Raw genomic sequence first — 115,343 nt, 5'->3', positions numbered from 1 at the left:
GACACGACCGCGGGCCGCGCCACTCGGCCACTACTCCCCTTCACGGGAGATACCTGATGCACCCTCTCGAAGATGTTCAGGGCACCATTTACATCCGCCTGTGCCCTCCACCCACAGGGACATATATACAAACCCCGATATCTCCGGTTGGAAGGCATAACCTTCCCGCAGGCGTGACAGGCAATGGAGGTGCTCTTCTCTTCTACATCGTCACGGATTGTGACCCCCACTAGGGCACCTTTATATCTCAGCATGTTGATCAGCTTCCGGTACGGCCAGGCATGCAACCGCTGGTTCAGCCACTTTCCATAGTCAACGCTCTCTCGGATTCCGTTAAGGTCCCCTATAGCTATTTCTTTTACACCCCGCCGCATGCACTCCCCAATAAAATGAGCGGTGGCTATGTGCAGTAAGTGCTCCACCTGTCTTCTTTCCCGGTGTGTTATCTCCTCCCACCTCCGTGAGTTCTGCTTAAGACTGGCCCGTACCTTCTGCCAGTACCGTCTTATGGTTTTGATCTGCCTGCCAGAGTAGAGCATTACTGTGCCATCATCAAAGGCACAGGCCATGAGAACCGTCTCCCCAAGGTCCACCGCTACCCTCCCCGTCCCGTTGTTCTCACGAACCTTAACTTCCACCACCAGACGGGCCTCTATTCGCCTGGAAACCTTGTCGTAGGTAATGGAAAGTTCCCGCACCCGTTCGTACTCCACGCCAGGACGGTGAGATATCCGGAAGGTGACTTCTCTTACCCCGTCTTCCCGGCCGCTACCCAGACTCAATGTAACTTTATCCCCTTTCACTTTGAAGCCGCTCTGCACGTACTTAAGTGGCGAAAGCTGACCCTTACGGCGGAAGCCGGGAGCCCCATGCTGCGTGAGACCCTTTTTCTTGAGGGCAAAGAAAGACTTGTATGCTTCCCGTACTTCGTCCCGGGTGAGTTGCACTGACACCGAGTAGTACCCTTTGGCCCTGGGTAGCTCCTTTAAAATGCGGTTGAGGTTCTTCCGAGAAATATTTACCCTTCCGGTTTCTTTGTACTCTTTCCGCAGATGCCACAAAAGCCCGTTGTAGACCTTGGTGGCACAAAACATGGCATCCTTCAGAACAGCTTCAGTCTGCGGGTCCGCATGGATTTGGGCTTTGAGTGTGATTAGAGGCACTCATTCGCATCCTTCTTCTATTTTTTGAGCTTCGATATACCGACTGATAGTATCACTAGAAACCTGTCCCGCTGTAAATGCTAGGGTGAGGGGGTCCGTGTATCCCCTCAATAAATTGAGGGGGATTACTGCCCCCTCGCACTCCCCCATATCTCTAAAAATTATGACGACGCATGTAAGTACTCAAAGTCTTGCTTTAACTTGTTTACTGTAAATCTGCCCCAGACAAAGGTGATACAGGCAGAAGTAGCATTTCCTACCACTATTCCTGCCCATACTCCCACAAGCCCCATTTCCATGGTGAACACAAAAAGCCAGGAAAAGAGTACCTGCATGATGATGGTTCTCATAACGGTAACGACCAGGCTTTTCTCACCCCGACCAATCCCCTGGAACATTGAAGAAGTAAACATCCCAAAGGGAACTCCCGCCAGAAAAAGGCTAAGCAAACGTAGAGCTTTCACCAAATCATCGTAGATGCTTGCACCCGCTTCTGAATAAGTAAAGACCCTCCCGATGAAAGGTGCCAGCGCCAGAATAACCAGCGTTACGACAACTCCTATAAGCAAACCCAGCTTCACAGCGTAAAGGTACGCTGTCTCTAGTTTTCCTCCGTTCTTTTCCCCAAACGCTGCACCGGTGACTGAGGTAACAGCCATCGCCATGCCAATAAGGGGAACCGTGCCGAAATTGATAACCCTCCAAGCACTGGTAAAAACTGCTACTCCGTAATCGCCACCTGCTTTTACCGCAAATACATTAAGTACGTAGATTGCCACCGACATGCTGATTTGAGCCAGCGATGCAGGAATACCTATTCGCAAAATTTGTCTTAAAATGTTTGAATCCCACCGGTAGCGAAAGGTTACATAAGTATCCTTTTTAAAATACAGCCAGTACGCAATCAGTAAGGTGGAAATGGCTATGGATAAAACCGTCGCATAGGCAGCACCTTTTACTCCCAAGCCCAGCACATAAATGAAAACGGGATCCAGTGCAATGTTCAGAAGCGATCCTGTAGCGATGGCAAACATAGGCCTTTTAGCGTCGCCTTCGCCCCTTAAAACACCGTTGGCTACGTTGTTGAACATCAAGAGAGTAATAGCATAAATCAGCACCGTGGCGTAACCCATGGCAAAATCGAGTGTTTCGCCACTTGCACCTGCAAACTTGAGAATAGAACCTATGCTCGGAAAAAGTAAAAAAGTAGCGATCACACCAATGATAACGGACAAAACCATGGAAAGAGAAGCGGCAGTGTCAGCACCTGCTTTGTTTTTCTCGCCGATTTTTTGCGCCACCACAGAACTTGCACCAACCCCAACACCAGCAGCCAGCGCAATGACGATCATAAAGAGGGGGAAAACCAGACCTATCGCAGCCAGGGCCTGAGGTCCAAGCCCGGCTACCCAGATGCCGTCTGCCAGGTTGTAAATGGTCTGTACCAGCATCGCAAACATCATGGGAATAGAAAGTTTCACAATGGCTTTCCTGGGGTCTCCTCTGAGCAGTTTGGTTCCCCTGGTTTCTCGCTCCATTTGCGCTCACCCCATTTCTCTAAAAGAGCCAAAAGCCGTAAAAACCTCATTTGAAAGTATTTTCTTTGAAACAAACTTTTTTTGCAAACCAATGAGGAAGTAAGAAAAAGATAATTCAAAAAATCTGGATACCCTTTAAAATTTTTAAAAAAATTCCTCTTACACCCCTAAAGTTTTTTTACTTTTTGCCGATATATTGTAATGAAGGCAAAAGTTGAAAGAACAGATTTTCTTTTGAACCTTTAAAATCGAAAGGATTTTTTTCAGGAGAATGAAAGGGCAAACTCTCCGAAAGGAGAGGGCGCAAAGCTTCGGGCCTAAAGCGCAAAGAGCGCTAAGGTGGCTGAGCTGCCAAGTCTCCTTATTTTTGTGGAGCTTGCGAAGCGCCCTCACTTCCTGGAGGGGAAAAGCCCAAACGGGAGGTGAAGGGCAATGAAAAAAAGGTTAACCCTATTAGGTTTTATTGCAGGTTTAGTAGTAGTTTTGCTTGTAGCTGGTTGCTCCACAACTTTTAATATCCCTCTGGATGGCAGTACATCCCTTCCCACAGGAAGGTTTCTGGAAAACACCGCTTCCCGGGTTCTTCTGGATGTTCCTTTTCTTCCCCAGGTTCCACCTGGCGACTGGTCCAACACTCGAAACTGCGGCGTGGCTTCGGCAGTTATGATTAAAGCGTATTACTTTGGCAGCACCCCGACTCCAGAAGATATTATCGAGGCTGATCAGTGGCTTCATAACCGATTTGGTCTTCCTTTGAATGGTGGAAATGGGGATTACACCAATGTGTTCCAGATTCGTGCCTGGTTAGAACACGAAGGAGTTCCAACCAGAATAGGCATGGGTAACCTGGAAGTACTTCGTAAGCTGCTTTTTGAGGGCAAACCCGTCCTGGTTGCCGTATACTCCAACATGAACCCGGCAGGTGGAGCCAAGCACGCTATGGTAGCCGTGGGCATAGACGATTCCACCATATACGTCAACGACCCGGGTAAGGTTAATGGAAAGAACAATACCTATCCTATTTCTCAGTTCCTTGCTGCCTGGTCGGCCCAGAACAACTGGTATGTTACTATAGAGTAAAAGTTTTGATAAATTCAACTACAGTGTTCAGAAATGGAGAAACTTTAAATATAATGCCTATTTTCAAGACACTTTATTGGTTTACCAGAAACAACCTCTCAAGGTCTATTAGCTTTACTTCATCGCTTTCTTCCAGATTTTCAAAGCCACTTTTTGAGAAAAGGTAGTATATTATCGAAAAATCGCTCACCTGAAGATCTTTCAGAAGGTATGGAACTTTACTTCTAAGCTTGTTCAAAACACGAATGTCCACTCTTTTATTTGTCCATTTACATTTACCCACATAAAGTGTTTTTCCCTTAATAGCCACTACATCAATCTCTATTTCTTTATTCCACCATCTACCAACTTTCTCCACTCCCTCTCTTTTGATTAAATATTGGCGAGCTACCTTTTCAAAAGTGAAAGAAACGTGTTGATCCAGGGTAGCAGTTATTCTTCGCAGCGCTTCTTCTTTCAGATTCCTATATATTAATTCTTGGTTTGGATAAATGTATCTGAAATAAAACCTTAAATACTCGTCAGACAGGTAATAATGAGGTTTGCGTTTCGGTTTTCTGTTAATAAAAAATGGGAACTCCTTATTTACGAACTTCAATTCCATCAGTCTCGAAAGATACATGCCGATGCTTTTGTAATCCACGCCAGAAATATCTGCAATTTCACTGGGTACCGTTTTGCCTTGAGCTATTGATTGAAGTATCGAATAATAGTTGGAAGGATCCTTAAATTCTTCAAGAGTCAGAAATTTTCCTTCCTCAACCAGATACTCACCGGCAGTGAGGACTTTTTCTGTTAAAGCCGTATAAAAATCCCTGTAACCAGAAAATTCAAGGAGATAGAGAGGAATCCCATCGGTGACACTGTACGCCTTCACAAAATCCCTTGTAGACTCAAAATTCAAAAATTTTACAGATTCAAAAAAGTCGAGAGGTAGTACCTGATATTGTCCTGTCCTTCTACCATAGATGGGGCTGTTCCTTGTGAGTACAATTTTTTCGATCATTCCGATATACGAACCACAAAGAATCATCTTAACTCCTAATTTCGAAAAAATCTCATCCCACCACCTTTGAAGAACGCTCGTAAAACTTTCATCACGCATGGGAATATACTGGAACTCATCAAAAACAACCACTTTTAAATCTCTTTTAGCTTCAAACACGTTCTTTAAAAATCCAAAGAATTCATCCCAAGAAGAAATTCGCAAGGTAGACGGAAGCGCCAGAATGCTTTTTATCTCATCCAAAAAACGATTCATCAGGTGAATGCTGCTTGAAAGGTCTGCAGTGAAAAATAAAGCTTTTTCAAGGCAATTTTGAAGAAGAAAAGTTTTCCCCACGCGGCGTCTTCCATATATAACAAGCAACTCCGCCTTATTGCTTGAAAGCTTTCGCTTCAGAAACTCACATTCCTTTTCCCGATTAATAAACATTTTTACTACCCCTTTGTATAGTATATCATAGAATACCAAATATAAATTTTTTAACTTTAAATTTTCTAAATCTAAATTTAGAAAATCTACCAAGGGAAACACAATTCTTAAACTACCGCAATCTGCCCAATTTCTTGCATATCCTTTTTCTCTCCAGTATTATTTTTTTCGTTATGAAAGAAGCTAAAAATGCTCAGCTTCCTGGTTTTTCTTCTGAGGAGATAAATAAAGCACGCTCTAAACTCGTTAGAACTCTTCTGATTATTGCAGGAACATTTTTTGTGGGGCTCGGGATTGCTGGTATACTCTTACCCCTTTTGCCCACCACGCCTTTTCTTCTTCTGGCTACAGCATGCTACGCCAGAGGGTCACCAAGATTTTACCACTGGCTCCTCAACAATAAGCGGTTTGGAAACTACATTAAGAATTACCGCGAAGGAAACATTCCATTAAAAGCAAAATTTTTAACCATTGCTGTTTTGTGGGCTACAATAGCGACTTCCTACGTTGTGGTCTCCAAAACCTGGGTCCGGATCACTCTAATCCTTATAGCCATGAGCGTTACTGTACACATTCTTTCCATTGGCAGGTTCTATCCCCGAAAAAAAACGAACAGGGCCTTAAAAAACTAACTCAGATTGTGCTGCTTTGCTGGAAACAACTTTCAAAGCCCGTCAACCGTTACCATACCAATCCGTATGTTTCATAACTCTTTTCACTTCAAAATCGTCGCTACCCAACGGGAAACTTTTTCACTCAACTCACTTCCTCCACATCATAGACAACCAATTCTTCCAAAACCGCTGCATCCGGGCACAGCCTTTTTATGTCCTCTACCACTCTCTGCTTCCCACCGCCACCATGAGTTATGAAAGGCGCAATCTTTTTTCCAGAGAGCGCGTACTGGGAAAGAAAAGTAGCCACAGGTGGTGCCACCGCTCCCCACCAATTTGGTGTTCCAAGAAAAATGACGTCGTATTCCTCGACACCTTCAATTTTCGTTTTCAAGGGAGGTTTGTAGCCTGGTTTGTAGCCTGCCTTTATCTCTTTTCTCGCCTGCTCAGTAGTTTCTCTGTAAGACGAGGGGTAAGGCATCTCAGGAATCAGCTCGACGATTTCTCCCTCAGTTAATTCTCGAATCAACCTGGCTATCTTGCGCGTGTTGCCAGACCAACTGTAATAAACTATCAAGGGTTTCATGCTTTATCCCTCCGTTTTTGATATAGCACTGAGTGAAATAAATTTACCCAATTGTATTCGTTTTTGGCGTTTCTCCTCACTCAACGAGTTCCGCCATTATAACAAAACCCCCGTAAAGGTATTGTGCCCTCACGAGGAGTCCGCTCTCGTCAAAAGACGCTCTGAAACACTCCTGACTGTTGAAATAGATAACAGAATCTACGCCGTACTCACTCTGTTCGTTCTGCCAAACCAAAGCGATTTCTGGAATCTCCAGAATTACATCTTTTTTTCAAGAGTTCCGGATGCACGTAGAAAGGCCCAAACGAGGGAACACCCATTACTTCTTCTGAAGGTAAGGACATACCAGAGTAGAACTGCACAACCCTGTATCTGGCGATTTCACCTTGAACGCTTGAAAGTTCATAGCTGCCACTTCCTGCAGGCGAGGTGACCCCGTAGGAAGTAATGTAAATGTCGTAAGTATGACTTTCTTGAGCAACAAGGGGAAATTCATTGACTCTGGGCCAGTCAATGTATAGATGTTTTAAGTATTGACTGTACACCACACCTGACCCTTCATGCTGTCTGGTAAGGTACTGAAATCTTTGAACGAGCCCCTCAGTTGACATCCAAATGTCCGTAGAAGAAACATCCTCTTCTATGCCTACCCAGATGGAGTTCTCTGAGACAGCACCACCTCTTACTACAATGCCCTGTTGGGCAAGCACGTCAGCCTGATTAAGTAAATCCTGGATCGCATCGGGATGCAGGAACACCAAAAGTGGCATCACCTTAAAGGGTTGAACCATTATCTGATAAGTGGAAAGGTTGGTGAGAACAAGGAATTCGATTCCCCATACCTCACTGTTTTCCAGGTTCGTGACAACATTGATCCTGAAACCACTTCCCGAAGCGGCGCTTGCCCCAATCGACCGAGAACCGCCTTCTTGCTGATAGATCAGCACAAGACCAGGCTTAACCCATTCGGGAACAGGATATTCCCTCGGAAGAAGAAGTGAAAGATCCGCTTGCGCAAAAGCTGTTATGCAGTTATCGTGAACAGCATCATCACTACTAACAGCACTAAAATGCCGTACAGTCTCATGTTACTTCCTCCTCCTTGTTTTCACCATAGCTTTATTATAAAGCCACGAAATCAGCTTCAAGAAAAAGCTGGTTTTGCTTATGTTTTGGGCCACATCGTAAATAAGAAACTCTTTTGTTACAAAAATTCCGGTTGCGCTCTTTCAAAGCTACAACCACCGTGGGAAAGGTAATTTCTACCAAAAGTGTAAACCAAGAAAAAAGAAAGTGCCAAAAATGAAATAAACCTTAAAAGGCTGGCTTTTTGCAAGGTTTCCCTATTGGAATTTTCGCAAGGAAGTCATTCGCTGGAAGCCTCATGAATTCTGGCAGGCCCGGCAGGATTCGAACCTGCAACCCCCGGATTTGGAGTCCGGTGCTCTAGCCATTCGAGCTACGGACCTACCTTCACAAGCAAAATATACCCCAAAAGCGGTTTCCTGTCAACAACATGTTTAAGCTAATATCATGCGGGGGCACCTAATAAGTCCAGTCTCTTCTAAATATCTCCAGGCTCTTCTTCCTAAACCCCAGTGTGGCTTTTTTATTATACTACTTCATTTACCTTTCTAAGTGAAACTGCATGGTTTCCAGTTCAATCGCATCGTCATAGTAGTTCCAGAACTCCTCCCAGAAAGTGTGGTTCAGTCTCTCCACCATTCCATCGAGTTTGGGGGAGTGATGAGGAAGCACCAACAGTTTGAGGTTCTTCTCTTTGCAGGCTTCTTCAAATTCACCATAAAACTCACTTCCCCCCATCCACCGATATGGCTTTTATTGGAAAGGGACGGTGCTCAAGCAACTCTTCCAGGAAGTTCTTAGCCAGATCGATCTTCTTGCAAATCAAAAATTTTCTAAAAACCAGAGAAAAGAGCTAAAGATACTCTATATCGGTGAGTGCTGCCCACCTGGGGTGGAGTGCTTTTTAGCCTGCACAATCCCTTCAAAAACAATACTTTGGACTTCGAAGTATCCGCGTTTCTTCTCCCCATCTTCGCCCCCACTCATCACTAACCCCCAACCAGAACCATCGGTGTAGACCCAGCCAAAGGTTTTTGCCGGAAGCCAAGCATACCAGAAAGGTTTCCCTCTTTCATCGAGGTTATAGGGGGTTTTGGGCCATATACAAAGAGGAGTTACCACCACGTGGTAGGAAGCTCCAGGAACAAGACCCTGAAGGGTAAAGCTTTGTGGATCTGCCTGAAGGTAGAAGAAGTACTTGGGATCAGGAACGTACTGGGCGGGGTAGTCGCGGAAAAAGACTGGGTAATTGTAACGAACGTCCTTGGTCCAGTATGCCGAGGACAAGGGTTCCGACGGTTCAACAATGGAAATCCGATATCCCACTACAATACGCTTTACAGGCAGGTAGTAGAAAATTATACCACCGGCTGCACCTTGGTCGGATTCAAAAATGGATTCTACTTCAGCCTCAAAGGGAGAAAAGGAAAGGGTTGCTTCTCCATCGAAACTCTGCGAGAAAGCAAGGGAAGAACAGAGCACAAAAAACAGGAAAGCTAACAACGCTTTTAAACATATTAACATAACAAGAGAACACCTCCCAAACGGTAAGGCAATCAACCTTCAAAAAATATATCTTTAAGTTCATACCTCTTAATATCATGTGATACATCTGATAAGTCCAATTTCTCCCAAATACTTTTAGGCTTCTCCGTCCCAAATTTTTCTTCTTGCAGGTTACAAGTCACCTTTGCTTGTTTCCAAAGACTGACGGTGTCTTCTAAAAACACTTTTAACGTCCATTTTATACCTCAACCCCTCCAATCATCCGGTTAACAGCGATAACTCCCAGTAAGATAAGACCCCACAGAGCACTGGCAAGATGAGAACTCAAGCCCAGAAGGTTGAATCCGGTAGCGACAACCTGGAGAACAACAATAGAAACCACCACCCCAGGAAGACGCCCAAATCCTCCCGCTGGATCCACACCTCCCAAAACACAGGCCAGGACGGTAAGCAGAAGATACGATTCTCCATAATCAGCCTGGGCGGCATTGAAGCGAGAAATCATGACCAGCCCTGCAACGCCAGAAAGAAAGCTGGACAGAAAGTAAGTTTTAAAAAGCACCAGAGCATTGTCAACTCCAGCAAAGAGAGTCGCTGTAGGGTTTGAACCAAGAAGGTATACATAGGTCCCAAAGCGCGTCCTGGTAAGAAGAAGGTACAGGGAAAAAGCACAGATGAAAAAGATTACAAAAGGCATGGGGATACCCAGGATAGTCCCATTTCCCAGGAAAAGAAAACTATCTGGAAAGCCAGCAATAACATAACCCCTGGTGAGAACCAGGGACACCCCCCGAATAAAAATCATAAGTCCCAAAGTAGCGATAATGGCTGGAACATTAACCCAGGCAATGAGAACTCCCTTGAGAACCGCAAAAAGCAGTACAAAAGAGAGGCCAAACAGCATGGCCAAGGGAACTGAAAAACCACTTCGAGTCATACCTATGGCAGCAACAACTCCACAAAGGTTTGCCGTAGCAATGACGGAAAGGTCAATTCCTCCGGTAAGCATTGGAGTTATCTGAGCAAGAGTTAAAATGCCCAAAAGTGGCAACTGGAAGGCAATGGACTGGAGGCTTTCCAAACCAAGCAGTCTCCCCCTGGTCAAAATCCCTAGAAGAACAATTAAGAAAGTGACCACAGCTACCAGAACTGCAGACTGCATTTCTCGCCTTCCCAATTTATCCGTCATGTCCGCCCTCTCCTTTTTTGTTCAAGGTTCTGCTGATAGGCACTCAAAGTGGCAGCAAGAACAATAATGAGTCCCATGATAACCTGGTGCCAGTACGCTGAAGCCCTAACCAGAATGAGACCATTTTTGATAAAGGCGATAAAAAGGACGCCTAAAACTACCCCAAGGGGAGATCCGGCGCCACCAAAAACACTTGCCCCTCCCAGGATTGCTGCTGCCAGAACATCGAGCTCTCGACCCACAATAGCGTTGGGTTGAATCATCTGATTGAGTTCTGCGTGCACAAAACCAGCAAGGCCAGCAAGAAGACCAATGTAGCAGTATACGAAAAGCTGGATTCGAAAGATGTTGAACCCGGCTCGGCGAGCAGCTTCGCTATTTCCTCCCAGAGCGTAAACTTTCCGACCAATGGGGAGATATTTCAAAATGACCCAGGTTGCAAAAGCAATCAGGAACCACACCACTGTAAAAATAGAGAGTCCGTAGTCCACTCCCTTTTCAGAAACCAGGGTAAGCACCTTCAAACGTGCAAAATCCCGAAAAGGTGCTGGAAAACCATAAATCCACTTCCCCTTGCTGATCACCATCAAAAGGCCGTAGAAAACGTTGAGGTTAGAAATGGTGATGATAACCGGGTGCACCCGGGTTCGGTTCACCAAAAAAGCGTTGAAAGCCCCAAGCGCTATACCTATAGGAATGGGGATTAAAAAAGCCAGAAAGACACTTTCCACCATGTATCTGGTGATGATGACTCCCATGACGTATTGGGCCACAGTGGCAATGGCCGTGAAGGAAACATCAATCCCTCCAGAAATCAAAACCACAAGTTCTCCTAAAGCTACAATACCCAGGAAAGAGTTATTGCGTAGTACATCGAAGAGGTTTTCCGCAGTAAGAAATTTAGGATTCAAAAGAAAAAGAACTACAGAAAGAGCAACCACAACACCTGCCAGATACGTTTCCGTTTTACCAGCAATACGCTGCAGCAAAGTGATCGCCTCTATCCAACGATTTCTTTCCGAAGTTCCTCTTCGGTAACTTCCCCAGGCTTATACTCCCGAATGATACGCCCCTCCCTCATGACCAGAATTCGGTGGCAAATTTGAAGGACCTCATGTTCCTCATCCGAAATTAAGATGATGCCAATGCTCTTATCCCTGGCAAGAGTAAGGATCACTTCGTAAATGCTTTCTTTCGCTGCCACATCAACTCCATGGGTGGGGGTATCAAGAATGAGAATCCGTGGAGCGGTGAGAATCCACCGGGCAAGAACAACTTTTTGCTGGTTACCCCCCGAGAGAGCGCGAACTGGCGCATCTACTGCCGGAGCTTTTATGCCAAAGTCCCGAACGGCTCTATTGGCCACGGAAAGCTTTTTCAACGGATGTAAAAAACCCAGGCGCTCCACAAGCTTATCAAGAATGGTCACCACAATGTTGTCAGCCACAGGTTGATCGAGAATCAGGCCCTGGAGAAGCCTGTTTTCCGGCACATAACCAATGCCCTGCCGGATGGCATCACGGTTGGAACGAAAAGTAACCTCCCTACCCTCGAGGAAAATCTTGCCTGAATCAGGGGGATTGAGCCCAAACAGGGTTAAGGCAAGCTCAGTTCGACCCGAACCCCGGGGACCAATAAGGCCCAGAATCTCTCCTCGGTGAAGGCTAAAGTTAACGTCGTTATACTCACCTCTCCGGGTAAGGTTTTCTATCCTGAGAATCTCTTCTTCACTCCTTAAAGGAGCAATAAGAGACTGAGCAGCGATTTCTTTTCCAGTCATCAAAAAAGAAAGGTGAGCCTTGTTAAGTTCCTCCTTTGGAAAAGTGCCCACTTTCACCCCATCCCGGAGAATCGTTACCCGATCACTTATTTCAAGCACCTCATCCAGGCGGTGGCTTATGAAAACAAAAGCGATGCCCTGAGCCCTCAACTCGCGGATGAAACCAAAAAGACGCTGTACTTCCCGAAAAGTTAGTGAAGCTGTCGGTTCATCAAGAATAATGAGCTTTGCTTCACTCGCTATCGCCCGGCATATGGCCACAAGCTGCTGGTCAGCAAAGGGCAGTCTTCCCAGGATAGCACGGGGGTCAATGTTGATACCAATTCGCTCAAATACTTCTTTTGCCCGCCGCTCTATATCGCTCCAGGAAACAAACTTCTGATTCCTCTCAATATACTCATGGGCAAAAATGTTCTCAGCCACTGAAAGGTTAGGAAAGAGGGAAAGGTCCTGATACACCACATGGATCCCCAGGTGAAAAGCAAGGTAAGGAGTAAGGCGGGGAACTCTTCGCCCCTCAACAACAATTTCTGCTCCCGGCTCAGGTTGAACAACGCCAGTAGTAATCTTCACCAGCGTGCTTTTGCCTGAGCCGTTCTCTCCCACCAGCCCGTGGACCTCACCCCGAAGGACTGAAAAATCCACATCCCGGAGAGCCACGACACCCCCGTACCGCTTGCTTACGCGAGAAAGAGAAAGAACCAAAGAAGCCGCAGACACAAATTTCACCTCAAAGAAAACGCCGGGGTGAAGCACCCCGGCGTTTCTTCTTCAGAAGCCAAGAGATTCTGCAGTTTCAGCATCAGGCATGATTTTGATTTGGTTCACGCTGATAACTTTTCCTTCCACCTTAATGGGTCCAAGACCCGGAATTTCCATCCCCTCTTTAATCTCCACACCATCAAGAATTTGCTTGGCAATGTAAACCATAGCGTATCCAGCATCTTTGGGATCCCAGAGTTGTGCCCAGTCCACAGCCCCGGTGGCAAGGTATGGAGCAACAGTGGAGGGAATTGCGCTTCCCACAACGATAATTTCGTCCTCCATGCCCTTTTCAGCCACAGCTTGAGCTGCTCCAATCGGACCCAGGCTACCCCAACCAATTACTGCTTTGAGTTGATCACCATAGGTAGTAATCAGGTCAAGAACTGCCGCCCGAGAATCTTCAACAGATTCGGCGGTGGGTAGGCGGGAAGTAAGTTCTTTCAGAAAAGGATACTTTTCCTTTGCATATTCAAGCGCCACATCAGCCCAGTAATTGTGAAGAGGCACCGTAAGACTTCCCACCAGCATTACAAAACCAGCCGGGTTTTCAGGGGTGTACTTATCAAGCTCGCCCATTTCCTTAAGTTCTTCCACAATAGCATCGATGGGCTGCTGTCCGTATTTTACGCTGTCGATGGTTTCAACATCCCAATCGATGGCTTCAGTTTCAAACGGTGACTCATGAGTAATAACCACAATACCCCGCTCCCGTGCCTTGTTGAAAACTGGAACCAGAGCTTTGGCGTCGTTGGGAACTACACACACTGCATCCACACCACGGGTTACCAGGTCTTCGACCATTTGAACCTGAGGTGCTGGATCAGCAGTTGCCGGACCAGTAAGATAAGCGTTTACACCGAGTTCCTTTGCCGCCTGCTCTACACCTTCCGCCATGCGATTAAACCAGGGAATACCTGCAATCTTGACTACTACCGCAATTTCATACGGTTCCGCTGCAAAAGCTACCGAAGTCCACACCAGAAGGCCCAAAAGCAGGAAAAACACCACCAAACGCTTCATAGGTGATCACCCCCCTTTATAGATTGTAACAGAAAGGGTTTTGGTGTCAACAAATACCGGTTGCCAGTCCCAGCTCTGAAATGCATAATCAGAACATCAATCAGCGTTTTGCCAACAGTTGTTCATCACCTAGCAGCCGAAGAAAAGTCACCAAGTGTTACTTTTACCACCTGAATCCCCATATCCTCGAGTTTTTTCGCCAGAGTAGAATCGAGATATTCATCAGTAAATATCCTGGTCACTTTTCGTAACTCACAGATTTTAAAAAAAGCTACTTCCTGGAATTTCCGGCTTTCGGCAACCAGAATAACCTCGCAAGCAGAGTTAACCATGACTTTCTTAAGGTTTGCCTCGAGCTCAAAAACATCGGCAAGATATCCCTCGTTAACCAGAATTGCCCGAGCTCCCAGAAAGATTTTATCAGCATAATAATTCCGCGCAGCTTCCTCTGCCTGAGGTCCCACGAAAGAAAAAGACGGTGGGTGAAGGGTACCTCCAGTAGCAATAATGTTAAAGTTAGGATTAGAAGCTAAACTGATGCAGATATCCAGTGAGCTGGTAAGGATGGTCACTTTCTTGTCAGGGTCCATGTTCCGGGCAACCTGCAGGGCAGTAGTACTGGCATCAAAGATAACTGAATCTCCGTCTTCAATGATTTTTGCAGCTTCCTTTCCAATAGCTTCCTTAATTTCGCGGTTGGTAACTTCACGAAGCGAGAGGGGGATTTCGACACTGCTTGTCTTCACTCGGGAAGCTCCACCATAAATCCTGCGTAATAAACCCTGCTGCTCCAGCAATTTCAAATCCTGGCGGATAGTGTCTTCACTCACCCCAAAGGTTTGTGCCAACTCCTTCACAGTAAGGGTTCGGCGAGTATTCAGAGACTCCAGAATTTTAAGGCGTCGTTCTTCGGCAATCAAACCACTTCTTCTCTTCAGCATAAGAACCTACGACACCACCTGACGCGTACGCCTGGAAGCAAAAAGGTTGGGAAACATGACCACGCAGACCAACACAAAACCGATGATTACCATCATGACCTGACCTGGAACGTTGCGAAGCCCCATGCCATAACGCAAAAAGCGCATGAGAATAAGTGCAAGACAAGCTCCCAAAATAGTCCCCTTACCTCCGGCCGGGTTTGCCCCCCCTAAAACAGCAATAGCAATAACTTCGAGTTCATAACCGGTCGCCACATTGGGCCGAGAGCTGCCCAGTTTAGAAGTGAGAAAAACTGCTGTCACCCCAGCCATGAGTCCGTTAAGAGTAAAAAGGATTCTCCGCATTTTTCCTACCGGCACGCCAGAAAAAAGGGCCGCCTTTCGGTTGGTACCTATTGCAAATATCTTGCGTCCGAAAGCAGTTCGATGGAGCAAAATACCGTACACGACTGCGCACAAAAGGAAGGCTACCAACATAAAAGGGATGTGAGTCTTGCCCACATACCCCCAGGCCAGATACGAATACCAGAGCGGAAAACCACTGATTGCTTTATCACCGAGCAGGATATAGGCAATACCTCGATAAAGCGAAAAACCAGCTAAGGTTACTATGATGGCTGAGAGATTCGGTACGCGGGAAATGAGAAGGCCGTTGAAATACCCACACAGGGTTCCCACTCCCAGAGCTACAAAAATAGCAAGCGCCATGGGAACACCTGCTCGATGAGCCATGGCCATGAGGACCGAAGATAGAGCGACAATGGAGGCTACCGAAATGTCTATCTCACCGGCAACCAAAACCAGTACCATGGGAAACACCATAAACCCGGCCTCGAGAAACACCGAAAGTGCGTCCATAATGCTTGCATAACGCAAAAAATGTGGAGAAAGCTGGGCGTTGACCACAAACGTAATGCCAATAAGAACCAAGAGAAGCCATTCCCAGCGAAAGACAAAAAACTTCGTCTCTCGGCGGAGGAATTCTTTATCACGCTCCATAGCGCATCCTCCTCAACTCTTCGCGCTGCCTGAGCTGCGCTCGCTCAGCACTGCGGGTAATAAGGGCATTTACCACCGCAGCAACCAAGATAATTATTCCCTGAAGAGCCATCTTCCAGAAAGGAGAAACCCTGATCATGGGTAGGGCATTATTGATTATTCCAATGGTTATGGCTCCCAAGAAAACCCCGGGAACAGTTCCCACACCACCGGTTATGCTCACCCCTCCCAGAACACAGGCAGCAACCACCGTGAGCACAAAGCCCGAAGCAGTGTCGTTCTGAGCCGAGGCATACCTGGCCACCCACATAACCCCTCCCAGGCCAGAGAGTGCCCCCGAAATAACGTAGACCAGCCAGGTGATAAAGGTGGTATTGATGCCGATGACTTTCGCAGCCTCAAAATTGCTTCCCACCGCATAGATTTCCCGTCCCGTACGGGTATGGTTAACGAAATAATAAAAGACCACATACACAATTAGAGCAATGGTTATCAGGTTGGAAATACCCAAAAGCCTTCCCGTCGCCATGGATTTGAACGATTCAGGCATCTCGTGAGCACTGACCCAACGGCCACCACTCACTATAAAGGTAATACCCCGATAGATGTACATCATGCTCAAAGTGGCAATGATGGGAAGAACTTTCCCTTTAGCCACAATGAGACCAGTTACCGAACCCAAAAGTGCGCCGAAAACCAGCCCGAAAACCAGAATTAAAGGCGGCGAGAGATGAGGATTGTCTCGAACCAGGATACCTGAAACCATACCCGCCAGAGCAAGAACCGATTCAGTGGAAAGATCAATCCCTCCAGTAACCAAAACCAGCATCATGCCCACTGCCATCACGGCGAGGACTGAAGTATCGATAAGCATATCGTGAAGGTTGCCCCAGGTCAGGAAGCGGGGATTGCGCATACCGATGACGGTAGAAATAATCACAATAAAAACAATAATCCCTAATTCCCTGAAACCTCGCATTTGCAATACAAATTCCGAAAAAGACTTATTGCTCCCTTTCACCTGTAGCGCTCACCACCTGATGCCTATTACCCAGTTGAGTAACACCCACTGCCATTTCCATAAGCTTTTCCTGAGTGGCCTCCCGACGTTCAAGGATACCACTTACTCTCCCCTCACACATGACCAGAATACGGTCACTCATCCCCAGAATTTCCGGCATTTCAGAAGAAATCATGATAATCCCTAACCCCTGTTGTGCAAGTTCTGACATAATACGGTGAATAGCAGCCTTAGCTCCTACGTCCACTCCGTGCGTTGGTTCATCCAGAATAAGAATCCTAAGTCGGGCAGCAAGTAGTTTGGCTACCACAACTTTTTGCTGGTTACCGCCTGAGAGTGAACTAACCGGGCTGAAAATAGAAGGAGCTTTGATTTTCAAAAGTTCGAGCATCTTTGAGGAAAGCTGGTGTTCACGCTCTGGCTGAAGCCAACCGTGCCGGGTGAGAGAATCAAGGATGATGATGGCAATATTATCATTAATGCTCATTGGTAAGAACAACCCCTGCTGCAGGCGGTCTTCAGGAAGATACCCAATACCACAGGCAATGGCATCCAGAGGACTTCGGATAGTAACTTCTTTTCCTTCCACAAAAATTTTGCCTTGGTCTGCTGGAGCAATACCAAACAGGGCGTGAGCCACCTCGGTCCGACCCGAACCTACCAGACCGCTCATACCCAGAATTTCTCCTGTGTGCAAGGTGAAAGAAACATTGGAAAAATAGCCCATCCGGGACAAGCCTTCCACCCGCAAAAGCTCTGCTCCTCGCTCCACCTGAATTTTGGGGAAGAGCTGGTCGATTTCTCGACCCACCATAGCTCGGATGAGCTCTCTCTCACTCACCCCGTCCACCATCCAGGTCCCCACTTTTCTCCCATCTCGCAAAACGGTTACCCGGTCAGCAACTTCAAAAATGTCCTCAAGGCGGTGCGAAATAAAAATGATGGAGGTACCACGTGCCTTCAACTGCTTCATAATTCTGTATAATTCTTCAGCCTCTCGCTTGGTAAGCGCCGCGGTGGGTTCGTCCATAATCAAAACCCGGGCATCGATTGACAGAGCCTTGGCAATCTCCACTATCTGCTGCTGAGCAGCACTCAGAGAACCTACCGGCGTTGAAGGGTCGAGGTCCGAACCCAGGGATTCAAGAAGCTCCCAAGCTTTTTTGCGCATTTCCCTCCAGTTAAGGCGCTTAAAAAGCGGACTCACCAGAGGATGGCCCAGAAAAATATTCTCCGTAATGGTAAGATGCGGGAAAGAAGCCGGTTGCTGATACACTGCAGCTATTCGGTAGCGGAGTGCTACAGTGGGATTATGAAAAGTCACTTTCTGACCTTCCCACCGAATTTCCCCAGTATCCGGCTGGTGGACCCCGGTGATAATTTTAATAAGAGTGGATTTGCCGGCACCATTTTCACCTACCAGGGCGTGAATTTCCCCTTTGCGAAGGTCAAAATCAACCTGCTCCAGAGCCTTGATGCCGGGAAAATATTTGGATATTCCACGCAATTCAAGAATATTCTCGCTCAACTCATTCACCCCATAAAAAACCAAGGGGCAGGGCTAACCCTGCCCCTCAAAAAGCAGGCTTTAGAACACGTCCTTCCACTCGTCAATGTTGGACGCATCGAAGCGGAAAGGAGGTCCAAGCAGCACCTCAGTCCCGCCATCCTCGGCTTTGGTGATGGTCCGCTCGCCAAGTCTTCCTGCAGTGAAGGTCTCACCCTCTTTGCCGGTTATAGTACCTTCACAGAGAAGCCCTGCAACGTAAGCAGCAAGATAACCCAGATCCACCGGGTTCCAGAGATAGAAGGCTTCACAGGCTCCATTCTTAACCCATTCAGCCATCTCACTGGGAAGGCCTAAACCGGTGAGCTTGATTTTTCCAATCAAACCCGCATCGGTAATAGCCTTGGCAGTGGCGCTTATACCAACAGTAGTTGGAGAAATTATACCCTTGAGGTTGGGGTAGGATTTGAAAAGACCCATCGCCTCATTATAGCTTTTATCCCGCAAGTCATCTCCATAAACAATGGCTGCAAGACGCATCTTGGAGTATTTGGGATCTTTGAGCTCTTCCTGCATCCAGCGAATCCAGGTATTTTGATTGGTCATAGTAGCCGCTGCCGAAAGAATAGCAATTTCACCTTCATAGCCAATCATCTCGGCAATGGCCTGAACCTGAAGTCTTCCAATTTGTTCGGCATCGGCCTGGTTCACGTGGACGATGCGGCCCTGGGGATTCACTGCTGAGTCAAAGGAAACGACTTTTATGCCGTTGGCCATAGCTTTTTTGAGAACTGGAACCAGGGCATTGAAGTCGTTGGCACTCACGCAGATAGCATCTACATTCTGAGCAATAAAGTTCTCAATGATTTCAATTTGCCCCTCTACAGTGGGAGTAGGTGGACCCTGGAAAATAAAGGTGTTCCCAAGTTCATCACATGCTTCTTGACCACCACGGGCACAAGCCTCAAAAAAAGGATTCCCTACATTCTTTACCAGCATCCCAATGGTAAAGTCCTTTGCAGAAACCCCAAAAGCAAGTACACCACACAAAAGTAACAACACCGCAGCGAAAAGAAGCTTTCTCATTCCCCTCACCCTCCTTTGTAAATATTACGCAAGACTAAAAGCAGTAAGCACGAATTAGAAAATTTTGGAAAAATCTCACCTCCTTTTTATTATTTTAATCATTTCCCGGAAATCGGTCAAGATTTTTCCCAATTTGCCCGTAATTTCTCCAGATTTTCCCGTTTTTTTCCAAATACAACCCCACTGGGCAACTGGAAAACGCCATAAGCTTCACAACCTCTACCAGCGATGGTGCACTGCACTGCGTATGTAGCGCTCGTAAATTCCCCTAACTTTTTCCATCACTCCCTCTTCAAGCGGCGGCAAGCTGGAGCTCAACGCATTTTCCTCAGCCTGGCGAGGGTTTTTAGCACCCGGAATAACCGTGCTCACCTCGGGAAACATCAAAATCCACTTCAGGGCAAACTGGGCCATGGTAAAACCCGCAGGAAGTATTTCCCGAAGCTCTGCAACCGCCCGTAGGCCCTGTTCCAGGTCCACTCCAGCAAAAGTTTCTCCACGGTCAAAAGCCTGCCCAAAGCGGTTAAAGTTGCGGTGGTCATCAGGTGGAAAAACGGTATCGGGGGTGATTTTTCCAGTGAGCAAACCACTGGCTAAGGGGACTCTCGCGATAATGGCCACTCTTTTTTCTCTACAACGAGAAAAGAAAAGCTCTGCAGGACGTTGCCTAAACATGTTGAAAATAATCTGCACACTGCGCACTCCCGGATATTCGATGGCCTTAAGACCTTCTTCCACTTTTTCAACACTAACTCCATAATAGCGAATCTTTCCTTCGGCAACCAGCTTGTCCAGGGCTTCAAAAACTTCGGGACGGTAGTAAACTTCTGTCGGTGGACAGTGCAGTTGTAAAAGATCGATGGTCTCGGTTTCCAGGTTTTTCAAGCTCCGCTCTACAAATGCCCTCAGATTTTCCTCCGTATAGCCGTCTGCAATATGGGGAGAAAGCCTCCTTCCCGCTTTGGTAGCCACAAAAACCGGTTCCCGGCGTTCCCGAAGGACTCGGGCTATCAAGCGCTCACTACGTCCGTCTCCATATACATCGGCAGTATCAATGAAGTTGACCCCGCAATCAATGGCTTTGTGTAATGCAGAAATGGCATCTTTCTCCTCAACTTTTCCCCAACCCCCACCTATGGCCCAGGCACCAAAACCCACTTCACTTACCGCCCAACCACATCTTCCAAAAACCCGATAATTCACAATTTCACCTCCAACCAGCACAATATTTTTACCGCTATTCTCCCCATCAGTATAACACTCTGCAAAACTTTCAGGCTCCCAAACAGAAACGCTTCCAAAACCAATCTAAATGGGAAATGCTCTGTGATAAAATAAGTTTCAAGGAGAAAAGACCAACCATGAAAGCTCTGATTCTTTCTGGAGGACACGGAACCAGACTCTACCCGATAACCAAAGCAGTGAGCAAACAGTTGCTCCCGGTTTATGATAAACCTATGATTTACTATCCGCTTTCTACAGTTATGCTTTCTGGAATCCGCGAAGTACTACTCATCACCAACCCCGAGTATTTGGACCTTTACCTCAGGTTACTTGGCGATGGTTCACAGTTGGGTATCCACATCGAATACGCCATCCAAAACGAACCTCGGGGTTTGGCTGATGCTTTCTTAGTGGGAGAAAAGTTTATAGCTGGTGAAAAATGCATGTTGATTCTGGGTGACAACATCTTCCATGGCCGGGGCTTTGGTGCCACGTTACGCAGAGCGGCTTCTCTGGAGAAAGGAGCCCTCATCTTTGGTTACTACGTTAAAAATCCCAGCGCTTATGGGGTGATTGAAATTGACGCTGGAGGAAAAGCCCTCTCCATTGAAGAAAAGCCCTCACAACCTCGCTCCCATTATGCGGTGCCCGGGCTTTACTTCTACGATGAGAAAGTGGTGGAATTTGCCAAAGAGCTAAAACCCTCTGCCCGAGGGGAACTGGAAATAACCGACCTTAACCGCAAGTATCTGGAACGGGGAGAGCTCCAGGTAGAAATCCTGGGCCGAGGTTTCGCCTGGTTAGACATGGGAACTTGCGAGAGTTTGCTCGAAGCAGCCAATTTTGTGGAAACCATACAGAAAAGACAGGGGTTTTACATCGGCTGCATCGAAGAGGTAGCCTATCGAATGGGTTATATTGATCGTGAACAGTTACTCAAACTGGGCAAGGCAATGGAAAAAACTGACTACGGAAAATACTTAATTGAAATTGCTAACGGAGAGCAAAAATGAGTGAGTTTTTGAAAATTCCCACCGAGCTTCCCGATCTTTTTCTGATTGAACCCCAAATTTTCAAGGACCAGCGGGGGTTTTTCATGGAGTTCTGGAATCAGCAAGCCTTTGCTAAAATAGGCCTTAAGCTTCAATTTGTTCAGGATAACCACTCTCGCTCCCAAAAGGGGGTATTGCGAGGGCTACACTTCCAGGACCCTCATCCTCAGGGTAAATTAATCCGGGTAGTTCGAGGTAGCATTTTCGATGTGGCAGTGGACCTGCGTACCTCGTCACCCACCTTTGGCAGGTGGTGGGGAACGATTCTCAGCGAAGAAAACTTCCGCATGCTTTACATACCTCCCGGTTTTGCCCACGGTTTCTTAGTCCTGAGTGATTGGGTTGACGTTATTTACAAAGCCACTGACTACTACCATCCCAAATGCGAAGGGGGAATTCGCTGGGACGACCCGGAACTGGGCATTGAGTGGCCTTTACAGGAATATGGCATTACCAGACCCTTGCTTTCTCGCAAAGACGAAAGCTGGCCTTCGTTCAGCGAATGGGTACACAAAAAATGGGGGAAACTATGAAAGTTCTCCTAACAGGAGCCTGGGGGCAGCTTGGTCAGGCCTTTCAGGAACTCTTTGAAAAAGAGGGAATACATTACTGTGCCCGGGGACACCAAGAGTTGGATATCACCAACCTGCAGCTTTTGCGAGAAGCCATCCGGGGTAAGGGTTTCACCCACATTATAAATTGCGCTGCCTTCAACGATGTGGATGGAGCAGAAAAGGAGTGGCAGAAAGCCTACCTTGTAAACGGTATAGGTGTGCGCAACTTAGCCATAGTCGCTCAGGAAGAGAACATAGAGCTCATGCACTTTTCAACCGACTACGTCTTCGACGGCCAGAAGGGCACTCCTTATACCATTTTCGACACACCCTGTCCCCTTAACCGTTACGGAGAGAGCAAATTGCTGGGAGAAAGGTTGATACTTCTTGCCAACAAATGGTACCTTATCCGGACCAGCTGGGTATTTGGAAAAGGGAGAAATAACTTCCTCCGCAAAGTACTCTCCTGGTCTGCACAAAAAGACCGCTTGCGTATCGCCTGCGATGAAGTAAGTTCTCCCACCTACGCAAATGACCTGGCCTGGGCCAGCTACCTCCTTTTGCGGGAAGGAGCCTGGGGCATATATCATATAACCAATACCCCAGCCAGTCGTTACCAGTGGGCAGAGTATTTCCTGAGAAAAATAGGCTGGAAAGGAGCAATAGAGCCAGCTCAACAGGAAGAATTTTCCCTCCCTGCCCGCAGACCAAAATTCTCGGTGCTCGACAACTTTGGTTTAAAAGAAACCATCAACTTTCAGATGCCCAGCTGGGAAGAAGCTACTGAGCGTTTCATAAGGGAGGAAATCCTCAAATGATCTTACTGGCAACCGGATGCGCAGGGTTTATCGGCAGTAATTTCGTACACTTCTACCTGCGTTTAAAACCCGAATGCAAAATTATTGGCCTCGATAAACTGACCTACGCTGGCAACCTGGAAAACCTGGCCCCAGTGCAACAAAAAGAAAAAGAGCGCTTCATTTTTGTGCGGGGAGATATTGCCAACACAGAGCTTGTGGAACATTTGTTTTCTCTTTACGACATCGATGTGGTGGTCAACTTTGCTGCGGAGTCTCACGTAGACCGCTCCATAGACAACCCCCAGGTTTTCCTGCAAACCAATGTCATGGGAACCCAGAATCTCCTGGAAGTGGCCAGGAAAAGCTGGCTCCAGAAAGACAAATCAACACAGAATAAAAAATTTATTCAAATCTCCACTGATGAAGTCTATGGCACTCTGGGTCCTGAGGGTCGATTTACTGAAGCAAGCCCCCTTTGTCCCCGAAGCCCTTATGCAGCCAGCAAGGCAGCTGCAGATTTGTTGGCCCGTTCTTACTGGGTTACCTATGGTCTTCCGGTAGTCATAACCCGCTGCTGCAATAACTACGGGCCGTATCAGTTTCCGGAAAAGCTCATTCCTTTTATGATCTGGAACGCCCTCAAACATCAGGAACTTCCCATTTATGGTGACGGAAGGCAAATCCGGGATTGGCTCTATGTACTCGACCACTGCCGTGCTCTGGCTCTGGTGATTGAGAAAGGGAAACCGGGAGAAGTGTACAATATAGGAGCCCAAGAAGAACGAGAAAATCTGGAGGTGGTGCACAAAATTCTGGCAATTCTTCAGAAGAAAACTGGCGATCCGCTTATAAATGAAAAACTAATCCGTCACGTAAAGGACCGCCCGGGTCATGACCGGCGCTATGCATTGGAGGTAAGTAAGATAGAAAAAGAGTTGGGGTGGAAAAAAGAAATCTCCTTTGAAGAAGGACTGGAAAAGACTGTGGAGTGGTACCTCAACCACCGCCAGTGGTTAGAACGGGTGATATCCGGAGAGTATCTGAATTTTTACCAGAAATGGTATCGGGAAAGATAAAAACTATCGCAGGAGAAACAAAAGGTTGAATGAGCAAAAACCTTCTCTACTGGTTCTCTACACCAGACCTAACCGGTTTAGCCTTAACGCTATTTTGGGAGCTATCGGTAACCGCAAAGAGTTCAACATCAGATTTTGCACTTCCTCAGAAGAACTCTACCAGGTGGTTTCGTCATCCAGTAAGGCATTGCTTTTGGTTTCTTCCATGAGCAAGGAATGGAGAGAGCGCAGAGCATTGCTTCAGGAACTTCGTGAGAAAAACCCGCATCTTGGCATCTGTGTTGGCGGCCCCCACCCCAGCGCAAAAAGCGCCGATTTTGAAGGAATAGCGCACTGGATTGTGAAAGGAGAAGGAGAAAAAACCATAATAAAAGTTCTCCAGGAATGGAAAGAGGAACCTCTCCCGCAAACATCACGCGTACTCAAGGGAGAACCCGTTGTGTTGGGTGAATATCTTCCCTCACCAGTCTGGCTGGGCATATTTGGTCCTTTGGAAATAACCCGAGGTTGCCCTTTCGGATGTTACTTCTGCCAAACCAGCTATCTCTTCGGCAAAAACCCCCGCCACCGCCCCCTGGAAGCAATACTGGAATATGTCCGCATGATGTCCAAAAATAACCTGACCGATATTCGCTTCATTTCTCCCAATGCTCTTTCCTATGGTTCTCCCGATGGAAAAACGCTCAACTTTGATGCTTGCTTAAACTTGCTTTCTGAAACACGGCGCATAATTGGAAAAAGGGGGCGCATTTTCTTTGGCTCTTTTCCATCAGAAGTGCGTCCAGAATTTCTGAACCAGGAAGTAGCTCGGGAACTCAAAAAATTGGTTGACAACCACAATCTGGTTATCGGCGCCCAATCGGGAAGCGACCGCTTACTTCAGACAATCGGGCGGGGTCACAGTAGTGAAGATGTTTTGCAGGCAGCAGAGGCTGCAGCCTCTGCTGGTTTTGTCCCCATCGTGGACTTTATTTTTGGCTTTCCTCAGGAAACCGAGGAAGACTTTCAAAGAACCGTTTCTCTCATCGAAAAACTCCTTGCCCAAGGCGCACAAATCCATGCTCATGCCTTTATGCCTCTCCCAGGTACTCCCTTTGCCAACACCATTCCCCGCAGGCTTACCCGGAAAGAACTGAAGCTCCTGGGAAATCTGGCCAGAAGAGGCCAGCTTTTTGGGCAGTGGCAAACACACCAGAAGATAGCTGAGAAAATGCGGGAGGAAACCATTCAAACCGAAAAGTGAAAATAGAGCAAGTCTCCATCCTGAACCTGATAATCTTTTCCCTCCAAGCGAACGCGGCCCAGGGCTTTAGCTTGCTCCAGAGAACCAATTTCGAGAAGCTCCCGGGCGTTGATGACTTCAGCTTTAATAAATCCCTTTTGCATGTCGGTATGCACTTTACCTGCTGCCTCTTTCGCTGTAGAGCCCTGCAACAGTTCCCAGGCACGAAGTTCCTTATCACCAAAAGTGTAAAAAGTAATCAATCCCAAGGTAGCGTAGGTCTCACGAATAAAGGCTGTAAGACCGCTCTCCTTGAGACCAAACTCCTGCATGAAAATTGTACGTTCCTTGAGATCTTCAATCTCCTGAAGTTCTTCCTCCAGCTTGACGAGCAGAGGAAGTAGCGGAACTCCTTCTTGTTTACACCAGGCTTCCATTTTCTGATAAAGAGCACGAGCTTGTTCGCTCTCATCAAGGTTGGCAAGGTAAATGATGGGCTTAAGGGTAATCAATTGAAAAGGTTTCAAAATAACCTTTTCTTCTTCACTAAAAGTAAGCTTGCGAAGAGGTATTCCCTCAGAAAGAGCATCTCGAACGCGCAAAAGCAGGTCTCTTTCTTTTTCCAACTCTTTACTGGAAGTCTTTTTGAAAAGCTCCTGAACTTTTTGAAGACGCCTTTCCACAATTTCCAGGTCCGAGAGCATGAGCTCAATATCCACCACTTCTCGGTCCCGCAAGGGATCGAGATCCCCCATAAAATGAGGAATATCAGGATCCATAAAAAAGCGGATTACTTCCACTACAGCGTCCACGCCGCGTATGGCACTCAAAAACTGGTTACCCAGGCCCTCTCCCTTACTCGCACCCTTCACAAGACCCGCAACATCCACAAATTCCACCGTAGCGGTGACTACTCGGGGAGGTTTCAGAATTTCAGCCAACCTTTCCAAGCGAGAGTCAGGAACACTCACTACCCCCAGATTAGGCTCAATGGTACAAAAAGGGTAAGGAGCCACAGCAGCATGAGCCCGGGTGAGCAGATTAAAGAGGGTGGTCTTTCCAGAGTTGGGAAGCCCGATGATACCAGCCTTGAGGCCCATCTCAAATCTCCACAGCTATCTGGTGTGGTTTAAGTCGGATACCCCGGCGTACCACTTCCCGAATTTTGCGCTCCAGCTTACGCCGGGGTATCATTACAAAACGCCCACACCCCAGACATTTAATGCCAATATCCACCCCTACCCGGGTCACTTTCCACTCCGAACTACCGCAGGGGTGCTTCTTTTTCAACACCAGAACGTCATCCACTTCAATCCTGAGCACCAAGACGACTCACTTCCCGTCAGGGAGTATACACCTCTTCACTAACAATCCTTTCCAAGGATTTGCGCTGAGTAGCCTGAGGAACTTTCACCGGGTAACCTAAAGGAGTAATAGCCACCACTCTGACTTCAGGCGGTATTTCACAGATTTCTTTCACTTTTTCTTCATCGAAATCACCGATCCAGCAAGTCCCAAGCCCTTTGTTCCAGGCTGCAAGAATGAGGTGGGTGAAGGCAATAGCTACATCAATCGGCCAGCTCTCCATGTATTTACCAATGAAACCACCCCGTCCCGTAGCACAGGCAACAATGACCACCGGAGCTTCGCCCACAAATTCCTGCCCTGAGCAAGCCTGAGCCAGATAGCGTTTCTTTTTTTCGTTTCTGACCACGATAAATTTCCAGGGTTGCAGATTTCCCGCGGAAGGCGCCATACGAGCCGCTTCCAGAATCTCTTTTAAGTCTTCTTCCACAACCTCTTCACTGCGAAACTTACGAACGCTTCGACGAGATTTTATTACTTCGCTTAACTCCATAATCAGGCCTCCCTTTCCTGCACTTTTCAAGGATCGTTATCGGGAAAACGGGGTATTTTAATCTCAGTATAAGGTTTCAATTTCAAAGGATCCGTAATCAGGTCCTTGTTGGCTTCCATAATGATTTTCCACTTCCTACCATCGCGATAGTACCGGCGAGCGATAGTCCATAGATTATCCCAGGGCAAGATAACGTAGGAAGTATACTTCTTGCTTTCTTCAAGCAGGGCACTCAAGCGCTCGTTCTCGCGTTGTAATTCCTCTATTTGCTGGTCCTTGGCAACAAGCTCCTTTTGCAAGGCATCGATAGCTTCCTGTGCTTTGCGTTTTTCTTCCTCAAGTCGGGCAATTTCTTCAAGCGAACCCTTCGTCTCTTTAAGTTCCTGAATTTCCCGCTCAATGCGTTCTCGTTCCTGAATTTTTTCCTGAAGCCTCTGGTCGATGGTGGCTCTTTCTTCACCTAATCTGGCTATTTCAGACCGTAAGGCTTCCTTTTGCTGGGTCAATACGTCCAGGTCTTCCTGAACATTTTCCACCGCCTCTTTCTCCTCCAGTGTTTCCAAAATCTGATTCACTTTCTCCTCCAGAGTCTTCTTAGAAGCAGAAAGCTCTGCCAAGGCCTGTTTAATATTTTCCAGCTCCTGAGAATCCACTTTGGCATCTTCAAGTGCCGAAAGCATGCTCTCAGAGAGTTCCGCCATCTTTTTCTCTACAGCGTTTATCTTGATCTGAATTTCCTGACGCAGGGTCTCCTGAGCAAAGGTTTTCAAGGCCGAAAGCTGAGCCAGGACTTCTTCCAGAGTAGAACTCAGTTCCTGAACAACTTCTTGCTCAGGCACTTCATTGAGTTTCTGTAAAACACCGTTTAAAGATGCAGAAAGTCTGTCCACTTCTTCCTGCAAAGCGCTCAAACTTTCTCCAATGCTGGCTGCATCCAGCGAAGACCACTGCTCTTCCAAATTATTTATTTTCCGATCTATTTCCTGCAGTTGAGCTTCAAGCGCTTCCTTGGTAGCAATTAACTGATTCATTTCTGAAACGATTTGTGCCACCTCTTCCCGATTTGCCTTCTCCTCAGCAAAGCTTACCAGCTGTTGTTTCAATTCCTCGATAGCCTTCAATTTTTCCTCCCACTGGGCGAGCAACGACTCCCGCTGCTTTTTCAAAGCGGCAATTTCCTCTTTAATGTTTAATTGTTCCTGGACCAAATCGGCCACTGATTGGGCCAATCCTTCAAGGTAAGCCTTATCAGGTAAACTGGCCAAAACTTTTTCAATTTCCCCCCTTGTGCTTTGAAGCAATTCCTGGAACTTTTGCTGCCAACTTGCCCCCTCCTCGGCAATGGTAACCTTCAGCTTTGCGATATCATCCCCAAGCTGGGGAAGAGATTGTTTCAGTACATCCAAGCCCTGAACGAGCTGTTCATATTTTCCAAAAAGAGCGCTCAGATCTTCGCTCTTTCGACCCAAGTCTTCTTCAAGCTGCATCACCTGTTCAGAAATTCTACCCACTTCTTCCCGGAGCGAAGTAACAAGTTGTTCTCCCTGGGCTTTAATCTCCAGAAAACGTTCTTCCATTTCTTGCGCGTTCTCCTCTTGGTACTGAGTAAACTCCTGCTCCAGGCTGCTAAAAGCGCCGTGTAGCTCATTGAGATTACGCTCAAAGTCTTCCAGCTTCCCTTGCAGAGTTTTTAGTTTTTCCTCAAGCAAGGAGCGCAGCGTTTCCCCTTCTTCTTTGCTCACAAACTGTTCAGGAAGCTGTGCCAAAGTATTTTTGAATTCTCCAAGCTGCGATTGCACAGCTCCAAGTGCCTGAGAAGTGTCCTGCAGGTTACGGTAAAGAAGGTTGACCTTAGCCTGAAATTCTTTGCGGAGCTCTGAAGAGGTCTGGCCAACTTCAGTTCTGACCTCCTCAAGTGTCCTTGAAAGCTCATCAAAGGTGCTTTGCAGGTTATCTCGGAAAGCGAGCAATTCCTGCTTCACAGTCTCCACTTCACCCTGCAAGGCAACGCTTTGCTCAAGCTCTTCCAATCTCTTCTGGAGTTCGCCAATTGCTTTTTTGGAGTAATTCAAAAGTGTCGTCAAGCGCTGGTCAAGGTTCAAAGCGGCCACCTGTGTGGAAAGCTCCTCCAACCCTTTTTGCAAATCGGAAAGCTGGGCAACCTTCTCGCCAAGTTCACCCACCATCTGCACAAGGTCGTTTAAAGAACCCGAGGAATCTTCCAAACGTGCAAAGAGTTCCTGAATCTCAGCAGTAAGGGCATTCACTTTCTCCATCAACCAGCTTACGCTTTCTCCGCTTTGGGTGACCAGGTCTTCAAGGGATTTTACTTTATCAGAAAGCGCAGAAAGCTGAGCAGCTAAATCGCGGAGGTTCTTTTCAACCTCGGTTAGCCGGACCTGCAATACCCCAAGTTTTTCCTCAAGCAAGGAGCGCAGCGTTTCCCCTTCTTCTTTGCTCACAAACTGTTCAGGAAGCTGTGCCAAAGTATTTTTGAATTCTCCAAGCTGCGATTGCACAGCTCCAAGTGCCTGAGAAGTGTCCTGCAGGTTACGGTAAAGAAGATTAACCTTAGCCTGAAATTCTTTGCGAAAATCAGTCGAGGTTTGAGCAAAACTTTTTTCGAGATTTTCCAGCTTCTGGCTTAAAGCAGAAGAAGAAGCGCTAATTTCTTCCACACTTTGAGTAAGACGTGATAGCACATCTTCCAGAGCACGAACTTTTTGATTTTGTTCTCCAAAATAACGCTGAATTTCTTCTTTGCTCATAAAAGCGCCAAGGCTTTGAGAGAGTTCAGAGATTGCACTCTCGTTTTTTGAAACAGCACCACTCAGCTCCTCCATAAAATTCTTTTGAGCAGAAAGCTCCTGAGCAAGCTCTCCTTGAGTTTTCTCCAAAGAATCAATGCGTGCCCCCAGCTCGGTTACATCTTCAGGAACAGTTGCTACTTTTTCGGAAAGATTTTTTAAAGCCTCCTGTTGAGAAGTAACAGTTTCCTGGATGCTGGAAAGCCGAGGTTGTAGCAGGTTAAACTCCACCAGGGCTACAATGGAAAGAATCAATGCCACAACGGCAATTAAAGCCCAGAACCAGTTTCTCAAGTTATCACCCCCATTTTTAAAAAGTGCAAGGCGGTTTATCTATTAGATTATAGCATAGCCGGAAAACGAAAAAGAGGCCCGTCGGGACTACTCGATGGAAATTGCAGTTTCAAAAGGGGAGGGAAAGATAGCGCAAAGGAGGGTAATCGTTGAAAAGTAAGGGATATGCGACGTAACCCAGGAAAAACCAGACCCCCCAGAAAAGAGCCAGAATAACCCAGAACTTTAGCCCCGAGGCTTTCCTGCGTTCATCACTCCAGGACCGAACACCGCTGGAAAGAAGGTCTTTTTTACCCCGCAAACGGTGTGTAACTTCCACCGGAATCATTCTTCTTCGCTCATAATTTTCCTGTACACAACCCGGGCAAAATCCTTCTTGGTATTGCGGTCAACAAACTTCAAGGCTCGTAAAAGTTCGTATTCCTTCTCGCTTAAGTGCCCTTCGTAAAAGGTTTTTTCCAGAGCCGGCACCCGGAAATACTCAAGCCCCAAGGTGGCAACCAGAAATTCCCTGCCTTCAGCAGTACGAATTCGGGCTTCCATCTTTTCGACCACAGAGAGATTACCGGAACGATACATTTCAACCACTTCTTCGCCAGAATAACCGGGCATAGTTTTAAACACCGTGTGCACCACAATGTTGCCCATCTCTTTACCAGAGCGAATTTCCTCCTTCACTTCCCAAAGCAACGGTGAAAAAACGATACTCTCTTCATCCAGCAAGGGCTGAGCCTCTTTAATATCCAGACCAAGACCCTGCAGCTTTTTAAGAGCTCGCTCCAGCACTACCTGGGGTGGTTCTGGTTTCTCAATAGGTTCTTCAAGTGGTATCTGGGGTTGTTTCTCTTCTTGGAGTTTTTCCTGCTCAAGAGGTATGGATACTTCCTCCTCCTGTAGAGGTTGAAAAACCGTCTCCGGAGGCTTCTCTTCTTTGGGTGCCTCACTCTTGCGGCCTGCAGAGCGGGAAAGAGCATTCCAGGCCTTTCGAGCTTCCAGCTCTTTCAGAATTTTCCCTTTCCATCCGGCAACCGAAGTCGGCTCTTCGGAAGCAGTAGAATCCTCTGACAAAGGTTTTTTGGTACTTCTCTTGCGGGGAGGAGAAAAAATATCCTCTTCCTCACTTTCCTCCCACATCCTCCGTTCTCGGGCACTCTCACGAAGTATCAGCACAATGCTTATCAAAATAGCAACGATTAAAACTGCCAGGATCAAACCTATGATATCCTGAACTCGCAAAGCAAGGTCCACAATGTCCACCTATCCCTTTCTATCAAAATAAATATTCTTCCCATAGGCAGAAAGAGGAATACCCATTACCAGGTCGTCGTCGCACATTCTGCTCAAGCGAGCCACTACTCCAATACGATACATGATACGGTTGTCAACGTTAAAAATAGAAGCTGTCTTTACTGCAGAACCCAGAGCAATACCCAGGTCCAGCGCCCGCAGAATACACTGTGGTCCTTTAAAGTCTTTCATTTCTTTTGGTTGCAGTTCACTGCAAGAGCTAAATCCACAGGCGCCACAATTCAAGCCAGCCGGAGTGGCATCCTTTATACCCAGAAGCAACACCGCTTCTGAATCCTTAACATTCTGCCCATCTCTCACAAAACCAGCAATGCCTTTTTCTTTGCCATAGTTAATCATAGCCTCTCCCAGCTTTTGGGTTTCCTCTTTATCCAGCACCCTGACAGTCACAAAATCTTCTCCCTTGGTCTTGGGAGCAGTACGCGCCGCTATCGCCATAAAATGAGCAACCTGCTTGATTGCTTCCTGCATAGCTTCAACCCCCCACTACTGTAAGATAAGATTCGAAAGTCCCAGCTCTCGGGCAAAACGTACTACTTTTCGGTAAGTGTTGTCGTCAATAAAGCTGTTCAATTCTGGAAAGCACCCAGCTGAAACTTTATAAACCGGGCGGTACTGACGCATCAAGGTAACATGTACCTTCTTGGAAATATTTTCGGCTATAAAGCGAAGATTTTCAAGTGCTTCTTCAACCAGGCTGGGAATAAGCAAAATTCTGATTATTAAACCCTTTACCGCTATACCATTTAAAAGCATCACTTCGCCAACCTGTCTAAACATTTCGATAAGCGCCTGACGGTTGACCTCGGGATAATTGGGAACACCCGAATAGCGTAGAGCACTTTCTTCACTTGCATAGCGCATATCAGGAAGATAAATATCAACTACCCCTCGAAAAAGTTTCAGAGTCTCCAGTTTATCGTAACCCCCTGTGTTATAGACAATTGGAATACCCAAACCTTTTTCCCTTGCAATATACAGAGCCTTAAGTATCTGCGGTGCAAAGTGACTCGGAGAGACCAGGTTTACATTGTGACATCTCATACGCTCCAAAGCAAGCATAATTCGGGCAAGATCCTCAATAGAGATAGCCTCTCCCTCTCCCAGTTGACTGATGGAATAATTCTGGCAATACACACACTTCATATTGCAGCCTGAAAAGAAAATGGTACCCGAACCACCCCACCCGGAAAGGATAGACTCTTCTCCAAAGTGAGGATGATAACTGGCTACCTCGGGCAAAAAACCAGTTCCGCACCGACCCCTTTCCCCCTGAAGCCGATTCACGCCACACTCCAGAGGACATACCTTACAGAAGCTGAGGCTACCCAAAAACTGCTCCACAGTTTCCAGGTCAACCATCGGTCAACAATTTATTTTGTCCTCGGGGAGATAGGGTGCTTTTATAAATATCCCTTTAAGAAAGCTACTTTCTGTGGCACGTAAATCGTGACGTTCTTCGGGTTCAAGGCGTATTGCGTCTCCTGCTGAAACCTTAAACTCCTCATCGTTAACCCGCATTATTCCCTCTCCCTCAAGGATGAAGAAAGTTTCTTCCACTTCCCTGTGGTAATGGGCTCCCATGTTCTGGCCGGGCTTCAGGAAGACAATGCCCCAGTCGATACGTGGACCACGAAAAAGATACTTGATACCCCAATCGCCATTTCGATAGGACCTTTCAGTCTCTCTAACCCTTTCCATGCTTCTCCCTCCTTACCAGGCTTCATAAAGGAGTTCTACCGCCTCATTGACACCAATGGGACGGGGGTTTTCCCTGAGACTACGCTGTATAAGTTCCTCCCTGACTACCTCTCGAAGCATCTCTTTCTTCACACCAAAGTCGCGCAACCTGGTACGCAGGCCAATTTTCTCCAGCAAACCTCTGAAAGACCTTTCAAAATTATCTATAACCTCTCCCTGACTTTCACCTCGGATGCCAACTGCCCTGGCAACGGTAACATACTTTTCACCCAGAACTGCTTTATTAAAGCGCATGGTAACCGGGAACAGCAATCCACAGGCTTCACCATGGGGAATACCAAAAGCAGGACCTATAATGTGGGAGAGACCATGAGCAGGACCTGAAGAGGCATTGGCAAAAGCCATAGCACTGATCATACTTCCCTTGGCAACTTGTTCTCTAAACTGTCGCTCATTCCCTTGTGCTACTGCACGGGGCAAGAATTCCCAGATTAGCCTTATCGCTTCGAGAGCCAGCAATTCACTAACTGGATTGGTACGAGGACTTGTGAAGGCTTCTATGGCTTGCACCAGAGCATCAATACCCGACGAAGCGGTAACGCGTGCATTTAAAAAAACAGTAAACTGGGGGTCAATAATGGCCATTCGGGCTACCAGGTAGGGGCTACGGAAACTTTTTTTGACTCCCGTGTGGTAGTTGGTCAAAACCGCATTGTTGGTCATCTCTGAACCCGTCCCAGCCGTAGTAGGCAGGGCTACCCAGGGAACGCCTGGTTTTTCAAGCTGCTTCACTCCGTCAAAATAAGGTACCACGCTTTCATCTTGTCCCAGGAGACCAGCAATTGCTTTACCGCAATCCAGGACACTGCCTCCACCCAGAGACAAAACCAGGTCGCAGCGTTCCTGATAAGCTTTATGTAAACCAGCATCGACAATTTCCAAAGAAGGTTCAGGCTCGACCTGATCAAAAACTACCCACTCAAGGCCAGCTTGTTTTAGGGAAGAGGTTACCATCTCAAGAATACCTGTTTCTCTGGTAGCTCTTTTTCCAGTCACCACAAAAGCCTTTTTCCCAAGAGGCTTGACCAACCCCCCTGTTTCTGCACCCTTCCCCCATCCAAAATAGATTTCCCGGGGAAGTCGGAAGACAAAGGGCCGCACTACCTCCATCCTCACTCACCTACAATCTGCACTATTAAAGTTCTGGAACGGGGGCGATTATCAAAGTCGATAAAAACTATATCCTGCCAAGTCCCCCGTATGACTTTTCCATCCTTAAACGGCAAAGTCAAAGAAGGACCACTTGCTGCTGCCCGGACATGAGCGTAGCCGTTGCCGTCTCCCCAGCGCGCATTGTGCTGGTATTCATCACGGGAGCTGGCTATCTTTTCCCAGAAGCGCTTCAAATCTTCAACCAGCCCGGGTTCAAATTCCATGGTGGTTACAATCCCCGTAGAACCGGGAACGAAAAGGCAAACGATGCCATCCTTCACGCCTGAGCGGGCAATCGCCTGTTCTACTTCTTCGGTAATATCAATGATATCGGTATGCCCTTTAGTAGAAAGCCTAATCTCACGGGTAACTACCACCTACAACACCTCCTTCTTGCTTACAACTTTCTCCACACCCCGACCACTTTGCCTATCGCACTGTAACGGTCATCCCAAAAATCGATTTCCCACCACTTCTTTTTCTCAGAATAGCGTTGGTTATCCCTCACTTTTCGAATGCAAACTTCATCATCAATAAAAAAAAGCCCCAGGTCTCCACAAAAAAGAGTTTCTCCTTTTTTAACGATGAGGTAATCGTCTTTTAGAAGGTTCAGGCTAACCAGACGATTGTCAGGAACCCGAAAGGCGAAAAACTCACCCTTACCAACTAAAGAACGAGGGAAGAAAAGCAAAGTTTCCACTTCTTCAAAAACTGGTTTTTGATTGACATAATAGACATCTTTAACCAGAGGTATCTGGACCAGACCTTCACCATCACTGGAACCAGGTGCAGAAGATTGGACCACGAACTCATCCATAACCAGTTCAATGGCTCGGGGTTTACAGGAGCGACGCCTTAAAACACCTTTTTGTTCGAGCTTTTTAAGGTGATAATGCACAGTGCAGGAGGATTTAAGCCCGACCCCCTTACCAATTTCCCGTACCGTAGGAGGAAAGCCATTACGTTCAAAAAAAGAACTGATAAAGAGCAAAATCTGTTTCTCTTTTTCAGAGAGTTTGTCTTTCATAAGGCGCTAAATAACCGGGCAGGTAAGCGTTCTCTTCACACCACTTATCTGCTGCACTTCCTTAAGAATTCTCTCTCCTATCTCCTGATTGTTTTCAGCCTGAACCAGAACCACAAGGTCAAAAGGGCCCATTACCCGGTCAACCCTTACCACACCAGGCACAAGCTGTATTTCTTTTTTAATAGACTGTGCCTTACCAGTCTGAGCTTGAACAAGTATATACGCCTCAACCGTCAAAAAGCTATAAACCCCCTTCAAAGCACATCCTGAGAAGTAACCGCAATAATCTCGTCAATGTACTTTTTTAAAGCGGGAGGAATGCCGGGAATGTCAACTCCCAGAAAACCCCGGGTAATCAAAGATAGAGCTTCCTCTTTTCTCAGTCCTCGAGCCCGCAGATAATTCACCACTTCTTCCTCAATGGGACCCACAGCCGCTTCATGAGAAAGCCTGCTTTTGGGAGCACCATACACTTCGAGTTCGGGAACGGAAACTATGCTGGCCTCTCTGGAAAAAAGTATCCCCTTACACTCAAGATGAGCCTGGGCTTCGTCGTGATGAGACACAAGCTTCCCTCTTGCAAATACTTGAGCCCGATCCTGAGCACATACTCTGGATATCGAGTCACCACTGCAACCCCGATTTTTTAAGACCAGAGTAGAACCAACGTCGATATAGGAGTCTCCCTTGGCAAAAATTATGCTCCTGAACACAGCACTCGAGTTCTCGCCTTCAAGGAGCGCCCTGGGAAAAGTTTGCAGAGAAAGCAAGGGTTTCAGCAAGACATAAGTGTTACCAAAAAAAGCATTGTTACCCAGTTTAACCACAGTTCGAGGACGAACGTGGAAGTTTTCCCCCCAGTTGTGAATCATGGTAAACGTTAAGCGTGCATTGTCTCCTATAAAAAATTCGCTCACCCCAATATGTAAGCCTGCCTGTTCATTATGCACGGCAGCGCATCCAGTTATCAGGTTTGCCTCAGAGCCTTCTTCCAGAATAACCAAATTATGAACGCTCTGCACAGCCTGGTTTTCAGAAATTAAAAGGCAGGTTTGGAGAGGAACTGCGACTTTCTGATGCGCAAAAACTCTCACAAAATAACCCTCAGTACGACACAACTCTGAAAAAGCGGTATATTTGTCGGCATCAACCGGCACCAGACTGAAGTAGTATTCCCAGAGCTCCGGGTATTTCTCCAGAGCCTTGGAAATGCTCATTATCTCAAGCTTTCCCTCAAAAGCGCGCTGAATACGCTCGTAGACAGCAGAACGGTCGACTTGCAGGTATACACCCGCTGCGCTATCCTTCTCCAAATCAACGCCCGCATACAGGGCAGCTTCTTTAAGCTGTCTGTTAAGTTCTCCAGGATCTTCCACGGTTTCCTTCTCAGCGCAAACCGCAAAACGAGAAAGATCAATATCTGGACCCAGGGAAGCTTTCTTATTTATTGCTTCCTGAGCCCTCCGCTGCAAATTTTCCCTAATACTCTGGTTAGTCTTCAACTTTCACACCTCAAGCAGTTCTGGTACCCATTCTTTTTAATATCTTCAAGCAGGTCCCGGGGGTTGCCCCGGCAAACTATGGTCCCTCCAATGAGAACATGACCAAGGTCAGCGTTAACGTAGTCGAGAATATGTCCAGTATGGGTAATAATGAGGCCAGAACGCCTCTTGTTACGAACCTGGTTTCTCTCAAAAAGCTCGTTCAGCGCCTTGCCCACCAGAGCAATGTTGTCAAGATCTACTCCAGATTCAGGTTCATCAATCATGGCAAAAAGAGGTCGCTGCAAAAGAAGCTGAAAAAGCTCTGCTCTTTTAGCCTCTCCACCAGAAAAACCTGCTCCCAGGTCACGTTCCAGCAAGTAGGTACAGTTAAGCTTTTCTGCCACTTCATTAAGCGGAACCTTTTGGAAGTGCTTTTCCAGGATAATTTCTCCCAGCGTTTTTAGTGTGACTCCCTGAACCACCGGCATCCTTTGAAAGGCGATACCTATCCCCAGCTGAGCTCTTTCTTCAAGAGGAAGATGGGTGATGTCCCTTCCCTGGAAAAGAATACTCCCTCCCACAATGTTGATGCCTGGCATCCCCATAATACTTAAAAGGAGGGTGGTTTTACCCACCCCGTTGGGACCCAGCAAAACGTGTACTTCACCTTCGCCTATCTCCAGGTTAATGTCACGAAGAATGACCCTTGAATCAACTGCAACCTGCAAGTTTTCAATCTTAAGCATTCGGTTACCCCTCAAAAGCACTTGCTTTTATCATTATACCACTATACCATTACCACTGTTGGTTTCTCAAAACCGTTGAAATTGGTAGCCGAAGCAATGGAATAGGCACCAATATCAGGCACTACGATCAGATCATCAAGCCCAAGTTCCGGCAGTAAGACATCTTTGGCTATCACATCCAGTGAATCACAGGTGGGGCCAGCCAGGATTGCTTCCTGCAACCCATTTCCTTCTCTAAGAGGAACAAACTCCGGAGAAGCCTTATCAAAGGGAATGGCAGAAAGACTTCCGTATATTCCCTCGTCAAGATAGTACCAGACCTTGCCTCTCCGTAGAGCTTTACCAATCACTTTGGTCACCAAGAAGCAGGCACTGCCTACAATGCATCTTCCTGGTTCAGCAATCACCCGATATCCTTCCTGGAGAAAACTTTCAATATGGGAGTATATTTTGCTAGCAAGACTCTCCAAGCTCCTTTGTTCTCCTTCCTCCTGATATATTTTCAGCGGGAAACCGCCCCCAATATCCACGATGGAAAGCTCAATTCCGCTTTGGCGAGCTTCGCTAAAGATTTTTCTCACAGCCTGCAGAGATACTAAGTAACTTTCTACCTGATAGCAAGGAGAGCCAGCATGGAAACTGACTCCTACGGGTTGCAAGCCCATTTCTCTGGCTCTCAAAAGCAAAAACAGTGCTTCTTCCGGATCCACGCCAAACTTATAGGAAAGGTTGGCCCCGCTGCCATTGGAAGGCGATGTAATGCGTAAGAGGAGTTTCGCCTCTGGATGCACTTTTTGGATTTTGTAAAGTTCATTCAGGTTATCATAGGTCATAAGCTTCAAACCTATTTCCCGAGCAAATGCCAGACCCTTTTTGCGCTTTATAGTGTTGGCAAATATCATGCGTTCCGGTCCTATACCCAGTTCATGAACAAGCTGCACTTCCTGCTTTGAGGCCACATCAAAACAGCTTCCCAGAGTATCCAGAGTCCTTATGATTTCTGGATGAGGGTTGGCCTTAACAGCGTAAAAAGGTTGAACACCGGGTAAAAACCTGGTGAAAGCCAGGAAATTTTCAATCAGGCGTTCTCTCAAAATGACAAACAAAGGTGTGTCATAAACCTTAACCAGCTCAACTATTTTTTCTTTTTCCAAGGGAAGCTTTTTAGAAACGACCAGACCCTTCAATTTTGCATCGCCTCTTTTTTCCAAAATGCCAGAGCAAAGTATATATTTTATAACTCTTTTTTTCAATGATTATTTGACTTCACCCCAAATTTTTATAAAGGTCACTTTGAACTCAAATATTCCTCAAAAACACCACTGGATTAGTGTAGTTGCAAAAAAGCAGTCTTTAAATTATTATTCTCCAAAACACCACCCAAGAAAGGAGAAAGGCTCATGGCATATCGGGTAACTCTGATTCCAGGCGATGGCACTGGACCCGAAATTACCGAAACCACTAAAGCGGTGATTGAAGCCACTGGCGTGGAAATAGAATGGGACGTTCAAGAAGCAGGTGCGGACGTACTCGAAAAATATGGTACTCCTCTTCCTGAGCAGGTTATCGAATCCATCCGCAAAAATAAAGTGGCCCTTAAAGGACCTATCACCACCCCGGTGGGCACCGGCTTTAGAAGTGTTAACGTGGCTCTGCGCAAGGCCCTGGACCTCTATGCTTGCGTTCGCCCCTGTAAAACCTATCCCGGTGTACGATCCCGATACTCGGGCATCGATCTTGTAGTGGTGCGTGAAAACACCGAAGACCTTTACGCAGGGGTAGAATTTGAAAGGGGAAAACCAGAAACACAGGAAATCATAAAAACCATTAAAAACCTGGGAGCAGGTGAAATTCGAGAAGATTCCGGAATAAGCATAAAAGCTATTTCAGTGTTCGCTTCGGAAAGGATAGTCCGCTTTGCTTTTGAGTACGCCCGCAAATACAAGCGTCGCAAAGTCACAGCGGTGCACAAAGCCAACATCATGAAATATTCTGACGGTTTATTCCTGGAGGTTGCCCGCAACGTAGCCAGAGAGTATCCAGACATCGAGTTTGAAGACCGCATCGTTGATAATATGTGCATGCAACTGGTACAGAAGCCGGAATTATATGACGTTCTGGTACTTCCCAATCTTTATGGAGATATCATTTCAGATCTTGGCGCTGGGCTGGTTGGCGGGCTTGGAGTGGCCCCTGGAGCCAATATTGGTGAACAGTATGCCGTTTTTGAACCAACCCACGGTAGCGCTCCCAAATATAAAGGTCTTTACAAGGTCAACCCCATTGCTATGATACTTTCTGGAGTGATGATGCTTCGCCACCTGGGAGAAGAGGAGAAAGCCGATCGATTGGAGAAAGCGGTAGCTGAGGTCATCAAAGAGGGCAAAAAGGTAACCTACGATATGAAACCAACTCCTGATGATCCAACTGCCTGCAAAACGTATGAAGTCGGCGAAGCAATCATAGAAAAGCTGAAAAGTCTTTGAGGTGAGGCAATTGAAAATATTGCTGGTAAATCCCCCATCCCCGGGAATATATAATCTTATCGGCCTAAAACTTCCTCCTCTGGGCCTTGCTTACCTTGCTGCTGTCTGCAGGGAAAAAGGTCATCAGGTGGAAATTGTTGACCTTCAAGTGGAACCCCGTTCAAAGCTACATCAGGCTTTTTCTCGTTGTGACCTGGTAGGCATCACTTCAGAAACCAACAAAGTACATCAGGCACTCAAAGTGGCAAAAGAGGCCAAGGAGCGGTTCGGGTTACCCGTACTCATGGGAGGATATCATGCCACCTTCTTAGACGAAGAAGTGCTACGTTCAGGATGGGTAGATTGGGTCATCCGGGGAGAAGGGGAAATTCCGATGTCTCAATTCCTGGAAGTTCTGGATAAAAAAAGCGATTTAACCACTGTGCCCGGCCTCTCCTTTTTGCACCAGGGGAAACTCGTTCGTACCCCCCAAACAACTCCCCCTGAAGATCTTGACGCTTTGCCTTTACCAGCCCGAGAGCTTTTACCCCTTTCTAAATACTGGATGACCCAGGTAGAAGGAGAACCAGCAGTAAACGTTTTGACCAGCCGGGGATGTCCTTTTAGCTGTTCGTTTTGTGCTTCTTCCCAGTTCTCAGGCAGGAAGTGGCGTAGTCGGTCTCCAGAAAACATTTTTCAAGAAATAGAAAAAATATATTTTGACCTGGGATACCGAGGTATCGCTTTTGTCGATGACAATTTTACGCTTTCCCCAGAACGTGTGGAAAGGCTGTGTTCCAAAATAGAGCAGAACCGCCTAAAGCTAAAGTGGTGGTGCTTTTCAAGGGCGGATACCATCGTCCAGAACGAATCTTTGGTGAGAAAAATGGCCAGAGCCGGGCTGCGTATGGTGTACTTGGGTGTGGAAAGTGTTGAAAAAAGCATTCTTGATGAATACAAAAAGAAACTATCAGCAGAAGTAGCCAGAAAAGCAATAAATATCCTCCGCAAATACAACGTTAAAAGCTGGGCATCTTTTATCCTGGGAAGCATCAGAGATACCCGGGAGACCATTTTGCGCACTGTCGAGTTCGCCAAAAACCTCGCCCCGGATTTGGTACAATTTTCAGTCCTCACTCCTTTCCCAGGAACCGAAATCTATGAAAAATTTCTTAAGGAAGGACGCATCGTGAAACTCAACTGGAAGCTCTTTGATGGAGCACACCCGGTCCTCAAAGGTGATTTTCTGGACACCGAAGAGGTAAAGAAACTACTCTGGAAAGCTTACTTCGAGTTTTATCGGGAATGGCGTTATCTACCCCAAGCTTTTTCCATGCTCAAAAAAATTATGGTAACCAGCATACCTCCTCTGGCTAAAATGAAAGAAACCCATTACTGGAAGGAGAGGTTGCAACGTGTATATTCTTCGTTTCATGCACCCAAAATGGAAAACCCCCCAATGGGGACGTCTTGAAGGAAAAGAAACCGTTGTCCCCATTGTCTCCCCTTTTCATCCAGAAGAACAGAAAGACCGACCACCACTCACCTTAGACGAGGTAAAACTTCTGGCTCCCGTCAAGCCGAGCAAAATTGTGGCGGTGGGCCTGAACTATGCAGACCACATCGCTGAAATGGGTAACACCCCGCCACCAAATCCCATTATCTTTATAAAACCGCAAACAGCAGTGATTGGTCCCGGAGAGCACATCGTGTTGCCTCCTTCTTCGCAGCGAGTTGACTACGAAGCAGAACTGGGTGTAGTCATAGGGAAAAAATGTCGGTCGGTGACACCCCAGGAAGCTCCTTCCTTTATCCTTGGTTATACTTGCTTTAATGATGTTACAGCCCGAGACCTACAGAAAAAGGATGGGCAGTGGACTCGTGCTAAAAGCTTTGACACTTTCGCTCCACTCGGCCCCTGGATAAACACCAACCTTGACCCTTCCGCACTTCACATCGAGTGTCGCCTCAACGGGGAATTAAAACAGTCCTCTTCGACTTCCAACCTGCTTTTTTCGGTCTTTGAGCTGGTTGCTTTCATATCCGAAATAATGACGCTTCTCCCAGGAGATGTCATTGCTACCGGAACTCCCCAAGGGGTGGGACCCATGAAGGACGGTGACCTGGTAGAAGTTTACGTTGAAGGCATAGGTACTCTATCCAACCCTGTAAAAGCCGGCTAATCATGTATCAGGTCCTGGCAGGTATCTTTATTCTCATTGGCATCGGTTTTCTGCTACGCACGTTGCGGGCCTTTGATACCGAAGCGGCTTTCCTTTTCAACCGCTTTGTGTTATATATTAGCTTTCCCTGCTTAGTTTACCGTTCTCTTTTTCATGCCTCTCCCCAAGCCTCACTGTGGAAAATCCCACCTCTTGGCTGGGCCATGGTAAGCGCCTTTTTCATAATCAGCTTTTATACTGCTCGTAGGTTCTTTAAACTGGGCTCAAGAGGTGCTGTCTCCTTTGCCATGGTTGCTGCTTTCGGAAATACCTCTTTCCTGGGTTACCCTTTTGTTATGGCTCTGCTTGGAGAGGGGGCCTTACCTCCGGCCATCTTTTTTGACCAGATGGCTAATTTTCTATCGGTATTCACCGTAGGGATTTTTTTCTGTGTCAGTGTCACCGAAAACAGATTTTCATGGAAACAGCTTTTTCAAATTCTGAAATTTCCGCCCTTTATAGCTTTTCTGCTCGCCCTGACCACCAGGGAACTTGGTAGTCTACCACGATTACTTGAAGAAACTATCAACCGCTTAGCTGAAGTCACCGTACCCCTAACCATGGTGGCTATAGGCATTTCGCTTTCTCTCCAAAACCTTCGTGGCCACCTGAAACCGCTCTTTGGAGCAGCCCTGATTAAGCTTTTCTTCTTACCTCTGGCCATGCTTGGGGTGTCTCAGTTTTTCTCCTTCTCACCTCTGGAGCGGGGAGCCCTGGTCATGGAGAGCGCCATGCCCACTCTTATGACCTCCTACGTCATAGCCTCCCTGTATCAACTTGACGCTCAGTTTGTGTCAAGCGGTATCGTTCTGACCACCCTGCTCGCTCTGGGTAGCTTGCCCCTCTGGGGTTTGCTCTTTTAGCACCTCAAGGCGCACTCGCAAGGGTCCGGCAGTAAAAATATCTTCCTCAGCTACGGCACGCAGCACTATTTTCCCCCGAATGCTTTCCAGCTCTTGAAAAACCTCGGTCAGGTTGCTGGCCGAGATAATTCCCACTTTTCCTTCCTGGGGAAGGATGCCTTGTTTAAGACCAACTGCGTTCAGTTCTCGCAGCACTTCACCCAGAAGGGCATCAATGTTAGTTTCCTCATCTATTGTCAATGCTTTTTGATAAACAATCTCCCCTTGCGAGAAAATTTTGCGATTTTCATCCACATACATGCGAGCAATCACCGGCTCTCCCTGCAGGCTGTTTATAGCAGCAACCAGTCTGACTACCACATCATTGGAAGCATTGTGAATTCTATCGATGGCCTGGCGGAAATCCTCCTCCGGAACAAAAACAGCCTGTCCGGTTTCCGAGTGACGACCGGCGCCTTTCTGGAGGGCAAGCTGGTCACCCTTGCGGATTACCGCAAGCAACGCTTCCTGGGCCTTATCTTCACTCATCCCACCTGGCAGTATGGCTCGCAGGATTTCCTCATCATCCTGAAAGACAATTCTTCCCTGACGGATAGCCACTATGCCGGAGCGGAGTCGAGCCAGTTCTGCTCGAAGCGATGTCAACTCCTGCTGCAGTTCGTCTCTCTGCTTCTCAAGCTGAGCTACTGTTTCTCCAAGCAATCGGGTCTGTTCTTCCAGAGCGGCCTTGGAATTTTGTAGCTCTCGTTCCTTGGTTTCCAGCTCTTGAACTCTTGACTGGTAATCTTCGAGTCGCTTTTTGGTATTTTCAAGCTCCAGACTGCGGGCAATTACTTCCTGATTCAGTGAATTCAGTTGCTCTCGCAACTCCTGCATACCAAACAGAGCTGTCCGCACATCTTCTGAAGCCGCACTCAAAACCAGAAGGGTAACTGTGGCAATCAATATGCCAGTAATAATGCTTACCAAGAAAGCCGTGTAGCGAGGCCTTAGCTTAAAAAGGGAAAGCTTTTTCCTCCCGATGCGACGCCCCAAAAAATCACCCACGTAAGCGATAACACCGCTGAGTAAAATTATGGAAAGAATTAAAAGAAAACTGGAAAAAGAGGCCCTCACAGAGATTAACTCCTTTCTCTCAAAAAAATGAGTACAAATCCAACCGCTCCTCCCACCAGGTTGCTGAACCAGGCACCTGTAAAGGGGTCAAGAACACCACCTTCAGCAAGGACGCCGGTTACTGAGAAAAGAACGTAATACCCAAATACCACCAGAATGCTCACTCCAATACCCACACCTTTACCTGAGCGCGGCGAAATTACCCCCAGAGAAACCCCCAGCAAAACGAAAACAATACTTGCAAAGGGAATAGCCGTCTTCTGCCACAGGATAAGCTCCAGCCGGGTCGTATCTTTATTGTGCGCACTTTCCCTCTCGATATAACCTTTGAGTTGAGCCAAGCTCATCTCCCGGGGGTTTTTCTGCTGCTGAAGCATCTCCTGCAAGCTCTGCTGAGCACCGATTTCCTCCCTTTCAAAACGGACAATTCTTTTTACCTCACCCCCAGGACCCATTTCATAAAGAATACCTTTGCGAAAAATCCATTTACCCTGCTGGTTGGTAGCTTCCTGAGCGCTGATAATGCGCAGGATACCTTCTTTGCCATACTCCTGCACTGTAACGCCGCTGAGCACTCCTTCACGGGAATTTACTTGACGCACATAAAAAATGCGTTCCACCCCTTCTCCGACTTCTTCTCGAAAAAAGGTGTTTTCTTGGAAAAGTAAACCGGTGAGCGAAGTACCTTCAGTAAGCTGCATCAGTTTTTCCGCAGACATGGGAACAAAAGTTTCCTGAATTAGGATCGTAGCTGAACAGGCCCAAATTGAAAAAATCAGAAAAGGGATAGTAAACCTGAAATAACTCACCCCCGCAGCCCTGAGTGCAACAACCTCGCTATCTGAAGAGAGACGGCTGGTGGTTAAAATGGAACCCAGAAGCACAGCCATAGGTATGATGTACACCAAGAAAGAGGGAATGTTCCAGAGGAAAATCTGAACTACCCGAACCAAGGAAAGACCGCTTTTTAACCACAAGCTGGTAAGACGATAAATAAGGTCCGACGCTGTCAAAATAGAGAGGAAAAGGCCAATTCCAAAAATAAAGTTAACGACCAGCTGCTTGAGTATATAACGATCCAGGGTTTTCATGTTTTAAAGGTTAAACCGTTCTCCCAGATAGTACTTTCGGCTCAGGTCAGATTGGAGTATTTCCTCAGGGGAACCAGCAACCAGAATTTTACCTTCGAACATGATGTATGCACGGTCAGTTATGGCCAGGGTTTCCCGCACTGCGTGGTCAGTAATAAGGACTCCAATCCCCTTCTGGGCCAGATAACGTATGATGTGTTGAATTTCTTCAACCGCAATAGGGTCAATACCAGTAAACGGCTCGTCAAGAAGAATAAAAGAAGGCTCCGTGGCCAAAGCTCTGGCAATTTCCAATCTCCTCCGCTCTCCGCCCGAAAGGAGGTTGGCTGAAGAGAGTGCAAGATGGGCAATGCCAAATTCCTCCAGTAGAGCATCCCTTCTTTTGCGAACTTCATGACGTGACAAGCCCTGCATTTCAAGCACCAGGTCCAGGTTCTCTTTAACCTTCAACTTTCTGAAAACAGAGGGTTCCTGCGGCAGGTATCCAATGCCCATCCTGGCCCGAACATACATTGGTATACCGTTCAGGGCACGTTCATCCAGAAAAACCCTTCCCTCTGTGGGGTGGATAAGTCCTACAATCATGTAAAACGTAGTGGTTTTGCCGGCGCCATTGGGACCTAAAAGACCCACTACTTCACCCCTTTTCACCTCAATGCTGACACCGTTAACCACTTTTTTCCGGTTATATTCTTTAACCAGCTCCTCACCGCGCAGTATCTTCCAATCTCTCCGCAAAGTCTCAGTCCCCATCATGGCTGAATGTTAATGGACACTTCTCCCTTAACCTGGATCCTGCGAGTTTCAGGATAAATAAGTATTTCATCACCAACCATGGAGTGGTTACCCTTAACAATTTTTGCTCCACCCAGAATGCTTATGAAAGGAGAACCTTCCTTAAAAACAGCCTTTTGTGCCTGGCCTTCCCATCCTTCTCCAGAAAGATGCACTTCAAAAGCCATCCAGGTTTTGTCCTGAAAGTAATAAATCAGCTTTGTACACCCCAGTTCAAAGGGTTCCAGCTTGAAACTTACCTCACCCTCAGCAAGGAGCTGGCGAACCTCAAAATCAACCTGAACTTGAGGTGCTGCAAAAACAACTTCTTTTCCACTACCCTCAACTTTTTCAAGCCAAAGCCGGTTTGTATCTCCCTGGTAAAAAAGCTCCGAAGCGTTTATCTCGTAATCTCCCCAAGTAATATTTATCTCGCCACTGCTTTTCAGTTCCCGCTTTTCAGTATCAATTTCCAGCGCAGGACAATGTATAACCACCTCTCCCCACTCTATGGTGGACACACCAGGAGCTACAATTTTTCCGGTATTTTCATCATATTCCACCGAAGAAGTGCGTATGGTAATCTCCGAAAAGCCTTCCTGGGCCAGAACAGGAAAGAAATAACCAGCGAGTAACACCAAACCAAGGCAAAAGGTAACACTCCAAAGCAACTTACCTGACCAGCTCAACATTCACCACCACATCCCCACTAATCTGGAGTTTGTTCCCTTTGAGCTCATAAATCATCTTGTCACCGCGCAAGGTTAGATTTTGATCTTTGAAATTCGCTTCTTCCAGTATACACTTCTTTTCCCGAGCAATCCACTGCAGGAGCTTGCCACGAAGCAACCTTTCACCGCCAACTTCCTGCATAACTACCTCCCGGAACAGAGCATCGCCGCTTTGCAGAGACACCTTGCCTCGGGAGGCTGCAATACTGTAAAACGGTTTTTCGTCGATAAAAAAATAACCGGCTATCTCTTCCAATTCGACCTCCATGTCTTTCTGGCTGATTAATTTTGCTTTCAGACTCCACTCCTTGCCTGTTTCACCCAGGTGAACAATCTCAGTTTCTCGAAACTCTATCAATGGCTGGGTAGCTTGTAGTAAAGAGACAGTGTTTTCTTCTGGTGGCTCTTCGATGGGAATAACCCACCAGAAAAAAACACAAAAAACCAGGAGTGCTGTCGAGGAAAGCCCCCAAAAACAGGTATCAACGATTAACCTAATTCGCATGTAGCATAAAGTAAACCCGCTTGAAACCTTGAAGAGCCATTTCTTTACACAACTTCAAGCTTTGCTGATTATCATCAGCCAGAACGAGATACAGCTTTGATTTATCGAATTTCGAAAATTCTATCTGAGAATCGCCAAAAGCAATATACACAACTCCTTGCTCTCCTGAAAAGGGGTTGGACGGACTCCTGCGAGCATCTAAAACCGTAACTTGCTGGTTCAATTTAAACAAGTTCTGAATTTCGGCCTCTCTCAATCCTCGATACCAGAGTATACTATTCAGCTTATCTCTCAAAACTTTTTCACTGGTTGCCCCAATAACCAAATCAGCAACTTCGCCTTTGGGATTCACAAAAAAGGTGGTGGGAACGCCCATCACCATATATTCCATAAAAATCCGACCCGTTTCATCAAGAAGGATCGGAAAATTGACACCCAGGCTGGAGGTAAAGCTCTTGAGTCGTTCTGGATTTTCTCGCGCTGCAATGCCAAATACCTTTAAGTCGGCTTTCAGGACATATTCTTCATAGAGCTTTTGCAAAATGGGCATCTCTTGCCTGCAAAAATGACAATTGGTGGAGAAGAAAACCAAAACCACTGGAGAACCCTTTAATTGAGAAAGGCTGACTTCCTCACCAGAAAGTGTCTTTAACGTAAAAGGAGCAGCTTCTCTGGCAGCACCAAAAGCGGCTGGGATAGATATTGCAAAAACAGCAAAGTACAAAGCAAGAAGAGTAAATGTGGTCAGATGACTCCTTCTTTTCATGGAACATACCTCCCGCATCAACTGGTTTTTCTCTTAAAACCTTTTCAGAACGCAATTATTTCCGCGGTAAATTCGGCTTGCTTTCAGCGAAGATTTTCTTGAAATTCTGCACCCTATCAGGAGAGGCAAAAACCGAGCTCCTGTTACCTTCAACCAGCGATTGATAGAGCTCTTCGCGATAAATGGGAATATCTGAAGGAGCGGTAATACCTATTTTAACCTTTCCTTTTTCAATGCCAATAATCTTTATCTCGATGTTATCCCCAATACGTATACTTTGGTCAACCTTCCGGCTGATTACTAACATTCGGGCACCTTGAATTTATTGAGACGTTGCGTTTGCACCCTCCAGCCTCAAAATATGGCGCAGGCCATAAGGGCTTCCCTCAAGAACTACCTGTTTACCAATCTTCAACCCACAGTTTATCACAATCGGTGCCAGAAGGTTAACCCCTATTTCTTGAGCAGAAAGAATATTCATTATGGCCAGGACGATGACCTCACGATGTGAAGTGATACCCAAAGCCTGACATTCGGTACTGGAAAGTTCTATCTCGTAGTCAGGAAAGTAGAGAAAGGGATCACAGAGTGCAAAAACTATGTTTTCTTCTTCCACGCTTTGTAACCAAAAAAATCCCTTCTCTTCAAGCAAAATAAAGCGTCGCAAATGTTCAAAACCGGGAAGACCCCAGGGGAAAAAGAGAATTTTATCTTCTCCAACTTCCAGTTCACCAAAATAGGCAGTCTTAATTTGCATTTTCATTCGCTCCTCAACGAAGAAAGTCAAGCAGGGTTGGTTGAGTCACTTGGGCAGCCGCAGCAAGGGCCATCTGATAAACGTTTTGATGTTCCTTAAGCTGCATAACCACCTCTGCAACATCTATATCCTCGTTAGAAGAAAGCAAAGTCTTAAAATTAAGTGAAAAGTCCTCAAAACGGTTAAGGGCATTCTCGAGGCGCTGGACTTTGGCTCCTACCTGGGCACGGATACCCAAAAGATTATTCAATTCCTGGTCTATTTTACTTATGTCCTCTTCAATGCCTTGCGGCTGGTTTCCACGCAGGTGTTCAACCAGGTCCTTGACCACTTTAAGGATACCCTCAGCCTCGGAGGTATTTTGAATGTTCCCTCCTGCATCAAGTATTCCCCAATCTTGAAGTGGTGTACCGTTTACATCGGAAAGAACCAGTGTACTCTCAGTACGGGAGCGTAAAACAAGGGTTGACCCATCAGTTACAGCATACGCAGTAGAACGCAAAGAGGGTTCATTGTTAATAGCATTAACCAGGTCCTGCAGGGTGGTCATGGTAGCATCAATGGTGATAACCGTCCCATTGATACTGAACTGGTCACCGGGGTTAAGAGTTATCGGGTTGGAACTTCGGGCTTCGAACCCCCTGAAGAACACTTCATCCCCTGGAAAGCTAATATCAATAACCGTTTTGGACTCAATTTCCCTAATCAGGGAATTCGAATCTCCCAGATAAGTAATCTGATTTCCTTGTATCACAAAGGGCGGCTCAGTCAGGCGTGCTCCTGCAAAAAGGTAGCGGTCAGCGTAGGAAATGTTTCCAATGGAAACCAGTTCTTCCAGCTGTTTTTCCACTTCCTCAGCTATAATCACCCTGTCTTCAGCAGTCAGGGACCCATTGGCTCCCTGCAAAGCAAGAGTACGTATTTTTTGGATGACATCAGTCGCCGAACCCAGGCTTTCGTCAACCAGGTTTAACCAGTTTCTGGCATCCTCAACGTTAGAGCGGAATTGCTCCAGTTTACTGATTGAAGTTTTTAGAGACAATATGTTGTTAATTTTAATGGGGTCATCAGAGGGTCTACGAATCGCCTTGCCCGAAGAGAGAACATCTTCTATCCTGACCATTCTTTCCAGGATGTTATTAAGATTCTGCATTACCCTATCGCTGAGAACCCTCTGGGTCACTCGCATCGATGCTACCTCCTACTTCACCTTAAGCGGTTAACCACGGTATCCAGCATTTCATCAAGAGTGCGTATCAGCGAAGCGGCAGCGTTGTAAGCATGCTGATATTTGATGAGGTTGGTCATCTCTTCATCGAGAGAAACACCCGAAACACTTTCTTTCCTCATGTTGAGCTGGTCTACAAGCAGGCTTTGGTTTTCAGCAATGCGCTGTGCCTCCTGTCTTTCCGCACCGAGCCGGGATATTACTCCCCGATAATAATCATCAGGGTTAGCTCCATTTACAAAATCACTTTCCCGCAATTGGGCAATACGCAAAGCAACTTCTCCATCTCCAGGTGCACCGGTCGAAGAAGCAGCAACCAACCGATAATCCCCGGAGATAGCAGGGTCAACCGCTATGTCCTCTGCAGTACTTCCTACAAAAAAGACTCCGCCTGGTGCAGGAGGTTCTTGAAGGGTATAACCGGTTTGATGCAAAGTATTCACTTCTTCAATGAGTTCTCGGGCCAGAAAATTAAGGTCGCTTTTGTAGTTCTCCAGTAGAGAATCCCGCAGGTCAAAAATAGCTTTCAACTCTCCACTCTGATTGGCAAAGTCAATCTTTTGGGTAGTACCCTGAAAATAAACCTGATTGAACCCACTCAAAGGGTCAACCTGTGCTTCCAGCAGGTTAAGTTCCTTGGCACTTGCCAGAACCCTCCCTTGAAGAATAATGGTATAGGTACCATTACTTTCCTCTTGAACCTGGAGATCAATGATTTTGGACAGCCCATCTACAGCAAGGTCCAACTTGTCTTTATAATCGTTGATATTGCCACCAGCAGCGCTCAAACGAATAATTTGCTGGTTTACACTGTGGATTTGTTCCAAATAACTGTTGATTTCATTGACTTTGAGCGCTACTTGTTCATCAAACTGTTCCTGGGTAAGCACCAGCTGAGAGTGCGTATGCTGGAAAGCTTCCGCTAAGAGATTGGCTGTTTCAACCAGCAAGGCCCTGCTTGCTTCACTTTCCGGCGTCTTGGAAAGTTCCTGCCAGGCGTTCCAGAAATTGTTCATAATATTCGATAAACCGCTTTCCTGTGGGTCGCCAAAAATTATCTCTACTTGATTCAAGCCTTCATCAATAGTGCTCCAGTAGCTCTCGATACGAGACTCCTGACGCAGTTGAAGGTCTATAAAACGATCTCTTAAGCGTTGAATCTCTTCTACAGCAACGCCGCTACCCACGCTTTTGAGATAAGGAGGCACAAAGATGCCGGAAAGGGGAACAGTCTTTGCCGTCATTTTAGCTGATTGACGGGTGTAACCCACGGTATTGGCATTGGCAATATTATGACCGGTAATATCCATAGCTTGCTGCTGGGCTTGCAAGGCGCTTTTGCCTATTTCCAGTCCGAAGAAGCTACTACCCATAACCACTACATCCTCCCGTCAATCAAAATGCCCTGAAGGGCTTTCCCGGTCTCTTTCTTACCCGAAGGGTCATACGCTTCAAAAGAGTTATAGTTTTCAATCCTGGCAAGCAGAGCAAAAACTGCGTTAAAGTAATTGAGCGTATCCTTTATCAAAATGGCATTTTGCTGATTAACCCGTTGCAGTTCGGCGCTGGTCTCCCAGATCTCACGCTGCAAGGCTTCCATGGAAATTGCAATTTCTTCTGGGAAAAGAGGAAGCACCTGGGAAATACATACTTCTTCTTCATCCAGGCCAGCAAAACTGGCAATGTTACGTAGGACACCAGTCAACTTACGCTCAAAAACCTGGTTCTCGAGAATCAGGTCAGCTTTTTTCTTCACTACATCACCAAGTTCCCCAATTCGGTTTTGAACCAGTATCTCTTGTTCTTCTCGAACTACCTCGAGAAGCTTTCTCTGAAGAACACAGCCCTCTTTTAAAACCTCCAGAAGGACTGTCCCAGCTTCTTCGAAAACGGACACCTCATTCGCCTCCGGAAAAGAAAGAATCAGCAATGTCCCTGATTATCATCTTTTCCACTATCTTGGCAGGTTCCACATGATATTCATTCCTGGAGAGTCTGTCTTTTATTTCCGCAATAAGCTGTTCCCTCAGCTCAGGAACCTCCTGCAGTTTGCGATAAATCTCTCGGATTTCCAGAGCCTTTTGAGAAAAGGAAATTTTGTCTCCTTTGTTTGAGCTTATACCCTGGGAGGTTTTCGACCTGGATTTATTGCTTTTTTCAGCATATATTTTCAAAATACTCTCCAGCTGATTCGCAGAAATCTTCATGATTGTATCCCCCTCTATCTCCTGCTATTAATACTATATCGGCAATTACAACAAAAACTTTAGGGGTATTAGTCAGCTGGTTTCTCTTTTTTTTTCAAAATAGCATCTCTAAAATAAAACCTGTCCTTGCTTTGTCGATTTGAGGAATCGGCAGCAGCCTCTTCCCGAAAAAGATACGATAGTTGCAGTCGACATTTCTCGCAAAAACGGCCAGATGAAATGGGCTTTCCACAGCGTTCACACCGCAAGCCAACATCAACGCCTTGCTCGCCCCGGACAATTTGTAGTCTGCCCTGTTTGAGAAAATGGAGAATATCCTTTTTGTCTACACCAGTAGCTTTGCTGGCCTCCTCAATGGTAGAACGTGGGTTTCTGAGGAAGAATTCTTTCACCTTCAAAAATTCTTCTTCCTGAGCCTCCAAACAGACAGGACATAACTCGATAGCATCGAGGTTCTTCCTAAACAGTTTTCCACACTTCTTGCAACGGGCTATCTCCATGGTTCATCTCCTAACATAATATTAACACTTTCCAGAAGACGAGGGAAGTTCCAGTGCACGATAAAGCATTTCCCCTATCCGAAGATTGGTAGATGCACAGCTTTTTTTGCACACTTCATCCAGCCACATTTCTCGAAACCACACTTCTTCCCTTCCCAAAAAAGGGGATTCCCGGTCGACAAAAAGAGGTTGCACTGCTTTTCTGAAAATAAAGCTCAGCAAAAAGGCCTCAAAATCCTGACAGGCTTCGCGCAATCTTGCCCGTTGCCTTTCAAGAGAAAATTTTGATTGCTCGGTAATGATTTCTGAAGGAGAACAGAAGTTCTCTAACTTTGCCTCTCTCATTCTACAATCAACTCCCCTTGGAGGGCTCCTGCTTTTTTGAGGGCCTGAAGAATGGCCACCAGATCACGAGGAGTCACCCCTAAGGCATTCAGAGAGTTTATTAAATCGTCAATGGTGTTACCCGATTCCACCCGAAATAAGCGTCCCTCTTCCTGGGCAGCTTGAACTTCCTGCTGAGGGACTACCTGAGTTTCTCCCCCCGAAAAAGGAGGCGGTTGGGACACTTCATATTGTGTCTGAATGCTCACTGTTAGGTTACCATGAGCCAGTGCCACAGGAAGAATACGGACGTTGCCTCCAATAACCACAGTCCCGGTACGTTCATTAACCACTACTCTGGCAGGAACATCGGGTTCCACCGGAAGTTCTCCAATCATGGCTAAAAGCTGGGGCACTCTATCACTAAAACTTTCCGGTATGCTCACCTCGACACGGTTAGCGTCGATGACTCGCGCCCTTCGCCCACCAAGCTCCTGATTGATAACTCTTGCTATGCGAGTAGCGGTTACAAAATCAGGATTTTGCAAAAGGAGAGAAAAAGTTCCTTTTAAAGAATTCACGAAAGAAGTGCTTACGCTTCGCTCCACGATTGCCCCGTTGGGTATTTTGCCCACTGTGGGATGGTTTTGTTGAACCTGATTTCCACCTCCACCAGCGGTAAAACCACCTACTGAGAGCGGTCCCTGAGCAACCGCATACACTTTCCCGTCCACGCCTTTTAAAGGTGTCAAAAGAAGGATGCCTCCCTGAAGGCTCTTTGCATCACCTAACGAAGAAACGGTGACATCAATCCTCTCTCCCTCACTTACAAAAGGAGGCAACTCGGCAGTAACAATCACTGCTGCAACGTTTTTGGAGCGCACCTGCTGAGAATCAACGGTTATCCCCAACTTGGACAGCATATTGGAAAGACTCTGGTTGGTGAACAAACTGCTTCTACTATCACCGGTTCCTGAAAGACCAACCACCAGCCCATAACCTACCAGCTGGTTTCCCCTCACTCCCTCAACCTGGGTAATGTCTTTGATACGTACCGTCTCTGCACCGACAAAAACGGCACAACAAAGAACCGCTATGATCACCACCGTCATGAAAACAATAATCCTGCCCACGGTGCTCAGGCCACCTCCAGAACCGGAAAACTAAAAGAGGATATCCAGGATGGAACCAAAAAGGCCACCCAGAATACCAATAAGTCCTGATCTTTGCTTGGGTTTCAAGGTTCCCTCCAGCTTAATGATCACGTCAACCAGTTGAGTTGAGTAAACTGTATTCTGAGCGGATATAAACCTCGGATTTACCACGCCCTCGATATGCATTATCTCCCGTTCTTTGTTCAAATAAATTTCTTTACTGCCAGCAATTCTGAGATTTCCATTTTCCAGCACTTCTACCACCTGGCAGGTAATAACCCCACTCAGGCTCATCTGTCTCTGATTGCTCCTCTCTCCCTGGCGAGTGCTTTGTCTTTTAAAAGAAGCAGGTGGCACGAAATCGAAAATTCCCTGCCCTGCTTCCATGGAAATATCCACTGAGCTTCCTCCACTGCTGGTGGCACTGTTTTTCCCTTCCAAATTTTCGGTTATGATGACGGTCAGAATATCCCCCTCTCGAGAAGCCCGGTAATCAGAATAAGGGTCTGCAAACCAGGCATCATCGCTCCACAGTGATTCCGCAAAACTCTGAGGAAGCGCTATCCAAGACACCACAAAAACAGTAAATAACCACCAGAAAAAACGCACTTTTTTCATTTAACCGCCACCTCTACCATTCTCTCCCCAACAACTCTTCCCTGCACCCGCTTTCTGGAATCCAGATTTTCGACAATTATAACTTCACCCAGAGCACCATCAGAGCGCGCTTTACCCAAAGCGGTAACCGTTATACCTCCATTTCTGGCTACCATAGTTACCAGGTCTCCCCGTTGCACCAGTGCCTCTTCCTCGAAAGAAGAAGGAGTAATGAGCTCTCCCTGGTTAATGTTTCTTTTGGCTACCTTACCAACCACTTTAGTCGGATCGTCCAGGGCTTTGAAATTTCGGTAATCCAAAACTTCCTCAACTACATACACTGATGAAGCATCGATTACCTCTCCCCTCTTCAGGTTTTCCCTGGCTCGAACCACATTGCGAAATGCTTGTATTTCCAAGCGTAAAGGCAACTTGTTCACTACCTCTCCCTCCGGACTAAGAATGTCCAGCTGGGCGGTGATGCTCCCCCAGGGATTAAAGGAGGTAGGCAAAGAAATGCGATGCTCACACCCATCGGGAAGAAAAACCTGCTCTGGAGAAGCCAATCTAACTTCAAGCCTCTTTACAAATTCAAAACGTTCCCTGATCTCATCTGCAATTTCCCCCTCAAGTTGCACTACAGAAACCCATTGTCCCTGCAAGCGCACCCTGCACTCCATAGCACCTGAGAAATAAATATAATCAAGTTGCGGTATACCCCGAGCACACAAGCGGTTATAGATTTCCTGGGCAGTAATTACGCGCTCAGGTTGTGATGGAGAAAGCATACCCAGCTCGGTCAGCTCAGCCACTTTTTCTCCCTCAGGGAGTGGATAGGAAATCCGTGCAATATCTCCCAGGGTAATATTTTCCTGACTCAAGCTGACCTGCGGTTCCAGATAAACCTCTAAGGTCAGCCCCCAAAGAGAAACAGGTAAGAAAAAGACCGCAATTATCGCGATTGCTACACTAAAATATTCTTTCCTCATCGCTTCATGTTGTTAGCAATGCTCATCATTTCATCGGCAACACTTATAGCCTTGGAATTGATCTCATAGGCACGCTGTGCGCTGATCATGCGAACCATTTCTTCCACTACTTGAACATTGGAAGTCTCCAAGAAGCCCTGGGCCAGAGTTCCTAATCCGTCGAAACCCGGAGTACCTACTTGCGGTTCACCTGAGGCCACAGTCGCAACATACAGATTACGCCCGATACTTTGTAACCCTGCCGGGTTGATAAAGCGTGCCAGCTCGATAACTCCTAACTCTTGCGGCTCTGTTTCTCCAGCAATCTTTGCAGTTACTGTACCATCCTGGCCGATAGTGATTGATTCAGCATCCTGGGGTACGGTAATCGGCGGCTCAAGCGGGAACCCATCGCTGGTGACTATTCTTCCCTGGGCATCCAGCTTGAAAGAACCGTCTCTTGTGTACCCTATGGTGCCATCAGCAAGTAAAACCTGGAAAAACCCATCGCCTTCGATAGCTATGTCCAGTGGGTTTCCTGTTTCATAGGCATCACCCGGGAAGAAAAGCTTTTGTACCGCTGCCGGACGAACTCCCAATCCCACCTCTATTCCGGTAGGTATCTGGTTTTCCTGGGTATTGGGAGCACCCTTAACTCTTACCGTTTGATACATGAGATCCTGAAAGTCGACTCTGCTTTTTTTGAAACCAGTGGTATTGATGTTAGCCAGGTTATTGGCAATCACATCAATATCCAGTTGTTTGGCCTGCATTCCAGTTGCCGCCGTCCACAGTGCACGCATATTCAAAACCTCCTTTCCTAACACATCTGGGTTTCAAGTCTTAAAGGCGCGCAATTTCACTGGTCGCCTTTTGGAGAGCTTCATCATGACTCTGAATGGTTTTTTGGACGCTCTCGTACTTCCGCAAAACCTCAATCATGTGTACCATGGCTTCAACGGGGTCCAGATTAGCCCGCTCCAGAGCTCCCTGAACAATCTTAAAATCTTGAGCTGAGTAAGGGGTAATGTCGGTATCTTCGACTATGAAAAGGTTTTGCCCTTTTTTAGCGAGTACAGAATAATCATCAAAATCCACTATCCGGAGCCTGTTAACCAGATTACCATCAACTTGCACTTCTCCTCGCTCGTTGATTTCCAAACGCCCAGAGTTACCCACCACAATCTCTCCCTGCTCGCCCATCACTGGATATCCCTCCCAGGTTACCAGCTTTCCCTCTGGAGAGAGCGTGAAATTACCAGCCCGGGTATACGCTTCTCCCTGGGGAGTCATGACCACGAAAAATCCTTTTCCATCAATGGCCAGGTCCAGAGGATTGCTTGTGGTCTCAATGGTACCCTGAGAAAAATCGGTAATTTGCTTGATACCAGAAGCTGTACCAAAAGCCAGCTTTCCCAGGTAAACTCGTTCCCCATTTGCAAAGCGGAAAAGCTCTTTTTCAAAGCCCGAAGTTTCCTGAACCACCAGGTCCTTTTTAAAACCTGGTGTATCAATATTTGCCAGATTATTGGCCCAAACCTGCTGTTCCAGCTCCCTCAGGTTAAACCCCGAAGTCGAAGAGTATACGCCCCGTATCACCCGAAAACCCCCTTCGAAAAATCAACTTTCCAAAGGCTTTTTGATAAAAAAATTTGCCAGAACCACTCCGATAAAGCCAATAAAATTTTCAATTCGTGGGTTTATCAATTTCCCTTAGGAAGACAACAAAGAAGCACAAAAACTTTGTTGAAGCAAAAATCAGGCGGAACTAAAAAAGGAGCGCGATATAAATCAAAAAAGGCTTCAAAAAAAAAGAGCCTGGCACAGAGCCAGGCTCTTTACCACTAATTCACACCCACCAGGCAGCCCCTACTTTTTCTTTGAGAACTACTTCCTTTAAGAGCGCAACTGCTTTTTCAAAGCCTTCGCGACCCGACATAAGCGAATCTTCATGCTCTATGGAAAGTACTCCATCATAACCCACAAGCCGCAGATTACTGACAAAATCCTTCCAGAAGCCTAAATCATGCCCATAGCCAACGGTACGGAAAATCCAGGAGCGATTAATTTCGTCAGTGTAGGGTTTGGTGTCCAGATTTCCATTTACCAGGCTGTTAACCGGGTCAATCTTGGTATCCTTAGCGTGCACGTGAAAGATTGCATCACCCAACTTCCGTATGGCGAAAATGGGGTCAATCCCCTGCCAGAAAAGATGACTGGGATCAAAATTGGCTCCAATGTTGTCTCCAGCAGCATCACGTAGCCTGAGCAGCGTCTCCGGGTTGTAAACACAGAAACCAGGGTGCATCTCAAGCGCTATCTTCACTCCATGGTCACGTGCAAACTGGGCCATCTTTTTCCAATAGGGAATCAACTTCTCTTCCCACTGCCAGCGCACTATTTCCAGAAACTCCGGTGGCCAAGGACAGGTTACCCAGTTGGGATATTTGGCATTCTCAGAATCCCCTGGACAACCCGAAAAAGTGATTACCGTCTGGACACCAAGCTTTTCAGCAAGCAAAATGGTATTCTCAAACTCTCTGTGATGTTTTTGGGCCACCTCGGAATTGGGGTGAAGTGGGTTTCCATGGCAGCTCAAAGCGCTTATTTCAAGACCTCTGGACTCAACCGCTTCTTTAAACCTCTTAATCTCGTCCGGGCTTTTAAGAACTTCTTCGGGGTTGCAATGAGCGTTGCTGGGATAGCCCCCAGTTCCTATCTCCACCGCTTCAGCACCAACACTTTTCACGTAATCAAGGGCCTTTTCCAGAGGGTCGTTTTGAAAGAGTACCAGAAAAACACCGATTTTCATGAAAAAATTCCTCCTTCCTCCTTATAAAGTTTGTCCGCCACTTCAGCAAACAGAAACTTCGTTCTAATAATAGCAAATTTTCCCAAACTCTGGTATATTATTGAAAATCTAAACGGGGGGTGCAGTGACTTTGCTTCTATCAGAAAGAGCCCAAAAAATAAAACCTTCTGCAACCCTGTCCATTTCTGCAAAGGCCAAAGCAATGAAAAAATCAGGCCTGGACGTGATTTCCTTCAGCGCAGGGGAACCGGACTTCGATACACCCCTACCGATTAAGGAAGCAGCCAAGCGGGCCATCGATCAGGGCTTCACCAAATACACACCAACTTCGGGCATTCCGGAACTAAAGGAAGCAATATGCGAAAAACTGAAACGCGAAAACGATCTCCACTACACAAAAGAAGAAATTATTGTCTCCTGCGGCGCAAAGCACGTCCTTTTCAATGCGCTGATGACACTTTGTGATTCGAATGACGAAGTGTTATTGCCCAAACCTTACTGGGTCACTTATTACGAGCAAATAGTCCTGGCTGGAGGGAAACCAGTACTTCTTGACTGCGATCCGGAAACGCTGCTTGTGCCCCTTGAAGAAGTAGAAAAAAACATATCCGAAAACACCAAACTGCTTATCCTTAATAACCCCTCCAACCCCTCAGGAGTGGTCTGGTCGCAAGAAGCGCTCGAGAAGATTGCGCAACTGTGCAAAAAACATAACATTTTCGTCATTTCAGACGAAATATACGAACGCTTAGTGTATGATGGAGAAAAGGTAAAAAGCATTGCCTCCTTGGAAGGCATGAAAGAGCGTGCTCTGGTGGTGAACGGCGTTTCCAAAGCTTTTTCCATGACTGGATGGCGCATTGGCTACGCAGCAGGTCCTCAGGAAGTCATCCAAGCCATGGGAAGACTCCAGGACCACTCCACATCCTGTCCTACTTCCATCAGCCAGAAAGCAGCACTGGCAGCGCTTCGCTGTGATGCATCAGTGGTTGAAGAAATGGTAACCGCCTTCGACCAGAGGAGAAAAGCCATGATGCAATACCTTTCGGAAATACCCGGAGTCCGTTTTCCGGTGCCTCGGGGTGCGTTCTACATATTTGCCGATTTCTCGGCCTACATTGGTAGAAAATTCGAAACAACAACCATAGACTCCTCACTCACTCTGGCAGATCTTTTGCTTGAAAAAGCGCACCTGGCCTGTGTACCGGGAATCGCCTTTGGAATGGAAGGTTTCCTGCGCCTTTCTTATGCCACTTCGCTTGAGAATATCGAGCGAGGCATGGCACGCATGCAGGAATTTTTCAAAAAATTGAATTAGGAGGTGTTCATAATGCCACGCATTTACATCATCGACGTTACCAATCGCGATGGAGTACAAACTGCTCATCTGGGCCTTGCCAAGATAGAAAAGACCATGGTCAATATATTCCTCAATGAAATGGGTGTGTTCCAGAGCGAATTTGGTTTTCCAACCACCCGCCACGAAACCAACTATTTAAACGCCAATCTGGAGCTTGCCGAAATGGGCGTCATTCATCCCATTCGCCTCAGTGGCTGGATGCGTGCTATAAAAGCCGACGTGGAATTGGCCTACCAGATGGTCCCTAAGCTCAAATACCTCAACCTTTCCATCTCCACCTCTGACCAGATGCTGGAAGGCAAGTTCCAGGGCAAATACACCCGTGATGACATTACCAAAATGATGACCGAAGCAGTGAAAAGTGCTAAAGACCATGGAGCACAGGGAATAGGAGTAAACGCCGAAGATGCTTCACGAACCGACCTTGACTATCTGGTCGAGTTTGCACTGGCAGCCAAAGAGGCCGGCGCCGAGCGTTTCCGCTATTGCGACACTCTTGGCTATGACAGTCCTTTCACTATCTATGAACGTATAAGCTATATCGCTGAACGGGTAAAAATGCCTATCGAGCTTCACTGCCACAACGACCTGGGTATGGCAGTGGCCAATTCAGTAAGCGGTGCTAAAGCAGCAGTTGACGCAGGCTGCGATGCCTACATTAACACCACCTTGAACGGAGTCGGCGAGCGGGCAGGCAACGCTGACTTAGTCTCAGTGCTTCTCGCTATAAAATACGCCAACGGCCTTTCTGGAAAATATGAACTCGACCCCCGCACCAACCTCAAAGCTGCCTGGAAAACCTGCAAATATGCATCCTATGCTTTCAAAGTGCCTATTCCCATCACCCAGCCCGGCATTGGCGCTAACGCTTTTGCCCATGCCTCAGGCATCCATGCTGATGGCGTGCTAAAAGACCGCAAAAACTACGAGCTCTATGATTTCGAAGAGCTTGGTCGTGGCGAACCAGAAATCATTGAAACAGGAAGACGAATCGTGGTAGGAGAATACAGCGGCATCAAAGGTTTCCGCAATGTGTACGAAAACCTGGAAGTGGAATTCAAAGACGAAGAGGAAGCTCGGGAAATCTTGGAGCTGGTGCGTTTTGCTAACGTTGAAAAGCAGAAACCGCTCACCGAAGATGAACTCCTGTTCATTGCCCGCTATCCAAAACAGGCCAAGCAAATCCTCACTCTGGTACCCTAAAAAACAGGCGGGGATTCCCTCCCCGCCTGACCTTCCCAATAAGGAAAGGTCAGTGTACTTCTACGCCCTATTTGTAACACCGTAACCTTCTCCCATCCTTAAAAGGATGAATTTTCCCAGCGCGGGAAAATAAACGACATCAAAAACCAGTCTTGTTTCTGCCCTACTAATATTGTAGTGGGTATCCGAGGAAGTTCTCTTCTAATATTTATTTGAAACTCCAATCAAAATTTAGAAGCAAAACCCTCCTTGAAGCCAATCCACAAAAAAAGCCCCGGGCACAACACCCGGGGCTTTACTCGGTGTTGAGTTCTGGTTAGAAAGTCACATCCAGCTCTGCAGTGATGGTTCCAGCAGTGTCTACGATGCCGCGATCAGTGTCAATTGCAAAGTCATCGGGCCAGTCTTCATCGGCACCCCAAGTCTGGTACTCGTAACCAACGGTCAAAGTGGTGTTGTCAGCCATTGCCCATTCTACTTCTCCGTATACGCTTACTGGCATAGAAGTGGTCCAAGCGCTGTCATAACGGCCTTCGATGGTAAGGGTGGTGTTCTCTTCAAGCCATTTGTAAGTCAAGCGACCAACAGCCACCAACTGGGAAGTTGCCGAGTCGTACTGGACCAGCGCACCCAGGTAGGCATCTTCATTTTCATCTTCCACTTCAAGGTCGTAGTCTTCATATCCGCCAAAGACCACAAAGGATGCAGTGTTCAGGCTGTAGTCAAAGTCGAGCACAAACTGTTCGTTCTCTACCGCATCGGAAGGTACATAGGTGAGCGTGGCACCAATATCGTTGGTGGTAACGGTGCCAGTGGAAATCTGCTGTGCCCAATCGTATTCTGCAGAGAGAGTCCACTTATCTTCATCTTCGTCACCGCTTAAGTTGAAGTTAGCAGCAACGCCAAAGCCCATTTCATCGTCGTTGAAACCACTGGGGGAAGCAGTGGAGCTTGCTGGAGTGAAACCGGCGGTTACATAGTGTGCATCAATGGTAAAGTCCACATCGTCGCTTGCTTTGAACCAGAGTTCACCAGCTGCAGCATAGGTTCCAGAAAGTACGCCATAGGCACCTTCCACGGTAAGTTTTACATCCTCTTCGTCGAAATCGGTCCAGGCATCAGCACTTACGATGAGGTCAGAAGTAGCGTCAAAGATCATGGTGCTTTCTGGAATCAGAGTAACACCAAGACCCACCTGCTCCCACTCAGCACGCAGAGTGTACCAGTCATTAGGTGCACCAACCAATTTCCAGACGATGTCGCTGTCCTCTGGGGTGTACACGACGTTGAGGCCTTCAAAGTCCAGATCATATTCATCATCGTTGGGCTGATACTCACCAAGCACTAGGCCAAGACCAATAGCATCAAGGCCAATGTCTCCAAATTTGAGATACCATTCGTCTTTCTGGTACTCAATGTAGAAGTTGTCTGCAGAAACAACCGGAGTGGAGAAAGTATCGTCAATAACCAATTCAATGCCTGCTGTGGTGTATTCGTTGATATCGGCAGCAATAGTCAGTGTAGTTTCATCGGAAAGAGATACATCGGTCTTACCTGCTCCGGCATCAGCTGGTGCGTAAGCGGTGTAAACAACGTCAAATTCTCCAGTGACCTTTACTGGTTCTGCGTACTTTTCAAGGTTAGATACCCGATCTTCAAGAGCTTTAATGGCCTGGCTGTTTTCACCCAGCGCCTTCTTGAGGTCGTCAACGGTAACTCCCAGAGACTTCAGCTCATCGGCAAATTCCTGAACCAGTTTTTCAAGCATTGCTACATCGTCCTGAGAAGCAAAACCTGCTTCATCAACGTACTGTTCCATGTAGCCGAGGGCACGAGCAATTGCCTGGGCAAATTCATAACGGGTGAGTGCCCGGTTGCCACCAAAGGTCCCATCGGGATAACCGATGATAACGCCTTTGGCTGCCAGACTCTGCACTGCGTCATATGCCCAGTGGTTCAGAGGTACATCCACAAAAGGATTTGCCAGTGCCGGAAGGGCAAAGGCAAGCACTAAAACGAGTGCCAGTGCGAGCTTCTTCATGACTCAAACCTCCTTGGTAGTTTCAGGTTTTTTAAGCCTTCTGCCCTGCCAAGGAGAACCGAAGAGTATCCCTGTTTCCTCTTCTCTCCCTTTTGCAGGTGCATCCAGCCGCTTCCAACACCTCTCCTTCCGGGCCTACCAAGAATCCTTTTCACCTCCTTTCATCGCCCAGAAAGATGAGGCGCTAAAGCCTAACTCGCTAATAATACTATACGACACTTTATACAATTTGACTACACCCTGCAAAAAAATTTTTTTATAAAATTTCGCCCTCTCGAGCCCTTCTCTTACATAATCGTTCAGAAACTGGGACGATCCTCAACCTCAAAACCTGGTGTTGCCATAGTCTCTTCATCCAGATAAAAATCTTTATCAAAAGCAACGCTACCAGTAATCAAGGGAACTGGCAATTCCACTGCTTCACAGCGCAGGAAAGAAGAGCGGAACCAATCAGCATCAGCTGGAAGTGGGGGTTCAAAGTCCAAGAGCCGTAGCATCATGGTACGCTCATAGTAGGTACGATCGAACTGGTTATCCCGGTCCGGATAGGAGCTGAAACGGCGCAAAATATCGGTAATGGCAAAATTCATCTCAAGTAGCATCTTCTCTACCAGATACCACTTCTTCCAGGAAGATTCAATGGTCGTTAACCCAAAATAGAGAGCTCCCCCTTTTTTAAGGCTCTGCGCTCCCCGAGAAAGGGTAACTTTTAGTCCTTTTTCGCTCTCTACAGGGTCAGTTATAAATACGTCGAAAGCATGCTCTTTTAAAGGATAGGCATCACAAGCATTGTAAATGCGAGCTTCCAGTGGAAACTGCTTTTCCCGAGCTCTTTTTTGAATAAAGGAAACCAGGCGCTCATCCACCTCAAGAACGGTAACCTTCTTAGGGAAGCCAGTAGCGCACAGAGCAAGACTGAAGAGGTCGTCATCGCCCAGGATGAGTATTTCCTGACCTTCCAGGTCGCCACGCTCATACATGAAAGCCACCCTGGCAAAAATGTCCTCATGGGTCATAAAACCCTGGTCAAAGTCAAGGTTGGGTAGCGGTCTTCCCTCAACCAGCTTCGCATACTCTTCAAAGGCTTCCCGAAAAGCATAGGGGTTGTATCCTCCACGACAACTGGGACAGGTTGCACTCTTGTAGGGTTTCAAGGAGGTATACTTCGCCCTACCTTTTTCAGAAAGGGTGAACTTCCCATCTACCACGCAAACCAGTTCTTCCTGGAGAAGCCTCTTGAGCCGCTCTGCAAAACCTCGGATATGCTCATCTTGCTCATCAAGCAATCTCCAGAAGCTTTTGGGACCCTCTTTAAGCGAGCGCAGAATCTGTGCTTCGTAACGGTTCACGAGTATCACTCCTTCTCACTAACAGGATAGTTCGCTTTCAATTCACTGGTTTGCCAGTACACTGTGATTTTTTTCATTGTAACCCGCTTTATAAAAATTTGCAATTTTGCAACTCATCAACTCATTCCCAAGGTGTATAATAGACAAAACTAAAATTATCGACGATAAGGAGTGATTGAAATGGACCGCTACATCTGCAAAATTTGCGGATACATCTATGACCCTGAAAAGGGAGATCCTGACTCCAACGTAGCTCCAGGAACCCCCTTCTCTGAGCTCCCCGAAGACTGGGTATGCCCAGTATGTGGTGCAGGCAAAGACCAGTTTGAAAAAGCCTGAAGAATTGACCAGAAAATTATTCACCATACTGGGCATTCTACAAGCACTGATTCTTCTGGTCGCGATGGGTTGTCAGAGCTCTGTAATTCTGGGTCAGCCAGACATTGTGGGGCTCATTGAAGATTTTCAAGAAGGAGCAGATGTGTACCACTGTTCAATACTTGTTAAGGAAGAAGCAAGCAGCAGCTCTCTTTACGACCTGGCCTGGGTGAGAATAAATGGAAGTACAGCAATTATCCGAAACGGCACAGAAGTGGAGGGAACAGCCTGTTTATTCCTTGAAGAGGGAATGCGGGTTCGAGTGTGGTTTGAAGGCCCGGTTATGGAATCTTACCCGGTACAGGGTTACGCAAAGCGCATAGAAATAATGGACTAACGTGTCTTCAAGCTATAGCAAAGACTTTTTCTTGTTTCTTTTTTCCTGATACATTCTCTGATCAGCCTCATAAAGGGCTTCTTCCAGAGATGTCACTCCATAGAGTGGATTGAAAATGTAGACCCCGAAGCTGCAATCCACAGGAAAAGGAAGCGTGTCATTCCAGACTTTCAATTTTTCTCTAATTCGCTTAGTTACTTCCTCGGCTTCTCTCTGGCCAGTCTCAGGCAGTATCAGAAGAAACTCGTCTCCTCCAATGCGCAGGACATAATCCTTCTTACGCACACTTTCTTTGAAAATCTGCCCCAAACCCTTTAAAATTAAATCTCCTGCCTGATGCGAAAAACGATCGTTGATTTCTTTGAGACCATCCAGGTCTGCCAGGATGAAAGTGACCGTCGATTGGTGATCGACAAATTTTCGGAAAAGGTCAGGAAATTTTCGCTCCAGAAAGTAGCGATTCAAAAGACCGGTCAGGGGATCTATCTCCTTTTCTCTTTCTAAGGTAAGATTTTCCCAACGAAAGGAAAGAGCAATCATCACCCACCCGGCAAGCCACAGAAAACCTTCAAGCACAGTATCAAAAAACCCGGGTTCTGAAGTGAACTCGTCAAGAAGATCCATGGTGTTGGCAAAAAGAAAAATAAACCATCCCCAAAAAAGCAACAACCTCCATCTGCGGGGAAAAATCAAGAAAGAGAAAAACACTGCCCCCCAAATGGACGCTTCCATTACAATATCCTCCACATCCCAGTCCGGAGGAGGCTTCACCGGAAAAGCAACCAACCAGGTAACCACCAACCCCACAAGGATTAAAAATGACCACCACCAGAGTTTCTTGGAAAGCAACGCCATCCCTCCTTGAACACTTTTTCACCTAAGCTGCAGCATTCTCTCGATGCTCCGTGAAGCCCTTTCAATAATCTCCCGAGTAAGAGTGATTTCGTGTTTTTCCTCTTCAAGAGCCTGGAGCACATCTTCCAGAGTGGTTAGCTTCATGTTTTCACACACAGCACCTTCGAAAGCAGGGTAAAAACCTTTCTGAGGATTTTCTTTGCGCAATCTGTGGAGAATCCCCACCTCGGTAGCGACAATAAATTCTTTTAAAGAAGAGCGAGCCACATACCGGCACATTCCCTCTGTAGAGAGCACCTGATCGGCAAGCTCCAGAACTTCCGGGCGGCACTCAGGATGCGCCAACACCTCAGCCTGAGGGTGTTCCTTTTTTGCTTTCTCAACGTGCTGAGGGAGTATTTTAACATGCACCGGGCAATACCCATCCCAGAGTATAAACTTACGCCCTGTCTTGCAAGCAACATAAGAGCCCAGATATTTATCAGGAACAAAAATTATCTCTTTTGTTTCTTGCAGACCTTTCTCCACCACCAGGGGAGCATTCGCCGAAGTACAGCACAGGTCACACTCTGCCTTAACCTCGGCGGAAGTGTTCACGTAACAAAGGACCTTCGCTGCAGGGTGTTTTTCTTTGAGCCGGAGCAAGCTTTCCCTGTCAATCATATCTGCCATAGGACATCCTGCTTCCCGGCGGGGAAGCAAGACTTTTTTGTGAGGAGAAATGATTTTTGCTGTTTCTGCCATAAAGCGAACTCCACAAAAAACGATGATATCGGCCGGGGTATCTTTGGCTTGAATGCTCAAACCCAGGGAATCACCTGTAAAATCGGCGATGTCTTGCACTTCAGGAAGCTGATAATTATGAGCAAGTATTACAGCGTTCTTCTTTATCTTGAGTTCTTGAATTTTTTGGATTATCTTTTCCATTGCGAATAACCTCCTCTATAATCCCTCCTCCAAGCACCAAATCTCCTTCATAAAACACCACTGACTGTCCCGGGGCAACCATCTCAACCGGTTCCGTAAATAGCACCTCTATGGTATCACTTTTCAAGGATTTTATCCGACAAGCTTTCTCAGGATGGGTGTAGCGAATTTTTGCCATAGCCTGCTCAGGTATTTCAGGAACAAACCAGTTGAGTGCTCTGGCTACAAGACCTGCAGCCCGCAATGCTTCCCTCCGACCTACTACAACTTGATTGCGCTGGGGAACAATATCCACCACATAAAGCCTTTCCGTTGAGCTTACACCCAGGCCTCTCCGCTGACCAATGGTATAAAAGGGTATACCCCGGTGCTTACCCAGAACTTTGCCCTCGAGATCAACGATAGGACCAGGACGTGCCACAATAGCTTCACGAACCATACTCTGATACTCTCCAAAACATATATCCTGACTCTGTGGTTTGTGAGCAACCGGCAAAAAGTGCTTTGCGGCAATACAACGCACTTCCTCCTTGGTGAAGTCAGCCAGCGGAAAAACCAGATAGGGCAGGGATTCTCGTTGTAAGTAATAGAGAAAATAGGTCTGATCTTTTGTTCGGTCCCGAGGTTTGGCTAAAAACAGATTTCCTTTCTCTTCCACCAACCTCGCATAGTGACCTGTAGCCAGCGCATCAAAGCCCATTTCCAGAGCCCACTCCAGAAGTTTACCAAATTTGATGAAGCGATTACACATGATACAAGGGTTAGGAGTGCGCCCTTTGCGGTATTCTTCGAGAAAGGGTGCAATCACTCTTTCTCTAAAAAGCAAAGAGAAATCCAGAACCATATGTGGAATTCCCAAATGTTTACAAACTCTCGCGGCGTCTTCTATTGCCCCATCATCAAGGGGTCTTAATTGGCTCTCCTTAAGAGAGCGAAGACGCAGAGTAACTCCTGTTACCTGGTAGCCCTGCTTTTTCAGCAAAAGAGCAGCTACCGAAGAATCCACACCACCACTCATGGCTACCAGAACTTTTTTTCCAGGCTCGACACCAGAAAACATTGAATATTCCCCAGCTTACCAGATGGAAAGATAGCGTTCTCCGGTATCCGGAATAATAACCACGATCAACTTGTCCTTGTTTTCTTCTCGAGCAGCAACCTCTCGAGCAGCCCAGACATTAGCTCCACTCGATATTCCGGCCAGAATGCCTTCCTCTCGGGCTAAAAGGTGAGACATGGAAAAAGCGTCCTCATCTTCCACAGTAATAATTTCATCAATGAGCTCCAAACGCAAAACCTCAGGGATAAAACCAGCTCCTATACCCTGAATTTTATGGCTTCCCGGCTTGCCTCCAGAAAGCACGGCCGAGCGCTTTGGCTCCACAGCCACCGCTTTAAGAGAGGGCTTTTTGTTTTTCAAAACCTCGGCTATACCGGTTATGGTGCCTCCAGTACCTACTCCAGCAATAACTATATCCACCTTTCCTTCAGTATCTTCCCATATTTCAAGTGCTGTAGTCTCCCTGTGAATACGCGGATTGGCCGGGTTTTTGAACTGTTGTGGCATGAATGCTCTCGGTGTACTGTGCAGAATTTCCTCGGCCCTTCTTACCGCACCTTTCATACCTTCTTCTGCAGGAGTCAACACTACTTCAGCGCCAAACCGGGAAAGAATCTTTCTTCTCTCTATCGAAACACTTTCAGGCATGGTCAAAATAAGGCGGTAACCCCTTTGTGCACACACAAAGGCCAAAGCAATTCCCGTGTTGCCACTGGTGGGTTCCACGATAACCGTGTCCTTAGAGATAAGCCCCTTGCGTTCCGCATCTTCAATCATGGAAACAGCAATCCGGTCCTTAACACTTCCGCAAGGATTGAAAAATTCCAGCTTGGCAACCAACTTTCCAGGCAAATCTCGCCCAATTTTAGAAAGGTAAACAAGCGGCGTATTGCCAATAAGCCTGGTAATATCCCGAGCGATTTTCACGTTTTTCCCTCCCATCAAAACTTTCTTGTAACTCAAATGCGATAAGGAGCAATAAGCTCATCCGAAAGAGCAGAAACAAGGAGCGAAAATTCACCCTCGTCAGAAAGGACATTTACACGAAGAGCTTTTCCTTTTTGATCGCAGTAACGAGCGACCAAAGCAGCTGCTTGCTGTACATCACCTGATTTTGGTTTTCCCCTACCTAAACCGACTGGACCCTTGCTTCCTCGCGGTAAAAACAAAAAGTCTCCCTCTTCATAGAAACTCATAATCCTCTGGTTTTCTTTCTGGTTCCTGCCCACAACCAGCCTGAATGTATCACTCATTGCAAAATGCCTTCCCAGCTTCAAAAGCTCCACGTCCTGAAAGCTAAAGAAAATCTTTTCCTGCATTAGTCTTCTAAGACGAGCACAAAAAACAGCATCCGTTAACAAACATCCTCCTGCTGGAGAGGAAAAATCTTCTACCCCCCACTCTTCAGCCAGTTTAAACTGGACTTTCCTGCTTCGACCATAAATATCCAAGAGTTTTTCTCGGTCCACCAAACCCTCCCGCTCAGGAATGGTAGGAGGTAAAAGCTTTGCTGAAAGCGGCCGAAGCAGTAAACCTTCAAGACCGCTATCTCTTTCAATAACCCGTAAAGACCAGAAAAGCTGTGACTTAGGCCTCTGCCCTACCACTTCTCCAGTGAAAACAAAAGAAGCGCCAACTTTTTCCATTATCTTCCTGGCTTCCCGTAGCATAAAAATCTTGCAGTCAATACAAGGATTACAATTCTTTCCATATCCATAAACTGGATCGCGAAGCATTTCCAGATACTCCTCGGGCAACTCCACTTCCAGGACTTCAAAGCCAAATTTCAAAGCGTTTTTCAGAACATGAGTACTTTTCTTCCAGAAAGGGCTCAAAAAATGAACACCCACAACCTTTATGCCCTGTCTGGCAACCAGTAAAGCTGCAAGAGTACTATCCAATCCTCCTGAAAAAAGACCAACCGCTTTGCGCATCTTTGTTTCCTCAAATGCTGTAGGTGGGAGTATTCTTTTTCTGAAGATACCTCTCTACCAAATCCTGAAGAGTGGTAGAAAAGAGTTTTTCTCTAATGCTTTCCTCAAGTTCGCCCCATAAATCCCGGGTGACACAATGTTTTGATCGCTCACAAAGAGAGGGATTGTGCACACAATCAACCAGGTCCAGTCCCCCTTCTAAGACTTCTACAATTTCTCCTAAAGAGATCTCCCTGGGTGAGCGAGCCAGTGTGTAACCACCCTTTGAGCCCCTTAAAGATACAATCAGCGAACTGCTGCGGAGCGGAATCACCAGTTGACTAAGGTATTTCTCAGACACTCCCTCTTCTCGAGCAATATCCCGTAAAAAGACTGGACCTTTGCCATAGTTGAGAGCCAGTCTCAACATTAACCTTGTACCGTAACGCGAGCGAGTAGAAAGTTTAATAGTTCATTCCCCCAATACTACCAATTTAATAGATTTAGTGGTATTATATGGTATATCCAGAATTTGTCAAGTAAGTGCACCAAGCACAAACCACAGGGCGGTGGCTAAAATGCGTCAAATAGGTCTGGTAATCAAGACGGAAGGTAACAGGGCCTGGGTTAAAATGCAAAAAGGGGCCTCTTGTGGTGAAGAGCATTGCCCGCTTAGTTCATCGTTGATTGATGACTCCCAAGACGACTTCTACACCGTGTGCGCCATTAACTCAGTTGGAGCCAAAAGCGGAGACCAGGTAATGGTGGAGGTAGAAGATCTTTTCCTTTTGCGCACAGCGTTCATGATATACATATTGCCAATTCTTGCCGGAATACTCAGCTATGCTTTGCTGAATTATTTTTTGAAGATACCTTCACTCACTTACACAGGAACCTTTCTAAGCGTGGGAATAATAGCAATACTCCTTAAAAGAGCGGACAGGAAACTCAACTTCCCTTACCGTATAGTAGAGCTGGGCACTGCATCAGTATGCATTTCCTGCCCGCTTAAAAACCGTAATGAGCAGCAAAAACTAAAGCCGTGAAGCAACTCGCTCCCCACGAGCAAGACCAGATATAGCCTGCATATCCTCTTCGGTAAGCTGGAAATCAAAAATTTCCAGGTTCTCCTTCTGGTGTTCCAGGCTCGCTGCCTTGGGAATAGCCACCACCATTTTTTGCTGAATCAACCACCGCAAAACCACCTGAGCCGGGGTCTTACCGTACTTGGCAGCAACGTCCCTGATAAGCGGTTCTCTTACCGCTCTACCCCGAGCCAGAGGACAGTAAGCGGTAAGCACAATGCGGTGGTTCTGGCAGTAAGTAAGCAGCTCCTTTTGAGAAAGCAAAGGATGATATTCTACCTGGTCATTCACAAGCGGGTAAGAGGAGATACTAATTGCCTTTTCAAGTAAGTCTATTTCAAAGTTACTTACTCCTATGTGGCGAATTCTGCCTTGCTCTTTAGCCTCCGCCATCGCCTGCAAGGTTTCCTCAAGAGGTACCTCCAAATTTGGCCAGTGAATGAGGTACAGGTCGAGGTAATCAGTCTGGAGTTTTTCTAAGCTCCTATCCAGAGCTCTCAAAACTTCTGCGTAGCGAAGATGCGTATACCATACTTTGCTGGTCAAGAATATCTCTTCACGGGCAATACCTGACCTACGAAGGGCTTTGCCAATAAATTCCTCATTATCGTAAAATTCGGCAGTATCTATGTGGCGATACCCAAGCTCCAAAGCCTGTAGCACTGCTTTTTCACATTGCACACCGCGCAAATCCCAGGTACCCAGCCCGATAACCGGCATCTTGCCTTCAGGCAATTGAATGTATTCCATAACTGGTGCCTCCCTTTCTCAAGCCAGATCAGCAATCTTTGCTTCCCGTTCTTTAAGAATTTTCTCTATTTCAGAAATGGTAACCTCATCCAGTTCCCAATCGCCAGCAAGAGCAGTTTCAGCAATCTGCTCCGGACTTCTTGCTCCAACTATTGCTGCAGTAACCTCCCCACGGCGCAAAACCCAGGCAATTGCGAGATGAGAAAGGGTTCTACCATGTTCCTCAGCGATTTTCCGAAGCTTTTCCACACACTCCATATTGATGCTGAGTTGGGGTTCCTGAAACATAGGGTCGTTGCGACGATGGTCATCAGGCGGGAGCTTGCTCACCCACTCGGGATTAACTTTCCCGGTCAAAAGGCCCTTTTGCATGGGGCTGTACACAATAACTCCGATATCGTTGGAAGCACAGAAAGGCAGGATTTCCTTTTCTATTTCTCTGCGGAACATACTGTAGGGAGGCTGGAGCGAGGCTATGGGGCGAATTTTTTGGACCCGCTGCATCTGAGAAACGCTAAAATTGGAAACACCACCGTAGCGAACTTTTCCTTCTTCAATAAGTTCGGATATTGCTTCCCAACCTTCCTCGATTTGCTCATCAGGAATGGGCCAATGAATTTGATAAAGATCGATAACCTCTATCTGGAGTCGTTTCAAGCTGTTTTCGGCTTCCCTTTTCACGCTTTCCTTTTTCAAACAATTGATAATTTCACCCTTCTCATTCCAGGTTAGACCGCATTTGGTGGCAATTATCGGTTTTTGAGACAAATTCTTTATGGCTTTCCCCACCACTTCTTCAGAATGACCCAAACCGTAAACTGCTGCAGTATCAATCCAGTTAATTCCTGCATCCAGTGCCTTCCAGATAGTCTTTATGGAAGCTTCATCATCCTGAGGACCCCAGGCGAACTTCCAGCCACCACCGCCTATCGCCCAGGTCCCAAGACCAATGACACTCAGCTCAAGGTCCGTCCACCCCAACTTTCTGGTCCGCATTCACAATGCCTCCTTTCTGGTCCAAAACTCACTTTGAGAATAGCACATCTTGTCAAGAAGCAGGAGCTTCGGGACTTTTTGAGGTATCTTCTTCCTGGGTAGGAGATGCCGAACTTTGAAGGAAAGTAGCACGCTCGTCAAAACTTAAACCGAGTTTGGTAAAAAAGCGAGCTAAAGACACGTTGTAATCGTAGATAGACTGAAGATAAGAAATTTCCGCCTGGTAGAGGTTGTATTGCGCTTCCAGTAAATCCAGAGTGGTTATTGCTCCATTTTCGAAACGAGCCTGGGCAATATTCAGGTTTTCTCTGGCCACCTGCAACGCTTTCTCCCGGAGGGGAACCTGTTCTTCAGCGTTTTTCAAAGTGAAATAGGCCTCTCTAATTTCAAGCTCTATACTTTCCCGGGTTTTGGCAAGTTGTATTGAGTACTGCTCCCTTTCGAGCCGAGCAGCTTCTTTATCAAGAGAAGGAGTGTAAGGGGTATTGCTCACTTCGACTTTCTTTTCTGCCAGCTTGAGGTTATCTTCGGCCTGCTGAATTTCCAGACGATGAGAAAGAGCATAATTCAGAGACTTTTCAAAATCTATTTCCACGGGGGAAAAACTGAGAGTACTGGTTAATTCAAAACGCGTCCCCGGATCAACGGCGATAAGGCTGTTCAAATTTTGCCAGGCCAGCTCCAGGTCGCGCGAAGCGTTATTGATCTCTTGCTCAGCTTGTTCTGCTTCCAGCTGAGCCTGCAAGAGGTCTATTTCGGCTACCATTCCCAGCGAAAAACGAATTTGAATATCATCGAGCTGTTTTTTAGCCCTCTCTGCACCACTTTGAGCCAAACGCAAGGCCTGCTCCGCTCTCAAAACGTTGTAATAAGCTTCTTCAATGGAAAATGCCAGCTCACTCAGGTTAATTTCTACTTCCCTTTGTGCCCACTTCCAGGAATTTTCAGCCGACAATTTGGAAATCACGGAAGGATTCAACAAGAGATCAGCCATAGCTTTCTGGTACTCATTATGGGCAACCTGTAGTTGAATGCGGTAAAGTGCAGCATCTTTACCCTCCTCAAGCCCTTTTTTGATAGCATCTTCAAGAGAAAGCGAGGATAGTTTTTCCTGCGCACCAGCTAGAGAAAAAAACAATATCCCCAAAACCAACAAACTTGTAACAAACAGAACCCTTTTCAAACTTTTCAACCTCCTCCTTCAAATTTTTTAGCGAGCAAGCTTAAGCTGCTCCATAACATGCACTATATCCAGAGGCTTTTCGCTCTGAGCCAAAAGTTGAATCCAGTTCAAAAAATAATCGACTTTGTTTTTCTGATAATCACTCTGCGCTCCAACAAGCTGTACCTCCCCCTGAAGGAGCTCCCGATCAGTTATGGCACCAAGTTCGAACTGCTTCTTGAGAATCTGATAGGTACCTTCGGCGTTCTCCAGCGAAATCCTGGAAAGAAGGAACTCATTCTCAGCCTGAACAAAGCTTTGATATTGGGCATCCACTGCAAGCAAGGCTTCTTCTTCCCACCCTTCAATATTTCTCTCCAGAATCTCCATATTAAGACGAAGCTGCTCCTTCTTTTTTCTGGTTACCCCGCCATCAAAAAGGGGAAAGGAAAATTCGACTCCAATCGTCCAGCTTCCGTCTTCACTCAAAGAAGTACCGCTTCCTCCACCCTGAAAAAAATCCTGTATACTGGAGCCAAGCTGCAATTGATATTCCAGAGCCCAGTCAGGCCAGTTTAAAGAAGCGTCAAAGCTCACATTGTTCTCTTGATAATTAGTAAAAAGGGACACCTTCACTTTCTCTTGCTTAGTAAGCTCTTCAAGTTCCACCCGATAAGACTCCTTTTGTCGCAATAGCGACTTTTTATCAATAGCCATGGCCAGCTTAGAGCTCTCTATTTCCTCAAGCTCAGGATGAGGAAGGGCCTCAAAATCTGGCAAAGGAGCAAGCTGAAAAGACGCATTGAGAGGGTTACCCAGTAACAAGTTAAGTTCCTGAGTAAGCGAAGCAATATATTTTTCCTGCTGAACAAGAAGAGCCTCTTTTTCTTTCACCTCTTTTTCAAGTTCCAGTAAAGAAGAAAGGGAAGCATTGCCCTGTTCAAAGCGCAGTTTCCCATCCTCATAAAGTTTCCGCGCCAGTTCCAGGTTCTTCTGAATAACTCGCAGATCTTCCTGCGCTTGAAGAAGCGAGCAGTACTTGGAGATGGTTTGAAGCTTCGCTTCCTCCTGGGCTTTGATAAGATCGTCCTGTGCACCTTGCAAAGCAAGCTGAGCCAGGCGTTCTTCCTTTGAAGCTTTCTTAAGGTAGATGGTATCGCTCATGGTCAGAGCGATGTTGCTTTGAGTATCTCCATACAAAGGAACAAAACCCTCTATATTCACCATAGGAGAAAAGTCAGTAGATTTGCTAATTTCCAAATCCAGCTGAGCGATCTGGTACCTATCCTGAGCGTTAAGCACTTCTTTGGTATGTAAAATCGCTTTATTAACTGCTTCTTCAAGAGTGAGCAATTCTTGAGACCAGGAAAAGCAAGAGATAGATAAAATTGATATTCCGGAAAACAAAGCTATCCAAAAAGCTTTTTTCAAGCCAAACATTCTTCAGGCCTCCTTACTCATAGCGCAGAGCAGCTATAGGATTAAGCTTACTCGCCCTTCTTGCCGGATAAATACCAAAGAAAAGCCCTACCCCAGCTGAAATGGAAAGAGCAAGCAAAGCCACGCTCAGAGAAACCTGAGGCTGGAACTGGGAAAATCGAGAGGTAAAGTTAGCCCCCAGCAGACCCAGGAGAACGCCTATGCCACCTCCCAGAAAACTCAAAATTGAGGATTCTATAACAAACTGCAGCAGAATATCCGCAGGTTTAGCTCCTATGGCCTTGCGCAGACCAATTTCCCTGGTCCGCTCGGTTACCGATACCAGCATGATATTCATGATGCCAATACCTCCCACGAGAAGCGAAATGCCAGCAATGGCACCCAGAAAGAGAGTTATGGTTCCGGTAACCTGCTGAATGGTTTCCAGAATATCCTGCTGGTTGAGAATGGAAAACTTATCAGGATCCTCGAGCTTGCGAGTGAAAAACCCTTCCAGAAACTGAGCTACCAAGTCCAGATCTTCTTCACTCCTTGCTTTAGCAGTAATCAACTGAATATCCCGGGAACCAGTTAGTCTGGTCTGAGCGGTGGTGAGGGGTATCATTACCTGATTACCGTAATCCTGGCCCATCAGTTTCTTTTCGCCAGTAACTCCTATCACCTCAAAAATAACCCTGCCTATGCGTATTTTTTTGCCCAGAGGGTCTTCGCTACCAAAAAGTTCTTCTGCCATGGTTTTACCCAGTACTGCCACTCGGCTTCTCTCTATTAGTTCTCTTTCATTAAAAAATCTGCCCCGTTCAATTTGAAAGTTATACACTTCAGGATAACCAGTGGTAGTGCAGACCACCCTGCCCCGGGTACTCGTTCCTTTATAGGTTATGACCAGATTTGTGGTATTCTGAGCAACCAAATACTCAATTTGGGGGATTTTTCTGGCTTCCAGCTCCTTAAATTCTTGCCAATCGATAAGCTCCTCCCCAGGGCGAGCAAAAGGCATGCCGGGGCGCTGCCGTACCGTGCCGGGAACAACTGTTACCTGGTTAGAACCCAGAGCACCAATCTGAGAAATGATTTGTTCCCGCATTCCCTCGCCAAGTCCCAGCATGGCCACAACCGCAGCTACACCGATAACCACTCCCAGCATGGTCAAAAAGGAACGCAACTTATTGGAAAGAATACTTAAGATGGCCGTCCTCAAACTTTCAGAAAGATTCAAAGGAGTTCTTTAACCCCCTTTTCTTTGAAAAGTTCTTCCCCTGACTCACTCAGGCGGATATTAGCCTGGATGGGATTATCCACTTCTTCGTTTTTAAAGAGCTTACCATCCAAAAAGTGCAGAATACGCCTTGCATGCAGGGCAATGTCCCGCTCATGAGTTACCAGTACAATGGTTCTACCTTCCTGATTAAGCTTTTGTAAAATGGCCATTATCTCTTCACTGGAGCGAGAATCCAGATTACCGGTGGGCTCATCAGCAAGTATCAGAGAAGGATTGTTGACCAGGGCCCGGGCAATAGCTACCCGTTGTGCTTGACCACCTGATAGCTGATTGGGACGATGATCCATGCGGTCGCCAAGCCCTACCGCTTGAAGCACTTCCTCTACACGTTTTCTGCGTTCCCTACGTGGCACTCCAGCATAAATAAGGGGAAGCTCGACATTTTGGGAAGCGGTGTAGCGCGGTAGCAGGTTAAAGTTCTGAAAAACAAAACCTATTTTTTGATTCCTCACCCGAGCCAGCGCATTTTCCTTCAACCTCGAAACATCCTTTCCTTCTAAGAAATAGGCCCCACTGGTTGGTGTATCCAGGCAGCCCAGAATATTCAACAAGGTAGACTTTCCAGAACCCGAAGGACCCATCACAGCCACGAATTCTCCTCTCTCGATGGTAAAACTCACACCCCGCAAGGCAGGGACTTCTACCGAACCCGTACGGTAAATCTTGACCAAATCTTCTACCCTGATAAGAACCTCACTACCTGGTTTACCCATATTTTACCTCCCTGGTGGAGGACCTCCGATGAACATCCGAGGTCTCTCTCCACCTGCGCTCGGGCTAACCATTCCAGAAACTCCCAGTAAGACCTCATCTCCTTCCTGCAAGCCCTCGACTATCTCTACCTGGGATTCGTTCTGTAAGCCCACCTTAACCTTTCTGGGTTGAGGCTTTCCATCTTCGCCCATCACAAAAACCAGATATTCACCATCTCTTTCTTCCACCGCTTCAGTCGGTAAAAGCAGAGTGTCTTGGTGCGCCTCGATAATAATATCTGCCTCAACGGTCATCCCTGAAAAAAGCAGGCCCTCGGGATTGGGTATTTTAATCTTCACCGGATAAGTAACCACGTTTTCCTGAACCACCCCATTCAAACCAATTTCAGCAACCTCTCCCCAAAAGGTTTGGTCAGGAAAAGCATCAACTGAAATACGCACCTTTTGGCCAATTTTCACCTTGGGAATATCTACTTCGTTAATGTAGGTTACCGCCCGCATCAGGGAAACGTTACCCAAAACCATGAGCACCGTTTCATCAGTTGCTCTTTCTCCTTCTTCTATCTCAATGGAGAGAACTGTGCTCTCAATGGGCGCTACCACAGTAGCATCCTGAATATCTTTTTCGATAACCTCGATATCGGTTTGGATTTGTTCCAGCTGGGATTGCAATATGGCAATGTCTTCAGGAGGAGTGCCCTCCTTGGTATCCGCAAGCTCAGCCTTGGCTACTTCCAGGTTGGCTTCAGCAAGCCGCAGGTTACGCTCGCTCTCTTTCAAGGTCTCCAGAGAAATGGCACCAGTGTCAAACAACTTTTGATTCTTCTCGTAAGTATCTTTTGCTTCCTCGTAAGTGACCAGAGCCTGTTGGTAGGCGGCTTCTGCTTGCTTCAATTCTACTTCTTCGGGTTTTTTAAGTGCTTTTTCCAACTCGGCTTGCGCGGCTTTGTACTGAGCCTGCGCTTTCTTCAAAGAAATCTCCAAATCTGAAGTGTCAAAAACCAGCAGCGGGTCGCCTTTTTTAACCCTCTGCCCCACTTCAACCAGAATCTGGGCTACCTCACCACCTGTCTCAGGTGTCAGCCCTATTTCATCCCAGGGCTCCAGAGTACCCAGCTCTGAAACCACTTCTTCAATGGAACCCCGTTCCACTTTCACGGTAGGCAATTCCTGGCTCACAACCTCCGGACTTTCCTTATCCCTCAAAAAGCGGAAGGTGATAAGGAGAATCGCCAGAATAATCACTGTAATGATAATAGGAACCTTAACTTTTTTTGACATCAAGAATGCCTCCCACCTTGTTTCCTTGCTACCTGCAATTTTCGCTTTTCAAACAGGCTCTATTTTATCTACCAATTATGACGCAATTTTTAACAATTTGCAAACAAAATTTGAACGTCCAAAAAAGAAAGGGCTCTGCCAAAGCAGAGCCCCTGATCGAAAACCAACAGTCCAATAGCGAAACACAAAAAAACTAAACCAGTTTACTTCTCCCCATCCAGTCAAGGTCCATCCTTTCACCAAAATGTTCTTTAAAAATTCGGTAATAGAAAAGCTCTTCTTTACTTCGGAGAACCCAGCCATTGGGCAAGTTTCGCTCTCTTACAAAGTCCGAATCGGTTATTCTTTCTTCAGCGTAATTGGCAATAAGTTCTTCTACACCAGCTCCCTGCCAGAATTTGGCTTTTCTGCGCCAGAGCACCTTATCTGGCAGTGCATCTTCCACCGCTTTTCTCAAAATCCACTTTTCTACCCCGTCATTGATTTTGTATTCAGGAGGAATAGAAAGCGCAAAGGAAACTACGTCTCGGTCAACAAAAGGAACATGGACCAGCAGTCCGTGAGCCGCAGCGCTGCGGTCTACCCTCTGCAAAGCAGTGTTGTGAAGTCGGGCAGTAATGTCGATAAGCTCAGTAGTCAATCCTTCCTTAGGAATATTTTTAAGATAATCGTAGCCTGCAAAAAGCTCGTCTCCTCCTTCTCCTGAGAAAACCACAGGGACATGTTCAGCCACTACCTTTGACACCGCGTAGTTGGTTATGCTGGAGCGCACCAGAAGAGCATCGAAGGACTCGAGGTGATAAATCACTTCGGGTAAAATTTTAATCGCGTCTTCAAGAGTGATAACCACTTCCTGATGTTGAGAACCAATGTGCTCAGCCACCACCCTGGCATATTCAAGGTCTTCAGCACCGGGAAAACCTGCTGCAAAAGTATAAAGTTTATCCACTGTATTGCTGAGCAAGGCAGCTATAGTGCTTGAATCAAGCCCTCCCGAAAGCCAGGAACCAGCCTCTCTTACACCACTAAGTCTTTTAGCAATTGAGTCCTCAAGAAGCGTGCGCAACTTTCCAGATATCTCTTTAGCGTCACTCTTGAGAAAAGGTTTTTCTTCAAGTTCAAAATAACTTTTGATTTCTCCTTTCTCAAAACGGCTACCACAAGGCAGTTCTTTAACCTCGTCACTCAGCTGGCGCAGAGCTTTGAACTCGGACGCAAAGCAGAGGTTACCTTGGGCATCATAAGCATAATAAAGGGGAGCTACCCCCAGAAAGTCACGCTCAAGAAGTGGTGAGCCATCCTCAAGTGCAGCAACGGCAAACTGATCTGGTCCTCTCCAATCAATTGCTTTATTTTCTTTTTCAAGAATCTCCCGCGCTTCCTTCTGCACGGTATTGTAAACCACTCCCAGAGTAGCTCCTGGCAATGCAACCACTTTTCTACCAGCCGGACCACGATACCCAATGAGGTCAAGCATTTGTTCTACCTTTTCATGCTGATTTGATGCAAAAATACCTGCAATACCAGCCACCTCTCTACCTCCTTCTTATCTAAAATTGGCCCAATTAAATTTAACATAATATAGCAGAAAAGACAAAATTAGGGATTCTCTGAAAACACCTTGCGAGCAAAAATCATGTAGGTAGTGTGAGCAACCATTCTATCGTAAGGCCTGAAAGCTATTGGATTGGGTTTGTACTTCCTGAAGAGGCTTTCCCAAACTTCCACCTGTATAAAGGGTAGTGTTTTCAATTTTTCAAGTACGGCTACTACTTGAGGAGTAGTCGGAGAAACAATACCAATTCTACCGCCCCCTCGAAGCGCTCTCCAACAAACTTCCAGATAGTCCCAGGGTTGCGGAACATCCAGAAAGAGAGCATCGATGTTTTCCTCTTCAAAACCATCTTTAATATCTTTATTTTTAATTTCCACCCGCTCCAGAACACCCCAGATGCTAAGATTTTCCACTGCAACCTTGATAAACTCCTCGCGCCTTTCGTAAGCATAAACTTTACCCCCATCGCCCACCAGCCTGGCCAGCGCTCCGCACATCGCACCACTTCCTAATCCTACATCGATTACTCGATCTCCCTCTTTCACGTCGAGCATGAGCACGATGAAACCCAGGTCTTTAGGGTAAACAATCTGAGTCCGGCGCTTCATGTGAAACAGGTTATCGACGATGCCAGGTTGGAGCAAAAAAGCTTTTCTGCCAGAAGTAGTAAGCACCAGCTCTCCAAATCTTTTGCCAATAATTTCGTTGAAAGCTATCCCTCCCAGGTGAGTGCCGAAAACCTTGTCCTTCTCAACGCGTATCAGGTAATCCTTACCATCTTCTAAAAGGAGGTACACTCTTTCACCTTCTCGAATGCACACTTCGTATTCTCCCTCCAATCTCTTTAAAACATTGAGAATCTGTTCTCATCTTCGAAACACCACTTCTTGTTCCACGTGGAACACACACTCGCGTCTTTCCTCTGACTACCAACCTCTGACAAGTATGAACAACCACCCAGTTCAAACAAACCACCTGAAAGCAGGATTTTATTCTACCAGATGATGCTTTAGATGTCGGAAAATTATCCCTACCAGGTCTGAACCCTGCTTACCAAAATCAAGAACCTGCTTCTTCAATAAAAAGCATCATAAACCTGTTTTTTGTTTTTGTTCCAGAAAGACAAAAAGCGGTGAGATTGCGCAAACACTTAACGCAACCTCCTCGTAACTGTCAATTTCTCTAAATCCAATCCAGAATTTTGGTGCTGCGTTTTTCCTGTGGATAATTTGTGGAACAAATGAGGCTGTGCTCAGAGCATGAGAACAGCTTGTCGCTAAAACCAGAAATCAGCACCTCAAAAAACCTTATTTCATAAGGCTTGAAGAATACTCTTGCCACGGTACCTTCGTTATTGTAGAGTAATTGTTGTTCAAAAATATTCTGAATAAAAATTGTGGATAAGTTGTGCAAAAGGGTAGAAAAATTCTTGTTGAAGCATTGAAAATTTTAAAAGTACCCGCAGAGAAAGAAGCAATAGATAAGACCATGGAATTCGTAGAATACTTCCATCTGGTCAACCAAAACCTTAACCTTTCGGCGCATAAAAACAGAGAAGCTATACTGATCAATTTGGTTATTGATTCACTAACTCTTCTCGCTGTGGAATCCTTCGCAAAATCCCAGCTGGGCAAAGCCATAGATGTTGGAAGTGGTGGTGGTATTCCAGGTATTCCTCTGGCCATTTTTAGGCCTGAAACCCACTTTGTACTTCTTGAGAGTAAAAACAAAAAATGCCTGTTTCTGGAAGAAGTAATTGCTAAACTAAATCTGAGTAATGTCAGCGTGATATGTGCCCGAGCTGAAGATGTTGCCAGAGAAAAACCTCTGCGAGAAAATTTTGATACCGTGTTGAGTAAAGCTTTAGCCCCCTTAAATGTCGCACTGGAAATAACCATCCCTTTCCTGAAAACTGGCAAATCAGCCTTTTTTTACAAAGGGCCTCGCTACTTCCAGGAACTAAAAGATGCAGAAGGAGCTCTTAACATTCTGGGATGCAAGCTCAGAAGAACCTGGGAGATAGATGCGCCCTGGGCAGAGAGAAAAAGTTATTTAATCGAAATAGAAAAACACATGTCTACGCCTTCCCATTTGCCTCGTAAAGCTGGTCTTCCTCAGAAAAAACCACTTTCTTGAAACAAATTGTTCCACGTGGAACAGGTTATTTCCCAATACAGAAGTTCGAAAAAATCGCATCCAGAAGTTTCTGATCGACGTCTTCTCCGGTAAACCTGCGGAGAGTTTGCAACCCCTCTTCGAGGAGAATACCCACTACGTCTATCGATAAGCCCTGTTTCAGGGTCTCCCTGGCTTCCTGAACTATTCTCAAAGCTTCCTCAAGAATTTCACGCTGTCTCTGGGTAACCAATAGAGGAGTTTCTTCAAGGTCCACATTAAGTTGTGCAACGTTAACCAGCCTTTCAAACAATTTTTCTATTCCTTTGCGCTGCAAAACCGAAATTTCGAGGACTTCCTCTCCAGGACACAGTTTGTTCAAATCCTCTTTGCTAATTTGAGGTGACAAATCGCTTTTATTCAAGACCAGAATACGCCGTTTATGAGCAAGTTTTTTAACGAGCGAGAAATCTTCCTCCCCAAAAGGTTGGCCCATATCGAAAACCAACACCACAAGGTCCGCCTTTTCAAGAAACTCTTCGGCTTTTTGTAAACCAATTCTTTCTATTACGTCTTGTGAATTTCTGAAACCTGCCGTATCCACAAAGCGAAAAGGCACTCCATCTATGGTCAGAGAAACTTCGAGAACATCACGAGTAGTTCCCGGAATGGGGGTTACAATGGCCCGTTCCTCACCGCATATCAGGTTGAAGAGGCTGGATTTTCCCACGTTTGGTTTACCTGCAATGACCACCAGAATTCCGTTTTGAAAGATGGCAAAACGCTCGCTTTTCTGCACTTCTTCAGCAAGTTCTTTCTCAAGGGTTTCAAGTTCTTTCCAAATCAGCTCTTCGATTGAATCTTCAACAGCGTCTGCAAAATCGCAAAAGGCTTGAATATACGCTTGACATAACAAAAGCCTGTCTTGCCAGCCCTTGACCTTCTGACTGAGTTGACCACTCAAGCTGCGATAAAAAGCAGAAAGAGCCTTTTCAGAGCGTGCTTGCACCATTTGGGCCACTGCTTCAGCTTGAGCAAGATCCATCCGGCCATTTAAAAACGCGCGCAGAGTAAACTCACCAGGACGAGCAAGTCGCGCCCCGTAACGAAGACAAAGCTCGAGTACCTTGCGCAGAATCAAAGGCCCTCCATGAACCTGAAACTCAACCACATCTTCGCGGGTGTAACTGCGAGGAGCACGCATGATAACTATAAAGGCTTCATCCAGAACTTCCCGACTCCCGGGGTCTACGATTCTGCCAAGATAAAAATGAAAGGCTTGCAACTCCTCAAGTCTTTTTCCACAGTGAGTCTTGAAAATAGAGGCAGCTATGGGAATTGCCCGGGGGCCACTCATCCTGACAATGCCAATGGCCCCCATACCAGAGGGTGTTGCTATGGCAGCAATAGTATCTTCACTAACACAGAAATTACTTTGCCTGTTCACGTTTTTTGTTGCGACGAGAAGACTTCTTGCGGCTATTTTTAGCCTTGGAGCGTTCCTTAAGGTCAATGACCACGCGTCTTTCCGGTTCTTGGCCTATGCTGTAGGTAGTAACCTGAGGATGGCCTTTGAGAGCCACGTGAATAATACGTCTTTCCCGGTTTAACATGGGTTCCAGTTTTATCCTTTTTCCCGTTTGAATTACCTTTTTCGCCAAACGGTTGGCCAGCTTGCGCAATGCTTCTTCTCTTCTTTTTTTATAATTAGCCACATCAACTTCAACAGGAACCTCTCTAAGACCCTTTCTGATGAGATACATTTTGGAAAGAAGCTCAAAAGCTTCCAGAGTTTCTCCTTTTTTACCGATTAAAAGCCCGGAGTCCTCCCCATCGATTGATACCAGCAACTTATCCTTGTTAGCCACTACTTCAGCAGAAACATTAACCTTCATCTTCTCAAAAAGCCCGGTCATGAATGTCTCAATCTCGGTCCTTGCCCTGTCAAGCAGCAAGTGGTCTACTTTAGATGGTTCAGAATGTTCAGGTTCCTCGGCGATTGCCTTTGGCTCTTGATTGTTTTTCTCCTCAGATTCGTCTACGGGCCGCTCTTCAGAAGAGCCAGTCTCGTTGTCTTCTTTAATCCACACCCGGACTTTTAAAGCCCTGGGAGCAAGAATGCTCAAAATACCTTTACCTTCAGAAATTACTTCGTATTCCAGTTTTTCTTTGGGAATCTCAAAATAGTTAGCAGCTCTTTCTAAAATTTCCTCAATGCTTTTTCCAGACACCTCAACGCTTCTTCTCACGCTTTTTTCCCCCTTTTTTGGAAACCCCAGAACGAGAGGAAGAATTTTCCTGGATAGATGGTAAGCTTCCCGAAGCGAGTGCACGGGTCTTACGAACCTGCAGTTCAACCATATATTGCTGGAAAATATAAAAAAGATTGGAAACAAACCAGTAAAGCAAAACGCCTGAAGGCAGGCTCCAGCTAATGAATACCAGGAAAAGAGGCATAAACACCATCATGAGCAGGTTCTGCTGAGAAGCTTCTCCACCCATAGCCGGCGTTGCAATCTTTTGTTGCCAGAAAGTCGTAGCACCCATAGCCAGTGGCAAAATGTAATAGGGGTCTCTTTGAGAAAGATTGGGAAGCCACAAAAATCCCTGTCCATAATCGTAGGTAACCAGAACCCGATAGAGAACGAACAGAAAAGGGAGTTGAATTAGTAAGGGTAAGCACCCACCAAGTGGGTTAACCCCTTTTTCCTTGTAAAGGCGCATGATTTCCTGGTTGAGCTTTTGGGGGTCTTTTTTGTACTTTTCCTGTAACTTCTTTACTTCAGGCTGGATCTCCTGCATCGCTTTAGTAGAAAGGTTCTGTTTATGAATAACTGGGTACAAAGCCAGCCTGATTACCACAGTTAGCAAAATGATAGAAACCCCATAATTACCGGTAAGATTGTAAAAGAAACGGAGTATAAACTCCATTCCTTGAGCCAAACCATCCCAGATCTGCGACCACATAGATAAAACCACCTTTTATTAAAATTAGCATTAAGGCACTGGATCATATCCTCCAGCCGAGTAAGGGTGGCAGCGGATAACCCTTTTAAAAGCCAACCACAATCCTTTTCCCAAACCGTATTTTTGAACCGCTTGACGAGCATATTCAGAACAGGTAGGTTCAAAACGGCAGCTGGGAGGAAAAAGAGGTGAAACAAATTGCTGATAAAAAACAATCAACCGATCAAAAACCAGCAGAAGTTTACGATCCATGCCCACGCTTACAGCAATTCTCCTTGTCCACAAAGGTTTTCGTCGAGCAACCTCGCCATCTTTTCTACTATGGTTTTAAAATCCTCACTAAGAAGCCGTTCATCACTAAAAAAAATTACATCCACTGGCTTTTCTCGAAAACGATCATAAAAGTACTGCCGGAAAGCTTCCCTAAGCCTTCTCCTAATGCGGTTTCGACGCACTGCTTTCTTGCTCCTACCCACAAAGCATACTCGCAAAGACCCACTCTCTTTTTGGAGAAACCACATCCGGATGGGTGGCAAATCCACCTTTCTGCCCTCACAGAAAACCCGGTCAAAGTCCTTTTTCTTCCTCAGTGTTTCCATTCGTTAAACAGTAAGGCGTTTACGACCCTTCTTTCTTCTCCTCCTGAGCACCTCCTGTCCCGCCTTTGTCTTCATGCGAGCCCTGAAGCCATGAGTTCTTTTTCTTGGCAAGTTGTGAGGTTGATAAGTTCTTTTCATGTTTTCTACTCCTTTCCTGCTTTGAATCAAGGGGAAACAATTGTGCGGGTTAATTATATCGACAACCTGCTCGTCAAGTCAATAATGATTACTCCCCACAACCAGAACAGGACAATTCTGATATCCCAAACAGGAGTTACAAAATACACTGAACATTGTAACACTTCTTTCCGAATATACCACCAAAACTTGCCCTAAAACCTTTCCAAGCATTCTTAAAGCCTTCTTTAAAAAAGAAATGAATCTGGTAGAATGAAATTCGAAGACAACCGATACCTAATAAAAATAAATGGAATGCAAAACTTGGATAAAACTTGCAGAATTGCAGTCTGTGTAAAACAGGTTCCCGAAATTGGAGAAGCTCGCATCAACCCTGAAACCGGAACGCTGGAACGCAGTGGTGTTCCTCTTACCATAAACCCACTGGACGTTGCAGCTTTACAGATAGCCCGGCTCATAAAAGAAGAGGTTGGAGGAGAAATGGTAGCTTTTTCAATGGGGCCAATTTCCAGCGAACGCGTTTTGAGAGACGCAATCGCCTGGGGTTGTCAGCGTGGTTACCTGATAAGCGATCCCCGACTTGCTGCCTCCGATACCTATGCTACTTCTTACATCCTATCCAAAACATTGCAAAAATTTGGTCCCTGGGACATCATTGTGTTCGGCGAAAGAGCAATTGACGGAGACACTGGACAGGTAGGACCTGAAGTGGCTGCTTTCCTGAACTTACCAGTGTTCAGCTACGTTACCGAGGTCGCGGTGGAAAAAGAAACCTTCAGCATTAAAAGAATGATTGAGCGTGGATGGCAAATCATAAAAGTTCGGCCTCCCTTTGTGCTAACCGTTTCCCGAGGCAAGAGCGTAGTACGGCTTCCCACTCTCAAAGACAAAATCAGAGCCCATGAAATGCCCATAGTGAAACTAGATGCTACTGCGCTGGGCATCGCCACTTCCCGAGTCGGTCTCGAAGGTTCTCCTACTTGGGTGCAAAAGGTGGAAAAAGTTCAGGTAACCAGAAAAGGCACGGTATTAAGAGACCAATCGCCAAAGACCATGGCTCTGGCCTTTAAAAAATTCCTCGAAGAGCGGGGCTTGCTTTAACGATGAGGTTGGAACGTAAAATCCTAGTTCTGGGAGAAACCTTTCAGGGGAAAATAGAAACCACTTCCTTTGAAATGCTACGAGTCGCTCAGGACCTAAACCAGAAAATTGGGGGAGAAGTACTGTTCCTTCTGGGAACAACCCAGGTGAATACCGAAGAGCTTGAACGAGCAATTCATTACGGAGCAGATCGAGTTTACTGTGTAGTAAACGACATATTTGGAATGCTGCTCCCTCATCTATCTGCAAAATTGTTTTTGCCCCCGATAAAAGAACTGAAACCAGAAATCATCCTTGGTGCTGCAACCAGCTGGGGAAGAACCATATTACCGTATCTTGCAGCCAAATTGCATACTGGATTGACCGCTGACTGCACTTCACTTGATATTGACCCTGAAGACGGAAGATTGGTCCAAATCCGCCCTGCCATAGGAGGAAACATCATGGCGACCATCAAAACCCGAACTCTTCCCCAAATGGCTTCAGTGAGACCTAACCTTTTTCCTCCCCGCCTTGATACCTCCCGTCAAGGAGAGATAAAAATTCTTAAGGACACTACAAATTACAATCCAGAACTTCTGAAAAGTGAAATAGTTATTCAGAAAGACCAGAAAGAGCTCACCGCTTCAAAGGTAGTAGTAAGCGGAGGAGCAGGAATCAAGAACAAAAGTAACCTGGAGTTACTTTCCAAGTTGGCTGAAAAGCTGAACGCAGCACTTGGAGCCAGCAGAAAACTGGTGGAACGAGGACTGGCCAATTACCCCCAACAGGTAGGATTAAGTGGAAAAACCGTGAATCCTACGCTTTACCTGGCAGTGGGCATATCTGGCGCAATTCAGCACCTTGCTGGAATGCAAGGTTCACAATGGATTGTGGCCATAAATCGAGATCCTGAAGCTCCCATCTTCCAGATAGCCGACCTGGGACTGGTGGGAGACGCCCGCGAAATCATCACCAGCATACTTGAGGTTATTGATGAGAAAACCCATGAATCAGCAGTTTAAAAAAATCGACAGCCAGGATATTGCGTTCTTTCGGAAAGTAGTTGGTGATGCCTTTATGTTAACCCATCCTGAAGCTCTTGCCAACTATGCAAAGGACGAAACTCCAGACGAAACCTTGCGCCATCTTCCTGAAGTGGTGGTAAAACCCAAAACGGTAGAAGAAATTCAGGAAATAATGCGCTACTGCTTTGAAAAAAGTATCCCGGTTACCCCCCGAGGAGCAGGCAGTGGGCTTTCCGGAGGGGCCATACCGGCTCAAGGTGGCGTGATTCTTTCCCTGGAACGCATGAACCGCATTCTGGAAATAGATCGCGAAAATTTTATCGTGGTAGTGGAACCCGGTGTAATCACCAACGAAATAAACCGCAAGCTAAAGGAATTCGGCCTATTCTACGCTGGCTATCCGATGAGTCTTGAAACCTGTCAGATTGGGGGTAATATTGCTGAAAATGCTGGAGGGGGTAAAGCCGTCAAATACGGTGTCACCGGACATTATGTGCGAGGCTTGGAAATAGTAACTTCTTGGGGGGAAGTGTTGTGTTTTGGTGGGAAAACCCAAAAAGATGTTACCGGCTATGATATTCTGCATCTTTTAGTGGGTTCTGAGGGAACTCTGGCCATAGTAACCAAAATCTACCTGCGAGTGCTGCCTCGTCCTCGAGAGAGAGCAGTGTTACTCTGTCCCTTTTCCTCCATCGAAGCAGCCCTGAGAACACCCTGGCTGATAATGGGGGAACTGGGTGTTGTGCCCGCAGCAATTGAGTTAATGAGCCGTCAAAGCCTGGAATTTGCCTATCAATACTGCGATTCAACCTACCCCTTTCAGGACGCGCCATGCCATCTCCTGGTTGAAATAGACGGGCAAAGCGAAGAAGAGGTCTTCAGCGTCTATCGTCTTATCGGAGAAAAACTGCTTGCAGAAGGCGCTCAAGAAGTGTTTGTGGCTGACGAAAGCAGTAGTGCAGAAGAAATATGGAAAATTCGTCGGGCAATTCCCGAAGCCATTCACCAAACACTTCCTTTAGAGATTAACGAAGATGTCTCCTTACCCTTAGCCGCCCTGTACGACTTTGTGCGTTTTATAGAACGGCTCAGCAAGGAAAACAACCTCCTGGCTCCTTTTTATGGGCACCTTGGCGATGGCAATCTTCATGTCACCCTTGCTCCCTTGAAAAGCACGGGGTGGGAAACACTGGAACCAGAGTTGCGAAAAAAATTTTACCAGGAAGTAAAAAGGTTGGGAGGAGCGCTGACTGGTGAACACGGAGTAGGCCTCAAGAGGAAAGAATATCTTCCCCTTTTCCTCGGGCCTGCTGAACTGCGCTTGCTCCAAAAGATAAAACAGGTGTTTGACCCGAAGGGTATTCTGAACCCCGGCAAAATCTTCCCGGAGCAGGTAACTCCGAAAGAGTGAACTAACTCGCTACAGAGACCTATATCTCAACCAGCGAGTATTTCTTCTCACCCAACCCCAGGGCACAGGCATAGTCAATCTGGGTTTGCCACAAGGCTTGAGGGTGCACGTCTTTAAATTTATCCTGGCCGGGCTGATGTGCTTTCTTAAGGCCCGAATTAGACAGGCCGGGAGCGTTATTTACGAGATCCGCAGAAGCCTGGTCAACAGCCACAATGTCATGGCTACCCAAAACACCAATATCCGGTACTAAACTGGCGTCATGCCAGGGAGCACAGTCACAATCAGGGCTTATTTCAGTTAAAAAGTTGATAAAACCTACCTTACCCTTTTTACTTGTAATCACACCATAGGCATACTCGACCATTCGCTCTTGAAGGGTAACACTTGAGGATGACCACGAAATGCCAATCGCTTCAGTAGGGCAGTAAATGACGCATTCTGCACAGCTGATACAATTTTCCACCAGAACCCGAGCTTTACCATTGGCATCAAGATAAAGAGCCTCAGCAGGACAATGCACTACACAACGCCTACAACCAATGCACTTTTCCTGATCCGGAGAAGGGATAAAGGTTTCCCCGTGCTGAAGTTGTTTTCCTGAACGAGAAGCACACCCCATGCCTACGTTCTTGATGCTACCCCCCAGTCCTGCTTCGATGTGACCTTTAACATGGGTAACCACCAGTAAAAAGTCCGCTTCGTGGATAGCACTGGCCACCTTTACCGTTTTAAAGTGTTTGAGATTTACCTCTACTTCCTTAAAATCGCTGCCCCGCAACCCATCAGCAATGATTACTGGAGCAGGAACAGAAGGGTAAGAAAAACCGTGAAAGTAAGCCGTTTCCAGGTGATCAAAAGCGTTATGGCGAAACCCGGTATACAGGGTATTGGTATCAGTCAAAAAGGCTTTGCCACCCAGGTCCCGAATTGCTTCCACGATATAGCGCACAAAGACCGGTTTTATAAAACCGTGATTACCACGTTCTCCAAAATGGACCTTAACTGCAACCAGGTCATCCTTCTCAAGACGCCCTTCCAAAAGTTTTTTGGTCATTCTCTTTACCCGTTCAAGAACAGAGCTTTTCTCATCCTTGGCCCGTAATGAAACAAAATAAACTTCTGCCACAGTCAATCCTCCCTTTCTCCAATAACCCACCTTATTTTAGCAGGTTTTCCCCCTCAAACAGCCGTGATAAAATAAAAGAGGAGGTACTTTTATGAAAAAGAATCTTAAAGTCCTGCACACCGCAGACTGGCACTTAGGGCTTGTTTCCTGGAAAGGTTTCAAGGGAATTAACCGCCTCGAAGAGCAGAGAGAGTGCCTTCAGGAAATGTTGAAAATCGCCCAGGAAGAAAAAGTGGATCTTGTCCTGCATGCGGGAGACCTATTTCATCAGTACCATAACCCTCCCCGCGACGCTATTCGTTTAGCAACTGAAGTTCTGGTCGAGATGAGTCGCAACGCTCGGGTGGTCTGGGTCATGGGGAACCATGACTGGTATGCGATAGAAGCCCTACAGGGGATATTCCCAAACTCCATCATGGTATCTAAAAACTTTACCCCTTTACTCATTGAGGATTTCGGCGTATGCATTTATCCTTTACCGTACTTGAGTCTTTCCAGATATCTTGGAAAATGCCCTGGTAAATCCATCCAGGAAGAAGTTGCAGAAGTGTTAGCAGAGATATTCCAAAAATGGCAGCAACACTACCATCCGGAGCACTGGCACATCTTGCTTGCTCACTGTACTCTCGAGGATTTAGCTTTTTATAAGGAAGCCAACATAACACGAGAAATATTCTTAAAAACTGCCGAACTACCCCGAGGCATTGATTATGGAGCTTTCGGTCATCTGCATGGCCTGATACCCTTTGAAAAAGCTCCCTTCCCGATTTATTATCCATCTTCCCTCATTTGCGACACCTTTCAAAAAGAGGGCGAAAGAGGGAGTTTTCTCATTGTAGAATTTAAAGAGGGGCAAAAGCCCGAGGTACGACCTTACTATTTCAGTTCCTCTGCACAACTTTTCAGCCTTTTGCTTGAAGAAACTGACACCATAAATAACCTGGAAAAGGAGATAGCCAGCCGAGTGCAAGGAAAACGCAATTACATCCGGTTAAGGATAAAAGAGGAGTTGCTAACCCCGGAATTCATATCCGAAATCAGAAACCTGGAAGGCGAAAACTGGCAGATTGTCTCACTGGAAGTCTTATCTCATAAGGTCGAAACAGAGGACCTGTCAGAAAAAGAGCGAGAAATCAGTAAATATACTATGCCGGAACTTTTCAAGGAATATTGTCAGCGCAACAATCTCCCCGAAGAACTGCAAGGATTATTCGAAATCTATTATCATCAGGTTTTAGAGGAAGTTGAGCGAGATGCGACCGGTTAGCATTAAGGTAAAAAACTTTCTGGGTCTTGAAAATCTGGAGCTCGATTTTGAACACAATCTCTTTGTAATGGTCGGCCCCAATGGAGCAGGGAAGTCCTCTATACTGGAAGCAATCTTTTTTGCTCTTTACGGTAAAGGAGTGCGCTCCGAACGCAGCAAACAAGAACTGCTTCATCGAGGACATCCTGATGATGCTCTGCGGGTGGAATTTGAATTCACGGTGGGAAGAGAAAGTTACCGGATAATCAGGGAGTTCTCCAAAAAGCAGGGAGGCAGTGCCGCTTTAGAACAGAGGCTGGGAGGAAACTGGCAAACCATTCACTCTGGAGAAGAACGGGTAAATCAAGAAATACAGAAGCTGATAGGCTTCGATGCCAGTACTTTCCGGGCTTCGGTGTTTCTGCCTCAGGGAGAAACACTCTCTTTTGTTGAAGCTACGCCCGCCAAGCGCTTTAACATCCTGAGCAGCTTATTTGGGCTGGATATTCTGGATGCAATACACCAGAAAGTTAAAAATCGGCTCGACTTCTTAGAAGGTAATCTCGGTCCTCGTCTGGATAAATTGCGCCTCCTCAAGGAAGCCGACCTGGAAGGACAAATTGAAATTTTGCAAAAAGAAAGAAGCGAGCTTGAAAAGAGTATTGCAAAACTCAAAAAAGAGGAAGAAACCATAGAACATCGAAAGCGCCTGGTAGAAAAAGCTGTGGATGAAGAAAAAAAGCGCCGAAGCCTCAGTCAGCAAATCGAAGTCCTTAAAGCAGAAATCAAAGAAGCTGAAGCGAGAGCCCAACTGGACCGCGATATACAAAAAGCCCTGGAGGTAAACCTTAACTTCTACCAACCACTAATTCGCTGTCAGGAAAACCTAACTCAGCTGGAAAAAGAACGCACCCAGAAAGCATCACGCATTCAAGAGCTGAACAGCTCCATTGCCAACCTTGACCAGGAAATCAAAACCAGTGCCCAGAAACTTGTTCACCTCTTACAAGAAAAAGACCATCACCAGCTTATTGCCAATATCTTGCAAGAAAAGGTAAAACCTGCTCTTGAAGAAACGCGAGCCCTCAAGCCACAAATTGCTCTCTTGCAAAGAAAATACCAGGATTTATTGAAGCGGGAAAGCGACCTCTCTCAGGCCATAAAGAATAAAGAAAAAGACTTGTTCCACTTACGTGAAAAAACGCAAGCCATCCAGGAAAAGCTTCAAACTGAAAAAAGCTGGCTCAAAGTGATTGAGCACACCCTGGAGAGTATCGCTGCTTTAGAAGAAGAGAGAAAGGGATTGGAGCGAGAAAAGCAATTCCTGGAAGAAGAAAAAACCAAGAAGGAACGAGAAAACATTCTCTTGAAGCAAGAACTGGATGAAGCTCTCAACCGGGTCAAAATCATCGAAGAGACCCTCTCTCAAATGAAAAAACGAGAAATTGCTATGGAAGAAGCTCACCACAAGATCCTGAAGACTTACCTTGTTAACGAACTCAACGAAGAATGGAAGCAAAGTGGAACCTGCCCCCTTTGTGGCACTGTTAAGCCGGCACCTCCCGTTTCTGAACAACCTACAGCAGATATTTTGGAGGAAGAAAAACGGTATCGTGCTTTTCGAGAAGAACTAACCAGAACAAGCAGCGAACTCGAAAAATGGAAAGAGAAAAGGCGGAGTATTGATGAAAAACTGCGAGAAAAAAGTGCTCAACTGGAAAGAGACATTGAAAATCTAAAAACCCTGCAGACGAAAATTCTGGAAATCAGAAAGAACATGATAGGAGTTCTAAAAGAACATCAGCTTGACAAAGAGGGGATAAAAGATTTTAGCTCTCTGCAAAGGTTCTACAAACACAAAAATGAAATAGTAGAAGGGCTCTTTGAAACACTACACAACGCTTCAAAAGACTTACAGGAAGCAGCAACTTATCTTGCAAGCTGGAAAAAACAAATCGGGGACTTGCAAAGCGAAATCCAGAATATCACCCGCGAGCTTTTAGAGAAAGAAACTTACTTGCGACAAAAAAGACAATTTATTTTCTCCATCCTCAAAGAAAACAAGCTGCCTTTTGACCCCAATCGTGAAATTGAACAGAACGCCCAGGAAATCATAGAAGCAACCCAAAACAAAATTCAGGAACTTTTCGAAAGTTCCTCCAACCTGGAAAACCGGAAAGGCAAACTGGAAGAACGTAAAAAAGCTCAAGAAGAAAAGCTTCGAGAACTCACCCAGGAATTGAGAGAACTGGAACAAAAAATTCAGGAAGTTGCTCAACAAAGCAAAAGCCAGGAAAAGTTCTTTCTGGAGGAAATAGGACGGCTGGGCTGGAGTGAAGATTATTTCAAAAGTCTTAAAGACCAGAAGCCCGGCAATTGGCAGGAACGAAAAGTCCACCTTGAGGGGAAATTGCAACATCTCCAAAAAGAACTCATAGACACCGAGTCGAAAATAAAAGCCTACGAAGCGGAGCTTCATACAGAACATGCGAGATTTTCAGAACTGGCACAAAACCTCGCTGTGCAACTGGTCGAACTAAAAGAAGCAATACGTGCAGCCAACGAAAAACTGGGTAGTAAACGCCAGGCAATCCAGAACCTGCAGGAAAAAATCCAGGAAAAAGAACAGTTAGAAGCCGAACTGGAAAAAATCATCCAGGAACGAAACCTTCACAAAACTTTGAAAGAAGCTCTGGAAAGTAAAGGATTTAAGAACTTTCTCCTGGGCTTGCTCTTTGAGCAGCTGGAGAAAGAAACTTCTACCATCCTTGCTGACATCTCTCAGGGAAGATACACGGTTTCCATGAAAATGGAGGGAGGAAAGGCCACCCTGGCAGTCATCGATAACCTGTTTGGAGGTCAGGAACGTTCACCTGGGGAATGTTCAGGGGGTGAAAAAACGCTAATTGCTCTTGCTTTAGCCATAGCTCTTTCCCGGGTGCGCTTTGGCAATGAAAGTGGAAAAAGCGGAGCCAACTGTATCTTCATAGACGAAGGTTTCTCTGCCTTAGATAGAGAACATCTGGAGTTAGTAGCAGATGCTATTTTAAATATGGGTAAAGACGGAAAACTGGTAGGTATAGTAACCCACGACCCTCTTTTCGCTACTTATTTTCCAGTCCGCCTTAATGTGAGTGGAGGAAAAGCCTCATGGATAACCACCGAAGAGGAATTATAAGCTGGGAAGAACTGTTTTCTGAGAATATGGTTCAGCTCGACCACTGGTTTTATGAGGAAGGAGCTTTTCACCACGAAGAGATGGTCTCGGAACCAGAACTTCTCACTTCATCGGATTTATGGGAAGCCGATGAAACGCAATGGAAAAATTGGGAGTCAGAAATCAGCACTTCCATCCCAGAGAGAATGTATTTTGTGGACGGCAGGATGCGAATATACGCCCGCTTGTTTCTGAAAAACTACGTCCTCCTTCTGGCAGAAGTAGCTGCCGGATATGTGGAATGGTCAAAAGAAGGCGGAGTTAAGCCGGGGTTTTCACCCCAAAACCCTCCCCACCTGCGCAGGGTCGTTGGTACCCCCGAAGAACTTTTCCTAGATATGGGAGAAGCGGAAACTTCCTTTGCAGTAGACGACAACCTTTTTTTCTTTGTAAAAACCTCAAGCCGCAAATCACGCAACGCTCCCTATCAGGAGACCGCTCAGCAAGCAGTTTTTAACGCTATGCAAGAGCTGGAAAAACAGGTGGTCAATTCTCTGCTTAGCAAAAATGCTCCCATCATAATGGACGGCACCATTCACTTTGACACCCATCTTTTTGAAAGTGGGAAGGGACCTTGTGGATTGGTAAAAAGAATCCAAAGGTTGCAAATACCACCTTCCGAGGATTTTATGAACCTTCTTTTCAGGATTGACCGCGGTAAACGCACCCCTTTTCTGAGCGCCTATCTGGGAGACAAATCGGATACGGTAAGAGTTTTCTGTTTCACGCGTCTTGTTGATGCAAACCCTCTTTACCCTCTAAAAGGTCTGGTACGATTAGAGGTGGTGCTACGGGAAAAAGAGCTGGAAGGCAAAAAAGAAGAACTGGGGCAGTTTTTCAACTCCATTGCGTCTGTGCTTCCTTCTCTCACCCGAGATTTTCCATACCGGAGATTACCTGAAAACATTTTTCCCATGATAGCCCTTGAAAACTACTTGGGTCAGTACTTTTCCGCTCCTCAATGGATTCAAAGTTTATGTCATAAATTCATATGGAGGGTCAAAAATGCCTAAGTTGGTAGGCACTGTCACCGGATTGAAAGAAATATCCCCCTACAGCTTCTGGATAAGAGTGAACTCCGGACAACCGGTGCCTGGTATCGACAGTTTGATTCAGGTTGACTACCAGTTTGGAGAGAAAAAATTTAGAACTTACGGTGTAGTCATCGAGGTGGTCACCACCTGGGACGGCATGATAACCACTGGTTATCAGGAAGAGGCTTACTTTGAAGGAACGTTTAGTGGAACTCCCATCTATCTTTGCCAGGTAGCAGTTACCCGTGCTCAAACCTGGCGAGGCGAAGACCTGGTTACCATTACACCTTTTCTGCCACCTCCAGCTGGAGAGAAGGTTTTCCTCATCGATCCTGAAGAAACCGACGCCGCCCTGGGCTTCGATGTCATAAAAAAGGAAAAAAGAGAAATCCCGGTTGGGATTCTTTCCAATGGTGAAGTAGCTTACTTGGACTTGAAATACCTGCTGGGAGACAATGGAGCACACATCAACATCAGCGGTCAATCCGGAGTAGCTGCCAAAACCTCCTATGCCACGTTTTTACTCTGGATGCTCCAGAACTATGCCGAGAAAAACGCCTTGGAAAGTGCATTTGCCCGGGAACTTAAAAACAGCCGCTCAGTGATTTTTAACGTGAAAGGAGAAAGCCTTCTCTTTCTTGACCACTGGAACGCAGAATGGAAAGCTCAGGAAAATAAACGTCAGGGTCGGGAATGGAAAGAAATGTTTTCTCGCTTTGGGGTGGAACCCAGGCCTTTCCAAAATGTGCGGGTATATGTTCCCCCAAAAGATTACCGGGGGACTCCACGCATCTCGCGCACCAGAAAAGGAACCCTTACTTATGGATGGGATATTCTGGATATTGTGGAGCTGAACCTGGTATCCCTGATGTTTGATGTAGAAGAAGTGAGCGCCAACCCCAACTTTTTACTTGCGGTAACCGTCATTGAAGACTTGCTGAGGGCAAGGTACGATAAACTGCTCGCAGATGCCGAAAAAGAGCTGCAAGAAGCATGTTATCGAAAAAGACTGCAAATGCGAACTGAAGGTCTTTCGAAAAGCAACTTGATACGGGTCTACCTGGAAGTTACTGGTGAAGACCCTGGAGTAATTCTTGGGCACTTTGGTCTTCCCAACAGTTTCAGGGATTTTGTTGAAATGTTTAAAATCAATGAGGAAGGGGAAGCGAGTAGTTCGCTGGTCGAGGAACTCAGAAAAGAACAACTCGAAGATCGAACCATAATGGCAGTAGCCCGCCGCCTGAGAACTGCTCAAAGAACCGGTATAGACCTACTTTGGAGAAAAATAGAGAAAAAATGCTATGGTCCCATTGATAAAGTGCCAGAACCCGATTACCATCTTCAGTGGAACCATCCAGGCAGTACCACAGTAATCGATATTTCCAAGCTACACCAGAGAGTCCAAGCTTTCGTAGTTGGTGCTGTGTTGAAAGAAATAATGTTTCTCAAAGAAAAAGACGAGCTTCCTGAACCAGTTTTCATTTATCTCGATGAACTGAACAAATATGCTCCTCGCACCGGAGGAGGAGCTCTGGCAGGTATCTTCAGGGATGTTGCTGAGCGTGGAAGGTCCTTCCGGGTAGTGCTTATTGGGGCAGAGCAGACCGCTTCACAGGTTGACTACCGGGTCATCACCCAGGCAGCCACTACGATTGTGGGTCGCCAGAAACAAGCCGAATTGAGCAAGGAAGAATATGCGCACCTTCAGGGAGCGCTGCGAGAAAAAGCGTCTTCTCTTTTGCCAGGAGAAGTCATCATAGACCAACCTTTTCTGCGAATTCCCATAACCGTGAGTTTTCCGCTAACTCCCTGGGCAACTTCCGAAGAAAACCGGGAACAACGTTTCTCTACAGAAAAGCAACCAACCGATCGCTCTCCAGAAGAACAACTTGAGGAACTCTTGCCTTAATCCGGGAAGGGAGGTTAAAACATGCACGAAGAATTTGTAGTTCAAACTCATCTTCGCGAAGAATTCGTTCATATCACTGGAAAGGTTCAGGATGCCGTGCGCAGAATGAAGCTCGAAGAAGGTTTCTGCGTAGTCTATGTTCCACACACCACCTGCGGGATAACCATCAACGAAAATGCGGACCCGGACGTCATAGCGGATATCCTGATGGGTTTGAAAAGGATGGTTCCCGAAAATGTATCCTATGCTCACCTCGAAGGAAATTCTCCCGCTCACATAAAAGCTTCCTTGATGGGTTCCTCAGTTCTGGTAGTGGTGGAAGGAGGCAGATTGGTCCTTGGTACCTGGCAGGGAATTTTCCTCGCCGAATTTGACGGACCTCGCCATCGAAAAGTAATCGTGAAAGGGGTAAGAACCTGAATGACCAAGCATGCCCAGAGTTTAAAGCTTCTCAATACAGCCCGGGGACAACTGGAAGCAGTTATTCGTATGGTCGAAGAAAATGCCTACTGTGTCGACATATCCAAACAAATTCTGGCTACTATAGCCCTCTTAAAAAGGGCCAACTCGGTCATCTTAAAAAAGCATATAGAAACTTGCGTAAAAAATGCTCTGCAGCAGGGCGACTTTGAAAACAAGCTGAAAGAATTGGAAGAAGTCTTCAGATACATGGAAAGAATTCTTTAGGTTCTTAGTAATGAGCCAGGTAGTTTTTGGGTGTTGACTTTTAATTAAGAGAGTTATATAATTTATCTGAAAATTAATTTTCTTAATTAAAAGGTGATAAAAATGAACTCTCGAAAAAAAGACAGGTTTAACTTGACCAACCTGGCTCAATACTTATACGAAGAGGGAAGAAGACCTGTCGTTCCTCTGATGGGATATCCCGGTTTACAACTGACGGGTACCACTGTAAAACAAAATCAATTTAATCATATTGTCCAATTTCGTTCTCTCAGTAGGCTATATGACCGCTTCCGCCCGGATGCCATGTTTTTTCTCATGGACTTATCGGTAGAAGCCAGCGCTCTGGGCCTGCCGGTCAGATTTCCGCTTGAAGAAACCCCCTCAGTAGAAGAGCATCCTGTAAAAAGCCTGGAAGATTTGGAAAAATTTGAAAACATCGACATCCTGGGCGACGGACGGGTAATGGTGTATCTTGAAACCCTGCGCCACATGAAGGTGGCTTTGCCTTGCCCAGTAGGGGCTTTTGTGATAGGCCCACTCACTCTGGCCGGTTTACTCACCGGTGCTAATGAAATCGCCATTAAAAGCCTAACTGAACCTGACTTCTTTGAAGGAATCTTGCAGTTTTCGCAGCGAATCATCCTTCGTTACGCTCAAGCCCTCTCTGAGGCTGGAGCAGATACCCTGATGGTGCTTGAACCCACCGCAGTTATTTTTGGACCTCAACAATTCCGAAACCATCTGGCTCCGCTCTACCGAGAGCTGGTTGGAGTGCTCGACGACCTCGAAATAACGCTTCACGTCTGTGGTGACACTACCCATCTTCTTAAAGAAATGGCGCAATGCGGTGTTTCCGGATTGAGCCTTGATAGCATGGTTGACTTTGGAAAAGCAGCAGAGATAGTTGGTAAAGACATTTTATTAATAGGAAACATCAGCCCCATTGAAATGCTTCAGGAGAAACCCCAAAAAATATATAGCGATACTCTGCAACTTCTTAACACAATGCGTGAACACCCTCTCTTTGTGCTCAGTACGGGTTGCGACCTTCCCCAGGATGTACCCTTCGAAAATATCGAAGCGTTCTTTAAAGCAGGTAGAGAATGGACGTTGTCAGCTCTAAAGGGGATAAAAGACCTGGCAATCCATTCTCAATAAATCAGAACAACATTAATTAAAATAGTTAATAATGTTTGATAGTTTTTTATGTCTGGAATTACCAGATCTTGAATTTTGTGTTTTTCAAAAACGCATTAATCGCTTCCTGGTAGAGGCAATCTGGAAAACCAGGATAATACGACTTTCGCTTGGCAACACTGGCAGATTGACCGATCTCCTTTTACGAGGCAGAAGAGCTTGTTTTCTGCCTCGTAAAGCACCAAAAACCGAAGGCAGGCTTATCGGTATAGAAGTGAAGAAAAATGCTTTTGCGCTTCTTGACACCAATTTGATGGAACTTGCTTTCTCCAGTGCTCTGGCCAGAAATCTTGTACGCTGGTTAAAAGACCCAAAAGTGCTGAAACGCAACCCACAGTGGAAAGGAAACAAATTCGACTTTTTACTGGAAAGTGAAGGAGAGGAATGGATGTGCGAACTAAAGGGAGCCTTACTTCAAAAAGGTAATGCAGCACTGTATCCAGATTGCCCTTCACCGAGAGGCAAGCGTCACATCCGGGAATTAATAAACTATGCCCAGCAAAAAAACCGCGCCTTGTTGTGTTTTGTAACCTCATTACCTGGAGTATCCTGTTTCCAACCCAATTACTCAGTAGACCCCACCCTCAAAACACTCTTTATTCAGGCCCTCAAATCCGGAATGCTTATAAAAAGTGTTGCTTTCCGATTTTTCCCTCCCCAAATCCTTCTTGAAAATCAGGACCTGCCAGTTAAGCTTTAATCAAGAAAGGCAAACCATTACTCAGGGGTGACCATCTTGCGCAGTTCAGCCAGTTGTTGTAATCTACCCAAAACAATGATAATGTCCCCTTCTCCGATGACCGTGTCCGCCCGAGGATTAAATTCAAAGGTTGGCCTATTCACAGGTTTTACTGCCACTACAATTAAACCTATCTTCCCTGGAAGATTGAGCTCTCGAAGGCTTTTTCCGGCAAACGGTGAATTTTCAGGAATGGTTACTTCTTCAATACTCAAATCAAAAGCTTCGCTGCGCAGAACCAGGTCCAAAAAAGAAGTGACCTGGGGACGCAGTGCAGCAGCAGCAAGCCTCAAACCACCGATTTTTTGAGGACAAATTACGTAATCTGCCCCAGCCCGCCTCAGAATTTCGATAGATTCCGGTTGAATAGCCCGAGCCACTATTCGCAGGTGGGGGTTCATAAAACGAGCAGTAATAACGGTATACACATTATCGGCGTCACTCCCCAGCAAGGCCAGAAGGCCCCGCGCCCTATCAATTCCTGCTTCTTTCAGCACATCCTCTCGCGTGGCATCACCAACCATAAAAAGCAGCTCTGGATAATTTTTGAGCACTTCCTTTACTTTCGATTCATCCCGCTCGATGACCACAAAGCTCTCCCGAGTCCGCGCAAAGTATTCCACAACTTCAGAACCTACCACTCCACAACCACAGACGATAAAGTGGCCTTCTATTTCTCGCAGCTCCATTCTGACCCGCCTCCTGAGCAAGAATTCACCGGCTCTCCCCTCGGCAAGAAGACCGACCAAAAAAGATATAGAATAGGTTACGACGAAAACTCCAGAACCTACCAGAAAAATGGTAAAAAGCTTGCCGGATGCAGAAAGAGGGTGAACCTCTCCAAAACCGACTGTGGTGAGTGTGATAACTGTCATATAAAAAGCGTCGAGTAAAGGCCATCCCTCAATAATGATATATCCTGCTGTACCGGTAACCAAAACGGAAATAGCAAGGATGATGATGTAAAGGATTTGTCTTTCCACAAATTTCAACCGTCAAATCAGGAATTTTTTCAACCTCAAAAGGTTTTTTAAATTATAAAACCTTCTGGAGGTGAAACCAAGATGCCACCTGTAAAAGAAGTAGGCGAAGTTTTTCGATGCGAAATCTGTGGTAATGTGGTTGAGGTGAAAGAAGTCGGCGGTGGAGAGCTGGTCTGCTGCGGTCAACCCATGACCAAGGTAAAGTGAGACGAAACGATGCAACGGCAAAAATTTTTACTTACCTTTTGTCTATTCCTCACCCTATTGTTGCTGCTCCCGGCAATTTCTCTGGCTCATCCTCCCTCACGAATCAATGCCGTTTTCAACCCAGAAACCAAAGTACTGGAACTCTCCATTCTTCACCAGGTCGGTGACCCCCAAGGTGATCACTACATCAACTCGCTAACCATTTCGTTAAACGGGAAAGTAGTCATTGAACAAGTATTCTTATCTCAGTTCACTCAAGCAGAGCAAAAGGCCCTTTATCTTCTAAATGATGCGCAAGAAGGTGACGTCATAGAAATTAAAGCAGTATGCAGTAAATTTGGAGAACAAACCCTCACTTACCAGGTGGAGTGAAGAATAAAGCCTTGTTAGCCTGCATCCGAAAATTGAGGGGCTGGATACATTCCAGCCCCCAAAAAGAAAAACTTACTTTACGAAGCAGTGCAGTAGCGGTTCTTTTACTCCTTGCTCTGGGAGCAGCCGTCTTTCAAAACGCTCAAAAATCGTTGCTTGAAGACCTGAAAGAGCAATTCGCTTTTTCTTTCGCAGAAAACGAAAAAATCATGCAAACACTCTGTGAGCGTTTCCAGCTCTCCTGTGAGCATAAAAACAAAAAAATTCACATGCCTGCAGAAAAGCTCGCAGAATACACAGAAAGCATAGTGTACAAAGACATAGCCTACGGTAAAAAATCACGTCAGCAACTTGATATCCTGGTTCCCACAAGCATCCAAAAAGGAGAAAAACTCCCCGTAGTGGTCTTTTTCCATGGAGGAGCCTGGATGCGAGGATCCAGAGAAGACTTACTATACTCCCACTTTGCCAGAAGCTTTACCCAGAACAGCTTCATCTTTGTGAACGTTGACTATCGTGTGTACCCGGAGGTTCGCTTCCCTGGTTTTCTCAACGACCCCAAGCACGCTTTAGAATGGGTCCATGAACATATTTCAAGCTACGGTGGGAATCCTCATCACCTGATTTTAATGGGACATTCAGCAGGAGCACACCTTGTAGCTCTTCTCACCGTTCAGGACGACCTTTTACCACCTACAATTTTTTCCGACATTAAGAAGGTAGTTCTTTTGAGCGGCCCTTATCACCTCCCTGCTTATCGCGGCTATCTGCAAACTGAATTTCGCGGCATAGTTGAAAAAGTGTTTCTGCATCTTTTCGGGGGGGAAGAAAATCTTCCCGAAATTTCCCCGGTTAACCGGATTGAAAAAACCCACATCCAGTACCTGATAGCGGTAGGCGAAAAAGACCGGGTTACCCCTCCTGCGCAGTCGCAACTGCTGTACCAAAAACTGCGCGAGAAAGGCAATAAGGCAGAGTTGATTGTTCTACCCAACACCGGTCATGCCGGAACAGTTTTTCATCTGAACAGCGAGTTTGACCAGTACGGTTTTTCCCGGAAGATCCTTGACTTTCTTCGAAACCCAGCCTAAAACAGGCCGAATCCGCAAATCAATTTTTTGTGCCTTCTGGAAGCTTTACTTTGCATAAATCCGGATTTATTATATTCAAAACCATGAAGATGGAGGTTTACAATTGGCGCACAAAAACAAGCCTTCACCCAAAGCAGTTAACCCTGCCAATCAACAGGAGAAAATTCTGGAAGACATTCTGGAAGTGGTCCTTCAGGAAGCAAGAAGAAGATTGCTTGAAGCCTCACGAGATCCACAAAGACCCAGATACCATTTCCTTCCCCCACCAGGATGGATGAATGACCCCATCCCCTATTTCTATGACGGAAATTATCACGTTTTTTTCCAATACCATCCTGGATTGCCTTTCTGGGGGAACATGCACTGGGACCACGCGGTGAGTAAAGACCTCGTTTATTGGGAAAACCTTCCCATAGCACTCTTTCCAGAAAGAGGAAAGCCTGATTCAGAAGGATGCTGGACAGGTAGCATCATAAAAAGAGGTAATCTATTCCTTGCTTTTTATACTGGCGTTTATCCTCAAAATCAGTGTCTTGCCCTGAGCAAGGATTTGATACGCTGGAAAAAATACCCCCAAAACCCGGTGATTTCTTACCTTCAAAAACCAGCCGAATTAAACGAGACTTTTCGAGATCCCCACGTCTGGCAAATGGATAATCAATGGTATATGCTCCTTGGGGCAGGAAAGTCTTACCTGGAAGGTTCTCCTCTTCTTTTTGCATCTACTGATCTTTTGAAGTGGGAATACCTCCACCCCCTTTATCAGGGCCCTGCAGCAGGGGACGAATGTCCCGACTTTTTTCCATTGGGCGAGAAATGGGTTCTTCTCTCTTCGAGAAAACTCACCAAATGGGCAGTGGGAAACTTCAAAAATCTTTTCTTCGAACCAGAAACCTTTGGAATTGTAGACTATGGAAGTTTCTACGCAGGAAAAACACTTCTTGATAACAAAAACCGGAGGATTCTTTTCGGGTGGATCCATGAAGAAAGACCTGTAGAAGAACAACTTCGATCTGGCTGGAGCGGTGTCCTCTCTTTGCCTCGCCTAATTAGCCTTTCTCCGGATGGCTCGCTGAAGATAGAACCCGTGCCAGAATTGACCCAGCTAAGGAGGGAAACCCTTATCAAGGACTACTTTGAGTTAAAAGGCTTTACGGACAGCTCTGGGTTCAGAGAATTTGAGATCCCCGGTGGCAACCAGATTGAAATAGAAATCATTCTTTCTAAAGTTTCGGCAAGAGAGTGGGGCTTAATCCTTCCAGGCGGAGAATCTATAATTTACGACAATGAAAGTAAGCGGTTCATGAACGAAAATTACCGGTTACCCAATAATCAGCGCGTTAACCTGCGCATATTCGTTGATAACTCAGTCATCGAAGTTTTCCTAAATGGAGATTTTTGCAAAACAGTAAGGCACTACCCGCCACTTGAGGCATACTCTCAACCTTTACGAGTGTTTTGCAGGGATGGCAAAATACGAGTAGAAAAATTGAATGTGTGGTCGATGAAATCTATCCACTCTCATTCAATAAATGGAGCGGAATAACCTTTAATTTGGCCAAACCCTCTATCAAGCCGGATACATACTTCCCGTCAAGCTCGCCACAACCACAGGCGAAATAAACTCGTGAGATTATACCCTGTTTTCGAGCAATCTTTGCAACTTTTTCCTTTAGTTCCCCAGGAGCATTCTTCACAACCACAGACCAATAGCCCGCAGTTAAAGCGTGCAAATCGTTGCCACTATCTCCTGCATATATCACCTGGTTTTTGCCAAAACCGAGCTTCTTTCTAAGATATTCAAGAGCTCCGGCTTTAGTGCCTTTTTGGGGAACAATATCCAAAAACACAAGTTCGGAATTTGGGTCAGAGCTTACCACCAGCTCGAAGTTGGAACAAATCCTCTCAACTTTTTCCCTTATCTGATCGAGACGATTCTCCACTAAAGATGCGCTGGCAAAATAATAACTTACTTTAAAAGGATTCTGATGATTCTCGCCCTGCTCAAAAAGCCACCTAAATTGGGAAAGGCTTTCCGTTATTTTCTTTCGATTCCAACCAGGAGCACTTTGCACCAGCTCCTTATCCCAATCCGTATCTCTTATGAAAATCCCTCTTTCTTGGTAGAAAATCCTGGTTCCTATCTCAGCAATAGCAGCCCGAGGCAAAGGCAAATGATAGCTCTCAATAGCTTCCTGAATCTCCCAGAGGTTACGCCCTGTTACATAAACCAGAGTAAAAGAATTCAAAGCCAGAGCTTTCTTGAAAAGCTCCAGTGCACTCTCATATTTTTCCCCGCTACCTAACAAAGTACCATCAAGATCCGTTGCCAAAAGGTAGTTTCTTCTTCGCGTCGTGCCAGATACTGAGCTACACAACGATTAATCCCGCCTCCTCCATTGCATTAATCCACCTTCGGGTACTGCTCACCCAGGAGTGTTGTTGAGACTTAAGATATGCTTCTTCTCCTATTCTTTCTCTCAGCTCAGCATTTTCAACCAAAAGGTCCATCCGCTCAGTATAAGCCAAAGGAGTGTTTTTCTCCACAATCAGAGCAGCTTCCCCAAGTACTTCATAAACAAAAGGCACAAAGGGGGAAGAGATAACAGCGCACCGGGAAGCTGCGGCTTCCTGAACTGCCATCCCCCATCCCTCCATCAAAGAAGCAGTTATGAAAACTTGAGCAAGAGCAAAAAGCTGAGCCACTTCTTCCTCATTTAAAAGCCAATCAACAATAACCACATTTTCATCCGCACCTAACCTGTGATAACTTCTCATGATGCTGGGATAAAGGGGAGAAGCCGAATCCACATTCATCACAAGTAGCGCCTTTTTCCGGTTCTTCATCGAAGCAAAAGCCGTAAGCACCAGACCCTTTTGTTTAGTACGCGCAGTACGGCTTAGTTCGAGAAAAACCACTTTTTCTTCAAGGAGTTTGACAACTCTTTCTCTGGAAATACCCAGTGCCCTACCAAGCACTTCAATAGCCAGTGAACATTCATTAATTTTCCGGGGATAGAACACTTCGGTATCCACTGCCGGAGGAAACCAGAAAACTCGCTTAGGGCGAGAACGATATCTTTTCAGAGCTCTTTCAATTGCATGGGAGGTGGCAACTACACCACAGGAATTAGCAATGCACCTTTCTTCCTGAGCGATACGGTATTGAAAACGAAAGCGGGCAACATCCTGCGAGGAAGCATTCCGAAACCTCTCTTTTTTTAAAACGCCCAGAGAATGAGGAGTAAAAACATGGGCTGGCGTGGAAAAACCTCTTTTGGTTAACTCCTCCGTTATCAAAACACCGAGTAAGCCACCATCCCAATAATGAGATGAAATAAAATGAAAACCTTCCAAATCCAGGGCAAGCTGCTCTCTAACCACTTCCATAAAAAAGTCCTTTTCCTTTTCCAGGTGTTCCAGGTTCAGCTCTTCCTTGGGCACAAATTCGTGAAAACCATCTTCGAGATACACAACACGAGAAAATAAACCCTCATCACCCCACACCCGATCATAGTAGGCAACCCCCTTTTGCATCTTTCCAGTCACCGGATGCGGGAATCCACCACGATTGAGAATGGTTACCTTATAACCCAACCTCACCAGAGCTTTGCTCAGATTATTAACGTATATGTTTTGTCCCCCAGTATCTACCGTAACCACAATTTGTGGAGCATGACAGCCATGGTTGGTTATTAAAAGCACGTGCTTGCGTGGAGAATCGTTAAAAAATCGATGCTTCCAGTGTATTTCTTCCAGCCATAACACCCCCTTTTACCTACCCCATTATAACAGTGCCCTCAAAAAGGCTAATGCCCAGAACCATCTTGCCTCCTCAATGGGGCGGAAAATCCCTAACCTTGAATTCCTGATCATTGCCAATCCCGGTCGTTATACGCTCTTTTTGGACTCACACTACGCTGGGAAAGAGCAATGGTTTCGGAAAAACTCCAGAGGGACACTTTGCGGAATACTCCCCTGTTGAGTACCCTACATAATATGAACTACATGGTGATATTTTTTCTCAAAGATACCGCCTGGTTATACAGTCTACAAACTCCTCAATGTCCTGAAGGTGAGACTGAAGGATTTCATAAAGCCTCTCATCATTTACCTTCCAGTACAAGTGGACCAAAAGGTTTCTAAATCTTGCCATGTTAACCAGGTTTTGTGCCAGAGTTTCCGGCACTACACCCTTCCGTCCCAGGATAACAAAGGTATCCACGTAACTCTCTGGAATACCCCAGTGCTCACGGGAAATAATGTGGTTCCCAACACTGGCACAGCTTTCTATAGCCACGATGAAGTAATACTTGGTTGCTCCCAAGGATTTTGGATCACCAAGAATCCTTTCTTTTGCTTCCTGCTGAAACTCTTTAAGGATACTCAGGGCCTTTTTCGATTTCGCCCAGAAGATATAAGATCCTTTCTCTATCTATGGGCATTTTTGAACTCCTGGGCGTACTTTTTGAGAACCTCTTGAAAGTCCAGGTATGTTTTCCACCTGAGGACGAGAAAATCACACCGAAAGTCTTCATCCATGTCTTTGATGAGAATGCCACGAGAAGCCCGGTACACGATGTAGTCGGGGGCATGATTGAGGATCACAAGATCAACCGGAATACCCAGGACGCTTTCCAGCTCCCGAGCAAGCTCAATATCGTAAAAGAGGTTACGTAGCCGGGGATGCTCTTCATCGCAGTACACTGCGATATCAATATCCCGAAAGCTTACTTCTTCGGTGAAAGAACCAAAAAGGTATGCAAAGATGATTTCTTCACGAGTATTGAGCACACTCTGTACTTTTTCCAGAATATCCGCCTTAGTGTACATCATCTTTCGGTTCATTATATCATTTTTTCGCCAAACCAATAGAAGGGCAGAAAACACGGAGATAGTGCTAACCAACAATATACTACCAAACCCAAAAAGAAATGTTTCTTCCACCAGGAAACCACAAAGAGCCGAAAAACCCGATCTCAAAAAACCTGAACTTCCTTCTTAATGAAACAGAAAACCTCTAATCTGAATTCCTGGTCATAATCCCTTTTCCATTTCCTGACAATCCGGTCGTTATACGCTCTTTTTGGGCTCACGCTAAGCCGGGAAAAAACAGCCCTAAATACCCGAAGGGCAAAAACAACTTTTGCTAAAAAGCTTAAAAAATCGCTTTGGTTTCAGAAATCGAGATAATTTCATAAAAAGACATTTTGGGATGTTATCCCAGAAAAGCAATCCCCCAATTTGACAAAGGGAATAAAAAGCAGTAAAATGCTTTTAAAAGTCATCATATGACCTGCTAATATGATAACGATGATAGTGAAAGAAAATCTGGTTAGCCAGGTAAAAAGAGAAATTCTTGCTTACATATTTAGAGAAGGGCTCTCCAGAGGTAGCAGGTTACCCTCCATAGAGAGTTTAGCTTCTCTTTTCTCGGTAGGAAGGTCCACCGTACGAGAGGCAATACGCAGCCTGGAACAGGCACACATTCTCGAAACTCTCCAGGGGAAAGGCACTTTTCTTATTGCAGATCCCTCATCCCTGGGTAAGGACATATCCAGGTTGCGCAGTGCCACAGAAATGGCTCGGGATTCAGGAATTGAATTGGTCACTCTTAGAGTGGAAAAGGAGAAAATTCTTGCTGATGCCCTTATCTCTAAAAAACTGGGGATTCCTCTTAAAAGTCCTCTCGTTCTCTTAAAGCGTATAAGGGGCATTGAAAACGAACCATTGCTTTATCTGGAAGACATTATTCCAGAAAACTACACCGCAAATTTTTCGGATGGAGACTGGCACGGTTCGCTTTTCCAGGCACTGGAACAAAAAGGTATAGTTATTGCCTACTCGAAAGCCAAAATAATACCTTACTGCCCTGATAAAGATTTCCTGAAAAAGCTGGGTTTAAAAAGGAGTGTACCCTTTTTGTTGCTCGAACATGTTCATTATGATGCGAGAGGACAAGCAATCCTTTTTTCGAAAGATTACTACCATTCTGAATTTTTCCACTTTGAAGTACTGAGAAAACGTTTATGAGTTTTTTAATGTGAGGTGAGCAAAATGACCCAGTCCGTGTTAGACGTTTTAGAAACGGGTTATACCATGTCAGAACGAATTCGCTCTATGCGTGAAGCATTGCTGGAAACAATACCTGAAGTTTGTATAGAGAGAGCTCGTATTTATACCGAAACGTACCAGCAAAATGAAGCAGACCCCCCAATTTTGAAGAGAGCTAAAGCATTAGCCAGCACTCTGGAAAAAATGACTATTTTTATATATCAGGACGAGCTACTGGTTGGCAACCAAGCTTCGAAACCACGAGGAGCACCCATTTTTCCTGAGTACTCCTGGGATTGGATCGTTAATGAAATTGATGAATTTCACCGCAGACCAGGGGACAAATTTCTCATCGACCAGAAAGCAAAAGAAATACTCCTCAAAGAAGTAATCCCTTACTGGAAAGGGAAAACCCTTTATGATAGAGCTACGCAAATTATTCCTGACTTTGTGCTGAAAGCTCAAGAAATAGGAGCTATTTCGGGAAGAGGGAACATCACTTCCGGTGATGGACACATTATTGTAAACTTCCCCAAGGTCCTGGAAAAGGGCTGGAAAGGATTGCTTGAAGAAACAATTGAAAAAAAAGAGTCTCTGGACCCCAGAGACCCTGATTTCATCAAGAAAAAGGTCTTCTATGAATCTGTAATTATCGTACTGGAAGGAGTAATAAAGTTTATAAAAAGATATGAACAACTGGCCAAACTGGAGGCCAGTGTAACCGAGAACCCGTTCCGCAAAAGAGAACTTGAAAACATTGCTAAAGTGCTTGACCGCATTGCAGAACGACCCCCAACCAGTTTCTACGAAGCAATACAGCTCACCTGGTTTGTTCATTTAATCACTCAAATAGAAAGTAATGGACATTCTTTCTCTTTGGGAAGGTTAGATCAATATCTCTATCCTTACTGGGCTAAAGATTTTCAGGAAGGAAAAATTGACCACCAGTTTACTGTAGAGCTTTTACAGAACCTGTTCATTAAGATGTTCACTATCAACAAAATCCGTCCCTGGGCGCATACCCGCTTTGGGATGGGGTATACGACCTATCAGAACGTAACCATTGGCGGTCAGGACCGTTCTGGCCGAGATGCTACCAATGAATTGAGCATTCTTATCTTAAAAGCTGTAGGGGGGTTACGCTTAACAACTCCTAACCTTTCGGCGCGCTATCACACCACCTCCCCGCGTTTTTACCTTGAAGAATGTGCCAGAGTCATCAGGTTGGGATTTGGAATGCCAGCTATGAAGAACGACGAAATAATCATACCCGCCCTCATGGAAAAAGGGGCCACCATTGAAGACGCAAGAGATTATGCCATTGTCGGTTGCGTAGAAGCTGCAGTTCCTGGAAAATGGGGATATCGTAACACTGGTATGTCTTTCCTCAATGCGTTAAAAGTACTCGAAGTTACCCTTTATGGAGGAAAGTGTCCTGTCAATGGTTGTTGCCTTCATACCACAAAAACACCCCAGCATTGCAAAAACTTTGAAGACTTTTATCAGGAATTTCGAAAACAACTTGCTTTTTACACTAAATGCGAAGTTTTAATGGATGCAGGAGCCGATACTGCACTCGAGGAACTGGTTCCTGACGCTTTTTGTTCAGCGCTGGTAGACAATTGTCTGGAAAGAGGCAAGAGCATTAAAGAAGGAGGAGCGGTATACGACGTGGTTAGTGGTCCTTTTTCAGGATTAGCCAACACCGCAAATAGTCTCGCTTCCATTCGTAAATTAATATACGAAGAACGCACTTTAACCTGGGAAGAACTGCTCACTGCACTGCGAGAAAATTTCGAAAGTCCATCGGGCCAGATGGTGCTCAAAAAAATACGCGATAAAGTCCCCAAGTATGGTAATGATGAAGACTATGTGGATGCGCTTGCTCAAAGAGTTATGGAAGACTACCTTTATGAACTTAAAAATTATCGTAATACCCGCTTTGGACGCGGTCCTATAGGCGGAAACTACTGTGGATCAACCTCGAATATTTCTGCCAATGTCCCCTTGGGTATGGCTGTTGGAGCAACCCCCGACGGGAGGAGAGCAGGAGAACCCATAGCTGAAGGTGTTTCTCCTTTCTACGGAACCGAAAAAAAGGGCCCCACTGCGGTGCTCAAATCGGTGAGTAAACTTCCCACAATTAAAATGATTGCTCAACTACTCAACCTCAAATTTACTCCCTCGGTACTTGCCAAAGAAGAGGGCATTAAGAAACTTATCGACCTGATAATCACTTTTTTCCGGGATCTTAAGGGATGGCATGTCCAGTTCAACGTTGTTGACGCGCAAACCCTTCGGGAAGCTCAAAAGAGCCCCGAAAAATATCGCGACCTCATTGTTAGAGTGGCAGGCTATAGCGCTCTATTTGTTGCTCTGGACCCCAAAACCCAGGAAGATATAATCAGGCGTACTGAACATTCTCTGTAACCAAATAAATAGGATACGGGTGATCGAATTGGCTCGACGCTGTGCACTGGGTATTGATATAGGCGGAACCAAACTCCGCCTGGGCCTGGTTACAGAAAATCTGGAAATACTAAAATGTTCTATTAGCGAGGAACACAGAAATTTTACCCCTGAGCAACTGGTCGATTTTATAGCCTTGAACGTAAGTAAATTATTGGAAAACTGCGGTAATATATTTATTGTGGGAGCTGGTGTGGGGTATCCCGGTCCAGTTGATTTCAAAAAGGGTTCTACATTTTCATATACCAATCTCCGTAACTCAGCCTGGGAAAAAACTCCTCTTAAAGAGTTTTTAGAGAAAAAACTTAAGATGCCAGTTTTGCTGGACAACGACGCCAACCTGGTAGGACTTGCTGAAATGCGCATCGGTGCAGGTAAAAACTTTACAAATGCAGTGTATCTCACCATCAGTACTGGTACAGGAGGGGCAATATTTATTGATCGAAAACTCTACAGGGGCTCCTTGGGAAGTGCTGGAGAATTCGGACACATGGTCGTTGATATAAATGGCTTCAGCTGCAAGTGCGGTAACACTGGTTGCTTGATGTCTTTGCTCTCGGGCCTTGGTCTCGAAGAATTTATAAATCGAGAACCCTTGTGCAAAAATCTTTTTTTATCTGATAGAACCCACGAGGATTGTGTAAGAAAACTGTTTGACCTCTTATCTGACCAACATCCCAAATTGCTGAAAGCGATTGAACCACTCATTCAATATCTATCTGTAGCCTTTCTTAACATAATTCAGATACTTAATCCAGAGGTTATCATAGTTGGCGGAAGCCTTGGAAAAAGGTTGGTCAATCTTTTTTCGCATGAGATAAGAACCTATCTCTCAGAGCACTTGCCAAAGGAGGTGATAGAAAACACGTATATTAAAGAAGCAGAACTTGGTGAATACGGTGGTGTAATAGGCGGTGCCATAATGGTTTTTGAATCATAATCCGGAGAAAACACAAAGCGTGAAATATTCCGGCACTGGCTCTATTCCAAAGGGTGTTGGTTCTTGTGTGATGCGTGAAAATTTGTATTTAAGGAGGAGAGAAGTATGAAAAAATTTTTGGGTTTGGTAGTGCTAATAGCCATCTTCCTGGCTTTTGGTGCTACTTTCTCTTTCACTATGGCCCAGGAAAAAGAAAACGAGTTCATCATTTTCCACTATTGGACAGCTGGAGGCGAAAAAGAAGCTATAGATGCGCTTTTTAAAATATACCAGGAGAGAAATCCTGGGGTAAAGATTGTGGAAAACCCTGTCGCTGGTGGTGGAGGAGAAACCATGCTGGCTGTTTTAATGAGCAACCTTGCGGCAGGGATACCACCAGATTCTTTCCAAGACCACCAGGGTAATCAACAAAAAGACTACATAGACGCAGGATATCTGGAAGCCGTCGACGATATCTGGGCCGAGACTAATTTCGAAGCACGTATCAATCCCATGTGGGTAAAAACTCTAAAATTTGACGGTCACGTATACTCAGTACCCATCAATGCACATCGCACTAACTGGTTGTGGTATAACAAAAAAATCCTGGAAGAAGTAGGAGTAAAACCACCCGAAAGTTACGAAGAGCTTTTAGAAGCCTGCAAAAAAATAAAGGAAGCCAAACCAGATGTGTCCCCTCTTGCCCTGGGTACTCGCGAAAAAGTATGGTCTACTTATCTATACGACATGGTCTTACTTACCACTGGTGGACCAGATTTTTACGAAAGAGCTAATACAGGGCAGATTGACTTTGCTAATGATCCAACTTTCCGGAAAGCCATGGAACGCTATGCAGCTTTGATTCCTTATATTTATCCCTGGCACGCTACTAAAAGCTGGGATGAAGCGGGAGCCTTGCTTAAAACCGGAGAAGCTGCCATGTACTGGATGGGTGACTGGATTCTGGGATATTACCTTAACATAGGCATGGAACCAGAAGTGGACTTTAGCGTAACAGCTATTCCTCCAAACGTATGGATGGGACATGCAGATACCTTCCCATTGCCTAAAGGAGCACCACATCCTAACAACGCCAGAGACTGGATACAAATGTGTACTACCCCAGAGGCCCAAAAAGCGTTCAATCTGATTAAAGGATCGGTAACCATTGTTAACGATGTGCCTCCAGATATATACCCGGATCCTTATCGCCAGAGAAGCGCTCGTGACCTTAACTCTCTGAGAGCTGTCTGTGACGGATTTCATGGCGGCATGATTACACCTGCTTTTGGAAGCGAGCTCATGGATATCTTGACCAAGTTCCTGGTTGATCAGGACGTTGACGCGGCGATTAGCGCTATAGCTGAAGCTGCTGAAAGAACAAATCTTGCTGAAGCTTGTAGCTGGTTCTGGAAGTAAAAAAGAGAACTTCCCCATGTCGGTAGAAACCGACATGGGGAAGGGAGGAGACAAAAATGAGGTATTATCGAGCTTCCGGTATCGCGTTCCTTATACCCATCATAGTTTTGATTGCCATTTTTTACAGCATGATTGTCTGGGACTTTGTGGCCGCATTTACCTTCTGGCAGGGTTTAAAACCAACCTGGAAATTTGCTGGTCTATATAACTTTTCCCGATTATTTGGCATGGAAAGGTTCTGGATTAACATCCGTAACAACATTTTATGGTTGCTTTTCTTTATTGGACCCACTGTTTTTGTGGGGTTCATCCTTGCTTACCTCCTGACACATCTTAGAAGAGGTGAGAGTATTTTTTGGCAAATATTTCTCTTCCCCATGGCTCTCTCTTTCATTATTACCGGAGTGTTATGGGCTTGGATGTATGACCCCAGTTCCGGCCTGATTAATTCTATTCTCAAAATGTTGGGAGTGAACACTTCGCGCCTGGGTTGGATTGCGCTTCCCAAAACAGCCATATACTGCATGATTGTAGCGGCTTTCTGGCAATACCTTGGCTTCGCTCTGGTAATCTATCTGGGAGCCATAAAAGGCATACCCTACGAAATGGTTGAGGCTGCCAGAGTAGATGGTGCTTCTCACTGGACGGTAGCATTTAGAATCATTTTCCCTAATGTAGGTCACGCAACTCTCATCTGCACCACAATGCTCGCTATAACCACAGTAAAGGTCTTCGACCTGGTCTGGATAATGACCAGAGGTGGTCCTGGAGTCAGCACCGAAATTTTACCCTACTTAATGTACAGACTCACCTTTGACTCTCGAGATATCGGAATGGGGACAGCCACGAGTATTGTCATTCTGGCTCTCTCGGCAGCTATGGTTA

Annotated in this window: 119 protein-coding genes, 1 tRNA gene and 1 riboswitch (2 of these 121 cut by a window edge); of the genes, 37 read left to right on the top strand and 83 right to left on the bottom strand. The window is 46.1% G+C overall.

The features are described 5' to 3' along the window. Nucleotides 1–1,163 carry the 5' portion of an RNA-guided endonuclease InsQ/TnpB family protein gene (locus QBE54_RS00900; RefSeq protein ID WP_369018480.1) on the bottom strand. Its footprint begins 70 nt before the window's first position, so 1,163 of the gene's 1,233 nt are visible here — the first part of the coding sequence; its start codon is at nucleotides 1,161–1,163; its stop codon lies beyond the left edge, outside the window. Between the two features lie 161 nt (nucleotides 1,164–1,324). Next, on the bottom strand, nucleotides 1,325–2,701 hold the full coding sequence (locus tag QBE54_RS00895) for an MATE family efflux transporter (RefSeq protein WP_369018479.1): 1,377 nt from the start codon (nucleotides 2,699–2,701) through the stop codon (nucleotides 1,325–1,327). Nucleotides 2,702–2,969: 268 nt separating this feature from the next. Next, nucleotides 2,970–3,057: riboswitch (cyclic di-GMP riboswitch) on the top strand. 76 nt (nucleotides 3,058–3,133) lie between these two features. Here QBE54_RS00895 and QBE54_RS00890 point away from each other — a divergent pair. Further along, nucleotides 3,134–3,781 (top strand): C39 family peptidase, encoded by a 648-nt coding sequence (locus tag QBE54_RS00890; RefSeq protein WP_369018478.1) that lies wholly within the window; start codon nucleotides 3,134–3,136, stop codon nucleotides 3,779–3,781. Between the two features lie 73 nt (nucleotides 3,782–3,854). Here QBE54_RS00890 and QBE54_RS00885 read toward each other — a convergent pair whose 3' ends face one another. Then, nucleotides 3,855–5,309: an ATP-binding protein gene (locus QBE54_RS00885; protein WP_369018477.1), complete on the bottom strand. Its 1,455-nt coding sequence runs from the start codon at nucleotides 5,307–5,309 to the stop codon at nucleotides 3,855–3,857. Between the two features lie 80 nt (nucleotides 5,310–5,389). On the opposite strand from QBE54_RS00885, the gene QBE54_RS00880 reads away from it, so the two are divergent. Beyond that, nucleotides 5,390–5,848, top strand: coding sequence for a YbaN family protein (locus QBE54_RS00880; RefSeq protein WP_369018476.1), 459 nt, complete (start codon nucleotides 5,390–5,392; stop codon nucleotides 5,846–5,848). A 124-nt stretch (nucleotides 5,849–5,972) separates the two neighbouring features. Here QBE54_RS00880 and QBE54_RS00875 read toward each other — a convergent pair whose 3' ends face one another. The 15 genes from QBE54_RS00875 to QBE54_RS00805 form a co-directional block, all read right to left on the bottom strand. Continuing rightward, entirely contained in the window at nucleotides 5,973–6,416 is a 444-nt protein-coding gene (locus QBE54_RS00875) for a flavodoxin (RefSeq protein ID WP_369018475.1), read from the bottom strand. Between the two features lie 209 nt (nucleotides 6,417–6,625). Then, nucleotides 6,626–7,363 (bottom strand): hypothetical protein, encoded by a 738-nt coding sequence (locus tag QBE54_RS00870; protein ID WP_369018474.1) that lies wholly within the window; start codon nucleotides 7,361–7,363, stop codon nucleotides 6,626–6,628. A 445-nt stretch (nucleotides 7,364–7,808) separates the two neighbouring features. Continuing rightward, nucleotides 7,809–7,885: transfer RNA gene (locus QBE54_RS00865), tRNA-Trp, on the bottom strand. A gap of 157 nt (nucleotides 7,886–8,042) precedes the next feature. After that, nucleotides 8,043–8,240, bottom strand: coding sequence for a hypothetical protein (locus QBE54_RS00860; protein ID WP_369018473.1), 198 nt, complete (start codon nucleotides 8,238–8,240; stop codon nucleotides 8,043–8,045). 126 nt (nucleotides 8,241–8,366) lie between these two features. Beyond that, entirely contained in the window at nucleotides 8,367–9,026 is a 660-nt protein-coding gene (locus tag QBE54_RS00855; protein WP_369018472.1) for a hypothetical protein, read from the bottom strand. A 220-nt stretch (nucleotides 9,027–9,246) separates the two neighbouring features. Further along, entirely contained in the window at nucleotides 9,247–10,197 is a 951-nt protein-coding gene (locus QBE54_RS00850; protein WP_369018471.1) for an ABC transporter permease, read from the bottom strand. Next, nucleotides 10,194–11,186, bottom strand: a complete 993-nt coding sequence (locus QBE54_RS00845) for an ABC transporter permease (protein WP_369018470.1) — start codon at nucleotides 11,184–11,186, stop codon at nucleotides 10,194–10,196. Before QBE54_RS00845 ends, QBE54_RS00850 begins: the two co-directional genes overlap by 4 nt. An 11-nt stretch (nucleotides 11,187–11,197) precedes the next feature. Further along, nucleotides 11,198–12,706: a sugar ABC transporter ATP-binding protein gene (locus tag QBE54_RS00840; protein ID WP_369018469.1), complete on the bottom strand. Its 1,509-nt coding sequence runs from the start codon at nucleotides 12,704–12,706 to the stop codon at nucleotides 11,198–11,200. A 42-nt stretch (nucleotides 12,707–12,748) separates the two neighbouring features. Then, nucleotides 12,749–13,762: a substrate-binding domain-containing protein gene (locus tag QBE54_RS00835; protein WP_369018468.1), complete on the bottom strand. Its 1,014-nt coding sequence runs from the start codon at nucleotides 13,760–13,762 to the stop codon at nucleotides 12,749–12,751. A 125-nt stretch (nucleotides 13,763–13,887) separates the two neighbouring features. Further along, the gene (locus QBE54_RS00830; protein WP_369018467.1) at nucleotides 13,888–14,703 is read right to left on the bottom strand and encodes a DeoR/GlpR family DNA-binding transcription regulator; all 816 of its coding nucleotides are present in this window, start codon (nucleotides 14,701–14,703) and stop codon (nucleotides 13,888–13,890) included. A gap of 6 nt (nucleotides 14,704–14,709) precedes the next feature. Further along, entirely contained in the window at nucleotides 14,710–15,702 is a 993-nt protein-coding gene (locus QBE54_RS00825) for an ABC transporter permease (RefSeq protein ID WP_369018466.1), read from the bottom strand. After that, nucleotides 15,692–16,681 (bottom strand): ABC transporter permease, encoded by a 990-nt coding sequence (locus tag QBE54_RS00820; RefSeq protein ID WP_369018465.1) that lies wholly within the window; start codon nucleotides 16,679–16,681, stop codon nucleotides 15,692–15,694. The genes QBE54_RS00825 and QBE54_RS00820 overlap by 11 nt, the downstream gene beginning before the upstream one ends. A 25-nt stretch (nucleotides 16,682–16,706) precedes the next feature. Next, complete coding sequence (locus QBE54_RS00815; protein ID WP_369019369.1) at nucleotides 16,707–18,251, bottom strand: sugar ABC transporter ATP-binding protein; 1,545 nt, start codon at nucleotides 18,249–18,251, stop codon at nucleotides 16,707–16,709. Nucleotides 18,252–18,311: 60 nt separating this feature from the next. Continuing rightward, nucleotides 18,312–19,316, bottom strand: a complete 1,005-nt coding sequence (gene rhaS, locus QBE54_RS00810; RefSeq protein WP_369018464.1) for a rhamnose ABC transporter substrate-binding protein — start codon at nucleotides 19,314–19,316, stop codon at nucleotides 18,312–18,314. A 219-nt stretch (nucleotides 19,317–19,535) separates the two neighbouring features. After that, on the bottom strand, nucleotides 19,536–20,519 hold the full coding sequence (locus QBE54_RS00805; RefSeq protein ID WP_369018463.1) for an aldo/keto reductase: 984 nt from the start codon (nucleotides 20,517–20,519) through the stop codon (nucleotides 19,536–19,538). A 158-nt stretch (nucleotides 20,520–20,677) separates the two neighbouring features. Between QBE54_RS00805 and rfbA the strand changes: the two genes are divergently transcribed. Genes rfbA through QBE54_RS00780 form a run of 5 tightly spaced genes read left to right on the top strand, consistent with a single transcriptional unit; the run spans nucleotide 20,678 to nucleotide 25,265 of the window. Beyond that, nucleotides 20,678–21,553 carry a glucose-1-phosphate thymidylyltransferase RfbA gene (gene rfbA, locus QBE54_RS00800; RefSeq protein ID WP_369018462.1) on the top strand — a complete coding sequence of 292 codons (876 nt, stop codon included), beginning with the start codon at nucleotides 20,678–20,680 and terminating at the stop codon, nucleotides 21,551–21,553. After that, nucleotides 21,550–22,125 carry a dTDP-4-dehydrorhamnose 3,5-epimerase gene (gene rfbC, locus QBE54_RS00795; protein ID WP_369018461.1) on the top strand — a complete coding sequence of 192 codons (576 nt, stop codon included), beginning with the start codon at nucleotides 21,550–21,552 and terminating at the stop codon, nucleotides 22,123–22,125. Before rfbA ends, rfbC begins: the two co-directional genes overlap by 4 nt. After that, complete coding sequence (gene rfbD, locus QBE54_RS00790) at nucleotides 22,122–22,964, top strand: dTDP-4-dehydrorhamnose reductase (protein ID WP_369018460.1); 843 nt, start codon at nucleotides 22,122–22,124, stop codon at nucleotides 22,962–22,964. Before rfbC ends, rfbD begins: the two co-directional genes overlap by 4 nt. After that, a complete protein-coding gene (gene rfbB, locus QBE54_RS00785) occupies nucleotides 22,961–24,022 on the top strand; it encodes a dTDP-glucose 4,6-dehydratase (protein ID WP_369018459.1) in 1,062 nt (353 codons plus the stop codon). The genes rfbD and rfbB overlap by 4 nt, the downstream gene beginning before the upstream one ends. 25 nt (nucleotides 24,023–24,047) lie before the next feature. Continuing rightward, entirely contained in the window at nucleotides 24,048–25,265 is a 1,218-nt protein-coding gene (locus QBE54_RS00780) for a TIGR04013 family B12-binding domain/radical SAM domain-containing protein (protein ID WP_369018458.1), read from the top strand. Here the strand turns inward: QBE54_RS00780 and ychF are convergent. The 16 genes from ychF to QBE54_RS00700 form a co-directional block, all read right to left on the bottom strand. Beyond that, a complete protein-coding gene (ychF, locus tag QBE54_RS00775; protein ID WP_369018457.1) occupies nucleotides 25,250–26,344 on the bottom strand; it encodes a redox-regulated ATPase YchF in 1,095 nt (364 codons plus the stop codon). The genes QBE54_RS00780 and ychF overlap by 16 nt on opposite strands. Before the next feature lies 1 nt (nucleotide 26,345). Continuing rightward, nucleotides 26,346–26,567 (bottom strand): DUF951 domain-containing protein, encoded by a 222-nt coding sequence (locus QBE54_RS00770; protein ID WP_369018456.1) that lies wholly within the window; start codon nucleotides 26,565–26,567, stop codon nucleotides 26,346–26,348. A gap of 19 nt (nucleotides 26,568–26,586) precedes the next feature. After that, a complete protein-coding gene (locus tag QBE54_RS00765) occupies nucleotides 26,587–27,102 on the bottom strand; it encodes a nitroreductase family protein (RefSeq protein WP_369018455.1) in 516 nt (171 codons plus the stop codon). A 26-nt stretch (nucleotides 27,103–27,128) separates the two neighbouring features. Then, a complete protein-coding gene (locus tag QBE54_RS00760; protein ID WP_369018454.1) occupies nucleotides 27,129–30,203 on the bottom strand; it encodes a hypothetical protein in 3,075 nt (1,024 codons plus the stop codon). Nucleotides 30,204–30,312: 109 nt separating this feature from the next. Then, nucleotides 30,313–30,531: a hypothetical protein gene (locus QBE54_RS00755; RefSeq protein ID WP_369018453.1), complete on the bottom strand. Its 219-nt coding sequence runs from the start codon at nucleotides 30,529–30,531 to the stop codon at nucleotides 30,313–30,315. After that, a complete protein-coding gene (locus QBE54_RS00750) occupies nucleotides 30,528–31,460 on the bottom strand; it encodes a hypothetical protein (protein ID WP_369018452.1) in 933 nt (310 codons plus the stop codon). Before QBE54_RS00750 ends, QBE54_RS00755 begins: the two co-directional genes overlap by 4 nt. Continuing rightward, a complete protein-coding gene (locus QBE54_RS00745) occupies nucleotides 31,461–31,982 on the bottom strand; it encodes a ferredoxin domain-containing protein (RefSeq protein WP_369018451.1) in 522 nt (173 codons plus the stop codon). Nucleotides 31,983–31,997: 15 nt separating this feature from the next. Further along, the gene (locus QBE54_RS00740; RefSeq protein ID WP_369018450.1) at nucleotides 31,998–32,873 is read right to left on the bottom strand and encodes a radical SAM protein; all 876 of its coding nucleotides are present in this window, start codon (nucleotides 32,871–32,873) and stop codon (nucleotides 31,998–32,000) included. A gap of 3 nt (nucleotides 32,874–32,876) precedes the next feature. Beyond that, nucleotides 32,877–33,212 carry a dimethylsulfonioproprionate lyase family protein gene (locus QBE54_RS00735; RefSeq protein WP_369018449.1) on the bottom strand — a complete coding sequence of 112 codons (336 nt, stop codon included), beginning with the start codon at nucleotides 33,210–33,212 and terminating at the stop codon, nucleotides 32,877–32,879. A 12-nt stretch (nucleotides 33,213–33,224) separates the two neighbouring features. Next, nucleotides 33,225–34,382 (bottom strand): iron-containing alcohol dehydrogenase family protein, encoded by a 1,158-nt coding sequence (locus QBE54_RS00730; protein WP_369018448.1) that lies wholly within the window; start codon nucleotides 34,380–34,382, stop codon nucleotides 33,225–33,227. A gap of 2 nt (nucleotides 34,383–34,384) precedes the next feature. Beyond that, the gene (locus QBE54_RS00725) at nucleotides 34,385–34,801 is read right to left on the bottom strand and encodes a secondary thiamine-phosphate synthase enzyme YjbQ (RefSeq protein WP_369018447.1); all 417 of its coding nucleotides are present in this window, start codon (nucleotides 34,799–34,801) and stop codon (nucleotides 34,385–34,387) included. Between the two features lie 20 nt (nucleotides 34,802–34,821). Beyond that, nucleotides 34,822–35,451, bottom strand: a complete 630-nt coding sequence (gene lexA, locus QBE54_RS00720) for a transcriptional repressor LexA (protein ID WP_369018446.1) — start codon at nucleotides 35,449–35,451, stop codon at nucleotides 34,822–34,824. Nucleotides 35,452–35,457: 6 nt separating this feature from the next. Next, nucleotides 35,458–35,688 carry an Lrp/AsnC ligand binding domain-containing protein gene (locus QBE54_RS00715; protein ID WP_369018445.1) on the bottom strand — a complete coding sequence of 77 codons (231 nt, stop codon included), beginning with the start codon at nucleotides 35,686–35,688 and terminating at the stop codon, nucleotides 35,458–35,460. A gap of 17 nt (nucleotides 35,689–35,705) precedes the next feature. Next, on the bottom strand, nucleotides 35,706–36,953 hold the full coding sequence (locus QBE54_RS00710; protein WP_369018444.1) for a SufD family Fe-S cluster assembly protein: 1,248 nt from the start codon (nucleotides 36,951–36,953) through the stop codon (nucleotides 35,706–35,708). Then, the gene (locus QBE54_RS00705; protein WP_369018443.1) at nucleotides 36,950–37,681 is read right to left on the bottom strand and encodes an ABC transporter ATP-binding protein; all 732 of its coding nucleotides are present in this window, start codon (nucleotides 37,679–37,681) and stop codon (nucleotides 36,950–36,952) included. Before QBE54_RS00705 ends, QBE54_RS00710 begins: the two co-directional genes overlap by 4 nt. 41 nt (nucleotides 37,682–37,722) lie before the next feature. Then, a complete protein-coding gene (locus QBE54_RS00700; RefSeq protein ID WP_369018442.1) occupies nucleotides 37,723–38,868 on the bottom strand; it encodes a type III PLP-dependent enzyme in 1,146 nt (381 codons plus the stop codon). Between the two features lie 213 nt (nucleotides 38,869–39,081). Between QBE54_RS00700 and QBE54_RS00695 the strand changes: the two genes are divergently transcribed. Genes QBE54_RS00695 through QBE54_RS00680 form a run of 4 tightly spaced genes read left to right on the top strand, consistent with a single transcriptional unit; the run spans nucleotide 39,082 to nucleotide 43,231 of the window. After that, a complete protein-coding gene (locus QBE54_RS00695; RefSeq protein WP_369018441.1) occupies nucleotides 39,082–40,167 on the top strand; it encodes an isocitrate/isopropylmalate dehydrogenase family protein in 1,086 nt (361 codons plus the stop codon). A 10-nt stretch (nucleotides 40,168–40,177) separates the two neighbouring features. After that, a complete protein-coding gene (locus QBE54_RS00690) occupies nucleotides 40,178–41,620 on the top strand; it encodes a radical SAM protein (RefSeq protein ID WP_369018440.1) in 1,443 nt (480 codons plus the stop codon). Further along, nucleotides 41,580–42,329, top strand: coding sequence for a fumarylacetoacetate hydrolase family protein (locus tag QBE54_RS00685; RefSeq protein ID WP_369018439.1), 750 nt, complete (start codon nucleotides 41,580–41,582; stop codon nucleotides 42,327–42,329). Before QBE54_RS00690 ends, QBE54_RS00685 begins: the two co-directional genes overlap by 41 nt. A gap of 2 nt (nucleotides 42,330–42,331) precedes the next feature. After that, on the top strand, nucleotides 42,332–43,231 hold the full coding sequence (locus QBE54_RS00680) for an AEC family transporter (protein ID WP_369018438.1): 900 nt from the start codon (nucleotides 42,332–42,334) through the stop codon (nucleotides 43,229–43,231). Here the strand turns inward: QBE54_RS00680 and QBE54_RS00675 are convergent. The 20 genes from QBE54_RS00675 to QBE54_RS00580 all read right to left on the bottom strand — a co-directional run bounded on the left by QBE54_RS00675 (nucleotide 43,163) and on the right by QBE54_RS00580 (nucleotide 58,761). Beyond that, a complete protein-coding gene (locus tag QBE54_RS00675; RefSeq protein ID WP_369018437.1) occupies nucleotides 43,163–44,347 on the bottom strand; it encodes a DUF3084 domain-containing protein in 1,185 nt (394 codons plus the stop codon). The genes QBE54_RS00680 and QBE54_RS00675 overlap by 69 nt on opposite strands. A gap of 5 nt (nucleotides 44,348–44,352) precedes the next feature. Beyond that, on the bottom strand, nucleotides 44,353–45,438 hold the full coding sequence (locus QBE54_RS00670) for an LptF/LptG family permease (RefSeq protein WP_369018436.1): 1,086 nt from the start codon (nucleotides 45,436–45,438) through the stop codon (nucleotides 44,353–44,355). 3 nt (nucleotides 45,439–45,441) lie between these two features. Then, on the bottom strand, nucleotides 45,442–46,176 hold the full coding sequence (gene lptB / locus QBE54_RS00665; protein WP_369018435.1) for an LPS export ABC transporter ATP-binding protein: 735 nt from the start codon (nucleotides 46,174–46,176) through the stop codon (nucleotides 45,442–45,444). A gap of 14 nt (nucleotides 46,177–46,190) precedes the next feature. Then, entirely contained in the window at nucleotides 46,191–46,904 is a 714-nt protein-coding gene (locus QBE54_RS00660) for an LptA/OstA family protein (RefSeq protein WP_369018434.1), read from the bottom strand. Continuing rightward, nucleotides 46,885–47,448, bottom strand: a complete 564-nt coding sequence (locus QBE54_RS00655; protein WP_369018433.1) for a hypothetical protein — start codon at nucleotides 47,446–47,448, stop codon at nucleotides 46,885–46,887. Before QBE54_RS00655 ends, QBE54_RS00660 begins: the two co-directional genes overlap by 20 nt. Continuing rightward, nucleotides 47,438–48,214, bottom strand: coding sequence for a TlpA family protein disulfide reductase (locus QBE54_RS00650; protein WP_369018432.1), 777 nt, complete (start codon nucleotides 48,212–48,214; stop codon nucleotides 47,438–47,440). Before QBE54_RS00650 ends, QBE54_RS00655 begins: the two co-directional genes overlap by 11 nt. Nucleotides 48,215–48,269: 55 nt before the next feature. Beyond that, complete coding sequence (csrA, locus tag QBE54_RS00645) at nucleotides 48,270–48,521, bottom strand: carbon storage regulator CsrA (protein WP_369018431.1); 252 nt, start codon at nucleotides 48,519–48,521, stop codon at nucleotides 48,270–48,272. 15 nt (nucleotides 48,522–48,536) lie between these two features. Next, complete coding sequence (locus QBE54_RS00640) at nucleotides 48,537–48,971, bottom strand: flagellar assembly protein FliW (protein ID WP_369018430.1); 435 nt, start codon at nucleotides 48,969–48,971, stop codon at nucleotides 48,537–48,539. Nucleotides 48,972–48,984: 13 nt separating this feature from the next. Beyond that, nucleotides 48,985–50,160, bottom strand: coding sequence for a flagellar hook-associated protein FlgL (flgL, locus tag QBE54_RS00635; protein ID WP_369018429.1), 1,176 nt, complete (start codon nucleotides 50,158–50,160; stop codon nucleotides 48,985–48,987). Nucleotides 50,161–50,177: 17 nt separating this feature from the next. Beyond that, nucleotides 50,178–51,572 (bottom strand): flagellar hook-associated protein FlgK, encoded by a 1,395-nt coding sequence (gene flgK, locus QBE54_RS00630; RefSeq protein ID WP_369018428.1) that lies wholly within the window; start codon nucleotides 51,570–51,572, stop codon nucleotides 50,178–50,180. A 5-nt stretch (nucleotides 51,573–51,577) separates the two neighbouring features. Continuing rightward, nucleotides 51,578–52,096 carry a flagellar protein FlgN gene (locus QBE54_RS00625; RefSeq protein WP_369018427.1) on the bottom strand — a complete coding sequence of 173 codons (519 nt, stop codon included), beginning with the start codon at nucleotides 52,094–52,096 and terminating at the stop codon, nucleotides 51,578–51,580. Between the two features lies 1 nt (nucleotide 52,097). Further along, on the bottom strand, nucleotides 52,098–52,406 hold the full coding sequence (locus tag QBE54_RS00620; protein ID WP_369018426.1) for a flagellar biosynthesis anti-sigma factor FlgM: 309 nt from the start codon (nucleotides 52,404–52,406) through the stop codon (nucleotides 52,098–52,100). Between the two features lie 68 nt (nucleotides 52,407–52,474). Next, nucleotides 52,475–52,906: a MerR family transcriptional regulator gene (locus QBE54_RS00615; RefSeq protein ID WP_369018425.1), complete on the bottom strand. Its 432-nt coding sequence runs from the start codon at nucleotides 52,904–52,906 to the stop codon at nucleotides 52,475–52,477. Between the two features lie 21 nt (nucleotides 52,907–52,927). Next, the gene (locus QBE54_RS00610; RefSeq protein ID WP_369018424.1) at nucleotides 52,928–53,251 is read right to left on the bottom strand and encodes a hypothetical protein; all 324 of its coding nucleotides are present in this window, start codon (nucleotides 53,249–53,251) and stop codon (nucleotides 52,928–52,930) included. After that, complete coding sequence (locus QBE54_RS00605) at nucleotides 53,248–54,363, bottom strand: flagellar basal body P-ring protein FlgI (RefSeq protein WP_369018423.1); 1,116 nt, start codon at nucleotides 54,361–54,363, stop codon at nucleotides 53,248–53,250. The genes QBE54_RS00610 and QBE54_RS00605 overlap by 4 nt, the downstream gene beginning before the upstream one ends. Nucleotides 54,364–54,393: 30 nt before the next feature. Then, nucleotides 54,394–55,002 carry a flagellar basal body L-ring protein FlgH gene (locus tag QBE54_RS00600; protein WP_369018422.1) on the bottom strand — a complete coding sequence of 203 codons (609 nt, stop codon included), beginning with the start codon at nucleotides 55,000–55,002 and terminating at the stop codon, nucleotides 54,394–54,396. Then, on the bottom strand, nucleotides 54,999–55,970 hold the full coding sequence (gene flgA / locus QBE54_RS00595) for a flagellar basal body P-ring formation chaperone FlgA (RefSeq protein WP_369018421.1): 972 nt from the start codon (nucleotides 55,968–55,970) through the stop codon (nucleotides 54,999–55,001). Before flgA ends, QBE54_RS00600 begins: the two co-directional genes overlap by 4 nt. After that, nucleotides 55,967–56,752 carry a flagellar basal-body rod protein FlgG gene (flgG, locus tag QBE54_RS00590; protein WP_369018420.1) on the bottom strand — a complete coding sequence of 262 codons (786 nt, stop codon included), beginning with the start codon at nucleotides 56,750–56,752 and terminating at the stop codon, nucleotides 55,967–55,969. The genes flgA and flgG overlap by 4 nt, the downstream gene beginning before the upstream one ends. A 40-nt stretch (nucleotides 56,753–56,792) precedes the next feature. Then, nucleotides 56,793–57,548, bottom strand: a complete 756-nt coding sequence (flgF, locus tag QBE54_RS00585) for a flagellar basal-body rod protein FlgF (RefSeq protein WP_369018419.1) — start codon at nucleotides 57,546–57,548, stop codon at nucleotides 56,793–56,795. 250 nt (nucleotides 57,549–57,798) lie between these two features. Then, a complete protein-coding gene (locus tag QBE54_RS00580) occupies nucleotides 57,799–58,761 on the bottom strand; it encodes a sugar phosphate isomerase/epimerase family protein (RefSeq protein ID WP_369018418.1) in 963 nt (320 codons plus the stop codon). Nucleotides 58,762–58,963: 202 nt separating this feature from the next. Between QBE54_RS00580 and QBE54_RS00575 the strand changes: the two genes are divergently transcribed. Next, the gene (locus tag QBE54_RS00575) at nucleotides 58,964–60,079 is read left to right on the top strand and encodes a pyridoxal phosphate-dependent aminotransferase (RefSeq protein WP_369018417.1); all 1,116 of its coding nucleotides are present in this window, start codon (nucleotides 58,964–58,966) and stop codon (nucleotides 60,077–60,079) included. 12 nt (nucleotides 60,080–60,091) lie between these two features. After that, nucleotides 60,092–61,324: a homocitrate synthase gene (locus QBE54_RS00570; RefSeq protein WP_369018416.1), complete on the top strand. Its 1,233-nt coding sequence runs from the start codon at nucleotides 60,092–60,094 to the stop codon at nucleotides 61,322–61,324. Between the two features lie 316 nt (nucleotides 61,325–61,640). Here the strand turns inward: QBE54_RS00570 and QBE54_RS00565 are convergent, their stop codons facing one another. Together QBE54_RS00565 and QBE54_RS00560 are read right to left on the bottom strand one after the other, a co-directional pair. Continuing rightward, entirely contained in the window at nucleotides 61,641–63,365 is a 1,725-nt protein-coding gene (locus QBE54_RS00565) for an S-layer homology domain-containing protein (RefSeq protein ID WP_369018415.1), read from the bottom strand. 299 nt (nucleotides 63,366–63,664) lie between these two features. Next, nucleotides 63,665–64,714: a bis-aminopropyl spermidine synthase family protein gene (locus QBE54_RS00560; protein WP_369018414.1), complete on the bottom strand. Its 1,050-nt coding sequence runs from the start codon at nucleotides 64,712–64,714 to the stop codon at nucleotides 63,665–63,667. A 180-nt stretch (nucleotides 64,715–64,894) separates the two neighbouring features. Here QBE54_RS00560 and rd point away from each other — a divergent pair, with 180 nt between their 5' ends. Beyond that, nucleotides 64,895–65,053, top strand: coding sequence for a rubredoxin (gene rd / locus QBE54_RS00555; protein ID WP_369018413.1), 159 nt, complete (start codon nucleotides 64,895–64,897; stop codon nucleotides 65,051–65,053). 4 nt (nucleotides 65,054–65,057) lie between these two features. Further along, on the top strand, nucleotides 65,058–65,429 hold the full coding sequence (locus QBE54_RS00550) for a DUF3221 domain-containing protein (protein WP_369018412.1): 372 nt from the start codon (nucleotides 65,058–65,060) through the stop codon (nucleotides 65,427–65,429). 12 nt (nucleotides 65,430–65,441) lie between these two features. Here the strand turns inward: QBE54_RS00550 and QBE54_RS00545 are convergent, their stop codons facing one another. From QBE54_RS00545 to QBE54_RS00520, 6 genes are read right to left on the bottom strand one after another with little or no spacing between them, the layout of a single operon-like run. Beyond that, nucleotides 65,442–66,278, bottom strand: a complete 837-nt coding sequence (locus QBE54_RS00545) for a GGDEF domain-containing protein (RefSeq protein WP_369018411.1) — start codon at nucleotides 66,276–66,278, stop codon at nucleotides 65,442–65,444. A gap of 24 nt (nucleotides 66,279–66,302) precedes the next feature. Continuing rightward, nucleotides 66,303–67,211: a quinolinate synthase NadA gene (nadA, locus tag QBE54_RS00540; protein WP_369018410.1), complete on the bottom strand. Its 909-nt coding sequence runs from the start codon at nucleotides 67,209–67,211 to the stop codon at nucleotides 66,303–66,305. Beyond that, nucleotides 67,144–68,271 carry a tRNA 2-thiouridine(34) synthase MnmA gene (mnmA, locus tag QBE54_RS00535; protein ID WP_369018409.1) on the bottom strand — a complete coding sequence of 376 codons (1,128 nt, stop codon included), beginning with the start codon at nucleotides 68,269–68,271 and terminating at the stop codon, nucleotides 67,144–67,146. Before mnmA ends, nadA begins: the two co-directional genes overlap by 68 nt. Nucleotides 68,272–68,286: 15 nt before the next feature. After that, nucleotides 68,287–69,213, bottom strand: coding sequence for a cysteine synthase A (cysK, locus tag QBE54_RS00530; RefSeq protein ID WP_369019368.1), 927 nt, complete (start codon nucleotides 69,211–69,213; stop codon nucleotides 68,287–68,289). Between the two features lie 17 nt (nucleotides 69,214–69,230). Beyond that, a complete protein-coding gene (locus tag QBE54_RS00525) occupies nucleotides 69,231–70,205 on the bottom strand; it encodes a tRNA 4-thiouridine(8) synthase ThiI (RefSeq protein ID WP_369018408.1) in 975 nt (324 codons plus the stop codon). 10 nt (nucleotides 70,206–70,215) lie between these two features. Next, nucleotides 70,216–70,614, bottom strand: a complete 399-nt coding sequence (locus tag QBE54_RS00520) for an Rrf2 family transcriptional regulator (protein WP_369018407.1) — start codon at nucleotides 70,612–70,614, stop codon at nucleotides 70,216–70,218. Nucleotides 70,615–70,762: 148 nt separating this feature from the next. On the opposite strand from QBE54_RS00520, the gene QBE54_RS00515 reads away from it, so the two are divergent. Beyond that, complete coding sequence (locus tag QBE54_RS00515) at nucleotides 70,763–71,230, top strand: SoxR reducing system RseC family protein (RefSeq protein WP_369018406.1); 468 nt, start codon at nucleotides 70,763–70,765, stop codon at nucleotides 71,228–71,230. Here QBE54_RS00515 and QBE54_RS00510 read toward each other — a convergent pair. From QBE54_RS00510 to QBE54_RS00470, 9 genes are all read right to left on the bottom strand, one after another. Continuing rightward, entirely contained in the window at nucleotides 71,219–72,019 is an 801-nt protein-coding gene (locus tag QBE54_RS00510; RefSeq protein ID WP_369018405.1) for an aldo/keto reductase, read from the bottom strand. The genes QBE54_RS00515 and QBE54_RS00510 overlap by 12 nt on opposite strands. 18 nt (nucleotides 72,020–72,037) lie before the next feature. Further along, nucleotides 72,038–73,015: an aldo/keto reductase gene (locus tag QBE54_RS00505; protein WP_369018404.1), complete on the bottom strand. Its 978-nt coding sequence runs from the start codon at nucleotides 73,013–73,015 to the stop codon at nucleotides 72,038–72,040. 52 nt (nucleotides 73,016–73,067) lie between these two features. Then, nucleotides 73,068–74,198, bottom strand: a complete 1,131-nt coding sequence (locus QBE54_RS00500; RefSeq protein ID WP_369018403.1) for a TolC family protein — start codon at nucleotides 74,196–74,198, stop codon at nucleotides 73,068–73,070. A gap of 27 nt (nucleotides 74,199–74,225) precedes the next feature. Then, nucleotides 74,226–75,617, bottom strand: coding sequence for a TolC family protein (locus QBE54_RS00495; RefSeq protein WP_369018402.1), 1,392 nt, complete (start codon nucleotides 75,615–75,617; stop codon nucleotides 74,226–74,228). A 13-nt stretch (nucleotides 75,618–75,630) separates the two neighbouring features. Next, nucleotides 75,631–76,836, bottom strand: coding sequence for an ABC transporter permease (locus QBE54_RS00490; RefSeq protein ID WP_369018401.1), 1,206 nt, complete (start codon nucleotides 76,834–76,836; stop codon nucleotides 75,631–75,633). Then, nucleotides 76,833–77,612: an ABC transporter ATP-binding protein gene (locus QBE54_RS00485; RefSeq protein WP_369018400.1), complete on the bottom strand. Its 780-nt coding sequence runs from the start codon at nucleotides 77,610–77,612 to the stop codon at nucleotides 76,833–76,835. The genes QBE54_RS00490 and QBE54_RS00485 overlap by 4 nt, the downstream gene beginning before the upstream one ends. 3 nt (nucleotides 77,613–77,615) lie before the next feature. Continuing rightward, on the bottom strand, nucleotides 77,616–78,893 hold the full coding sequence (locus tag QBE54_RS00480; protein WP_369018399.1) for an efflux RND transporter periplasmic adaptor subunit: 1,278 nt from the start codon (nucleotides 78,891–78,893) through the stop codon (nucleotides 77,616–77,618). Nucleotides 78,894–79,086: 193 nt separating this feature from the next. After that, the gene (locus QBE54_RS00475) at nucleotides 79,087–80,424 is read right to left on the bottom strand and encodes an asparagine synthase-related protein (RefSeq protein WP_369018398.1); all 1,338 of its coding nucleotides are present in this window, start codon (nucleotides 80,422–80,424) and stop codon (nucleotides 79,087–79,089) included. Nucleotides 80,425–80,492: 68 nt separating this feature from the next. Then, nucleotides 80,493–81,287 (bottom strand): tRNA (adenine-N1)-methyltransferase, encoded by a 795-nt coding sequence (locus tag QBE54_RS00470; RefSeq protein ID WP_369018397.1) that lies wholly within the window; start codon nucleotides 81,285–81,287, stop codon nucleotides 80,493–80,495. A 601-nt stretch (nucleotides 81,288–81,888) separates the two neighbouring features. On the opposite strand from QBE54_RS00470, the gene rsmG reads away from it, so the two are divergent. After that, complete coding sequence (gene rsmG, locus QBE54_RS00465) at nucleotides 81,889–82,584, top strand: 16S rRNA (guanine(527)-N(7))-methyltransferase RsmG (RefSeq protein ID WP_369018396.1); 696 nt, start codon at nucleotides 81,889–81,891, stop codon at nucleotides 82,582–82,584. Nucleotides 82,585–82,609: 25 nt separating this feature from the next. Here rsmG and mnmE read toward each other — a convergent pair whose 3' ends face one another. From mnmE to rpmH, 6 genes are read right to left on the bottom strand one after another with little or no spacing between them, the layout of a single operon-like run. Then, nucleotides 82,610–84,010, bottom strand: a complete 1,401-nt coding sequence (gene mnmE, locus QBE54_RS00460) for a tRNA uridine-5-carboxymethylaminomethyl(34) synthesis GTPase MnmE (RefSeq protein WP_369018395.1) — start codon at nucleotides 84,008–84,010, stop codon at nucleotides 82,610–82,612. After that, complete coding sequence (jag, locus tag QBE54_RS00455) at nucleotides 83,994–84,812, bottom strand: RNA-binding cell elongation regulator Jag/EloR (RefSeq protein ID WP_369018394.1); 819 nt, start codon at nucleotides 84,810–84,812, stop codon at nucleotides 83,994–83,996. Before jag ends, mnmE begins: the two co-directional genes overlap by 17 nt. Beyond that, nucleotides 84,796–85,530: a YidC/Oxa1 family membrane protein insertase gene (locus QBE54_RS00450; RefSeq protein ID WP_369018393.1), complete on the bottom strand. Its 735-nt coding sequence runs from the start codon at nucleotides 85,528–85,530 to the stop codon at nucleotides 84,796–84,798. Before QBE54_RS00450 ends, jag begins: the two co-directional genes overlap by 17 nt. A 30-nt stretch (nucleotides 85,531–85,560) precedes the next feature. Continuing rightward, nucleotides 85,561–85,782 carry a membrane protein insertion efficiency factor YidD gene (gene yidD, locus QBE54_RS00445; RefSeq protein ID WP_369019367.1) on the bottom strand — a complete coding sequence of 74 codons (222 nt, stop codon included), beginning with the start codon at nucleotides 85,780–85,782 and terminating at the stop codon, nucleotides 85,561–85,563. A gap of 8 nt (nucleotides 85,783–85,790) precedes the next feature. After that, entirely contained in the window at nucleotides 85,791–86,129 is a 339-nt protein-coding gene (gene rnpA, locus QBE54_RS00440) for a ribonuclease P protein component (RefSeq protein WP_369018392.1), read from the bottom strand. 3 nt (nucleotides 86,130–86,132) lie between these two features. Continuing rightward, nucleotides 86,133–86,267 (bottom strand): 50S ribosomal protein L34, encoded by a 135-nt coding sequence (gene rpmH / locus QBE54_RS00435; protein ID WP_369018391.1) that lies wholly within the window; start codon nucleotides 86,265–86,267, stop codon nucleotides 86,133–86,135. Nucleotides 86,268–86,561: 294 nt separating this feature from the next. On the opposite strand from rpmH, the gene QBE54_RS00430 reads away from it, so the two are divergent. The 3 genes from QBE54_RS00430 to QBE54_RS00420 are packed head-to-tail and all read left to right on the top strand — an operon-like array spanning nucleotide 86,562 to nucleotide 89,786. Then, nucleotides 86,562–87,368 (top strand): electron transfer flavoprotein subunit beta, encoded by an 807-nt coding sequence (locus tag QBE54_RS00430; protein WP_369018390.1) that lies wholly within the window; start codon nucleotides 86,562–86,564, stop codon nucleotides 87,366–87,368. 2 nt (nucleotides 87,369–87,370) lie between these two features. Then, a complete protein-coding gene (locus QBE54_RS00425) occupies nucleotides 87,371–88,372 on the top strand; it encodes an electron transfer flavoprotein subunit alpha/FixB family protein (protein WP_369018389.1) in 1,002 nt (333 codons plus the stop codon). Continuing rightward, the gene (locus tag QBE54_RS00420; protein WP_369018388.1) at nucleotides 88,344–89,786 is read left to right on the top strand and encodes an FAD-binding oxidoreductase; all 1,443 of its coding nucleotides are present in this window, start codon (nucleotides 88,344–88,346) and stop codon (nucleotides 89,784–89,786) included. Before QBE54_RS00425 ends, QBE54_RS00420 begins: the two co-directional genes overlap by 29 nt. A 19-nt stretch (nucleotides 89,787–89,805) precedes the next feature. On the opposite strand, the gene QBE54_RS00415 is transcribed toward QBE54_RS00420, so the two are convergent. Further along, nucleotides 89,806–90,915, bottom strand: coding sequence for a DUF362 domain-containing protein (locus tag QBE54_RS00415; protein ID WP_369018387.1), 1,110 nt, complete (start codon nucleotides 90,913–90,915; stop codon nucleotides 89,806–89,808). Between the two features lie 91 nt (nucleotides 90,916–91,006). Here QBE54_RS00415 and QBE54_RS00410 point away from each other — a divergent pair, with 91 nt between their 5' ends. The 8 genes from QBE54_RS00410 to sfsA all read left to right on the top strand — a co-directional run bounded on the left by QBE54_RS00410 (nucleotide 91,007) and on the right by sfsA (nucleotide 100,905). Continuing rightward, complete coding sequence (locus QBE54_RS00410) at nucleotides 91,007–92,182, top strand: exonuclease SbcCD subunit D (protein ID WP_369018386.1); 1,176 nt, start codon at nucleotides 91,007–91,009, stop codon at nucleotides 92,180–92,182. Then, nucleotides 92,169–95,339: an AAA family ATPase gene (locus QBE54_RS00405; RefSeq protein ID WP_369018385.1), complete on the top strand. Its 3,171-nt coding sequence runs from the start codon at nucleotides 92,169–92,171 to the stop codon at nucleotides 95,337–95,339. Before QBE54_RS00410 ends, QBE54_RS00405 begins: the two co-directional genes overlap by 14 nt. Beyond that, the gene (locus tag QBE54_RS00400) at nucleotides 95,312–96,391 is read left to right on the top strand and encodes a hypothetical protein (RefSeq protein ID WP_369018384.1); all 1,080 of its coding nucleotides are present in this window, start codon (nucleotides 95,312–95,314) and stop codon (nucleotides 96,389–96,391) included. Before QBE54_RS00405 ends, QBE54_RS00400 begins: the two co-directional genes overlap by 28 nt. After that, on the top strand, nucleotides 96,384–98,321 hold the full coding sequence (locus QBE54_RS00395) for an ATP-binding protein (RefSeq protein ID WP_369018383.1): 1,938 nt from the start codon (nucleotides 96,384–96,386) through the stop codon (nucleotides 98,319–98,321). The genes QBE54_RS00400 and QBE54_RS00395 overlap by 8 nt, the downstream gene beginning before the upstream one ends. Nucleotides 98,322–98,342: 21 nt before the next feature. Then, nucleotides 98,343–98,741, top strand: coding sequence for a secondary thiamine-phosphate synthase enzyme YjbQ (locus QBE54_RS00390; RefSeq protein WP_369018382.1), 399 nt, complete (start codon nucleotides 98,343–98,345; stop codon nucleotides 98,739–98,741). After that, entirely contained in the window at nucleotides 98,742–99,008 is a 267-nt protein-coding gene (locus QBE54_RS00385) for a metal-sensing transcriptional repressor (RefSeq protein ID WP_369018381.1), read from the top strand. Nucleotides 99,009–99,110: 102 nt separating this feature from the next. Continuing rightward, a complete protein-coding gene (locus tag QBE54_RS00380) occupies nucleotides 99,111–100,166 on the top strand; it encodes a uroporphyrinogen decarboxylase family protein (RefSeq protein WP_369018380.1) in 1,056 nt (351 codons plus the stop codon). Between the two features lie 31 nt (nucleotides 100,167–100,197). After that, the gene (gene sfsA / locus QBE54_RS00375; protein WP_369018379.1) at nucleotides 100,198–100,905 is read left to right on the top strand and encodes a DNA/RNA nuclease SfsA; all 708 of its coding nucleotides are present in this window, start codon (nucleotides 100,198–100,200) and stop codon (nucleotides 100,903–100,905) included. Between the two features lie 17 nt (nucleotides 100,906–100,922). On the opposite strand, the gene QBE54_RS00370 is transcribed toward sfsA, so the two are convergent. Beyond that, the gene (locus QBE54_RS00370) at nucleotides 100,923–101,927 is read right to left on the bottom strand and encodes a TrkA family potassium uptake protein (protein ID WP_369019366.1); all 1,005 of its coding nucleotides are present in this window, start codon (nucleotides 101,925–101,927) and stop codon (nucleotides 100,923–100,925) included. Nucleotides 101,928–102,008: 81 nt separating this feature from the next. Here QBE54_RS00370 and QBE54_RS00365 point away from each other — a divergent pair, with 81 nt between their 5' ends. From QBE54_RS00365 to QBE54_RS00350, 4 genes are all read left to right on the top strand, one after another. Further along, entirely contained in the window at nucleotides 102,009–102,134 is a 126-nt protein-coding gene (locus QBE54_RS00365; protein WP_369018378.1) for a desulfoferrodoxin FeS4 iron-binding domain-containing protein, read from the top strand. Between the two features lie 60 nt (nucleotides 102,135–102,194). Next, nucleotides 102,195–102,506 carry a hypothetical protein gene (locus tag QBE54_RS00360; protein ID WP_369018377.1) on the top strand — a complete coding sequence of 104 codons (312 nt, stop codon included), beginning with the start codon at nucleotides 102,195–102,197 and terminating at the stop codon, nucleotides 102,504–102,506. Nucleotides 102,507–102,538: 32 nt separating this feature from the next. Continuing rightward, nucleotides 102,539–103,597: an alpha/beta hydrolase gene (locus QBE54_RS00355; protein ID WP_369018376.1), complete on the top strand. Its 1,059-nt coding sequence runs from the start codon at nucleotides 102,539–102,541 to the stop codon at nucleotides 103,595–103,597. 103 nt (nucleotides 103,598–103,700) lie between these two features. Continuing rightward, entirely contained in the window at nucleotides 103,701–105,143 is a 1,443-nt protein-coding gene (locus tag QBE54_RS00350; RefSeq protein ID WP_369018375.1) for a glycoside hydrolase family 32 protein, read from the top strand. On the opposite strand, the gene QBE54_RS00345 is transcribed toward QBE54_RS00350, so the two are convergent. From QBE54_RS00345 to QBE54_RS00330, 4 genes are all read right to left on the bottom strand, one after another. Next, a complete protein-coding gene (locus tag QBE54_RS00345; protein ID WP_369018374.1) occupies nucleotides 105,109–105,975 on the bottom strand; it encodes an HAD-IIB family hydrolase in 867 nt (288 codons plus the stop codon). The two genes, QBE54_RS00350 and QBE54_RS00345, sit on opposite strands and share 35 nt — an antisense overlap. Beyond that, the gene (locus QBE54_RS00340) at nucleotides 105,968–107,365 is read right to left on the bottom strand and encodes a glycosyltransferase (RefSeq protein WP_369018373.1); all 1,398 of its coding nucleotides are present in this window, start codon (nucleotides 107,363–107,365) and stop codon (nucleotides 105,968–105,970) included. The genes QBE54_RS00345 and QBE54_RS00340 overlap by 8 nt, the downstream gene beginning before the upstream one ends. Nucleotides 107,366–107,621: 256 nt before the next feature. Continuing rightward, entirely contained in the window at nucleotides 107,622–107,945 is a 324-nt protein-coding gene (locus QBE54_RS00335; protein ID WP_369019365.1) for a DUF86 domain-containing protein, read from the bottom strand. A gap of 83 nt (nucleotides 107,946–108,028) precedes the next feature. Beyond that, entirely contained in the window at nucleotides 108,029–108,433 is a 405-nt protein-coding gene (locus QBE54_RS00330) for a nucleotidyltransferase domain-containing protein (protein ID WP_369018372.1), read from the bottom strand. Between the two features lie 483 nt (nucleotides 108,434–108,916). Between QBE54_RS00330 and QBE54_RS00325 the strand changes: the two genes are divergently transcribed. The 5 genes from QBE54_RS00325 to QBE54_RS00305 form a co-directional block, all read left to right on the top strand. Further along, nucleotides 108,917–109,630, top strand: a complete 714-nt coding sequence (locus QBE54_RS00325; protein ID WP_369018371.1) for a GntR family transcriptional regulator — start codon at nucleotides 108,917–108,919, stop codon at nucleotides 109,628–109,630. A 24-nt stretch (nucleotides 109,631–109,654) separates the two neighbouring features. After that, complete coding sequence (locus tag QBE54_RS00320; RefSeq protein WP_369018370.1) at nucleotides 109,655–112,081, top strand: formate C-acetyltransferase/glycerol dehydratase family glycyl radical enzyme; 2,427 nt, start codon at nucleotides 109,655–109,657, stop codon at nucleotides 112,079–112,081. A gap of 28 nt (nucleotides 112,082–112,109) precedes the next feature. After that, nucleotides 112,110–113,060, top strand: a complete 951-nt coding sequence (locus tag QBE54_RS00315; RefSeq protein WP_369018369.1) for an ROK family protein — start codon at nucleotides 112,110–112,112, stop codon at nucleotides 113,058–113,060. Nucleotides 113,061–113,165: 105 nt separating this feature from the next. Further along, nucleotides 113,166–114,458, top strand: a complete 1,293-nt coding sequence (locus QBE54_RS00310; RefSeq protein WP_369018368.1) for an ABC transporter substrate-binding protein — start codon at nucleotides 113,166–113,168, stop codon at nucleotides 114,456–114,458. Nucleotides 114,459–114,514: 56 nt separating this feature from the next. After that, nucleotides 114,515–115,343 carry the 5' portion of a carbohydrate ABC transporter permease gene (locus tag QBE54_RS00305; protein ID WP_369018367.1) on the top strand. The gene runs 44 nt beyond the window's last position, so the window shows 829 of its 873 coding nt (coding positions 1–829); its start codon is at nucleotides 114,515–114,517; the stop codon falls past the right edge of the window.

This window comes from Thermatribacter velox, assembly GCF_038396615.1.
Lineage (GTDB): Bacteria > Atribacterota > Atribacteria > Atribacterales > Thermatribacteraceae > Thermatribacter > Thermatribacter velox.
Note: the sequence above shows the minus strand (reverse complement) of the source record. Positions and strands in the feature narration are given on the sequence as shown.

Coding starts and splice junctions, on each gene's coding strand:
- ychF (WP_369018457.1), bottom strand. CDS start 26,344: ATGGGCCTCAAGGCTGGTATCATCGGGCTTCCCAACTCTGGAAAGACC.
- QBE54_RS00735 (WP_369018449.1), bottom strand. CDS start 33,212: ATGGAAAGGGTTAGAGAGACTGAAAGGTCCTATCGAAATGGCGATTGG.
- rfbD (WP_369018460.1), top strand. CDS start 22,122: ATGAAAGTTCTCCTAACAGGAGCCTGGGGGCAGCTTGGTCAGGCCTTT.
- QBE54_RS00410 (WP_369018386.1), top strand. CDS start 91,007: ATGAAAAAGAATCTTAAAGTCCTGCACACCGCAGACTGGCACTTAGGG.
- QBE54_RS00820 (WP_369018465.1), bottom strand. CDS start 16,681: ATGCGAGGTTTCAGGGAATTAGGGATTATTGTTTTTATTGTGATTATT.
- QBE54_RS00705 (WP_369018443.1), bottom strand. CDS start 37,681: ATGCTTAAGATTGAAAACTTGCAGGTTGCAGTTGATTCAAGGGTCATT.
- QBE54_RS00620 (WP_369018426.1), bottom strand. CDS start 52,406: ATGAAGATTTCTGCGAATCAGCTGGAGAGTATTTTGAAAATATATGCT.
- QBE54_RS00385 (WP_369018381.1), top strand. CDS start 98,742: ATGACCAAGCATGCCCAGAGTTTAAAGCTTCTCAATACAGCCCGGGGA.
- QBE54_RS00400 (WP_369018384.1), top strand. CDS start 95,312: ATGGATAACCACCGAAGAGGAATTATAAGCTGGGAAGAACTGTTTTCT.
- QBE54_RS00600 (WP_369018422.1), bottom strand. CDS start 55,002: ATGAAAAAAGTGCGTTTTTTCTGGTGGTTATTTACTGTTTTTGTGGTG.
- csrA (WP_369018431.1), bottom strand. CDS start 48,521: ATGTTAGTAATCAGCCGGAAGGTTGACCAAAGTATACGTATTGGGGAT.
- yidD (WP_369019367.1), bottom strand. CDS start 85,782: ATGGATCGTAAACTTCTGCTGGTTTTTGATCGGTTGATTGTTTTTTAT.
- QBE54_RS00480 (WP_369018399.1), bottom strand. CDS start 78,893: ATGTCAAAAAAAGTTAAGGTTCCTATTATCATTACAGTGATTATTCTG.
- QBE54_RS00825 (WP_369018466.1), bottom strand. CDS start 15,702: ATGGAGCGTGATAAAGAATTCCTCCGCCGAGAGACGAAGTTTTTTGTC.
- cysK (WP_369019368.1), bottom strand. CDS start 69,213: ATGGGAGGGAAAAACGTGAAAATCGCTCGGGATATTACCAGGCTTATT.
- QBE54_RS00330 (WP_369018372.1), bottom strand. CDS start 108,433: ATGATGTACACTAAGGCGGATATTCTGGAAAAAGTACAGAGTGTGCTC.
- QBE54_RS00610 (WP_369018424.1), bottom strand. CDS start 53,251: ATGAGAGAGGCAAAGTTAGAGAACTTCTGTTCTCCTTCAGAAATCATT.
- rfbA (WP_369018462.1), top strand. CDS start 20,678: ATGAAAGCTCTGATTCTTTCTGGAGGACACGGAACCAGACTCTACCCG.
- QBE54_RS00565 (WP_369018415.1), bottom strand. CDS start 63,365: ATGAAGAAGCTCGCACTGGCACTCGTTTTAGTGCTTGCCTTTGCCCTT.
- QBE54_RS00505 (WP_369018404.1), bottom strand. CDS start 73,015: ATGCGGACCAGAAAGTTGGGGTGGACGGACCTTGAGCTGAGTGTCATT.
- QBE54_RS00420 (WP_369018388.1), top strand. CDS start 88,344: ATGAGAAAACCCATGAATCAGCAGTTTAAAAAAATCGACAGCCAGGAT.
- rhaS (WP_369018464.1), bottom strand. CDS start 19,316: ATGAGAAAGCTTCTTTTCGCTGCGGTGTTGTTACTTTTGTGTGGTGTA.
- rfbB (WP_369018459.1), top strand. CDS start 22,961: ATGATCTTACTGGCAACCGGATGCGCAGGGTTTATCGGCAGTAATTTC.
- QBE54_RS00570 (WP_369018416.1), top strand. CDS start 60,092: ATGCCACGCATTTACATCATCGACGTTACCAATCGCGATGGAGTACAA.
- flgG (WP_369018420.1), bottom strand. CDS start 56,752: ATGCGTGCACTGTGGACGGCGGCAACTGGAATGCAGGCCAAACAACTG.
- QBE54_RS00365 (WP_369018378.1), top strand. CDS start 102,009: ATGCCACCTGTAAAAGAAGTAGGCGAAGTTTTTCGATGCGAAATCTGT.
- QBE54_RS00855 (WP_369018472.1), bottom strand. CDS start 9,026: ATGTTAATATGTTTAAAAGCGTTGTTAGCTTTCCTGTTTTTTGTGCTC.
- QBE54_RS00670 (WP_369018436.1), bottom strand. CDS start 45,438: ATGAAAACCCTGGATCGTTATATACTCAAGCAGCTGGTCGTTAACTTT.
- QBE54_RS00875 (WP_369018475.1), bottom strand. CDS start 6,416: ATGAAACCCTTGATAGTTTATTACAGTTGGTCTGGCAACACGCGCAAG.
- flgA (WP_369018421.1), bottom strand. CDS start 55,970: ATGAGGAAAGAATATTTTAGTGTAGCAATCGCGATAATTGCGGTCTTT.
- flgK (WP_369018428.1), bottom strand. CDS start 51,572: ATGGGTAGTAGCTTCTTCGGACTGGAAATAGGCAAAAGCGCCTTGCAA.
- QBE54_RS00890 (WP_369018478.1), top strand. CDS start 3,134: ATGAAAAAAAGGTTAACCCTATTAGGTTTTATTGCAGGTTTAGTAGTA.
- QBE54_RS00575 (WP_369018417.1), top strand. CDS start 58,964: ATGAAAAAATCAGGCCTGGACGTGATTTCCTTCAGCGCAGGGGAACCG.
- QBE54_RS00850 (WP_369018471.1), bottom strand. CDS start 10,197: ATGACGGATAAATTGGGAAGGCGAGAAATGCAGTCTGCAGTTCTGGTA.
- QBE54_RS00730 (WP_369018448.1), bottom strand. CDS start 34,382: ATGGAGGTAGTGCGGCCCTTTGTCTTCCGACTTCCCCGGGAAATCTAT.
- QBE54_RS00740 (WP_369018450.1), bottom strand. CDS start 32,873: ATGGTTGACCTGGAAACTGTGGAGCAGTTTTTGGGTAGCCTCAGCTTC.
- QBE54_RS00580 (WP_369018418.1), bottom strand. CDS start 58,761: ATGAAAATCGGTGTTTTTCTGGTACTCTTTCAAAACGACCCTCTGGAA.
- rd (WP_369018413.1), top strand. CDS start 64,895: ATGGACCGCTACATCTGCAAAATTTGCGGATACATCTATGACCCTGAA.
- QBE54_RS00835 (WP_369018468.1), bottom strand. CDS start 13,762: ATGAAGCGTTTGGTGGTGTTTTTCCTGCTTTTGGGCCTTCTGGTGTGG.
- QBE54_RS00430 (WP_369018390.1), top strand. CDS start 86,562: ATGCAAAACTTGGATAAAACTTGCAGAATTGCAGTCTGTGTAAAACAG.
- QBE54_RS00495 (WP_369018402.1), bottom strand. CDS start 75,617: ATGTTTGGCTTGAAAAAAGCTTTTTGGATAGCTTTGTTTTCCGGAATA.
- QBE54_RS00765 (WP_369018455.1), bottom strand. CDS start 27,102: ATGGAGTTAAGCGAAGTAATAAAATCTCGTCGAAGCGTTCGTAAGTTT.
- QBE54_RS00485 (WP_369018400.1), bottom strand. CDS start 77,612: ATGGGTAAACCAGGTAGTGAGGTTCTTATCAGGGTAGAAGATTTGGTC.
- QBE54_RS00390 (WP_369018382.1), top strand. CDS start 98,343: ATGCACGAAGAATTTGTAGTTCAAACTCATCTTCGCGAAGAATTCGTT.
- QBE54_RS00405 (WP_369018385.1), top strand. CDS start 92,169: ATGCGACCGGTTAGCATTAAGGTAAAAAACTTTCTGGGTCTTGAAAAT.
- rnpA (WP_369018392.1), bottom strand. CDS start 86,129: ATGGAAACACTGAGGAAGAAAAAGGACTTTGACCGGGTTTTCTGTGAG.
- rfbC (WP_369018461.1), top strand. CDS start 21,550: ATGAGTGAGTTTTTGAAAATTCCCACCGAGCTTCCCGATCTTTTTCTG.
- QBE54_RS00860 (WP_369018473.1), bottom strand. CDS start 8,240: ATGGGGGGAAGTGAGTTTTATGGTGAATTTGAAGAAGCCTGCAAAGAG.
- QBE54_RS00395 (WP_369018383.1), top strand. CDS start 96,384: ATGCCTAAGTTGGTAGGCACTGTCACCGGATTGAAAGAAATATCCCCC.
- QBE54_RS00655 (WP_369018433.1), bottom strand. CDS start 47,448: ATGCGAATTAGGTTAATCGTTGATACCTGTTTTTGGGGGCTTTCCTCG.
- QBE54_RS00425 (WP_369018389.1), top strand. CDS start 87,371: ATGAGGTTGGAACGTAAAATCCTAGTTCTGGGAGAAACCTTTCAGGGG.
- sfsA (WP_369018379.1), top strand. CDS start 100,198: ATGTTTGATAGTTTTTTATGTCTGGAATTACCAGATCTTGAATTTTGT.
- QBE54_RS00380 (WP_369018380.1), top strand. CDS start 99,111: ATGAACTCTCGAAAAAAAGACAGGTTTAACTTGACCAACCTGGCTCAA.
- QBE54_RS00685 (WP_369018439.1), top strand. CDS start 41,580: ATGCACCCAAAATGGAAAACCCCCCAATGGGGACGTCTTGAAGGAAAA.
- QBE54_RS00745 (WP_369018451.1), bottom strand. CDS start 31,982: ATGCAGGAAGCAATCAAGCAGGTTGCTCATTTTATGGCGATAGCGGCG.
- QBE54_RS00450 (WP_369018393.1), bottom strand. CDS start 85,530: ATGTGGTCGCAGATCTGGGATGGTTTGGCTCAAGGAATGGAGTTTATA.
- QBE54_RS00895 (WP_369018479.1), bottom strand. CDS start 2,701: ATGGAGCGAGAAACCAGGGGAACCAAACTGCTCAGAGGAGACCCCAGG.
- lexA (WP_369018446.1), bottom strand. CDS start 35,451: ATGAAAGACAAACTCTCTGAAAAAGAGAAACAGATTTTGCTCTTTATC.
- rpmH (WP_369018391.1), bottom strand. CDS start 86,267: ATGAAAAGAACTTATCAACCTCACAACTTGCCAAGAAAAAGAACTCAT.
- nadA (WP_369018410.1), bottom strand. CDS start 67,211: ATGGAAAAGATAATCCAAAAAATTCAAGAACTCAAGATAAAGAAGAAC.
- QBE54_RS00525 (WP_369018408.1), bottom strand. CDS start 70,205: ATGCGCAAAGCGGTTGGTCTTTTTTCAGGAGGATTGGATAGTACTCTT.
- QBE54_RS00510 (WP_369018405.1), bottom strand. CDS start 72,019: ATGGAATACATTCAATTGCCTGAAGGCAAGATGCCGGTTATCGGGCTG.
- QBE54_RS00640 (WP_369018430.1), bottom strand. CDS start 48,971: ATGCAAATTAAGACTGCCTATTTTGGTGAACTGGAAGTTGGAGAAGAT.
- flgL (WP_369018429.1), bottom strand. CDS start 50,160: ATGCGAGTGACCCAGAGGGTTCTCAGCGATAGGGTAATGCAGAATCTT.
- QBE54_RS00880 (WP_369018476.1), top strand. CDS start 5,390: ATGAAAGAAGCTAAAAATGCTCAGCTTCCTGGTTTTTCTTCTGAGGAG.
- QBE54_RS00755 (WP_369018453.1), bottom strand. CDS start 30,531: ATGATTCCGGTGGAAGTTACACACCGTTTGCGGGGTAAAAAAGACCTT.
- QBE54_RS00695 (WP_369018441.1), top strand. CDS start 39,082: ATGGCATATCGGGTAACTCTGATTCCAGGCGATGGCACTGGACCCGAA.
- QBE54_RS00650 (WP_369018432.1), bottom strand. CDS start 48,214: ATGAAAAGAAGGAGTCATCTGACCACATTTACTCTTCTTGCTTTGTAC.
- QBE54_RS00660 (WP_369018434.1), bottom strand. CDS start 46,904: ATGTTGAGCTGGTCAGGTAAGTTGCTTTGGAGTGTTACCTTTTGCCTT.
- QBE54_RS00615 (WP_369018425.1), bottom strand. CDS start 52,906: ATGGAGATAGCCCGTTGCAAGAAGTGTGGAAAACTGTTTAGGAAGAAC.
- mnmA (WP_369018409.1), bottom strand. CDS start 68,271: ATGTTTTCTGGTGTCGAGCCTGGAAAAAAAGTTCTGGTAGCCATGAGT.
- QBE54_RS00310 (WP_369018368.1), top strand. CDS start 113,166: ATGAAAAAATTTTTGGGTTTGGTAGTGCTAATAGCCATCTTCCTGGCT.
- QBE54_RS00520 (WP_369018407.1), bottom strand. CDS start 70,614: ATGTTGAGACTGGCTCTCAACTATGGCAAAGGTCCAGTCTTTTTACGG.
- QBE54_RS00515 (WP_369018406.1), top strand. CDS start 70,763: ATGCGTCAAATAGGTCTGGTAATCAAGACGGAAGGTAACAGGGCCTGG.
- QBE54_RS00680 (WP_369018438.1), top strand. CDS start 42,332: ATGTATCAGGTCCTGGCAGGTATCTTTATTCTCATTGGCATCGGTTTT.
- QBE54_RS00320 (WP_369018370.1), top strand. CDS start 109,655: ATGACCCAGTCCGTGTTAGACGTTTTAGAAACGGGTTATACCATGTCA.
- QBE54_RS00830 (WP_369018467.1), bottom strand. CDS start 14,703: ATGCTGAAGAGAAGAAGTGGTTTGATTGCCGAAGAACGACGCCTTAAA.